Genomic DNA, 114,264 nt, shown 5'->3' with positions numbered 1-114,264 from the left:
GCGGCAGCGGCAGCACCGGCAACCGGGCGCATCTGGCCGGCGCCGGCCTGGGCGTGGGCTGGGCGACGGAGAAGCTGGCGTTCTCGCTTACCTCGGCCTGGGCCACCGAGGGCCGGGTCAGCGATGGCCGCCGCGGTGGGGCGCGGTTGTGGGCGCAGGCGACTGTGGCGTTCTGAATCGCTGCGGCTTCTTCGTCCGTCAATGCTCGATGCGGGGGGCGGTGCGCCGCTTTCTCTATCTGACCATCTGAGCCTGGATTTCGCCGATCGCTGACGTGTGATTGGAGCAATGCCTGGCGCAACAGATTCATGCGCGCCAGTGTGCAGTCCGCAGAGCAAGCGGCATGGCCGAGGTGCGGCCGCGCCTGTCAGACGCCGCCCCTGGTTGTAGGGCTTAAGGCCTACATCTCGGCACGACATTCGGGCAGTGGCGCCTGGATACGGGGGCAGTTACTTTGTGATTGTTCTGACTGACTGGTAATTCAAGTCAGGCAGCCGAAGTTGCGACAGATCTTCTGTCCCCCACATGCCGGCAACCGGAGAATCGAATGCCTCTTTTGTTCTTGCTCAGGCTGCAGCATGAGCAGCTCCCGGTCCGAGTTGCCTCTCCGGAGGAGCTCCGGCATGTCTCGGTGCTTCTGGCGACAGGGTTGATTGAGGCCGAAATCCTGGCTCCCAAGTCGACGGCGCGATACGCGGCGTCCCGCGTGGCCACGGTGGTTCGCATCACCGAGGCCGGGCGTGCCGAGATCGCGAAGATGGTCGATGTGCCGGAGCCTGCGAAAACCGCGGTGCAATTTGCCCGGGGGTTGCGGTTGATGATGTGACGCGGGATCCCGCGGGTCTGCGGGCCCAGCCAAATCCTGTGCACCTCGGGGCACAATCGGCCCTGACATGAGCACCATTGCCGAACCGTCGTTCCCCACTCCGCATGCCGGGCCGCGAATCCGCGTGCTGATCGCCGACGACCAGGCACTGATCCGCCGCGGCATGGCCATGCTGCTGGGCGCCGCGCCGGACATCGAGGTCGTCGGCCAGGCGGCCGACGGCGTGGAAGCCGTGGAGCTGGCCCGCCGCCTGCTGCCCGACGTGGTGTTGATGGATCTGCACATGCCGCGCAAGGGCGGCGTGCTCGCGACCCGCGAGATCTCGGCCGCCTTGCCGCACACGCGCGTGATGGTGCTGACCACCTTCGACCGCGACGACCTCGTCTTCGACGCGGTGCGTGCCGGCGCCCAGGCCTATCTGCTCAAGGACGCATCGGAAGAAGAGGTGCTGGACACGGTGCGGGCAGTGCATCGCGGCGAGTCACGGCTGACGCCGCAGATCGCGCGCAAGGTGATGGACCAGTTCCGGCTGCTGGCCGATCGCGTCGCGCAGGAGCCGCTACCCCCGCCGGCGCTGGATGCCCGCCCTGCGGCGCCGGCCGATGTGCCCAGCCTGTTGTCGCAGCCGGATGCGACCAAGCCGCTGACCGACCGTGAGGCCGCCGTGCTCGAACTGATTGCCAAGGGCTACGGCAATCGCCAGATTGCCACGGCGCTCAACCTGGCCGAGGGAACGGCAAAGAACCACGTCAGCCGGATTATGCAAAAGCTTCACGCGAACACCCGCACCGAACTGGCGGTGCTGGTGCTCAAGAAGTAAGGCGCGGCGCCCGACGCGCCTTTGGCGTCTCCCAAATGCGAAACGCACCCGAGAGCCCGGCAAAGCCGGCTCCACGGGTGCGCGGGGGGGGCAGTGGACTCAGGTCATCAGGCCGTGCGGCCCGCGGGCGACAGGCCGCCCGGCATCGCGAGGTCAGGCGCCGGCGAAGGCGCATACGACGCATTGCTGGCCGTGTGCCTTGCCAGCATCGGCCGCAGCGCGACGATCGCCAGGAAGGCGGCGAACAGGTCGAGGCCCGCCACGGTATAGAGCACGGTCGACCAGGTGCCGGTGGCCTCCATCATCAGGTTGCCGAGCGGCACGAACAGCGCGCCGATGCCCTTGGCGCAGTACAGCACGCCGTAGATCTTGCCGATGTGCTTGGTGCCGAAGGCGTCGCCCGCGAGTGCCGAGAACAGCGAATACACCTCGCCCCAAGCCAGGAAGACCACGCCCGACAGGATGAGGAAGGCCCACGGGTTGTGGCCGAAGTAGCCCAGCGCGATGATGCCGATGCCTTCCAGCGTGAAGGCGATCACCATCGTCTTCTCGCGGCCGATGTGGTCGGAGATCCAGCCGAACAGCGGACGCGAGATGCCGTTCATGACGCGGTCGAGCATCAGCGCGAGCGGCAGTGCGGCCATGGTGACGAAGTACAGGTCGACCTTGAAGTTCTTCACACCCAGGTCCTGTGCGATCACGCCCAGTTGCGCCACGGCCATCATGCCGCCGGTGACCACGCACGAGAACATCAGGATCATCAGCCAGAACAGCGGCGTGCGAAGCGCTTCGCCCAGCGTGTAGTCGCGCCGGCTCTGCGCGACCTTGGCCGAGCCGCGTACCTCGTTGCCCTTGGGCTGGCGCAGGAACCAGGCAGCGGCAAAGGCGAGCGAGCCCTGCAGCAAACCGAAGAACAGGAAGGCCTCCTGGAACCCGGACGATTCGATCATCGCGGCGATCGGCAGGATGGTGGCGGCCGAGCCGGCGCCGTAGCCACCGGCCGTCAGGCCCACCGCCAGGCCGCGGCGGTCGGGGAACCACTTGAGCGCGTTGTTGATGCAGGTGGCGTAGATCGAGCCCACGCCAATGCCGCCGACGGCCGCGCCGATGTAGAAGCCCATCAGCGTCGTGGCCTGCGAGTTGATGACCCAGGCCGCGCCGATGAAGAGCGCACCAAAGGCCACGATCAGGCGCGGTCCGAACTTGTCGATGAAGTAGCCCTCGATCGGCGCGAGCCAGGTCTGCACCAGCACGAAGATGGTGAAGGCGACCTGGATCGACGCACGCTCCCAGCCGAACTGGCCCTGGATTTCCGGCACGAACAGGGTCCACGCGTACTGGATGTTGGCCGTGGCGATCATGCAGACGATGCCGACCACCAGCTGCAGCCAGCGGTTGTCGATCAATCGCGGCGGCACGCCGGATGAGATGTATGTCGGGGATGTGGGGTTCATTCGCTTCGTCTCCATTCGTTATCGCGCCGATCGCGTCGCGGCACGTTGCAGGGTTGGGAATCAGTCGCGCTGGGGGCACGGATCGCGATGGGTGCAACTGTTGCCGCAAACCGCCGCCGGCGCGCCTGCCGGAAGTCACGCAGCGAGTCGAGACAAACCCCGAGGACTCGGGGGAAGTACCCATGCCGAAAGTCACGGCTGCCGTTTGCGAGAATCCGCAGCCAATGAACCTCGCACGTCGCATCGATCCACGGCGCTCCATGGCCGCCGCGATCGGCTGGCTGCTGATTGCGCTCACCTTGTGCCTGGCGCTCGTGGCCAACCTGTGGCTGCGCGGCTTCGTGCGTGCGACGCTGCTCGAGCAGCACGGCCAGCGCCTGGAAGCCGCGGCCGAGCACGTCAACGCCGAACTCGACACCGCGCTGCTGTTGCGCCTGCAGGCGGTCAGCGTGGTGGCGGCCATGCTGTCGGAAGACGTGCAGCACAGCGAAGGCGCGCGCCTGAAGCGATCGCTCGAGGCGGTGCGCCGCGGCGTGCCCGACCTGATCTGGCTGGCGGTGACCGATGCCGACGGCTTCATCGTCGCAGCGACCGACGAGCAGGTGGTCGGCCAGAACGTCAATCAGCACGCCTGGATTTCGCAGGGCCTGAATGCCGCATGGATCGAGGAAGGCCGCTCGCCGGACGAACGCTTCCTGAAGCTCACCGCGCCGGTGCGCAATGCCGACGGGGCGATCATCGGCGTGGTGGCCGCCAACCTGAGCTGGAGCTGGGTGGAGAAGATGGTGGCCGAAATCCGCGCCTCGCCCGGCGAATGGCTGCTGATCGACCGCGACGGTATGGTGCGCCACGGGCCGGGCGTGCTGCTGGGCAAGCGCTGGCAGGAGGTGGGCGATCCCATCACGCCGTTCGATCCCGTCGTCGCCGGGCTGGGCAACGACGGGTCCGATCTACCCACGCGCATTCGCACCCGCCGGCTCCTGGACAACCGGCCCTACCTGATCGCCTCGCCGCCCAATGCCCGCGACGGCACGCTGCGCCGGCTCGGCTGGCAGGCCGTGGTGATCCAGCCCGTTGAGTCGGTCGCGGCCTTTGCCACGGCCATCGAATGGCGCATCTCGATCGTGCTCAGCCTGCTGGGCCTGGCGGCCGCTGTCGCCGGCATCATCGTGGCGCATCGCCTCACGCGGCGCGTGAGCGTGATCGCCCATTCGGCGGACGCGGTGCTGGCCGGAAGCGCAACGCGCATCGAGGTGCCGCAAGGTGCCGACGAAGCCGCGCGGTTGGGCAGCGCGCTCGACCGTTTGCTCAATACGCTGCAGCGCGAACGCGACGAGTTGCGCCGGCTCAATGCCGAGCTGGACGAGCGCGTGCGCCAGCGCACCGAGGAGATCAGCCGGCTCGCGCAGGAATCACGCGATGCCGCGGTGGTGCGAGAGCGCCTGCGCCTGGCGCGCGGGCTGCACGACACGCTGGCGCATTCGATGATGGCCATGCTCACCGAGATCCGCGTGCTCAAGCACCTGGCATCGAGCCGGCCCGATGCGTTGCCGGACGAACTGGTCCGGGCCGAGCGCGCGGCGCGTGACGGGCTGGACGAGGCACGCCGCGCCATCGACCAGCTGCGCAGCAACCCGGTGCGCGACATCGGGCTGGGTGCGGCGCTGGCCGAGTTGGCCAAGAGCCTGAGCGAGCGCACCGGCATCGATCTCGACTGCGAGATGGAACCCGCGTTGTCCGCCCTGGCGGCCGAGCCCGCGGAAACCGTGTTCCACATGTGCGAGGAAGTGCTGCGCAACGTCGAACGCCACGCGGGCGCGCGGCGGCTGCTGATCCGCCTGCACAGCGTTGCAAACAATGAAGTCGAGCTGGAGATCGGCGACGACGGCATCGGCTTCGAGCCGAGCGCGGGCGCGGCGGGGCACTACGGAATCGTGGGGCTGCGTGAGCAGGCCGACGCGATCGGCGCGCGGCTGCGCATCGAGAGCCGCCGCGGCGAAGGCACCTGGGTGTCGCTGCGCTGGGCGCAACGCGTCGGCGCGTGAACCGGAATCCGCAACCTCTGCGGGCGCTGTTCACCGCAGAGCCTGCGGGAGGCGTACGGCCGGCTCATCCACGCGCCACGTCGATCACGGCCTTCGCGAAGGCTTCGGGCGCTTCCTGCGGCAGGTTGTGGCCGATGCCTCCGCTGACCAGCCGGTGCTCGTAGCGCCCCGAGAACTTGCTTGCATAGGCGCTCGGCTGCGGATGCGGCGCGCCGTTGGCATCGCCTTCGAGCGTGATGGTCGGCACGCCGATCGCCGGTGCCTTGGCCAGCCGGTCCTCGAGCACCTGGTACTTCGCCTCGCCGTCGGCCAAGCCCAGGCGCCAGCGGTAGTTGTGGACCGTGATCGCCACATGGTCGGGGTTCTCGAACGCCAGGGCGCTGCGCTCGAATGTGGCCGCATCGAAGTTCCACTTGGGCGATGCGAGCTGCCAGATGAGCTTGGCGAAATCGTGGCGGTTCTTCTCGTAGCCGGCGCGGCCGCGCTCGGTTGCAAAGTAGTACTGGTACCACCATTGCAGCTCGGCTTCGGGCGGCAGCGGGTTCTTGCCGGCCGCCTGGCTGCCAATGAGATAGCCGCTCACCGACACCAGCGCCTTCACGCGCTCCGGCCACAGCGCGGCCATGATGCACGCCGTGCGCGCGCCCCAGTCGCAGCCGGCCACGGTGGCTGTCTTGATCTTCAAGGCATCCATCAACGCGATGATGTCGACGGCGACGGCCGACTGCTGTCCGTTGCGCGGCGTGTCCACCGAGAGAAAGCGCGTGGTGCCGTAGCCGCGCAGATACGGCACGATGACGCGGAAGCCCGCGGCGGCAAGCTGCGGTGCGACGTCGACGAACATGTGGATGTCGTAGGGCCAGCCGTGAAGAAGAATCACCGGCGCGCCATCGGCCGGCCCTGCCTCGAAGTACCCGATGCTGAGGCTGCCGGCCTCGATGCTCTTGAGCGGCTCGAGGCGCCTGGCGCCGCCAGTGCCGGTGGATTGAGCGAAGGCGGGCACCATGGAGGCCAGCTGGGCGGCGGCGAGGCCGAGCGCCGCCCTGCCGAGGAATGAGCGACGGGGCAACCGGTGGGAAGCGGTCATGACGATTTCTTTCGGATGAGTGAAGGCAATCTGGAAGGGGGCTGTCAGCCGGATTGCGTGCACCTTCCGAACTGATGGCGCGATTGTTCGAGGCGAAGGGCGCCTGGCGATCGGCTTGCGTATGCCTCTGTATCCGGGCCGGCCTCGGCAACAATAAATTTCAATCGCGGGCGTTTGCCGGTGCGCAAGCCGTTTGCAAAGCCATGGCGCAAAGCGGATGTCGGGCACGCGCGAATACAGGGGGCGGCCAAGCTGCGGACCGCTCCCGGAAACGATCAGGCCGGGGAGAGGGGACGTGGTGCGCTTTTCATGTCATGCGCTTTGGCCCACGAGGCTGGCTCATTGGCTTGTCCGCCGTCATGTCTGGTTCCCTGCACATCGTGCTCGCTCGATTCCGCAAAAGCACTGTTCGGTTCCAGAGGAGGGCACCACGTCTGCGACCAGACTGTACCGTTGCATCCGCGCCTTCTGTCAGAGAGTTGCCCAAGCACTGTAGGAATTGCGCCGACGGCGGCAGGCTTCCCGTTACGATTTGTCCATGCGAACACTCCCTCTCTCGAACGCCGGCGAACTGCCGGTCCTGGGCCTCGGCACCTGGCGCATGGGCGAGGCGGCGAACCGCCGCACAGCCGAAGTGGCCGCGGTGCGCGAGGCCATCGCCATGGGCTACCGGCTGATCGACACCGCCGAGATGTACGGCGAAGGCGGCGCCGAAACCGTGCTCGGCCAGGCCCTGGCCGAGGCCCTGCGCGGGGGGGACGTGCGGCGCGACGAGCTCTTCATCGTCAGCAAGGTCTACCCGCACAACGCGAGCCGGCGCGGCACGCCCGAAGCCTGCGAGCGCAGCCTGAAGCGGCTGGGGCTCGACATGATCGACCTCTACCTCCTGCACTGGCGCGGCAGCCATCCGCTGCGCGAAACCGTCGATGCGATGCAGGCGCTGGTGGCCAAGGGGCGCATCGCCCGCTGGGGCGTGAGCAACTTCGACACCGACGACATGGAAGAGCTGGCGCCGCTCATCGGGTCAGGCCCCGGCTGCGCGGCCAACCAGGTGTACCTGTCGCTGGCCGAACGCGGCCCGGAGTTCAGCCTGCTGCCCTGGCTGCGCGAACGCGGCATGCCGCTGATGGCCTACAGCCCGATCGACCAGGGTGCGCTGGCCGCGGACGAGGCACTGGGAGAACTGGCCGCGCGGCTCGGCGTGACCGCCGCGCAACTCGCATTGGCCGCGGTGATCGCGCGGCCCGGTGTCGTCGCGATTCCGAAGGCGGTGCGCAGCGCGCACCTCCAGCAGAACCTCGCCGCCGCCGACCTGAAGCTCGATGCGGCAACGCTCGCCGAACTCGACCGCCTGCACCCGCCGCCGCGCCGCAAGACACCGCTGGCGATGATCTGACGGGTTTTATTCAGTGCGCCTCGGCCTGCTTGGCCGCGGCGATCACGGCGCTTTCGTCGTGCTTCGCGCCGTTGAGGAACAGGTTCAGCAGCACCGCGCTGATCGACGCCAGCAGAATGCCCGATTCGATCAGCGAGTGAATGGCATGCGGCATCCACTGCTTGAAGTTGGGTGCAATGAGCGGAATCATGCCGACGCCGATCGACACCGCGACGATCATCGCGTTGTGGCGGTTGGTCTTGAAGTCCACGCCCGAGAGAATGCGGATGCCGGTGGCGGCCACCATGCCGAACATCACCAGGCCCGCGCCGCCGAGCACCACGGTGGGCAGCGACTCGATCAGCGCCGCCATCTTGGGCAGCAGGCCCAGCACGACGAGGATCACGCCGCCGGCCACGCAGACATAGCGGCTCTTGATGCCCGTGACGGCCACCAGGCCCACGTTCTGCGAAAAGCTGGTGTACGGAAAGGTGTTGAAGATGCCGCCGATGAGCGTGCCGAGGCCGTCGGTGCGCAGGCCCTTGGCTAGGTCCTTCTGCGTGATCTTGCGGTCGGTCATTTCGCCGAGCGCGAGGAACATGCCGGTCGACTCGATCATCACCACGATCATGATGAGCGTCATCGTGAGGATGAGGATCGGGTCGAACTGCGGCATGCCGAAGTGGAAGGGCAGCACCACGTCCACCCACGCGGCCTTGCCGACCTTCTCGTAGGTCATGAGGCCCGTGGCCGAGGCCACCACCGCGCCGATCACGATGCCCAGCAGCACCGAGATGTTGGCGATGAAGCCCTTGGCGTACTTGACGATCAGCAGGATCGACACCAGCACCAGCGCCGCCACGCCGAAGCCCGAGAGGTCTGCGTACTTGGGGTTGGGCACGGTCGGCATGATGGCAAAGCCCTTGGGCACCGCCGGAATCGAGCTGCCCGGCGAGGTCACCTCCGCGAGCCACTTTGCATACACCGGGTCCACCAGCGCGGGCGCCGTCGGCCCCACCGGGTTGCCGAAGATCCAGTTGATGCCCACGCGCATCAGGCTGATGCCGATCACCGCGATGATGGTGCCCGTGACCACCGGCGGAAAGAAGCGCAGCATGCGGCTCACCAGCGGTGCGATCAGTATCGACACCACGCCCGCGCCGATGATGGCGCCGAACAGCAGCTGCGCACCGTTCTGGCCCGGGTTGGCATTGGCAATGGCCACCATGGGCGCGACCGATGCGAAGGTCACGCCCATCATCACCGGCAGCTTGATACCGAACCACTGCGTGGCACCCAGCGCCTGTATCAGCGTGGCAATGCCGCAGCAGAACAGGTCGGCCGAGATCAGCAGCGCAACCTCGTCAGGCGAGAGCTTGAGCGCGCGGCCGACGATCAGCGGCACTGCGACGGCCCCCGCATACATCACGAGCACATGCTGAAGGCCCAGGGCTGCGAGCTTGCCCGAAGGCAGCCGCTGATCCACGGGGTGGAGTGTGGAAGAGGTGTCGGCCGTCATTGCGTTTCTCCTGCAGCGGCAAGGGGAGAGGTGTGTGGACGGCGCGGGTGTCCGTGGCGTTCACTCGTTGTGTACGCCAAACTGTATACAATTTATGCCGCAATCTGCATGCAGGAAAACCCGGATCAGTTTTCCATCTTCAGCTGCCGCATGAGCCAGTTCGCGGTGAACTCGAAGTGCTCACTCATGTTCGACTCCGCCGTGTGGCCGTCATCTCCGAATATCAGTTGCGTCACGTTGAAACCCAGCGCCGCAAGAGATGCGGGTTCGTCCCTGGAGACGAGATCTTCGTGCGCGCCGTTCACCATGAGAATGGGTTTGCGCAGCTGCACCGTGGTCGGCTTTTTCAGTTGGCGTGAGAGCTGGAATGCTTCGTAGTACTCGCACATCGCTTCGCGAGGCGTGGTCTGCGGATTCATGTTCGCAAACATGGTGTAGGGCGCGACGATCCATGCAGGAGCCACCTTGCAATGCGCTTGCCCGAAGCTCGAATCGCTGGGGCCGCCCACATTGACGATCGCCTTGTAGAAGTCATTGCGCAGGCCCCCAAGCGTTCCCAGATAGCCGCCCATGCTCCAGCCGTACACGGCCGCTCGGCTCGAGTCCAGGTCGCCGCGGGCCTTGATGTAGTCCGCCACGGCGTCGAACATCGCATGGGACTCCGGGCGGAACCCGAGCTGGTTCTCCCCGGTGTCCGGGTTCTCCACAATGATGGTGGCGAAGCCGCGACCCATGAAGTAGTCGCTGTGCCGGATCATCTCGGTCTTCATGTTGTCGAGGCCCCCAAGAATGACCAGCACCGGCAGCTTCCCGTTGCCGCCCGGCCGTGCCGGCGGTGCCCGGAAGTAGCCGATGAATTCTTTCGCGCCGGTCTTGAATGCGATCCGCTGGAGCGCCTTTCCCAGGAGCGCATGGGCTCGCTCGGTCGCCTGCAGATCCGCCGTGGGAACCCGCTTGGGAAGCCGGTTCATCCGAAGGTAGAAAGCCGCCTTCTTGTATTCGGCCGATGCGGCGGCGCCGTTGCCCCGCTCTTCGAGTGAGCGGGCCCGTTCCAGATGCATCTGGGCAGGCTTGTTGAAAGTTGCTTGCCAGGCCGCCTGCGACGGCCCGGCGTGTTCCGGCAGCGCTGCCGCGATTTCGTCGAAGGTGCGTGCTTCGATGCCGGCATCCTCGAGCCACCAGCAGATGTTGAATTTGAACGAGGGATGCATGCGGGCGATGCCTTCCGGGTACTCCGCCTGCCCCTTGCTGCAGAACTCGGCCATGCTGCCTGCGGCCCTGGCGGCAGGGAGGCTCTGGGCTGCAGATTCCTGCGGCGCTGCCGCGATGCAAAGAACGGCTGCGAAGGCTGCCGAGAGTTTCAAGATCAATCTGTTGGTCACGGTCTTTTTCCCTTGTTCAGGATTCGATTCGGGTCGGCACACCTGGCAGCCAGCCATTGCCGCGATACCAGGCGAGCGTGTCGGCAACGGTCTGCTCGATCGGGCGAAACTTCAGCTGAAGCTTCTGCTCGCTCTTCGTGTGATTGAAATGGCTGCGCCCCGCCTCCTTGCGCATCAGCCGCACAGTGGCCAGGCTGAGCAGGATGGGCTTGCCGGTGGTGCGCGCGTAGAGTTCCTGCACCGCCGCCAGCAGATACAGGAGCGGAAAGGGCAAATGGCGTGTCGGCGTCTTGATGCCTGCGATCTTCCCCACCAAGGGCACCAATTCCTGCATCGTCATGTGGCGGCCGGCCGCCAGGTAGCGTTCGCCACGCTGCCCGTGCTCCGCGGCCGAAATCTGCGCCCTTGCCACATCGCGGGCGTCGACGACGGAAAAGCTGCCGGGTACCAGCCCGGGCAGTTTTCCGAGCACCACGTCGTTGACGAACTGTCCTGACGAGGTGGGGCCGATATCGGCCGGCCCCCACATCCATCCCGGCAGGACGAAGCTCGCATGCATGTCCGGGTGCGTGCCCAGAAAGGCCGACACGACTTGGTCGGCCATGATCTTGCTGCGGTAGTAGTCGTCGCCGGCGTCGGCCAGGTCGCGCAGGCAGGTCTCGTCCATGGGCACGCCCGGCTCGCCGTTGAGCACCGCGATGGACGAGGTCTGGACGAAGCGCCGGATGCCGGCGCCGTAGGCCTGCCTGATGAGCTGCCGCGTGCCGTCCACATTGATGCGCCTGAGCTCTTCCCAGTGGCTGCCGCCCTTGAAGTTGTCCCGGAAGAACGCGGCGGTGTGGAACACCACGTCGCATCCTTGCAGCGCGCCGGAGAAGGCGGGCACATCCGCCATGTCGCCCAGCACCAGCTCAACGTCCTTCACCCCCGCAAACTGCTGCTGGCCCTTGGCCTCCGAGCGGACAAGGGCCTTGACCGAGACGCCGCGCGCGACCAGCTCGCGCACAAGGTTGTTGCCGAGAAGGCCGGTAGCGCCGGTGACGAATGCGGACCTCAAGGCCCTGGTTTTTTCCATATCAATCGAATTTCAAAAATCAAACGAGTTTTGAATGTAGCTGCGACATTTTGAAATATCAAGTGATATTTGAATATTGGTTTCGGCCGTGTCCCGGAAGCGGGTGCCGCCAGCCGATATCCAAAGTTCATGTGATATCTTTTGACGCATGAGCCCGACGACAGCCAGAAAGCGCCTGACCCGCGAGGAAAGCCGGGCGCAGACGCGCGAGCGCCTGGTCGAAACCGCACAGCACCTGTTTGTGTCGAACGGCTATGGGGGCGCGTCAATCCGCGACATCGCGGACAAGGCGGGCTACTCCCAGGGCGCCTTCTATTCGAACTTCTCGAGCAAGGAGGACGTCCTGCTGGAGTTGCTGCGGCGGCACATGGAGGCGGAAGCAACGCAGCTCTTCAAGGTCATGGGCAACGAGCAGAAAGAGCCCGGCCAGATGCTTGCCGAACTGGAAGCCTGGGCTTCCACGCTCAATCACGATGCCGACTGGTGCATGCTTTCCATCGAACTTCAGTTGCATGCCAACCGCAGCCGGAGCTTCGCTGCGGAATACCAGAAGGTGTGGGACAGGCACCGGTCAGAGATCGGCGCTGTGATCGGCCAGTTGTTCCGCAAGCTCGGGCGCACGCCTCCTGCCGCACCGGACGAACTGGCCGCTGCCTTCATGGCCCTGTCGCATGGGCTGGCATTGCAGAGGATGAGCACTCGCCCGGATCCCTCGGGACGGCTGATCATGGTGTTCCTGCGCGGACTGATTGCAGGTGCGGAAGGCCTGGGAACGGCCGCTGCCGCGCCGGCGGGCTCTCCAGCGCGCGAGCCAAGGAAGCGCGCTCCGAAAGCCAGGCGCTGAATTGCCCCCAGGTTTCCTCTAGGCGAGCAGCGCCTTCACCAGGTCGAGCTGCCGGTCGGGCTTCTCGGTGCCCAGCTCCAGGCTGGCCTCGATGCGTTCCAGGTGCTCGGTCATGCAGGCCACGGCGCCTTCCACGTCGCCCTTGCGGCAGATGCGCAGGAACTCGGAGTGCTCGTCCGACGAGCAGTGCGGGTCGTTCGAGGAGTGATAGAGCATGGCGATCAGTGAACTGCGCGCCACCAATTCGCGCACCAGCTCGGCCAAGGTCTTGTTGCCCGTGGCCTCGGCCAGCGCCACATGAAAATCGCCCAGCACCTTTTCGCGCACGGTGCCCGTGGTGGTGGTCTGGCGCAGCGCCGTGCGCTCGAAGCGGATGTGCTGCTCCAGCACCTGGTAATCGCGCGGCCGCGCATTGGCAATGAACAGGCGCACCACCTCGCTTTCGAGGATGCGGCGCACCGCGAACACCTCGCGCGCTTCCTGCACCGTGGGCTGGCAGACGAAAGCGCCCTTGTCGGGAATCATCTCGATCAGCTTGTCTTTCGACAGCATGAGCAAGGCCGCGCGAATCTTGGTGCGGCTCACCGAATAGACGCGGCCCAGCGCTTCCTCACGCAGCCAGGTGCCGGGCGGCAGGCGCTTTTCGACGATGGCGGTGGCGATGTCCTGCGCGATGCTTTCGATGGAGCTGCCCTTGTCGGTGGGGGCGGCCCCGTTCTCGGCCGGAGCGGTGGTTGCAGGAGAGGCGGGAGATTTGGAGCTGGCGCGGGGCATGCGGAGATTGTGGCTCAGTGGGTGGCTGCCCGCGCGCCGCCCTCTGTCAGCCGCGCAGCGTGAAGCCCTCGAGCGCGCCCTTCATCGCCTTGGGCAGCGGATGGGCCAGTTCGCCGCGCTTGCTGGTCGAGAGTTTCAGCGTGACCAGCGATTCGACGAGCTTGGTGGCCGCGGCCACGCCGTCGATCACCGGCACGCCGAGCAGGCCACCGATGTGCTCGCACAGGTCGGCCATGCCGGCGCAGCCGAGCACGATGCAGTCGGAGCCGTCTTCTTCCAATGCGCGCCGGCACTCGTCGACGATGCGTTCGCGTGCGTTGGAGCCGGGCTCCTCGAGCTCGAGCACCGGCAGCTCGCAGGCGCGCACGTTGGCGCAGAAGCGTTCCATGCCGTAGATCTCGGCCAGGTGCCAGGCCTGGCCCATCGTGCGGCCCAGCGTGGTCACCACGCTGAAGCGGCTGCCCACCATGCTGGCCAGGTGCATGGCGGCCTCGGCGATGCCCACCACCGGGCCGCGCGCCAGTTCGCGTGCGGCCTTCAGGCCCGGGTCGCCGAAGCAGGCGATCACGTAGCCGTCGATGCCCTCGCGCTCGCCAGCCGCAATCTCCTGCAGCAGGCCGGGCACGGCCAGCGCCTCGTCGTAGTGGCTCTCGATGGAGACCGGCCCCATGGCCGGGCTGACAGCGACGATTTCGGTACCGGCCTGCGCCACCGCGCGGGCGCAGGCGCCGATCTTCTCGGTCATGCTCCAGGTGGTGTTGGGATTGATGATCTTGATGCGCACGGCGCGGCCCTTTCTCTTTTCAGTATTTCAAGTCTTGTTGTTGCGGTTCAGCAGGACATAGATGACGAAGCCCAGCCCCATGCCGATGAACCATGCATAGTTCGCGCCACCGCGCAGCACCGGCACCATCACGCAAAGAATAGGCACCAACGCGGATGGAATCATGGCCTGGACTGCCTTCATGTTGTAGCCGCCGGTGTACCAGTACTCGCCCTTCGGGCTCATGGTGTAGAGCGCGTCCACGTCGATCCGCTGCTTGCGCACGATGTAGTAATCGGCAATCAAAATGCCGAACAGCGGGCCGATGAACGAGCCCAGCACGTCGAGCGTGTAGTGAATGACTTCGGGGCTGTTGTAGAGGTTCCACGGCGTGAGGAACACCGAGCCCACCGCCGCGATCATGCCGCCCGTGCGCCAGCTGATGTGCTGCGGCGCGACGTTGGAGAAATCGAATGCCGGTGAGACGAAGTTGGCGACGATGTTGATGCCGATGGTCGCAATCATGAAGGTCAGCGCGCCCAGCACCACGGCGGTGGTGCTGTCGATCTTGCCCACGGTGTGCACCGGATCGGTGATCAGCTCCCCGAACACCGGCAGCGTGGCGGCCGTTGTGATCACGGTCAGCAGCGAGAAGAAAACGAAGTTGATCGGCAAGCCCCAGAAGTTGCCCTTCTTCACCGCGTCGAAGCTCTTGCCGTAGCGCGAGAAGTCGCCGAAGTTGAGCATCGGGCCGCTGAAGTAGCTCACCACCAGCGCAATGGCCGAGAGCATCACGGGCAATGCATCCCAACCCTGGAACTTGATGCCGCCCAGGTTCAGGTCGATCTTGCTCCAGCCAGCCTTCCACACCAGCCAGCCGCAGAGAACGGCCATGACCACGTACACGGCCGGGCCGGCCCAGTCGATGAACTTGCGGATGGCTTCCATGCCGTGCCAGAACACGAAGGCCTGCAGCACCCACATGATCATGAACGCCACCCAGCCCAGCGTCGACAGGCCCACGAAGCCGTGCTGGGCCACGTCGGCATACGGCGCGAGGTTGGGAAACATGTGCAGCGCCAGCACCATGAAGGCGGCCGACGCGAGGTACGTTTGCACGCCGTACCAGGCCACCGCGATCAGCCCGCGGATGATGGCCGGGATGTTCGCGCCCAGCACGCCGAACGAGGCGCGGCACACCACGGGGTAGGGCACGCCCGTCACCTGGCTCGGCTTGGCCACGAGGTTGCAGAAGAACTGGACGATGACGATGCCCACGAGCAGCGACACCAGCACCTGCCAGCTCGACAGGCCCAGCGCAAACAGGCTGCCGGCCGTGATGTAGCCGCCCACGCTGTGCACGTCGGACATCCAGAACGCAAAGATGTTGTATTGGCCCCAGGTCTGCTTCCTGAGCGGGGCCAGGTCTTCGTTGGTCAGCCGCGGGTGGTAGCCGGGCTTGATCACCGCGTTGGATTCGGCATGCGGCGCATGGCCGGCTTCGCTCGCCCCCGCGGGGGCCTGGCTGACGACTGTGCTCATGGTCTTTCCTCGTGCGAATGGTGGGATTGAGAGGCCGCTATTCCGGCGCAAATTGGGCACCGGATATCGGGTGCGTTATTTGTATACAAAAACGGTGTGCAATCAAGCCCATCCGGCAAATCATATATCCGTAGATTCCCTGAGATGGCCGCTACGGCACGATCCGCTGTTGGAGGCCGGCAATCGCACATTTCGCACCTTTCTTGGTGCCCGGTTCAGCATCGATTCGGCAGTGCCTTCTTTAGCATTGGTCCACCGTAAGACCCATGCGAACAGACAGCCTGCGAATGCCTGCACCTCTATACCCCGTCGAGTCGAGCCCGGACCTGCCGACGCATGCAGACGTCGTCGTGATCGGCGGCGGCATCGTCGGCGCTTTTGCCGCCTACTACATGGCCAAGCGCGGCATGAAGGTCGCGCTGGTCGAAAAGGGGCGCGTCGGCGCCGAACAATCGAGCCGCAACTGGGGCTGGTGCCGCCAGCAAAACCGCGATGCCCGCGAATTGCCGATGGCCACGAAAAGCCTGGATCTGTGGGAGCAATTCACCGCGGAAACCGGCGAGGTGACGGGCTTCCAGAGATGCGGGTTGCTCTACCTCAGCAACAGCGAAAAAGAGCTGGAAGGCTGGGCGCGGTGGGGAGAATTCGCGCGCACCGTCGATGTGAAAACCCAGATGCTGACCGCGGACGAAGCGGCGCAGCGCGGCCGCGCAACCGGCAAGCCCTGGAAAGGTGGCGTCTTTGCGCCTACCGACGGTATTGCCGACCCCTCGCGTGCGGCCCCGGCCGTGGCGCGGGCCTTCATGAGATTGGGCGGCACGGTGCACCAGGGCTGCGCAGCGCGCGGCGTGGAGACCGAGGGCGGCCGGCTCTCGGCAGTGGTCACCGAGAAGGGAACCATCCGCACCAAGGTCGCGGTGCTCGCCGGCGGCGCCTGGGCGTCTTCGTTCTGCCGCCAGTACGGCATCCGGTTTCCGCAGGCTGCGATCCGGCAGACGGCGATGTCGGTCGCCACGGGCGGCAAGGACATACCGGCTGCGCTCCACACGACCGGCGTTTCCATGACCCGGCGGGTGGATGGCGGATACACCCTGGCCATCAGCGGCCGGGGACGCGTGGACCCCACGCCGCAGCTGCTGCGTTTTGCACCGCAGTTCCTGCCCATGTTCCAGCGGAGATGGCGCAATCTCGCGCCCGGCGGGCTCGAAGGCGTGCGCTCGGGGCATGAGGGCTGGTCCCGCTGGCGGCTCGACAAGCCGACGCCGATGGAGCGCATGCGCGTTCTCGACCCGAAGGTGGACGCATCGGTTGTGAGCCTCACGTACAAGCGCGCGGTGGAACTGGTGCCGGAGCTGAGGGAGAGTTCGGTCACCGCAGCCTGGGCCGGCTATGTGGACAGCACGCCCGACGGCGTTCCCGGAATCGGCGAGATGTCGAGCCTGCCCGGATTCGTGCTGGCGGCCGGGTTCAGCGGGCACGGCTTCGGCATCGGCCCCGGGGCCGGCCATTTGATTGCCGACATCGTCAGCGGCGCCGAACCTATCGTCGATCCGCGTCCGTATCACCCGGCCAGATTCCTGTCTTCGGCCTGGGGCAAGGTCGCGGACTTTTAAAGCGAGATCGGGCCGGTCGAAGCGCCCGGCGGGCGGTCAGTCCGCTTCGGACGGGGCCAGCATCGTTCCGCGGCAGTTGGGCGAGCCGCAATGGCAAGGGTATTTGGAGGCCGGCGAACCGTCGTCGGCGGTCAGGGAATAGTCGATGAACAGTTCGTCGCCCGCATCCACCGGCACGACGGTCTGGAACTTCAGCATCAGTTCGCCCGCGTCGTCGTACTCTTCGACGGCCTCGCAGTTGGGGTCGCAGGCGTGGTTCAGGTGGCGCGTGCCGTTGCCGCCCTTGCCGCCGTCGATCGTCTCCTGGTTGGAGAGGGTGAACAGGTAGGTGAGCTGGTCGTTCCACGCGCCGGCGGCAATCTCTTGCTGCGAATAGCGCCGGCCTTCGTAGAGCCCGAGGAACGCATAGGCGGGCAAGTCGCGCGTTGCAAAGGCGCCGAGCCCGTGCACTCCGCTGGGTGCCACGCGGATGAACGGCGTGGACGAGGTTTGCTTGCGGCGTTTCATGGGTGCAAGTGTGCACCAGCCACCTTGCTCAGGGCTTGCGTTCCTCTTCGCGTTCTTCGTCGTTTCCTTCGTCGGCTTGCGCCTGGAACATGCGCGTGAAGTCGCAGCATGCCTGCGCCAGCATCACGATCGACGAGGTGAGCGCACTGCGGTGCTCGCCCTTGTGCATGGCCACGTAATGCACCGCGGGCAGGGCGGGTAGCACGTCGATCACCGCGAGCATGCCGGCCGAAACCAGCGGGTCGAGGCACTGGCGCGGAAGGTAGCTCACGCCCAGGCCCGACACGGTGAGGCCCGTCAGTGCAACGAGGTTGCTCACCACGATGGTGTCGGAAGGCTGCACGCCCTGGTCCTTCATCCAGGCATCGTAGGCGCGGCCCGTGCCCGAGTTGCTGCCTTGCACCAGCATGCGGTGCCGCGCGAGTTCGTGCAGCCGCACGGTGCCTGTGGCCTGCACCACGCCCGGCTTGCACATCCAGGCGCTTTGCACCTTGCCGATGGCCTTGCTCTGCATGCGCGAATCGGCAAACGTGTCGGGCACGATCACCAGGTCGAGTTCGTCGGCCAGCAGTTTGTCGCGCAGCTGCAGGCTGTCGTCCACGTCGGGTTCGAGAATGACCTTGGGATAGTGCTGCTGGATCAGCCCGACCAGCCGGGGCAGCCATGTCATCGCCGTGAGCTCCGTCACGCCGATGCGCAGCCGCCGTTCCACCACGCCAGGCTTGCTGAACTGCTCGACGGCCGCGTCGCGCTGTTCGAGCAGCCTGGCTGCGAGCACGAACATCTCTTCGCCTTTTTCGGTCAGCCGCGCCGTGCGCTGGGTGCGATCGAAGAGCTCGGTGTCGAACAGCAGCTCGAGCTCATGCACCCGTTTGGACACGGCCGATTGCGAGGTATGAAGCTGGTTGGCCGCCTGCGCAAAGCCGCCGAGCTTGGCGATCCAGTACAGGGCCTCGAGCTGCTTGAAGGTCATCACGGTGCGTTCGGGCTTCTGAATTGAGTACTTTTCTTCATGTAATTCAATCACAAAAAATCGCTTTTGGAAATTTTAGGCTCAGCCGAAGATTCGCCACGTGCTGCCCTGTGTACTTCGTGCCTCATCCTCAAAGGAACATTCCATGAACTTCAAACTGTCCCTCGCGCTAGGCGCAAGCGTTGCGTTGATCTGCGGTGCCGCGGCCGCGCAAGAGAGCCCCACGCTGCGCAAGATCAAGGAAACCGGCACGGTGCAGATCGGCAGCCGCGACACGCAGATTCCGTTCTCCTACAAGACCGGCGCCGAGAGCGCGCCCATCGGCTTCACCAACGAGATCTGCCTGAAGGTGGTCGACGCCATCAAGGCCAAGCTGGGCATGCAGAAGATCGACGTGCGCTACACGCTGCTCAACTCCACCAACCGCATTCCGCTGGTGCAAAACGGCACGGTCGACCTCGACTGCGCGACCACCACCAATACCGTGCAGCGCCAGCAGCAGGTCGACTTTGCGCCGAGCCACTTCGTCACCAACATCACCGCCGCGGTAAAGAAGAACTCGGGCATCAACTCGATTGCCGACCTGCAGGGCAAGACCGTGGCCACCGTGGCCGGCAGCACCTCGATGCAGCTGCTGCGCGGCTTCCGCAAGACCGAGAACATCGAGGTGCAGGAGATCGCGGGCAAGGACACGGCCGACGCCTTCCTGCTGCTGGCGAGCGACCGTGCCGTGGCCTACGTGCTCGACGACGTGCAGCTCGCCGGCCTGATCGCCAACCAGCCCAATGCCTCCGACTACAAGCTGCTGAAGGACGTGCTGCGGCAGGAACCCTACGGCATCATGATGCGCAAGGAAGACCCCGAGTTCAAGGCCATCGTCGACCAGGCCGTGACCGAGATGATGAAGTCGGGCGCCATCGACAAGCTCTACGCCAAGTGGTTCATGGCGCCCATTCCGCCGCGCAACGTGAACCTCAACTTCCCGATGTCCGACGCCGTGCGCGAGGCCTACAAGAACCCGAACAACAAGGGCGTTTGAGGATGTCGGCAAACACACAACATGCCAACGGGCTGGCCTTCTCCGACGCGCTGATGCGCGAGGTGAAGCAGCGCTTTCTCAATGTCGACCACGACCACCAGGGGCGCGAGCGCCTGTACTTCGACAATGCAGGCGGCTCGTTCCGGCTGAAGGCGGCGGTCGAGCGCTTCGCGCAGGTCGATGCCATTCCCGACAACGCGGAGCGCATTCACGCCACCGCCGTGGAGCTGCAGCAGACCCAGGCGAAGGGCTCGGCCGACGTGCGCACCATCCTCAATGCGCAGGGCGGCAGCGTCTATGCGTCGCTGACGGCATCGGGCGCCATGTTCGACATGGTGCGCGCGGTGGCCGAGAACGTGCCGGGCACGAACATGGTCACCACCGTGCTGGAGCATCCCTCGTCGTTCGACGCGATGAGCCTTTATGCCCAAAGGGCCGGCCGCGAGTTGCGGGTGGCCAGGAGCAACCCCGAAACCGGCGGCGTCGATGCCGACGAGATCGCGCGGCTCGTGGACAAGGAAACCTGCCTGCTCAACGTCATCTACGCATCGAACATCTCCGGCGCCAAGCTCGACCTGGCGCAGATCGTGCGGCGCGCGAGGGAGATCAAGCCCGATCTCTACATCGTGGTGGACGCCGTGCAGCATGCACCGCATGGGCTGATCGACCTGCAGAAGACACCCGTGGACGGCATCAACATGGCGCCCTACAAGTTCTTCGGCTGCCGGGGCTCGGGCCTGTCGTGGGTGTCGGACCGCGCGGCGCTGCTGCCGCACCACAAGCTCGCGGGCAAGAAGCCCGACTTCTGGGACCTGGGCAGCTCCGCGCCCTGGCAGTTTGCCGTGGTCACCGAAATCGTGGACTACGTGTGCTGGCTCGGCGGCCAATTTTCGGAGGCCACCGGGCGCCGCGCGCTGTTCGAGGCGGGCATTGCGCACATCGAACTGCACGAGCGCGCCTTGCTCGCGGCGCTGCTCGTCGGAAGCGGAAAGGCCACGGGCTTGCGCCATATCGAGGGCGTGAAGGTCTTCCTCGATCATCCGGACCTGACGAAGCGCGACCTGATCATCGGCATCGGCTTCGAGCATCTCGACTGCACGCAGGCGGTGGTCGAGTACGGCAAGCGCGGCGTGACGGTGTACGAGCGCGTGGCGAGCAGCATCTACTCCAAGCGCATGCTCGATTCCTTCGGGCTCGAAGGCACGGTGCGCGTGTCGCCGCTGCACTGCAACTCCATCGCCGACATGGAGAAGTTTCTCCAGGTGACGCAGGAGATTGCCGTCAGCGCGAATGGGCTGCGGACAGGAACCGGCGGATGACAGGAACCACCTGCTCGAGATGCGTCTCGAGCAGCCAGTGGCCGCCGTCCGTCAGCACCAGCTCGGCCTTCGGAATGTCGCGCAGGTAGGCGCGCGCGGAGGCCTCGGGCATATAGCCGTCGTTCGGTCCCCAGACGATGAGCGCGGGCGGCTGGTGCTCGCGCAGATAGGCCTGGTAGCGCGGAAACCATTGGAGGTTCTGCTTCAGGCCCTCCATCACCTTGAGCGAGAGCTCGCGGCGCGGGGGCGTGTTCATCAAGGGCCAATGCAGCTTCCAGAGGTCGGGCGGGATCTGCGCGGCCTGGGCTTCGGAGACCTCGCCGACGAACTCGGCGCGAAAGCCGTCTTCGCTCACCGCCTCTTCGAGCACCTCGCGGTTCTTGGCCGATGGATCGCGCCAGTATTCCTGGATGGCCTTGTACTTGGGGCCGAGCGTGTCTTCGTAGATGTCGCCGTTCTGGATGATCACCGCGGCCACGCGCTCAGGCCGGCGAATGGCCAGCCGCAGGCCGATCTGCGAACCATAGTCGTGCAGGTAGAGGGCGTATCGATGGAGCCCCAGCTTGTTGCAGAAGGCCTCCAGAAAGGCCGCATAGGCATCGAAGTCGAAACCGAAGGTATCGGCGGAAGGCGTGCCGCTCAGGCCGAAGCCCGGGTAGTCCGGCGCCACCAGACGCCACGTGTCCGCCAATGCCGGCATGAGCCGGCGGTACTGGAATGAGGAGCACGGATAGCCGTGCGGCAGCAGCAAGACCGGCGCGTCGCGCGGGCCGGCTTCGCGGTAGAAGATCTGCGTTCCGTCGACTTCGACGAAGCGATGTGAGACCGCGTGGGCGTCGGCGGTCAGCGTGGGCGTGGGCGTGGAATTGCTTTCGGTCATGCAACCCATGCTGCATGCCGATGCGCGGGGACGGTTGTAGGTGGCGACTGATGCGCCGCGTCGGACGCCCGCAACGCGGGCGCAGAACTCAGTCGCGGTCGCGGTCGATGCCGAAGGCGCGCAGCTGGGCCGCCAGCCGTTCGTACTCGGCCGCATCCAGCGTTACCAGCGGCGGCCGCACCCGCATCCAGCCCGGTGCGTCGTCGAGCATCGCCATCAGGCCCTTGAAGGCGGCCGTCAAACCGTAGCCGCCGAGAATCTTGAGCAGGTCCAGCACGCGCTGCTGGTCGGCCTCGGGCTGCGTGGAGCCCGCAACCAGGCGCTGCACCAAGCGCGGCATGACATTGGCGATGCCGCTGACGGCGCCGAGGCTGCCGCGCGCGGCCATCGTCTGAAGATCCGGCTCGTTGCCCACCCACACCTGCATCGGCGGCATGAACGCCTCGGCGTAAGCCAGGGAATCTTCGCGTTTGCAGCCGCTGTCTTTCAGGCCCACGATCGTGTCCGGGTACAGCGTCTTCAGCGTGCGGATCACGTGGTGGCTCAGCCCGACGCCCGATACCTGCGGGATGTGATACAGCACCACGCGCAGCCTCGAATCGGCGACGCCGTCGATGATCCATCGGTAGGCGTCGATCACCCCCTGGTCGGACACGCCCTTGAGAAAAAATGGCGGCAGCAGGAGGCAGCCGTAGGCGCCCAGCTCGACCGCGTGCCGCGTCAGCGCGAACGCATCCGGCAGCGCGGCGCAGCTGGTGGAGACCAATATGCGCCGTGCCGGCACGCCGTGCGCGACCATGCCGGCCAGCGCATTCATGCGTTCGCTCACGCTGAAGGACGGACCTTCGCCGGTCGTGCCGAAAGGCGTCACGCCGGTGCAGCCGGCATCGATCAGGCGCAAGGCGTGCTCGGCGAAGCGGGGGGTGTCGATACCGAGCTTCTCGTCGAGCGGAGTCAGCAGGGCGGGCCAGATGCCGGTGTAGGGAACGGTGGAGGGTGTGTTCAAGGTCGGGCTTTCGAAGATGAGAAGGGTGGGGGCAAAAGAAGAAGCGGGCTTCAGCCCTCGGCGCCGAATTGCGCGTCGAGCTCCTGATGGGCCGGCAGGCCGACGATGCGGGTGAAGTCGGCATAGGCGAGCGACGGCACGTCGCGCGGCGTGCCGTCCTGCCGCAGGCGGGCCAGTGCCTGTTCGACGGCCAGCGCGGCGCTGAACAAGGCCGTTACCGCATACAGCACCACGGCGAAGCCCATGCCCTGCAGGTCGGATGCGGTCAGCGCGGTGGTTTCGTTGCCGTCGACGATGGAGACGATCTTCGGCCCGGGCAGGCGCCGGGCCACGGCCTCCACCTCGGCGATTTTCTTGATGCCGTCGACGAAGACCAGGTCGACGCCCGCGTCCTGCCAGCGCAGGGCGCGCGCCAGCGCCTCGTCGATGCCGGCGGCGGGCAATGCGTCGGTGCGCCCGATGATCAGCATCGGGTCGCTGCCGCGCGCGGCCACCGCACAGCGCAGGCGGCGCTCGTTCTCGCGCGCGTCGATCAGCCGGATGCCGGCCATCTGCCCGCAGCGCTTGGGCGCCACCTGGTCCTCGAGATGGATGGCGGCCACGCCGGAGTGAACGTACTCGCGCACGGTGCGCTCGATGTTCGATGGGCCGCCGTAGCCGGTGTCGGCATCGGCGATCACCGGCACGCCGACGGCGCGCACCATGTCGCGTGCGTGGCCGGTCATCTCGGTCTGGGTCAAGAGGCCGATGTCGGGCTGGCCCAGCCGCGACGCGGTGGCGCCGAAGCCGGTCATGTAGATCGCGGGGAAGCCGGCGCGCTCGATCTGGCGTGCGCTCAGCGCGTCGTAGGCACCCGGTGCCTGGACGATGGGGCCGGCGGCGAGCAGCGCCTTGAGGGACAGTGCGGGATGGGTCATGGCATCAGCTCATCATCAGGCCGCCGTCGATGTTGATCGACTGGCCCGTCATGTAGTCGGCCGCTGGCGAGGCGAGGAACATCGCCAGGTCGGCCACGTCGCCGGGCGTCTGCGCGCGGCCCATCGGCACGGCGGCCACGCGCTGCTGCCACGCCTGGCCCTGGGGCACGCCCTGCAGGTCGGTCCAGTCGCGGTCCATGCGCTGCCACATGTCGGTTTCCACCAGGCCGGGGCAGATCGCGTTGACGGTGATCTGCGGCGCGAAGCTGATGGCCGCCGACTGGGTGAGGCTGATCACCGCCGCCTTGCTGGCGCGGTAGTGCGGTATCACCGACGCGATCGGGCCGGCGCCGCTGCGCCCGGCGATGGAGGCCATCAGCAGGATCTTGCCGCGCGGCCGGCCTTCGGCCAGGGGCGGCTGCGCGAGCATCTGCCGCGCCGCCGCCTGCAGCGTGAGGAAGCTGCCCTTCACGTTGACGCCGAGCATGCGGTCCCAGTCGCCGCCGTCCAGTTCGAGCAGCGGCTTGAGCTGCATGATGCCGGCGTTGCAGATCATCACGTCGAGGCGGCCGAAGGTGGCGACCGTGCGCTCGACCAGCGTGGCGCAATGCTCGGCGCGCGTCACGTCGGCCGCGACGCCCAGGGTCTGCAGTTCGTCTGCTGCGGCCGCGCAGGACGCTGCATCGATGTCGGAAACGACCACCCGCGCGCCTTGTGCACAGAAGGCGCGTGCCAGCGCCCGGCCGATGCCCTGGCCGGCGCCGGTGATCGCCACCACCGTCCCTCCGTGGGCCGCCGTCTGCGTCATGGCGCCGCCTTGCGTTGAAGCGGCTCGCCGGCAACGTAGGTGCGGTTCCACACCGGCGAGATCACCAGCTCGTTGATGCACACGTGCGGCGGCATCTCGGCAATGAAGCGGATCGTGCGCCCCAGGTCCGCCTCCTGCAGCATGCGCGCCTTGTCCGCTTCGCTGGGCTGCACCGGCCGCTTCTTCAGGATCGGTGTGGCGACTTCGCCCGGGCACAGCGCGGTCGCGCGCAGGCCGTTGACGCACTCCTCGATGTTGAACGAATGCGTGAGCGCGATCAGCGCGGCCTTGCTGGCGGTGTAGGCGGGGCCGGTCAGGTATTCGTAGTGCCAGCCCGCGAAGGAGGCGACGTTGATCACAGTGCCCTCGCGGCGCGCGCGCATGCCCTTGGCCACGGCCAGCGTGCAGTAGGTGGCGCCGTTCAGGTTGACGGCGACCACCTGCTCGAACGTGGGCGCGTCGGTTTCGCACCAGTAGCGCTTGGGGAAGTTGATGCCGGCGCTGTTGACGAGGATGTCGATGCGACCGAACTCGGCCTCGATGGTCTGTGCCACCGTGGCGACGGCCGGGGCGTTCGCCACGTCCAGCGGCGCGGCCTTGATGGCGCCGCGCGGCGCACCCAGGCGCTCGGCGGCCTCGATGGCCGCGTCGAGCTTGGGCGCCTCGCGCCCGGAGATGACGACCCGGCAGCCGGCACGCGCCAGATCGGTTGCGCCGGCCAGCCCGATGCCGCTGCCGCCGCCCGTGACCCAGGCGACTTTTCCTGAAAGACTCATCGCGGGACCTTTCGCCTCAGTTGCTGGCGCGAATGCGCTTGAGCTCGGAAGTGACCATGGTGATCGCCTCGTCGCCGATGGCCTTGGCGTGTCGCTCGTAGATCACGCTCGAGCGCTCGCGGATGCGCTGCATCTCGGCCGGCGCGATCTCGTTGACCGTCATGCCCTTGGCCCTCAGGCTGTCCACGCTGCGCGCTTCCATCGCGCGGTTGGCGCGGCGCTGCTCGTCGCGGCCCTGCAGCGCGCATTCGCGCAGCGTGGTCTGCTCCTGTGGCGAGAGCGTGTCCCAGATCTTGCGGGAGAACAGCACCAGCGTGGGGCTGTACGCGTGCTTGGTCAGCGTGAGGTACTTCTGCACCTCGTAGAACTTCATGTTCTCGATGTTGGTGAAGGGGTTCTCCTGGCCGTCCACCGTCTTGGTCTCGAGCGCCGAGTAGACCTCGGTGAAGGCCATCGGCACGGCGTTGCTGCCCAGGGTCTTGAAGGTGTCGAGGAAGATGGTGTTCTGCATCACGCGCATCTTCACGCCCTCGAAATCCTCCACCTTGTTGATGGGCCGCTTCGAGTTGGTCGTGTGGCGAAAGCCGTTCTCCCACCAGGCGAGGTTGACCAGCCCGACCGCCGGCAGCTTGGCGGCGAACCATTCGCCGGCCTTGCCGTCGAGCACCTTGTCGGCCTCGCTGGAGGTGTCGAAGAGAAAGGGCAGGTCGAACACGCCCAGCGCCGGCACGATGGAGACCACCGGCGCGGTCGAGGTGATCACCATGTCCAGCGAGCCCGTGCGCACGCTCTGCGTGCTGGTGAGGTCGCTGCCCAGTGCGCCGTCCCAGAAGGGCTGGATCTTCATCTTGCCGCCGCTCTTCTCGAGCGTGCAGGCGCCCATCTTCGCAAGGCCGTTGCCCATCGGGTGCTCCTTGCTCACGCCGTTGGAGACGCGGAAGTTGCGCTCCTTGAACTGCGCCTGCGCGGCGCTGGCTGCCACGCCGGCAGCCAAGGCCACCGCAATGAATCGGCAAAGGCGGGATTGAATCGGCATCGTAGGTCTCCTGGTTGTATGAAAAATCAGCTCAGCCACTTGAGCGGCACCAGCACGAGGTCCGGGAACAGCACCAGCAGCAACAGCACGAAGAGTTCGGCCCACAGGAAGGGCCACAGGCCGCGCATCAGGTCCTTCATCGAGATCTTGGCCACGCCGCACATCACGTTGAGCACGATGCCCACCGGCGGCGTGATCAGGCCGATGGCGTTGTTCATGATGAACAGCACGCCGAAGTACACCGGATCGATGCCCGCCTGCTTGACCACCGGCATGAGCACGGGCGTGAGGATCATCAGCGTGGGCGCGAAGTCGAGCGCGGTGCCGACGATCACCACGATGACCATGATCACGAACATCAGCAGGATCTTGTTGCCCATGAAGGGCTCGAGCATTGCGGCCACCTGGGCCGGCACGTCGGAGGTGGTGATCAGCCAGGCCGACACCAGCGCCGCCGCAATCAGGAACACCACCACGGCGGTGCTCTTGGCCGCCGACACGAGGAGGCCATAGCACTGGCGCATGTTCAGCTCGCGATAGACGAAGGCGCCGAGCACGAAGGCGTAGACGCAAGCCGCCACGCCGGCCTCGGTGGGCGTGAAGATGCCGAACTTCAGACCGCCGATGATGCCCAGCGGCATCAGCAGCGCCCAGATGCCGTCGACCGCGGCGCGCCCGCGCGCGGCCATCGACTGGCGCGGCTGCACCGTCACCTTGTCGCGCCGCGCCACCCACTGCCAGGCGATGACCAGCGAAACCCCCATCAGCAGCCCCGGCGCGATGCCGGCCAGGAACAGCTTGCCGATCGACACGTTGGCGATGACGCCGAACACGATCAGTCCGATCGACGGTGGAAGCACCGGCGCGATCACGCCGCCGGCGGCAATCAGTCCGGCCGAACGCGGCACGTCGTAGCCGGCCTGGCGCATCATCGGAATCAGCATTGCGCCGATGGCCGCGGCGTCGGCGGCCGCGCTGCCGGAGATTGCCGCCATCACCACCGAGGCGAAGATCGCCACCAGCCCGAGGCCGCCGCGCAGATGGCCGACCCAGGCCAACGCGAAGTTGACGATGCGGCGCGAGATGCCGCCGGCGTTCATCAGCTCGCCGGCCAGCATGAAGAAGGGAATGGCCAGCAGCGGAAAGCTGTCGGCGCCTTCCACCAGTTTCTGCGACAGGATGGTGGTGTCGATCTGGCCCTGAGAGACCATCAGCGCGCCGCCGCAGATCAGCAGGGCGAAGGCGATCGGCGTGCCCAGCATCATGGCGCCGAGCAGCGACAGCGTGAAGACGGCGATCGTCATGGCCGAACTCCCGGTTGGGCGGCGTCGTGCGGCATTTCCTCGCTCTCCATCACCTGCACCAGCTCGTCGTCGCGCAGCCGGCCGCTGGCGATGCGCCACAGCGCGTGCAGCGCATGGGCGCCGATGGCCAGGCTGGTCAGGTAGCCGACGCCGAAGACCCAGATCATCGAGATCTCGGTGACCGGCGCCTTGGTGGTCGCATTGACCTCGTGCTGCTGCCAGGTGCCCCAGAACAGCATGGCGCAGCACACCAGCACGATCGTCTGGCTGGCAACCAGGCAGGCCAGCTTGCCGCGCCGCGACAGGCGGACGACGAAGCCGTCCATGCCCAGGTGGGCGCCGTCGCGCATCGCGACGATGGCGCCGATGAAGGTGAGCCAGACGAAGAAGATGCGCGACAGTTCTTCCGACACCTGGATGCCCGAGTTGAAGGCGTAGCGCAGCACCACGTTGCCGAACACCATCAGCACCATGCCCAGCAACAAGGCCGCCAGCACGGCCTCGATGCCCTTGAACACGCGGTCGATGAAGAGGCGGCCCATGGTCACACCACCTTGCCGGGGTTGAGCAGGCCCAGGGGATCGAGGGCGGCCTTCAGCGTCTTCATCAGCGCGATTTCCTCGGGGCTGCGCGCATGGCCGAGCCAGCGCTTCTTCGCGGTGCCGATGCCGTGTTCGGCCGACACCGTGCCGCCGTATTCGCGAACGAGGCCGTAGATCACCTCGTCCATCGCGTCCTTGGGCTGCTGCTCGACCGACAGGCCGGGAACCCAGGCGACAAGGTGCAGGTTGCCGTCGCCGATGTGCCCGTAGTAAACGCTCTCGCAGCCGGGAATGCGCGCGGCCAGCGCCGCCTTGCAGGCGCGCACGTAGGCGTCCATCGACTTCACGGCCAGCCCGACGTCGTAGGAAACGTGCGGGCCCAGCGCGGGGAAGAACTCGGCGCACGCGTCGCGCAGCGCCCAGAACGCTTGCGTGTCGGCCACCGACTGCGCCACCGCCGCGTCGGCCAGCGCGCCGTCTTCCATCAGCTGCTCGAGCCAGCGCTGGAAACGCGGGCCGTCGATCGCCTCGTCGGTGCCCTGCATTTCGACCAGCACGTAGTGCCCATGCCGTGCACTGCCGGTCAGCGGATCGCGCACGCCCACGCGCTCGGTCACCACCTGCCAGTAGTCGGGCCACATCACCTCGAAGGCCGAGAGCAGCGGACCGAGCCCGCCGCGCGCGGCGCCCAGCAGGCGCACCACGCCGTCGTAGTCGGGCAGGGCGCACAGCGCCGACAGCGTGCAGCCCGGCTGGGGGTGCAGGCGCAGCACGATGCGGGTGATGATGCCCAGCGTGCCCTCGCTGCCGATGAACAGGTGCTTGAGGTCGTAGCCGGCGTTGTTCTTCAGCATCTTGTTGAGGCTGGTCATTACCGTGCCGTCGGGCAGCACCACCTCCAGGCCGAGCACCAGTTCGCGCGCCATGCCGTAGCGGATCACGCGGTTGCCGCCGGCGTTGGTCGACAGATTGCCGCCGATGGCGCACGAGCCGCGTGCGCCCAGGTCGAGGGCGAAGTAGAAGCCGGCCTCGGCCGCCGCGCGCTGCACCAGTTCGAGCGGCGTGCCGGCCAGTACGGTCATCGTGGCGCTGGCGGGATCGATCTCCTCGATGCCGACCATGCGCTCCAGCGACAAGGCAACCCAGCCGTCCTCGGGGCGGGCGCCGCCGCACAGGCCGGTCAATCCTCCCTGGGGTACTACCGAGAGGCCGGCCTCTCGGCAGGCCTTCAGCGCTGCAGAAACGCCTGCCGCATTCACCGGGCGGACGACAGCCAGCGGATGTGCCGGCGGCTGTGTGCTCCAGTCGTTGCGGTTGCGCTCGGGTACATCTTCACCGATCAGTACGCAGGTCGCGCCGAGGGCCTCGCGCAGCGCGAGCAAAGGCTGTGGCACAGCCGCGGGGGATGCAAGAGTCATGGCCATCCGTTCGAAGAAGTTGGCCTTATCATCTTGTATGTAAGGTACTAGAGCATCAGTATTTCCCCCGACTTCCGATTGCCGCCGCAGGTCGGCTATAAGCAACGCGGTCGTTCCTGCCCCGTTTCACCAGTCCCATCGCACCGTGCCTCCAACCAACCGATTCAAGATCGAAGCCCCGAAATCACTCGCCTCCCAGGTGGCGCAGCGCCTGCGCGAAGCCATCATCGACGGCGAATTCGCCCTGGGCGCGATGATTCCGGAGGAGTCGCTCGCAACCTCCTTCGGCGTCAGCCGCACGCCGGTGCGCGAGGCGCTGAACCTGTTGCAACTGGCGGGATTGGTGGTGATACGGCCGCAGCGCGGCAGCTACGTGTTCGAGCCCAGCGAGGCCGACATCACGGCCATCTGCGAGTTCCGCTGCCTGCTGGAGCCACGCGCGGCCGAACTGGCGTACCAGAACGCGCGCGACGCCGCGGCCGCGGCGCTGCAGGCGGCAATCGACGAGATGGAGGAGGCGCGCACGGCGCGCGATGCGGTGCGCTATGGGCGGGCCGACACGCGGCTGCACGAGGCCTTCTTCGAGCACTGCGGCAATCCGTACATGCAGGCCGCGTATGCGACCGCCGCGACCAAGATCGCGGCGCTGCGCACGCACCTTTCAGCACCGGCCGATGTACTGCACACGGCGGGCTTCGAGCAGCACTCGCAGCTTCTCGCGCTGTTTCGCGCCGGCGATTTCGTCAAGTTCGAAAAGCTCATGCGCGCCCATGTCACGGGCACGCGCAACAGCTATGTCGCCAGCCTGAAGACGCGGACCGCCGCGTAAAAAAAGCTCAGGCCAGCAGGTCGCTCAGCGTGCGCGCGATCACCTTGGTGGCGCGGCGCAGGTCTTCGAGCAGCACGCGCTCGTCGCTGCGCTTGGCGTGCGACTCGAGCACGGTGCGCGGGCCGGCACCGTAGATCACGCCCGGAATGCCGGCTTCGCCGTAGAGGCGCACGTCGGTGTAGAGCGGTGTGCCCATGGCCTTGACCGGCTCGCCGAATACAGTTTGCCCGTGCTTCTGGATGGCGTCGACCAGCGGCTTGTTGCCGGCCAGCGGCTTCATCGAATTGGCGAGCAGCAGGCGCTTGATTTCCACCGTGATGCCGGCGCCGTCCGTTCCAAAACTGGCGGCCGCATCGGCGATCACCTTGCGGATCGTCGCCTCGACCTCGACCGGGTTTTCTTCGGGGATCATGCGGCGGTCGAGCTTGAACACGACCTTGCCGGGCACCACGTTGGTGTTGGTGCCGCCTTCGATGCGGCCCACGTTGAGGTACGGGTGCGTGATGCCCTCGACCTTCGACGTTACCTGCTGGTAGAGCGTGTTCTGCGCATAGAGCGCATTGAGGATCTTCACCGCGCCCTGCAGCGCATCGACGCCGGTGGTGGGAATGGCCGCATGCGCCATCTTGCCGTGCACCGTCACTTCCATCTGCAGGCAGCCGTTGTGCGCGGTGACCACTTCGTAGCTGAAGCCCGCCGCGATCATCAGGTCGGGCCTGGTGAGCCCCTGCTTGAGCAGCCAGCCCGGGCCGAGGATGCCGCCGAATTCTTCGTCGTAGGTGAAATGCAGTTCCACGCTGCCCTTGGTCGGCTTGGCCACGGCTTCGAGCGCGCGCAGAGCGAAGGTGAAGCTCGCGAAGTCGCTCTTGCTCACGGCGGCCGCGCGGCCGTAAAGGCTGCCATCGGCAATTTCGCCGCCGTAGGGGTCATGCGTCCAGCCTTCGCCGGGGGGCACCACGTCGCCGTGCGCATTGAGCGCCACGGTGAGGCCGCCGCTGCCGTAGGGTCGGCGCACGATCAGGTTGGTGATCGATTCGAGGCCGTAGTCCTTCACTTCCTGCTCGGGTACCGCATGTTTCTCGGCGTCCAGGCCGAAGTCCTTCAGCAGCTCGGCCGTGCGCTCGGCGTGCGGCGCGTTGTTGCCGGGCGGCGTATCGGTGGGCACGCGCACCAGTTGCTGCAGGAACTGCACTTCCTCGTCGAAGTGCGCGTCGATCCAGGCGTCGAGCTTGGCGTAGTCGGTCATGTTTTTTCTTTTCAGTGAGCTTGTTCGGCGGCGAGGTTGTCGAGCAGATGCTGGAAGGCTTCGACCGCGAGCTGAATGTCGTCGTTGGTGCTCGATTCGAGCGGGTTGTGGCTGATGCCCGAGTTGATGCCGCGCACGAAGAGCATGGCCTGCGGCATCACTTCGTGCAGCTTCATCGCGTCGTGGCCGGCGCCGCTGGGCATGCGGAAAAGCGGAATGCCGAGGGCATCGACCGCCTTCTCCCAGCGCTGTTGCCATGCGGGTGCGCTCGGTGCGGCGGAGGCCCGCATGCTTTCCTCGATTTCGTAGCGCACGCCGCGGCGTGCGCAGATGGCCTTGAGTTCGGCGAGCACGTCGGCGGTCAGCGCATCGCGCTGTGCATTGTTCGGCGCGCGCATGTCGAGGCTGAACTTGCAGAGCCCCGGCACCACGTTGATCGAGCCGCTCGGCACTTCGAGCATGCCGACGGTGCCGACGGAGTCGCCGTCTTTCGCGGCGCGTTGCTCGGTGTAGAGAATGAGTTCGGCCACCGCGGCGGCGGCGTCGCGCCGGCGGTCCATCGGCGTGGTGCCGGCATGGCTGGCCGTGCCGATGACCTCGCCCACGTAGCGCACGCCGCCGTTGATGGCGGTGACGATGCCCAGCGGCAGGTCGAGCTCGGTGAGCACCGGGCCCTGCTCGATGTGCACCTCGACAAAGCCCAGGTAGCGGGCCGGGTCGCGCTGGATCTTCGGGATGTCTTCCTGCTTCAGGCCCGCGTGCTGCATGGCCTCGCGCATGGTGATGCCGTCGGCATCCTTCTGGTCGAGCCAGCGCTGGTCGAAATGGCCGATGAGCGCGCCCGATCCCAGGAAGGTGGCCTTGTAGCGCTGGCCTTCTTCTTCCGCGAAGCCGACCACCTCGAAGGCGAAGGGCAGGCGCCTGCCTTGGCGCTTGAGCTCGCGTACGCAGGCCATCGGCACGAAGATGCCCAGGCGCCCGTCGTACTTGCCGCCGTTGCGCACGGTGTCGTAGTGCGAGCCGGTGAGCAGTGCTTTCGCATCGGGCGTGGCCCCCTCGTAACGGCCGACCACGTTGCCGACCGCGTCGATGTGCACCGAGTCGAATCCGCAATCGCGCATCAGGCCCGAGATTTGTGCGGCGCAGGCGCGGTGCGCGTCGGTCAGGTAGGTGACGGTGAGCTGGCCCTTTTCGGCATAGCCGGGGTCGGTGTGCACCGAGAGAGCTTCCTGCCAGTCCCACACGTCGTTGCCGAGCGTGATGTCGGCGCCGAACTTGTCGTCGAGGCGGATTTCGGCAATGCGATGGATGTTGCGCAACGCCTCGCCGAGTTCGAAGGCCGGGTGGTTGAACAGCCGGCGCTCGAAGGTGTCGATGATCTCGCGCTTGGCAAGGCCCGTGCCGCGCGGCCCGCGTACCGCGAGGATGAACGGAAAGCCGAACTTCGCGTTGTAGTCGGCATTGAGCTGCTGGATCTTCGCGAATTCTGCGGGCGTGCAGTCGGTCAGGCCGGCCTTGCTCTGCTCGTTGGTCGACTCGGCCGTGAGCGTCTTGCTGACCATGGCCTTGCCCGCGAGCTCGGGGTGGGCGCGGATCAGGCCCAGCTGTTCGTCGGCCGAAGCCGCGGCCACGGCTTTCACGAGTGCGTGCTTCAGATGCGCGAGCGAGCGGAAGGGGCGCGCGGCCAGTGCGCGCTCGGCGATCCACGGCGAGTGCTCGTAGATGCCGTCGAGCAGCGCGACGGCTTCGGCCGGCGCGGCGGCGTTGAGTTGGGCGATGGTCAGGCTCATGGTCAGTTTCCTGTAACGGCCGAAGTGACGTCCGGTGTGAAAGGATGCGCCTGCTTCCAGTGCCGCGCGATGTCGACGCGCCGGCAGACCCACACGCGGTCGTGCTGGCCGATGTGGTCGAGAAAGCGCTGCAGCGCGGTGATGCGGCCGGGCCGCCCGAGCAGCCGGCAATGCATGCCGATGCTCATCATCTTGGGGCTGTTGTCGCCGGCGGGGTCGCCTTCGGCATAGAGCGCGTCGAAGGTGTCCTTCATGTACTGGAAGAACGGGTCGGCATGCGAGTAGCCCTGCGGCAGCGCAAAGCGCATGTCGTTGCAGTCGAGCGTGTAGGGCACGATGAGCTGCGGCACCACGGTGCCGTCGGTCTTCTGCACCTTCATCCAGAAGGGCAGGTCGTCGCCGTAGTAGTCGCTGTCGTATTCGAAGCCGCCGTAGTCGGCTACCAGGCGGCGGGTGCGCGGGCTGTCGCGGCCGGTGTACCAGCCGAGCGCGCGCTCGCCGGTGAGCTTTTCGATGGCTTCCATGCCCAGGCGCATGTGCTCGCGCTCGGTGGCTTCGTCGAGGTTCTGGTAATGAATCCAGCGCCAGCCGTGGCAGGCGATTTCGTGGCCCAGTTCCTTGAAGGCGTCGGTGAGCTCGGGGTAGCGTTCCAGTGCCATGCCCACGCCGAACACGGTGAGCGGCAGGCCGCGCTTTTCGAACTCGCGCAGGATGCGCCACACGCCGGCACGCGAGCCGTACTCGTAGATGCCTTCCATGCTGATGTGCCGGTCCGGAAAGCTGGCAGGGTTGAACATCTCGGAAAGGAACTGCTCGGAGCCCGCATCGCCGTGCAGCGTGGCGTTTTCGCCGCCTTCTTCGTAGTTGAGGACGAACTGCACCGCAATGCGCGCGCCGCCGGGCCATTGGGCATGCGGCGGGTTGCGGCCGTAGCCGACGAGGTCGCGCGGGTAGGGCAGGGTGGTGTCGTAGACAGTCATGGGGTCATGGAATGTTCAGGACAGTGCAAGCGAGATGTCGTTGGTCGGAACCTTGCGGTCGAACGTGAGGTTGGCCTCGACGTGTTCCAGGTGTTCGGTCATGAGGCGCACGGCGCGCTCTTCGTCGCGGGCGGCCAGCGCCTTCACGATGTCGGCGTGCTCGTCGTTGGAGTGCTCGGCCGCGCTCGTGCTCTGGTACATGAGCGTGATGAGGGCGCAGCGCGAGATCAGCTCGCCGAGTATTTGCGCCAGCACCTGGTTGCCCATGAGCTCGGCCATGCGCACGTGGAAGTCGCCCAGCAGCTCGGTGCGGCCCGAAATGTCTTCGCCCGACACGGCGGACTTTTCGAGCGCCACGTGTTCCTTCAGCGCCTTGATCTTCGCGGGCGTGACGGTGCGCACGAACTCGCGCGTCATCTCGGCTTCGAGCATGCGGCGCACCGCGAACACCTGCCGGGCCTCATCGACGGCCGGGGCCGCCACGAAGGCGCCGCGCGCGGGCTCGAGGCGAATGAGCTTGTTCTGCGAGAGCTGGAACAGCGCCTGGCGCACCAGCGTGCGCGACACACCGAAGTGGTCGGCCAGCTTCTGCTCGGCCAGCTTGGTGCCGGGCTGCAGCCGGTGCTCGACGATCGCCTTGGTCAGCGCGTCGACGATCGAACGGGTGGTGGAGGACTCCATGTTTTTCATGATAGACCCAAAGCCGGTAACTGTATACACTTTTGTCCACCGGAATTTCCCACCCCATCCGAACCTCGGTTCCATCATTGAAGGAGCGCCCCATGGGCCTGAGCACCCACGTACTCGACACAATGCACGGCGGCCCCGCCGCCGGCATGGAGGTGGCGCTGTACACCACCCACGGCGACGCCGCCACGCTGGTGAAGCGTTTCACGCTGAATTCGGACGGCCGCAGCGACGGGCCGCTCTACGACAACAACTCGCTCAAGGTCGGCACCTACCGGCTGGTGTTCGATGTGGCGAGTTATTTCAAGGCGCGCGGCGTGAAGCTGCCCGAGCCCAATTTCCTGAACAAGGTGTCGCTGGACTTCGGCGTGGCGCACACCGACCAGCACTACCACGTGCCGCTGCTCGTGAGCCCGTGGAGCTACTCCACGTACCGCGGCTCCTGAGGGTCAGTCGCCTTGTTGCTGGCCTTCGGTGAGCGTGTCGAGCTGGAAGCGCCCGCTCTTGTCCCACAGCCAGGTGTCGGTCCAGGTGACCGCGCCGAGGCGCGTGGCCGCAGGGAAGGGCGCGGCCTGCAGCACGAAGCGTTCGATCTCCGCGATGACCTCGGGTGCATGCTTGGGCGCGCGCATCCAATGCAGCGACACGACCTTGCCGCCCGCATCGAGGTGGACCTGCAGCGTGCCGACGGCGTAGAGCAGGGGCGGCAGCCGGCCGCTGTAGATGCGCGACCTGTTGGCCTCGTAGATGTGGCGTGCCGCGTCGCGACGGTACTCGCGCGCCGTTGCCGCATTCGATGCGCGGGGCACGGCGCCGGCCGTACCCCTGTCGGTCTTGGCTTCGCTCAGCTGTCCCGGAACGGTGCCGGTGCTCCCGCAGCCGGCAAGCCAGAGAGCGCAAGAAAGAGCGGATGCCGCCAAGGCGAGGCGACGGGGCGTAAGCTGACGATTCATCGCTGGGTTTATACCGTGAGTCTCATGCAACCCCGCAACCGAAGGTATCGGAAATGAACGGCATGGTCGATCAGCTGCTGGCGCGCCTTGCGCGCGCAGACGCGGTGCTGGTGCGCGTCGAATCGACGCAGGGCTCGGCGCCGCGCGAGGCCGGCACCTGGATGGCGGTGTGGGCCGAAGGGCTCACGGGCACCATCGGCGGCGGCCAGCTCGAGTTCCAGGCCACGCAGGAAGCGCGCGAGCTGCTCGCGGGCCAGCGTGCCATCGACGGCACCCAGCGCTATCCGCTCGGCCCGAGCCTGGGCCAGTGCTGCGGCGGCGTGGTGTTTCTGTCGTACCGGCGCATCACGGCCGCCGACGCGCCGGCGCTGCAACGCGACCTGGTCGCGCAGCTCAAGCCAGTCGCACTGTTCGGCGGCGGCCACGTGGGCGCCGCACTCGCGCGGCTGCTGGCGAGTTTGCCGTTCACGGTGCGCTGGATCGACAGCCGCGACGGTGTGTTCCCCGAGGCGCTGCCGGCGCAGATCGACACCGAGCACTCCGAGCCCGTGCAGGACGCCGTGGCCGCGCTCGCACCGGGCAGCCGTGTGCTGATCATGAGCTTCAGCCATGCCGAAGACCTGGACATCGTCATCGCCTGCCTGAAGCGCCTGCGCACGCACAACGACCTGCCCTACATCGGCCTGATCGGCAGCAAGACCAAGTGGGCCACCTTCAGCCACCGGCTCGAGGCGCGGGGCTTCACGCCCGGCGAGCTGGCCCGCATCACCTGCCCCATCGGCGTGCCCGGCATCACGGGCAAGGAGCCGGAGGTGATCGCCGTCGCGGTGGCGGCACAGTTGTTGCAGTCGTTGGGTTGAACAGGGTTTTCCCCGGCGGCGACGCCTTCAAAAAAGCACCCCGCCTTTTGCCAAAACTGTATACACTTTCAGTCCACAACAAGCCGCAGCGGAGCGAGGCCCATTTCATGGAGCCTGCGTTCGCGGCACTTTCTCTGCTTACAGCGCCCGCAGTGGTGAGCAGGCTGAAACCCCTTGATGGCGTCCCCGCGCGCCACGAGGGTTGAGAGAGAGCACATGGAAAGCTACTACCTCGACTGGGCCAACCTGCTGCTGCGCTGGGTCCACGTCATCACCGCCATCGCCTGGATCGGCGCCTCCTTCTACTTCGTGATGCTGGACAACAGCCTCGAGAAGCCGCAGGACCAGGAATCGCTCGACAAGGGCGTGGGCGGCGAGCAATGGGCCGTGCACGGCGGCGGCTTCTACAACATGCAGAAGTACGCGCTGGCGCCCAAGAAGCTGCCGGACCACCTGCACTGGTCGTACTGGGAGAGCTACAGCACGTGGCTCACGGGCTTTGCGCTCTTCACCATGTCGTACCTGTGGAACGCGAGCACCTACCTGATCGACAAGTCGAAGATGGACTGGCAGCCCGGCGCCGCCATCGGCGTGGCACTGGCCTTCTTCGTCGTGTTCTGGATGGTGTACGACGGCATCTGCCAGATCTTCGGCCGCCGCAAGAACGGCGACACCATCGTCGGCGTGCTGATTGCCGTCTTCATCGTCTTCGCAACCTGGCTGGCCTGCCAGTGGTTCGCGGGCCGCGCGGCCTTTTTGCTCGTGGGCGCCATGATGGCCACCACGATGAGCGGCAACGTGTTCTTCTGGATCATTCCGGGCCAGCGCAAGAACGTGCAGGCGCTGCGCGAAGGTCGGCCGGTCGATCCGGTGCACGGCCAGCGCGGCAAGCAGCGCAGCGTGCACAACACCTACTTCACGCTGCCCGTGCTGTTTGCGATGCTGAGCAACCACTACAGCTTCACCTACACGCACAAGTACAACTGGATCGTGCTGCTGCTCATCATGCTGGGCGGCGCGGCCATTCGCCAGTTCTTCGTGGTGCGGCATCGGTTCAAGCTCGGCAACGCGGGCAACCCGCTGCCGTACGCGCTGATCGGCATCGTGGTGCTGGGCCTCACCATCGTGTGGATGAAGCCCGAGCCGGCTGCGGCGCCCGCGGCTGCATCAGCAGCGCCCGCCGTGGCGTTCAAGGACGTGCAGAAGGTGCTCGAGCAGCGCTGCTTCATGTGCCACGGCGCGGCCGTGCAAATGAAGAACGTGCGCGTCGACACGCCCGACCAGGTGGCGGCGCATGCGCAGGCCATTTACCAGCAGGTGGTGGTCACCAAGATCATGCCGATGAACAACGCAACGGGCATGACGGACGAAGAGCGGGCATTGATCGGCCGCTGGTTCCAGGCGGGCGCAAAGACCAACTAGACGCAGAGATAGACCGCGGTCAAGAGAGCGGGCCGCCGTTCGCCGCACAATTGCCGGATGGAGACAAAGCAAGCCATGACCGCATCGACCTCGTCCATCGGGCCCGCTCCCGACCCGCGCGAAGCACCGCGCGCCTTCCTCGAACATCTCTACCGCGTGGCGGTGGATCGCGCGTTGCCGCTCTCCACGCTGGGCGCCCATCTGCCGAAGCCGCCCAAGGGCCGCACGCTGGTGCTCGGCGCCGGAAAGGCCGGCGGCTCGATGGTGCAGGCGCTCGAAGCCCTGTGGCCGGCCGATGCGCCGCTGTCGGGCCTCGTCGTTACGCGCTACGACCACATTCCGCCGCGCCCCGAAGGTGTGCCCCAGCGCATCGAACTCGTCGAGGCTGCGCACCCGGTGCCCGATGCGGCTGGGCAGCAGGCTGCAGAGCGCATTCTTGCGCTGACGCAGGGCCTCACGGCCGATGACCTGGTGCTGTGCCTCATTTCGGGCGGCGGTTCGTCGCTGCTGGTGCTGCCGGCCGAAGGCCTCACGCTGGCCGACAAGCAGCGCATCAACAAGCAACTGCTCGACAGCGGCGCGCACATCGGCGAGATGAACTGCGTGCGCAAGCACCTCTCGCGCATCAAGGGCGGCCGGCTGGCCGCGGCCTGCGCCCCGGCGCGGGTGGTCACGCTCACCATCAGCGACGTGCCGGGCGACGATGCGGCCGTCATTGCGAGTGGCCCCACGGTGCCCGACGCCACCACCTGCGCCGACGCGCTGGCCATCCTCGATCGCTACGGCATCGAAGTGCCGGCGCCGGTGCGCGCCCAGCTCGAAAGCGGCGAACTCGAAACCCCGAAGCCGGGCGATGCGGTCTTCAAGGGCCATGAAGTACACATGATCGCCACGCCGCAGCAATCGCTCGAAGCCGCGGCCAAGGCGGCACGCGAAGCCGGCATCGAAGCGCACATCCTCAGCGATGAAATCGAGGGCGAATCGCGCGAGGTCGGCAAGGTGCACGCGGCGCTGGCGCGCGCCGTGGCGAACCGCGGCCAGCCCTTTGCGCGGCCGTGCGTCATTCTTTCGGGTGGCGAAACCACCGTGACGATCCGGCCGCGCCAGCCCGGCCAGGCCAAGGGTCGGGGCGGGCGGGCCGGCGAGCTCTGCATGGGACTGGCCGGCGCGCTCATGGGCCAGCCGCAGGTGTGGGCGCTGGCCGCGGACACCGACGGCATCGACGGCGTGGAAGACAACGCCGGCGCCTTCGTTGCGCCCGACACGCTGGCGCGCGCCGCCGCGGCCGGCAGGAAGCTGTCGGACCATCTCGACCGCAACGACGCGTATGGCTATTTCGACGCCATCGGCGACCTGTTCGTGACCGGGCCGACGAACACCAACGTCAACGACTTTCGCGCGCTGCTGATCCTGTAGCGGCAGGAAGGGCCGGTTTCCCGGCTCCTGCGGGCTTCGCGAACTCGGGTTAATCTATGCCCCCGGCGGCAAATTGCGCCGCTGTCGCAAGCGCACCTTCCGGGTGCCGCACCGCGCATCCAGATTTCCCCTTTTTCACCATCCAGTCCTCGAAGGAAAAGTTCGCCATGACCGCCAGCTACACCGACACCCGCCTGCTGATCGACAACGAATGGGTCGACGCCACCGGCGGCAAGACCCTGGACGTCGTGAACCCGGCCACCGGCAAGGCCATCGGCAAGGTGGCGCATGCCAGCATCGCCGACCTCGACCGCGCCCTGGCCGCCGCCCAGCGCGGCTTTGAAAAGTGGCGCAACACGCCCGCCAACGAGCGCGCCGCCATCATGCGCCGTGCCGCCGGCCTGATCCGCGAACGCGCCCCCGAAATCGCCAGGCTGCTCACGCAGGAACAGGGCAAGCCGCTGGCCGAAGCCAAGGGCGAAACGCTGGCCGCCGCCGACATCATCGAATGGTTTGCCGACGAGGGCCGCCGCGTCTACGGCCGCATCGTGCCCTCGCGCAACCTGGCTGCGCAGCAGCTGGTGATCAAGGAGCCGCTGGGCCCCGTCGCCGCGTTCACGCCGTGGAACTTCCCCATCAACCAGATCGTGCGCAAGCTCGGCGCCGCACTGGCCACCGGCTGCTCGTTCCTGGTGAAGGCGCCCGAAGAAACTCCGGCCTCGCCCGCCGCGCTGCTGCAGGCTTTTGTCGATGCCGGCATTCCGCCTGGCACCGTGGGCCTGGTGTTCGGCAACCCGGCCGAGATTTCGAACTACCTGATTTCGCACCCGATCATCCGCAAGGTAACCTTCACGGGCTCCACCCCGGTCGGCAAGCAGCTGGCCGCGCTGGCCGGCTCGCACATGAAGCGGGTCACCATGGAACTGGGCGGCCACGCACCGGTCATCGTGGCTGAAGACGCCGACGTGGCCCTGGCCGTCAAGGCCGCGGGCGCCGCCAAGTTCCGCAATGCGGGCCAGGTCTGCATTTCGCCGACCCGCTTCCTGGTGCACAACAGCCTGCGCGAAGAATTCGCCCGCACGCTGGTCAAGTACACCGAAGGCCTGAAGCTCGGCGACGGCCTGACCGAAGGCACGACCCTCGGCCCGCTCGCCAACGCGCGCCGCCTCACGGCCATGGCCCACGTGCTGGACGATGCGCGCAAGAAGGGCGCGACCGTGGTCGCCGGCGGCGAACGCGTCGGCGACACGGGCAACTTCTTCGCACCCACCGTGCTGACCGACGTGCCGCTCGATGCCGACGTGTTCAACAACGAACCCTTCGGCCCCATTGCAGCGATCCGCGGCTTCGACACGCTCGAAGAAGCCATTGCCGAGGCCAACCGCCTGCCGTTCGGCCTGGCTGGCTACGCTTTCACCAAGTCGATCAAGAATGCGCACCTGCTGAGCCAGAAGCTCGAGCTCGGCATGCTGTGGATCAACCAGCCCGCCGCGCCGTCGCCGGAAATGCCGTTCGGCGGCGTGAAGGATTCGGGCTACGGCTCCGAAGGCGGCCCCGAGGCGCTTGAGGCTTACCTGAACACCAAGGCTGTTTCGATCATGAGCATCTGAGCGGTTCGTTCAGATCGCCTAGGTTCTTTTGAAAGGCGGCATTGCTTCGGCGGTGCCGCCTTTTTTGCGTCGTTGTTCAGGGCGGCGCTCCCGCCGACGGGGTACCTTGCTCCGCGAATGTCCCCCGGCCTGCGGCCTCCTCCTTTATTTCGCTGCGCAAGGCACCCCATCGACGGGTGCGTTGCAAAGAGCGGTCGTTGATCAGCGGAACACCAGCAGCGCGTCCATGTGCACAGGGCATCGGGTGCTCCCCGCAGCGAAATAAAGGAGGAGCCGAAGGCGGGGGACATTCGCGGAGGGGAGTACCCGGTGGCCTTTGCACAAGCCCTGAACAGCAGCGCCCCCAACAGAGCGCCCTGACAAAGCAAAGACAAAAACGTCACTGCCACCCATACCGCCGCGCGTACCAACCCTTGACCGTCTGCGTGAGCGTTGCATAGCCGGCCAGCATCGCGGCCAGCCATGGAAAGTAGGCCAGCGGAAGCGCCTGCAGCCTGAAGTAGTGCGCGAGCCGCCCCATCGGCAGCCAGATACCCGCTGCGGCAATCGCGGCGCCCATGGCCAGCAGCGGCCAGGCGGCGCGGCTTTGCAGGAAGGGGATTTTTCGCGTGCGGATCAGGTGCACGATCAGCGTTTGCGACAACAGGCCTTCGACGAACCAGCCCGACTGGAACAAGGTCTGGTGAGCAACCGTGTTGGCCGAGAACGCGAACCACATCACGGCGTAGGTCAGGATGTCGAACACCGAGCTCAGCGGCCCGAAGAACAGCATGAAACGGCCCAGGTCGGCCGGATTCCAGCTCTGCGGCTTGCGCAGGAACTCGGCGTCGACGTTATCGAACGGAATCGCGATTTGCGACACGTCGTACAGCAGGTTCTGCACCAGCAGATGCAAAGGGAGCATCGGCAGAAACGGCAGGAACGCACTCGCCACCAGCACCGAGAACACATTGCCGAAATTCGAGCTCGCCGTTAGCTTGATGTATTTGAGCATGTTGGCGAACGTGCGCCGGCCTTCCACCACGCCTTGCTCCAGCACCATCAGGCTCTTCTCGAGCAGGATGATGTCGGCCGATTCCTTGGCCACGTCCACCGCGCCGTCCACCGAAATGCCGATGTCCGCGGCGCGCAGCGCGGGCGCGTCGTTGATGCCGTCGCCCATGAAGCCAACCACGTGCCCGTTCGCATGCAGCGCGTGCACGATGCGCTCCTTGTGCGCCGGCGTGAGCTTGGCGAACACCTGGTGCCGTTCGACGAGCGTGCGCAGCCCCGCGTCGTCCAGCGCTTCGATCTCCCGGCCGAGCACGACATGGCCGGCTTCGATACCCACGTCGCCGCAGACCTTGCGCGCGACCAGTTCGTTGTCGCCCGTCAGCACTTTCACCGCCACGCCGTGCTCGGCCAACGCGCGCAGCGCGGGCGCGGTCGACTCCTTCGGCGGATCGAGAAAGGCGACATAACCCAGCAGCGTGAGCGCGGATTCATCGGCCACGCTGTAGGCGGGGTGCGGAGCGCTTTGCGCTCCACTGGTAACCACGCGGCTGGCCACGGCCACCACGCGCAGGCCCTGGGTGTTGAGCTCCGACGCAATGCCGTGGATGCGTGCGAGCAGGCTGGCGTCCAGCGGCAGCACATCGTCGCCGCGCTCGACCGAGGTGCAGGCCGAAAGGATCTCTTCCAGCGCGCCCTTGCAGATCAACAGATGCTCGCCGCCGCCGTTCTCCACCACGACAGACATGCGGCGGCGCGAGAAGTCGAAAGGCACTTCGTCGATCTTTCGCCAGGCCGTTTGCAGCCGCGTCTCCGGCTGCATCTCGGCGTGGCTCAGCACGGCCTTGTCGAGGAGGTTTTTCAGGCCTGTCTGGTGAAAACTGTTCAGGTAGGCCATCTGCAGCACGTGGTCCGAGGTTTCGCCCCAGGCGTTGGTGTGGCGCTCCAGCACGATGCGGTCCTGCGTCAGCGTGCCGGTCTTGTCGGTGCACAGCACGTCCATGGCGCCGAAGTTGTGAATCGCCTCGAGCCGCTTCACGATCACCTTCTGGCGCGACATCACCACCGCGCCCTTGGCCAGCGTGGCGGTCACGATCATCGGCAGCATCTCGGGCGTGAGGCCGACCGCGATCGATAGCGCGAACAGCGCCGCCTCCCACCAGTCGCCCTTGGCCACGCCGTTGATCACCAGCACCAGCGGCGCCATTACCAGCATGAAGCGGATCAGCACCCAGCTCACGCGGTTGATGCCGGCCTGGAATGCGCTGGTGCCCTGGTCGGTGGCGGTCACGCGCTGCGCGAGCGCGCCGAAGAACGTGCGGCTGCCGGTGTGCACGATGAGCGCGGTGGCGGTGCCGCTGATCACGTTGGTGCCCATGAAGAGCAGGTTCTCGCGTTCGAGCACGCCGGCTTCGTCGCTGCCGCGGTCGATCGAAAACTTCTCGACGGGCATGGCTTCGCCCGTCAGGGCGGACTGGCTGATGAACAGGTCCTTGGCATTCAGCAGCCGGCAATCGGCAGGGATCATGTCGCCCGCCGAGAGCGCGATCACGTCGCCCGGTACCAGGTCGCGCATCGGCACTTCGACGCGCACCGTGCCCGCGTGCGTGGGAGTGGAGTCGAAGCCTTCGTCGCCCGCATCGCGTGCGTCGCCGGCCTCCCGGCCCGGCACGGGCCGCAGCACGGTGGCCGTGTTGCTCACCATGGCCTTGAGCCGCTCGGCCGCCTTGCTGGAGCGAGACTCCTGCACGAAGCGCAGCACCGTCGACAGCACCACCATGCTGCCGATCACGAGCGCGGCCTTCATGTCCTCGGTAACGTACGAGACCAGCGCCAGCACGGTCAGCAGGAGGTTGAAGGGGTTGCGGTAGCACTGCCACAGATGTACCCACCAGGACAGCGGCTGCTCGTGGCGAACCTCGTTGCTGCCGAGCCGCTGGCGCAGCGCCTGCGCCTGGCTTTCGGCCAGGCCTTGCGGTGAACTGTGGAGGCTGGCGAGCATTTCGCCGGCATCGGTGCGCGCCGCAGTGGCCAGTGCCCTTGCGATGTCGGGGGGCATGGCGGCCGGGGCGGCGCCGGCGGGCTTCGAGCCCAGCAGTGTCTGCCAGCGCTCGAAATGATGCAGCATGCGGCGGCTGCGCAGGAAGCTCTCGAAAAGGGACTTCAGGACGTTCTTCATGTTTTTTTCCTTCACGGCGCTGGCCGCGAAGGGAAGAACCTCCCGCGTCAATCAGGCGTGGGAGTCCCCTTGCGGCGCGGTGCGCTGCATCTCGTTGTTATCGATCGGTCGGAACATGGGCGGCGCGCAGGGGCGCCAATGAGAAGCGGGGTCCATGGAAGGCCTCCTTGTTTCTTGCTTGCGGAGCGTGCGGTGCGCCTCAGCGCTGCGTCGTGCGGGATGGTTGCTCGAGCAGCAGGAAGAAGCTGCGGATGCGCCGCGTGGTCCAGAGCGCGGCGGCCCGGTCCAGCGTTTCGTTCTCGACGTCCTGCGCCGTGACTGCGCGCGCAGGCACGTGCGCCGACGGGCGAACGGGTTCCTGCACCGGCTGCTGGTGCTGCTGCTGACGGGATTGGAATTGACGCATGGCAAGGCTCCTTCGCGTTGAAGGGCCTCGTGCACGGACACACGCAAGCTGACTGAAATAGTCAGTGACGGAGAGCGACGGGATTCGGAAGGGGAGAACCGCTGGCCTGAATGGCGAACGGGTCACGCTGCGTGCACGGCGGCCGCAGCGCAAAGGAGCCTGCGCTAGAGGGCCGGATGTGTCACGCCTGCCGAGGCACGCGTCTTGTCACTGATCCAACTGGCACTGTCCACGCACGGGGCTCCGAAGTAAAGATACGCGATTGTTGCACTGCGTCATAAGGGGCGTCAACCCTTGGCTCGGTTTTGCGCGGGGCTATCCATCGCGCTCAGCTGGCGGTCAGTTGGCGTTGCACTGGAACAGAACGCCGGATTCCGCGGGCGCCTTTCCGAGCCATCGCGGCGTCTGGCCCTTGGCGCTGCAGTAGTCGGCAGCCTGCGTGTACGTGACGGCACGCAGAACGCCATCACGGAAAGGAACCACCTGGTTGGGAGGCACCGAGCAGCCGGTGACGAGCAAAGCGAGCGGGAGAAGGGTGCGCCAATTCATCGGGCCATTCTAAGACCCGAGGGCTACTCGCAGAGCGCGCGGATCGCCGGCGGAATCGGCACCGCGCGGATGCCGCCGCCCTCGCGTTTTGCGGCAAAGATGCGCACCTCTTCGCACTCGAGAATGAGCTCGTCGCCGCGCGTCACGCGGTAGGTCTGCACAAAGCTCTTGTCGCGCCACTCTGTGATGCGCACCGCAATCTGCAGCGTGTCGCCGTAGCTCGCGGCCTTGACGAAGCGCGTGTGCGTGTCGACCAGCGGCGTGCCGATCACGCCGAGCGTCTGCGCCGTTTCCTCCCAGCGCGGCACGCCGCATTCCGCGAAGAAGTGGCGCGAGGCCGCGTCGATCCAGCGGAAGAAGTTGGGAAACCAGACGATGCCGGCCGGGTCGCAGTCGCCGAACTCGACGCGCGCGGTGTAGGAGATTTCTTTGCTGCTGCTCATCGGTTCATTGTCGTGGCTCTCAATCCGCGATGATCTTCCGGTCGCGGATCAGCGCGCCGAAGCGCTGCGAATCGGCCGCGGCGCGCTGCTGGAACTCGGCGGGCGAGCCCGGCACCGCATCGCCGCCGAGCGCGGCAATGCGGTCTTTCACCGCCGGCAGCACGAGCGCCCGGTTGATCTGCGCATTGAGCTGCGCCACCACCTCCGGCGGCGTGCCCGCGGGCGCATAGAAACCGAACACCGTGTCTGCGTCGAAGCCGCACAGGCCCGCCTCGTCGAGCGTGGGCACATCGGGAAAGAGCGGCGAGCGGTGCGGGCTGCCCACCGCCAGCAGCCGCAGCTTGCCGGCGCGCACCTGCTGCAGGCCGATGCCGGGATCGAAGGCGTAGTCGATCTGGCCCGCGAGCAGGTCCTGCAGGGCAGGCGCCGCGCCGCGGTAGGGCACGTGCAGCGCGAAGACGCCGGCCTGGCTCTTGAACATCTCGCCGGCCAGGTGCGGCGAACTGCCGCTGCCCGGCGAACCGTACGAGAGCTTGCCGGGGTTGGCCTTGAGGTACGAGATGAACTCGCGCACATTCGTGGGCGGCAGCGAAGGCTTGGCGACCAGAAAGACCAGCACGCGCGCGGCCGCGGCCACCGGCACCAGGTCTTTGGCCGGATCGAAGCTCATCCGCGAATACAGGTGCGGGTTCACCGACACCATGCCGCCCGAGCTCATGAGCAGCGTGTAGCCGTCGGCAGGGGCGCGCGCCGCCGCCTCGCCGCCGACGTTGCCGTTGGCGCCCGCGCGGTTTTCGATCACCACGGGTTGCTTGAGCGCCTCCTGCAGCGGCTGCGAGACCGCGCGCGCGATCTGGTCCGCGGCGCCGCCGGGCGGGAAGTTGACGATCACCTTGATCGGCTTGGAGGGCCAGGTGTCGGCATGCGTCTGCACGTGCGTGCAGGCCAGCAGCGCGCAGGCGGCGGTGAACAAGAGGCGTCGCCGCCAGGGAAGGGCGTGGTGGGGCATGGTGTCGTGTCTCCTTGGTTGTTATGAATTCAGGATCGGGCGGTGGCGGACGGCGGCCGTTTCATCCAGCGGATAGGCTGCGCCTGCACCGGCCTCGGCGCGGCGCCGTGGCGCACCAGCGCGGCGTCGAGCGCCTTGCCGCCTTCGTCGGCCAGGGCTGCCTCGCGCGCCGCGGCAATCGCTTCGGCACGTGTTGATGCGGGCAGCGCTGCGCGGCCCGCGAGTTCGTCGATCACGTGCAGCAGGTTGTGCTTGCCGCGCTCGTTGGTGCTGCCGTAGCCCTTGATGAGTCGGCCGCACAGCGCAAGTTCGTGGCCCAGCGCCCAGGCTTCTCGCGTGCCGGTTACCACGGCCGCGAGCCAGCGTTCGATCAAGGCCTGTTCTTCGGCGAAGCGCTGGCCTCGGCGGCGCAGCCACTTCAGCGAAGACAGCAGCCGCAGCGACGCCATGCCGAACACCGAGTGGCTGCCCACCTTGAGCGGCAGCGCCCAAGGCTCGCGGCCGCGTGCCTGGCGCCCCCGGTCCCACGCCGTCACGCGGCGCGAAAGACCAGGCGGCAGCAACGCGGCGAACTCGGGCGCGCCGGGCTTGAAGTGGTCATAGACCTTCACGATGTCTTCATCGGTGGCCCGCACCTCCTGCCGCACGCGCTGTGCGCGGCCTGCGCGGCCTTTCAGTGCGGCCACGCGCACGATGTCGTCGAAGGCCATCCACAGCGCGAGCCAACGCGCGGCTTCTCGGGTGACGGCGAAGCCGCGCGCGCCCGCCGGGTCTGCCGCGCGTTCGGCATCGAGCACCTTGGCCAGCCGATCGGCGTAGAGCCCGGCGTAGGCGGTGTCCTGGTAGTCGAGCACGCGCGCATGGCCGAGCGCGAGCATGTTGTGCACCGCCGGTGGAAAGCGCCGCGCCAGTTCATCGGGCAGCGCTCGGGCCGGTGGCGGTGCGTCGTTCGTGTCGCCGGCCATCACGCTGCTCACGAAGGCGGCTTGTGCGCGCGGCGCGCTTACCGCGTCGAAGGCGGCGGCAAATCCGCGCAGGCTTGCGGCGGCCATCTTGCCGAGCTTTTCAGGCGCGCTGGTGTCGCCGCCGCGCACCACGTGCTCGTAGGCCCCGCGCGGGAACGGAAAGAGGCCGCTGCCCGCAATGGCGCCGAGCATCACGGCGCTGACCACCGTGCCGGCCTCGCGCGCCACGGCGTTCATGTCGAACACATGGTGTTCGCGGCTGAAGGCCTTGACCACGTCGAGCAGTTGCTGCCCATCGGCGCGGCCGTCGCCGGGCTGCATGCGTTCGGCCGTGGTGAAGATGCGTGCCGAAGAGCTGATGACCAGCGTGCGCAGCGGCGCGCTCATGCCGTTGCCGATCTGGCGCGCGGTCTCGAGCAGTTCCGACGACACGATGGCGTCGAGCGCGCCCGGCACCGGGCTCAGGCTGAACACAGGCCGCCTGCCGCCGAGCTGCGCGAGCGGCACGGGGAACACTTCGATGTAGTAGGTGGTGGCGCCGGTGCGCTGCGCCACGCCGGGAATCGATGTGCTCTGCGCGGCATAGCCGGCGTGGCGGGCAATGTCGACCAGCCACTCGGTGAGCACGCCGCCGCCTTCGCCGCCCAGGGCGCAGACGAGAAGGGTGATGGGTCGGTTCTGTTCCATGGCGTGACTCATGCGGGTTGAAGGGCACGCACCACGGCACCGCGCAGCGAGTGCAGCAGGCGTTCATGCCACTTCGGGTTCTGCACCACCTCGGCGCGATAGAAGCTCGGGCACAGCGTGGCCGCGTGCGCGTTTTCGCCGCACAGGCCGCAGCCCACGCAGCCGTCGATCACCGTGGCCACGGGGTCGACCTTGAGCGGATCGGGGTTGTCCTTCAGCGTGAGCGTGGGGCAGCCCGAAAGGCGGATGCAGGCGTGGTCGCCGTTGCACACGTCTTCGTCGACGCCGTATTTCACGCGCACCACGCGCTCGCCCTTCTTGAGCAGGCCTGCAATCCAGGGCTTGATGCGGCGCTGGCGCTCCAGCTGGCACTCGCCTTCGGCGATCACCACCTTCAGGCCGTTGAAGTCGCTGGTGAGCGCTTCGGTCAGCGTCTTGCGCATGCGTTCCACGTCGTAGGTGGTTACCGTGCGCATCCACTTCACGCCCAGGCCCGTCAGCGTGGCCTCGATGGTCTGGTTCTTGTCGACCAGGCTCTGCTGCTTGTCGACCGCGCGCTCCTTCATCTCGTCGTCGGGCGTGGAGATGATGTCCTGCGTGCCGGTGGCCGAGGTGTAGCCGTTCTTGAAGATCAGCAGCACCGCGTCGTCGTCGTTGAAGAGCGCGCTCTGCACGCCCGTGAGCAGGCCGTTGTGCCAGAAGCCGCCATCGCCCATGATCGACAGCGTGCGCCGGTTCATCATCGGCGCCACGCCCGCGCGGCTCGCCAGGCTCATGCCGTAGCCGAGGATCGAATGCCCCATCGAAAAGGGCTCGAAGGTGCCGAAGGCGTGGCAGCCGATGTCGGCGGCAATGTGCACCGGCCCGGTTTCCTGCTGCGCGAGCTTCAGGGCAGAGAACACCGGGCGCTCGGGACAGCCGACGCAAAAACTCGGCGGCCGGTTGGGCAACAGCGTGGAGAGCTGGCGCGCCACCGCCTCGCGGCGCTCGCGATTGCCCGCAAGCCAAGCCTCTGCGGACGACGAGGCTTCGCTCGGCGCGATGTACTTCGCAGCAAACACGCCGATGCCGCCCGCGAGCACCTCGACGCCGTACTCGCCCGCCGAAGGCAGCATGTCCTTGCCGTGCAGCGGTGTCTGGATGTCGCGCCGGCGCAGCAGCGTGGCGATGTCCTGTTCGATGTATTCGGGCTGGCCTTCTTCCACCACCAGCACCGCGCGCTTGCCCACGCAGAAGTCGGCCACCTGTTCGGGCACCAGCGGGTAGGTCACGTTGAGCACCAGAATCGGAACGTCCGTCCCGCCGAAGGCATCGGCCAGGCCCTGCTGCTGCAGGCTGCGGATCAGCGCGTTGTAGAGCCCGCCCTGCACCACGATGCCGAGGTCGGCATGGCGGCTGCCCGCAATCAGTTCGTTGAGCCCGTGTTCCACGATGTAGCGCCGCGCCGCCGGAATGCGCTCGTCGCCCTTGAGCTTCTCGTGCCGGAAGGTGACGGGCGGATGCGCCAGCCGCATGTAGTCGAAGCCCGCGGGCTCGCTCATCAACGCCCGGGTCGACACGGCGGGCGCGATGTTGTCCTTGCATTCGAAGCTGCCGCGCACATGGCAGGTGCGGATGCGCAGCTCCATGAGGCAGGGCATGCTCGAGGCTTCCGAGAGCCGGAAGCCGTGCTCCACCATGCGCACCATTTCGCCGAGATCGGGCCGAGGGTCGAGCAGGCACATGCTCGACTTGAGCGCATAGGCATGCGTGCGCTCCTGGATCACGCTCGCGCCTTCGCCATAGTCCTCGCCCACCACGATCAGCACGCCGCCGGTCACGCCGGGCGACGAGAGGTTGGAGAGCGCATCGGCCGCCACGTTGGTGCCCACGATGGACTTCCACGTCACGGCACCGCGCAACGGGTAGTGAATGGAAGCGCCGAGCATTGCGGCCGCGGAAGCTTCGTTGGAGCAGGCCTCCACGTGCACGCCGAGCTCGTCCATGTACGCCTTGGCCTGCACCATCACGTCGAGCAGGTGCGAGACCGGCGCGCCCTGGTAGCCGCCGACATAGGCCACGCCCGATTGCAGCAGGCCTTTGGTGATCGCGAGAATGCCCTCGCCGTGGAATGTGTCGCCGGCGCCCAGGCGCAGCGATTGCACTTCCTTGCTGAATGAAACTTCCAAGAGATTCGGCTCCGGTGGGTTGATGTGAATTGAATGGTTCGGGGCAAGGGCGCGCGTTCCCCGCGCCGCGCTTTCGCCGGCGTTGCGTTGCGGTACCGGCTGCTACTTGCCGGGCGGCTTGGCGGCTGTGCCGGGGAAGCGCGCCACGTAATAGGCCAGGGTGTCCAGGTCTTCCGGCGGGATGCCGCTCAGCGCCTCGGTCATGGCTTGCGTGTAGCCCGGCCGCTTGCCGGTGCGAAAGCCGTGCAGCGTCATCTGCAGATAGTCTTCGCGCTGCTGCGCGATGCGCGGCACCTGCTGCCCGCCGCTCAGGTCGGCGCCGTGGCAGATCACGCAGCGGTGCGTTTGTGCCAAGGCCTGGCCGCGCGCCATGCGCGCTGCATCGGGCGGCGCCGCCGGCGGCGGTGCGGGTACGGCCGGCAGCGTGGCGATGAATTCCGAGAAGCCGCGCAGGTCCTCGTCCTTCATAGTCTTTGCCACCGCCGACATCGCGGGGTTGTCGCGCCGGCCTTCGCGGAACAGAAACAGCTGCGTGATGGCGTAGAACGAATGCTGGCCCGCGAGCACCGGTGTTCCCGCCATGTCGCTGCGCCCGTTCGCGCCGTGGCACGACGCGCACACCGCCGCATAACGCTGCGCATAGGCTCCCTGTGTCGCCTGCGTACCCTGTGCACTGGCAGGCGGTGCCGCTGAAGCGAGGAACGTCATGGCGATGCCCGCAATGCCCTGCGTGAGGGAGAGGCCCCTGCTCATCGGCCGCCGTAGCTGATGCGGTAGATGGCGCCCGCGTGGTCGTCGCTCACGAGCATGGAGCCGTCCTTCAGCACCAGAAAGTCCACCGGCCGGCCGAGATAGTTGTTGTTCTCGACAAAGCCCGTCATGAAGGGCTCGACCTTCGCGCCGCCCTTGCCGTCCGGCCATGCCACGGCAATGTCGGCGTACCTGACGGTGCGGTTCCACGGGCCATGGCGTGCAATGAACATGGCACCGCGGTACTTGGTCGGGAACATCTTCCCCTTGTAGAAGGCCAGGCCCAACCCGGCGGCGTGCGGGCCGAGCAACGCGGCGGGCTTGGTGAACTCGCCGCAGTTCTTGCCCCAGCCGAACTCGGGGTCGGCGATGTTGCCCTGGTGGCAGTACGGGTAGCCGAAATGCTGGTTGGGCGCGGTCACCACGTTCAGTTCGTCGTTCGGCAGGTCTTCGCTGAGCCAGTCGCGCCCGTTCTCGGTGAACCAGAGGTTGCCGGTCTTGGGGTCGAAGTCGAAACCCACCGTGTTGCGCACGCCGCGCGCCACGGTCTCGATGCCGCTGCCGTCCAGGTTCATGCGAAAGATGCGCGCATGCTTCTCGTCGGGGTCGCAGATGTTGCAGGGCGCGCCGACCGCGTAGTAGAGCTTGTCGTTGTGCACGCGCAGATAGCGCCAGCTGTGGTCCTGCCCGCCGGGCAGCTTGTCGTTGAGCACCGCCGGCGTGCCGGGGTTGTCGAGTTTGTCTTCGATGCCGTCGTAGCGAACGATCTGCTTGTGCGTGGCAAGGTAGAGCGCGCCCTTGTGATATTCGATGCCGGTGGCGAACTCGGTCTTGTCGACGATGGTCCTGGGCTTGCGGTCGCCCTTCTCGGCAATGGCATAGACCTTGTTGCCCACGAAGAGCGTGCTCACGAACACCGTGCCCTTGTCGCCTTGGCGCAGCGAGCGCGCGTCGAGAACGCCCGAGGCCCAGGTCTCCACCTTGAAGCCCGGCGGCAGCTTGAACTTGGCGGTGGGCAGCTGGTCGGCCGCGGTGGGAATGGGAAAAGAAGGAACCGGCGCCATGCGCGTGGCCGCCTCTGTCTTGGGACGCCCCTTGGCCCATCCCGGCTCTTCGGCCGGAGGCTGCTGGGCCCATGCGGCGGTGGTGGCAACGCAAAGCAGGGCGGCAATTGCCGCATGCGGACGCAGTCTGGCCATGTCTTGTCTCCTTCTCGTGGGTGGGCTCTTGGTGTTTGCCGAAGGTCTCTGCCGGCAACGGCGGCCAGTGTGCGAGCACCGCGCAAGCTCTTCAATAAAATAATCGAGCTAAGTAATATGCATGTCATGCATATACAAACGATGGACCTCAACCTGCTGCGCCTGTTCGATGCGGTCTATCGCGCGCGCAGCGTGAGCCGCGCCGCCGAAGAGCTGGGCCTGACGCAACCGGCGGCGAGCCACGGGCTGGGCCGGCTGCGCCTGCTGCTGAAAGACGCGCTCTTCACGCGTGCGCCGGGCGGCGTTGCGCCGACACCGCGCGCCGACCGGTTGGCGGCCGCGGTGCAGTCCGCGCTCAACACGCTGGAAGAAGCGCTGCAGGAGCCCGGCCGCTTCGAGCCGCGGGCGTCGCGCAAGACCTTTCGAATTCACATGAGCGACATCGGCGAAGGCCGCTTCCTGCCCCCGCTCATGGCGCGACTCGGCGAGCTGGCGCCCAACGTTCACATCGAGACCCTGCCGTTGCCGCCGACGGAAATAGCGCCCGCGCTCGACAGCGGCCGCATCGACTTTGCCTTCGGCTTCCTGCCCAAGGTGCGCGACACGCAGCGCAAGCACCTGCTGAAAGACCGCTACATCGTGCTGCTGCGCAAGGGCCATCCGTTCGCGCGCGGGCGGCGCAACAGCCAGGCGCTCATCGAGGCGCTGCAGACGCTCGAGTACGTGGCGGTGCGCACGCATGCGGAGACGCTGCGCATATTGCAGTTGCTCAATCTGGAGGAGCGCGTGCGGCTCACCACCGAGCACTTCATGGTGCTGCCGGCCATCGTGCGCGCCACCGATCTCGCGGTGGTGATGCCGCGCAACATTGCGCGCGGGTTTTCAGCGGAGGGCAGTTACGCCATCGTCGAGCCCGCTTTTCCGCTGCGCGATTTCACGGTGTCGCTGCATTGGAGCAAGCGCTTCGAGGCCGATCCGGCGAACCGCTGGTTGCGAGAAGTGATTACCGCGTTGTTCTCGGAACGGCCGTAGAAGAAAGCTCGCGCAGCACAACCAAAGTACGCGCCGCGATGCGCGGTTTTTTCAGCGGGCTGCGCGTCTAAGCCCCTACAAAAAATAACCCAAGTTGTTGCACCGCAACGTTGATTCAACGCGTTTTCTGCCTGAAATACGTTGAAAGCTTTCGCATTTCGATAGTGCAAATCGAATGCTCACTTCTCGATGAATTCTTTCGCGCTCAATGTTTCGCGAGAACGCTTCTTCGACGAAAAAGCGTCATCGAAATTGATGCAACCACTTGTACATTGGTCCGGCAGTGTGAACGGATTTTCACCGCGGGCTACCAGCATTTCTTCTTGAGCGGCGGGTGCGCCACGCGTCCATTTCACGCGCACATGCATCGTTGCCGATTTCATTCAAGACCTCATGGAGAAGTGCATGACGACCGTCGTTCACCAGGGAAAAACAGCACCCCTCACATCGGGGCAAATGGCGATGTGGCTCGGCGCAAAGTTCGCTTCACCCGACACCAATTTCAATCTTGCCGAAGCCATCGATATCGACGGTGAGATCGATCCCGCAATTTTTCTCGCTGCCATGCGGCAAGTGGCCGATGAAGCCGAAGCCACGCGCCTGAGCTTTGTCGATACGGAGCAGGGGCCGCGCCAGATCGTGGCGCCCACTTTCACCAGCGAAATTCCATACCTCGACGTGAGCGGCGAGTACGATCCGCACGCCGCGGCGGAACGCTGGATGCGTGCCGACTTCGCCCGCAACATCGACCTGGCGCAGGGGCAGCTGTGGCTCTCCGCGCTGATCCGCATCGCACCCGACAGGCACATCTGGTATCACCGCAGCCATCACATCGTGCTCGACGGATTCGGCGGCGGCCTCATTGCGCGCCGCTTCGCGGACGTCTACAGCGCAATGGCCGCGGGCAACGCCGAGATTCCGGAAGCGTCGCGCCTGGCGCCCATCTCGCAACTGGCCGAGGAAGACAATGCCTACCGCGAGTCGGGCCGCTTTCCGCGCGACCGCCAGTACTGGACGGATCACTTCGGCGATGCACCCGACCCCCTGAGCCTGGCCTCGCACCGGTCTGTCAACGTCGGAGGCCTGCTGCGCCGGACGGTGCACCTGCCGGCAGCCAGCGTGCAGGCCTTGCAAGGGATTGCGCAAGAGCTGGGAACCACGCTGCCGCAAATTTTGATTGCCACCACCGCGGCCTACCTGTACCGCGCCACTGGCACCGAAGACATGGTGATCGGCATCCCCGTGACGGCCCGCCACAACGACCGCATGCGGCGCGTGCCGGCCATGGTTGCGAACGCACTGCCGCTGCGCCTGGCGATGCGTGCCGACCTTCCCATTCCGGAGCTGATTCGCGAAGTGGGGCGCCAGATGCGGCAAATTCTGCGGCACCAGAGCTACCGCTACGAACACTTGCGCAGCGACCTGAACATGCTGGTCAGCAACCGGCAGCTGTTCACCACCGTGGTCAACGTCGAACCCTTCGACTACGACTTCCGCTTTGCCGGGCATGCCGCCAAGCCGCGCAATCTTTCCAACGGCACTGCCGAAGACCTGGGCATCTTCCTGTACGAGCGCGGCAACGGGCAAGACCTGCAGATCGACTTCGACGCCAACCCGGCGGTGCATACCGCCGAGGCATTGGCCGACCATCAGCGCCGGCTGCTCGCATTCATGACTGCGGTGATCCGGCAGCCGGACCAGGCCATCGGCCACATCGACCTGCTCGGCGCCGACGAGCGCAGGCAACTGCTGGTGGACTGGAACGACACAACGCACGCGGTGCCGGACACCACGCTCACGGCGCTGATCGAAGCACAGCTTGCAGGCAACCCGCAAGGCGTTGCATTGCGCTTCGAAGGGCAAGCGATGCGCAACGGCGAGCTGAACCGGCGCGCCAACCGGCTGGCCCATCTGCTGCGCGCGCGCGGCGCGGGCCCGGAGCGCACCGTGGCACTTGCCATTCCGCGCTCGCTGGAGCTGATGGTGGCCTTGCTGGCCACGCTGAAGACCGGCGCCGCCTACCTGCCGGTGGATCCCGATTTTCCGCAGGACCGCATCGCCTTCATGCTCGGCGATGCGCAGCCGGTGTGCCTGATCACCACCTCGGCGCTCGCGGAGACGCTGCCGGGCGATGCATCGCAATTGCTGCTCGACCTGCCGCAAACGATTGCCGAACTGGGGACTTATCCCGACACCGATCCCGATGCGGCAACAGACCCTGCGCACCCGGCCTACGTGATCTACACCTCGGGCTCCACCGGAACGCCGAAAGGCGCGGTGGTGTCGCATCGCGCCATCGTCAATCGCCTGCGCTGGATGCAAGACCGCTACGGCTTGCAGGCCGACGACCGCGTGCTGCAGAAAACGCCTTCGAGCTTCGACGTGTCCGTGTGGGAATTCTTCTGGCCGCTGATCGACGGCGCCACGTTGGTGCTGGCGAAGCCGGGCGGCCACAAGGACGCGGCGTACCTGGCCGGGCTCATCGCCGACGAAGGCATCACCACCATTCACTTCGTGCCTTCGATGCTCGAGGTCTTTCTGCTCGAGCCCGCGGCCTCCGCATGCACCACGCTGCGGCGCGTGATCTGCAGCGGCGAAGCCCTGTCGCCCGCACTCCAGTCGCAGTTCCAGCAGCGGCTGTCTTGCGAACTGCACAACCTCTACGGACCCACCGAGGCCGCCGTCGACGTCACCTCGTGGGAGTGCCTGCGCGAGCCCGGCGCAGAGCCGGCATCGGCGAGCGTTCCCATCGGCCGGCCGATCTGGAACACGCAGATGCATGTGCTGGACAGCGGCCTGCAACCGGTGCCCCCGGGCGTGGCCGGCGAGCTGTACATCGCCGGCATCGGCCTGGCGCGCGGGTACCTGAACCGGCCGCTGCTGAGCGCTGAACGCTTCATTGCCAACCCCTACGGAGCCCCTGGCAGCCGCATGTACCGCAGCGGCGACCTCGCGCGCTGGCGCACCGACGGCAGCCTCGACTTCCTGGGCCGTGCCGACCAGCAGGTGAAGATCCGGGGCCTGCGCATCGAGCCTGGCGAGATCGAAGCGGTGCTGCTGCGGTTTCCGCAAGTTGCCCAGGCGGCCGTCATCGCGCGCGAAGACACGCCGGGCGAGAAGCGCCTGGTGGCCTACGTGGTTGCCGCGGACTCGGCCGACCCGCAGGCTGCGGAACTGCGCGACCACCTGGCGCAGGCCTTGCCCGACTACATGGTGCCCTCGGCCTTCGTGAGCATGCCGGCGCTGCCGCTGGGCCCCAGCGGCAAGCTCGACCGCAAGGCGTTGCCGCCGCCGGAGTTGCAGGCAGCCACGCCCTATGCCGCGCCGCGCACGCCCACCGAAAAGATACTGGCCGGCCTCTGGGCCGAGACGCTGCATTTGCAGCGCGTGGGCATTCACGACAACTTCTTCGAGCTCGGCGGACACTCGCTGATGATCGTGCAGCTGATCTCGATGATCCGGCAGCAGTTCATGATCGACCTGCCGGTGGACACGCTGTTCCAGGTGTCGACCATTGCCGGACTTGCCGAGCTGCTCGACCAGCAATCGGGTGCACGCCCGAGCGTCACGCCGATGCCGCGTCCGCTGCGCATTCCGCTGTCGTTCGCGCAGCGCCGCCTGTGGTTGATGAACCAGCTGGCAGACGCCAACCCGGCCTACAACATGCCGCTGGCGTTGCGCCTCTCGGGCGTGCTGGACCGCGCGGCGCTGCATGAGGCGCTGGGCGACCTGGTACAGCGCCACGAAAGCCTGCGCACCATCTATCCGAATGAAGACGGACTGCCGTACCAGCACATTCTGGGCGGCGAGCAGGCACGGCCCGCGGTGATCGAAGCCGCCAGCAGCGAAGAAGAAATCGCCGCGCAGCTGCATGCCGCGGCCCGCCGCGGCTTCAAGCTCGACAGCACCGTGCCCTTGCGCACCCACCTGTTCAGGTTGGCCGCCGACGAGCACGTGCTGTTGCTGCTGACGCACCACATCGTGGGCGACGGCGCGTCGCTGCTGCCGCTGGCGCGCGACCTGAGCGTGGCCTATGCCGCACGGTGCGAAGGCAAGGCGCCGGGCTGGGCACCGCTGCCGGTGCAATATGCCGACTACGCGCTGTGGCAGCAGCAACTGCTCGGCAGCGAAGACGACCCCGACAGCATGGCTGGCCGCCAGCGGGAGTTCTGGCGCGAGACTTTGCGCGACCTTCCGGAGCGGCTGAGCCTGCCGGTCGACCGGCCCCACCCGGCTGTTCCCAGCTACGGCGGCGACGTGGTGCCGATGCAGATCGCACCGCGCGTGCACGAACGCATGCTGCAGCTGGCGCGCGACGGCCAGGCCAGCGTCTTCATGGTGCTGCAGGCCGCGCTCGCGGGGCTGCTCCACAGGCTCGGCGCCGGCGACGACATCGCGATTGGAACGCCGGTGGCCGGGCGCAGCGATCACGCGCTCGACGAGCTCATCGGCTGCTTCGTCAATGCGCTGGTGCTGCGCAACGACCTCTCGGGACAGCCGAGCCTGCGCGAACTGATCGCGCGGGTTCGCACCACCAACCTCGCGGCCTATGCGAACCAGGAGTTCCCCTACGACCGCATCGTGGAACTGCTGCGGCCCGGACGCTCGGGCGCCAACCTGCCCTTGTTCCAGGTCATGCTGGGATTCCAGCAGGGCGGCAACCGGCTGTCTTTCAGCCTGCCGGGCCTGTCGATCACGCCGCAGCCGGTGGCCGTCGACACCGCGAAGTTCGACCTGTCGTTCATCCTCGACGAGCTGCGCGGCGCAGACGGCCTGCCGGGCGGCATTGCGGGCGGCATTCAGTACAGCACCGATCTGTTCGATCGCCGCACGGTCGAGTCCATCGCGGCGCGGCTGGCTCGTTTGCTGGAAGAAGCGTGCGATGCGCCCGACGAGCCCATCGCCAGCCTGGCCATCCTGAGCGCCGAGGAAAACCGCCTCCTGCTGGACGACTGGAGCGGCAGCGCACGCGAGCTGGCGCCGCTCACGCTGGCCGACATGGTGCAGGCCCATGCCACCGCGCGTCCGCATGCGGCAGCGGTGGTGCTCGACGGCGCCACGGTCAGCTATGCCGAGCTCGATGAGCGCGCCAACCGGCTCGCGCACCTGCTGCGCGGCCGGGGCATCGGCGCCGGCGCCATCGTCGCGACGGTGCTGCCGCGTTCGCTCGACCTCGTGGCGGCGCACCTGGCCGTCGTCAAGGCCGGTGCGGCCTACCTGCCCATCGACCCGAACCACATGGCGGGTCGAAGCGCTTTCGTTTTCGGAGAGGCGGCTCCCGCTGCAGTGCTCACTCACGCCGCGCTGCTGCCGCAACTGGCCGGTGTTTCCCATTGCCTGGCGCTCGACAGCGATGAAACCGTGGCGGCGTTGGCCATGCAGCCGAACGATGCTCCGGTGCACGCGGAACCGGTCGGCCCCCAGGATGCCGCCTACATCATCTACACCTCGGGTTCCACCGGCATGCCGAAGGGCGTGGTGGTGCCGCACGCCGGTTTGAACAGCCTCGGAACGGCCATGGCCGAGCGGCTCGCCATCGGCGCTGATTCGCGCGTGCTGCAGTTCTCGTCCAGCGGTTTCGATGCGTCGGTCATGGACCAGCTGATGGCTTTCCACGCCGGTGCCGCGCTCGTGGTTCCGGCGGCCCGGCAGCTGCTGGGCACGGACCTGGCCGAGCTGCTCGAAAGGCAGCAGGTCAGCCATGCGCTGATTCCGCCCGCCGCACTGGCGACCTTGCCGCAGGGCGAATTCCCGCATTTGCAAACGCTGGTGGTGGGCGGCGATGCATGCCCTGCCGCGCTGGCCGCGCAGTGGTCGCAAGGCCGCCGCATGATCAATGCCTACGGGCCGACCGAAATCACCATCTGTGCAAGCATGAGCGCGCCGATGAATGCCGAAGAGCCGCCGTCGATCGGCCGGCCGATCTGGAACACGCGGATGTATGTGCTGGACGACGGCCTGCAGCCGGTGCCGCCGGGCGTCGCGGGCGAGCTCTACATCGCGGGCAGCGGCCTGGCGCGCGGCTACCTGAACCGGCCGCTGCTGAGCGCCGAGCGTTTCATTGCCGACCCTTACGGCGCACCCGGCAGCCGCATGTACCGCAGCGGCGACCTGGCGCGCTGGCGCAGCGACGGCAGCCTCGACTTCCTCGGCCGTGCCGACCAGCAGGTGAAGATTCGCGGCTACCGCATCGAACCGGGCGAGATCGAATCGGTGCTGCTGAAGCACCCGCAGGTGACGCAGGCGGCCGTGATTGCGCGCGAGGATGTGCCGGGCGACAAGCGCCTGGTGGCCTACGTGGTGGCCGCGGTGGCCGCGGCCGATCTGCAGCCGGGCGAATTGCGCACACACGTGGCGCAGGCCCTGCCCGACTACATGGTGCCGTCGGCCTTCATCCATCTCGAGTTCTTGCCGTTGAGCCAAAGCGGCAAGCTCGACCGCAAGGCGCTGCCCATGCCCGAGCAGCAACAGGCCGCCACGCTGTATGCCGCGCCCCGCACGCCCACTGAAAAGCAGCTGGCCCAACTCTGGGCCGAGACCCTGCAGCTGGAGCGCGTCGGCATCCACGACAACTTCTTCGAACTCGGCGGCCATTCGCTCATGGCCATCCAGCTCGGCATGCGCATTCGCCAGCAGATGCGCCCGGACTTTCCACATGCGGAGGTGTACAACCGCCCGTCGATCGCCGAGCTGGCTGCATGGATCGACAACGCCGGCGGCGCGGCCGAGGCATTGGACCTGTCGCGCGAGCTCGACTTGCCCGCGCACATTCGCCCGCAGGACACTGCGCCCAAGCTGGTTCCCAACCGGGTGTTCCTGACCGGCGCCAGTGGTTTCGTCGGCAGCCATTTGCTGGCCGCGCTGCTTCGCGACACGGCGGCCTGCGTGGTCTGCCACGTGCGCGCGCCCGATGAGGAATCGGGCAAGCTGCGCCTGCAGCGCACGCTGGCCCAGCGGCAGCTCGGCGCGATCTGGGACGACGCGCGCATCAAGGTGGTGACCGGCGACCTCGGCAAGCCCCGTCTCGGCCTCGACGACGGCGCCGTGCAGCTGGTGCGGGATGGCTGCGACGCCATCTACCACTGCGCCGCGCAGGTCGACTTTCTGCATCCCTACGCCAGCCTCAAGCCCGCGAATGTCGACAGCGTGGTCACGCTGCTCGAATGGACTGCGCAGGGCCGCGCCAAGAGCATGCACTACGTTTCCACGCTGGCCGTGATCGACCAGAACAACAAGGACGGCACGGTTACCGAGGAATCGGCGCTGGCTTCGTGGAGCGGGCTCGTGGACGGCTACAGCCAGAGCAAATGGGTGGCCGATGCGCTGGCCCGCAAGGCGCAGGCGCGCGGCATGCCGGTGGCCATCTACCGGCTGGGCGCGGTCACCGGCGACCACGCGCATGCCATCTGCAATGCCGACGACCTGATCTGGCGCGTGGCGCACCTCTATGCCGACCTGGAGGCGATTCCCGACATGGACCTGCCGCTCAACCTCACGCCGGTGGACGACGTGGCGCGCGCCATTCTGGGGTTGGCGGGGCAAGAGGCCTCATGGGGCCAGGTGTTCCACCTGATGAGCCAGGAGGCGCTGCGGGTGCGCGACATTCCGCCAGTCTTCGAGCGGCTGGGCATGCGCCTGGAGCCCGTGGGGCTGGAATCGTGGCTGCAGCGCGCGCATGCGCGGCTGGCCGCCGGGCAAGACCGCGACCTGGCCGCGGTGCTGGCCATTCTCGACCGCTACGACACCTCGGCCACGCCGCCGCAGGTGAGCGGCGCGGCCACCCACGCGCAACTCGAAGCCATCGGCGCGCCCATCCGGCCGGTGGACCGCGATCTGCTGCAGCGCTACTTCGTCGATCTGGGCATCGACACCAAGACGCGCCGCACCCTGGAAACCACCACCAGTTCTTCATAGGAGGATTCGCATGGCACGCTATCTCATTGCCGCCACCGCCTTGCCGGGGCACGTCTTGCCCATGCTCGCCATTGCCCAGCACCTGGTGGGCCTCGGGCATGAGGTGCGGGTGCATACCGCAAGCCAGTTCAGGGCGCAAGCCGAGGCCACCGGCGCGAGCTTTACCGCCTTTGCGCCCGCCATCGACTACGACTACCGGCAGCTCGACCAGCGCTTTCCCGAGCGCCAGCGCCTGTCTTCGGCGCATGCGCAACTGTGCTTCGGCCTGAAGCACTTCTTCGCCGATGCCATGGCGCCGCAGCTGGCGGGCCTTCGCACCATCCTGCGGGATTTCGATGCCGACGCCATCGTGGTCGACACGATGTTCTGCGGCACTTTTCCGCTGCTGCTGGGCCATCGGGAAGACCGGTCGGCCATCGTGGCCGTCGGCATCTCGGCGCTGCCGCTCTCCAGCTGCGACACGGCCTTTTTCGGCACCGCGCTGCCGCCGTCGTCCACGCCGGAAGGTCGGCAGCGCAATCGGGCGATGAACGCCAACCTCAAGCAGGCGATGTTCGGCGACGTGCAGCGCTACTTCGACGCCTTGCTGGCGCGCTCGGGCTCTCCCGCGCTGCCGGATTTCTTCATCGACGCCATGGTCAAGCTGCCGGACCTCTACCTGCAGCTGACGGCGGAGTCGTTCGAGTACCCGCGCAGCGACCTGCCCGCATCGGTCCGGTTCGTCGGCCCGCTGCTCGCGCCCGCCAGCCGCGACTTCACGCCGCCCGACTGGTGGCATGAACTGGACGACGGCCGCTCGGTCGTGCTGGTAACGCAGGGCACGCTGGCCAACCAGAACCCGGCGCAGCTGATCGGCCCGACCCTGCAGGCGCTGGCGGGCGACAAGAACACCCTCGTCATCGCCACCACGGGCGGCCCGGTGCCGCCCGGCCTGAGCGCGAACCTGCCCGCCAATGCCCGTGTGCTGCCGTTCCTGCCCTACGACCGGCTGCTGCCCAAGGTGCATGCCATGGTGACCAATGGCGGCTACGGCTCCGTCAACCATGCGCTCAGCCTCGGCGTGCCGCTGGTGGTGGCGGGCACCACCGAAGAAAAACCCGAAATCGCCGCGCGCGTGGCCTGGTCCGGCGCCGGCATCAACCTGGGCGGCGGCCAGCCGGGCGCGCGCCAGATCGGCGATGCCGTGCGCAAGGTGCTGGGCGAATCCACCTACCGCCGGCGTGCCGCCGCGCTGCGCGAGGATTTCGCGCGGCACCGCGCGCTGGCCGGCATTGCCGAAGCCCTCGAGATGCTGCGAGAGACAACCTCCGCCTACGCGGAAATGGCTTGAAGCCAAGCAAGGAAATCGACCATGAGCAATCCGTTCGACGACAAGAACACCAGTTTCCAGGTTCTGGTGAACCACGAAGGGCAGCACTCGCTGTGGCCCGCCTTCATCGCGGTGCCCGCCGGCTGGCAGGTGGCGCTGCCAGCGACCGACCGGGCCGCCTGCAGCGCTTTCATCGAAGCCAGTTGGGCCGACATGCGGCCGCGCTCGCTGGTGGCGGCCAGCGGGGCCTGACACCGCCGCCCCCTCGCCACCGGCTCCCGCCATGGGGCGCGCTCACGCCCCATGGCCCGGGAATTGCTCTCGCTCTCCAGGGTTTCCCCTTAGGCCGCATACCCGCGTCCACATACGCAATATGGCTCTTGCGGTATGTGGGCACCGGCGCAAGCGGCTAACGTCCAGGCTTGGCTCGGGAAACCGAGCCGCCCACGAGGCCAAAGAGCATGAGCACAGAGCGCAGCAGCAGCAACAACACGCAACCCATCCGCTTCTTTCACCGCGGCAGGATCGTCGACGTCAGCGGCGTCCACCCGACCCGGTCGGTGCTCGACTGGCTGCGCGAAGATGCGCACTGCACCGGCACCAAGGAAGGCTGCAACGAGGGTGACTGCGGCGCCTGCACCGTGGTGATCGGCGAACTGGCCGCCGACGCCGACGCGCCGGGCACGGTCGGCGGGTTGCAGTTGCAGACCGTCAACGCCTGCATCCAGTTTCTGCCCACGCTGCACGGCAAGGCGCTGTTCACGGTCGAAGACCTGAAGGCGCAGTGCGCCGCAGCCCAGCCGCAGGACAACAACAAGAAGCACGCCGTTCACACGCTGCATCCCGTGCAGCAGGCCATGGTCGACTGCCATGGCTCGCAATGCGGCTTCTGCACCCCCGGCTTCGTGATGTCGCTGTGGTCTGCGTACGAACACCACCAGGCCGAGGGCACGCAGCCCACGCGCCAGCAGCTGGCCGACGAGCTCTCGGGCAACCTGTGCCGCTGCACCGGCTACCGGCCGATCCTCGATGCCGGGCAGCGCATGTTCGACCTGCCGGCCGTGCGGCTCGACACCCAGCCCGTGGTGGCGGCACTTGCTGCCTTGCAGAACGATGGCCTGGACTACGCCGCGCCGCTCGGCGCCCGCATCGACCACTTCCATGCCCCCAGGACGCTGGCGCAGCTCGCGGCATTGCGAGAGCAGAAGCCGCGCGCGCAATTGCTCTCGGGCTCGACCGATGTCGGCCTGTGGGTGAACAAGCAGTTCCGCGACCTGGGCGACATCATCTATGTCGGCGACGTGGCTGAACTGAAGTCCATCGAAACCCGCCAGGGCCAAGAGGGTCAAAAGGGCGGCGAGCTCTACATCGGCGCGGGCGCTTCGCTCGAGGCGGCCTTTGCCGCACTGGTGCAGCGCGTGCCCAGCCTCGAAGACGTGTGGCTGCGCTTCGCTTCGCCGCCGATCCGCCATGCCGGCACCATGGGCGGCAACGTGGCCAACGGTTCGCCCATCGGCGATTCGCCGCCGGTGCTGATGTCGCTCGACGCCGAGATCGAGCTGCGCCGCGGCGACGTGGTGCGCCGCATGCCGCTGCCCGACTTCTACATCGACTACATGAAGAACCAGCTGCAGCCCGGCGAGTTCGTGCAGGGGTTGGCGATTCCGCTCGCGGCCATGCAGCGCCAGGTGCGCGCATACAAGATCAGCAAGCGCTTCGACTGCGACATCTCGGCGCTTTGCGCGGGCTTTGCCATCGAACTGGAAGAGGGCGGCGACACCGTCAAGGCCGTGCGTCTCGCCTTCGGCGGCATGGCCGCCACGGTGAAGCGCGCCGCGAAGGCCGAAGCCGCGCTCGTGGGCAAGCCCTGGACGCAAGCCGGCGTGAACGCCGCCAAGGTGGCGCTTGCGCAGGATTTCAAGCCGCTGTCGGACATGCGCGCATCGGCCGACTACCGGCTGCAGGTGGCGCAGAACCTCGTCCAGCGCCTCTGGCTCGAAACCCGCACCGAAGACGCGCTGTCGCTCGAAGAGACCAGCGTGTGGAGCGTGATGCCTCATGCCGCGGTCAAAGCCGCGGCCGAAGGAGCCTGACCATGAACAAACCCATCGACGCCAGCTTGCTGCAGCCCGCCGAGGCTTTTGCCGATTACCTGAAGAACACTGCCGCGCGCATCGACCCCGTGGCCGAGGCGGTGGCCCACGACCTCGGCGCGCGCGTCGGCATCAGCCGGCCGCACGAATCGGCGCACCTGCACGTGGCAGGCGAAGCGACCTACATCGACGACATTCCCGAGATCACCGGTACGCTGCATTGCGCGCTGGGTCTTTCGCCCGCGGCCAACGGCCGGGTGACGGCGCTGTCGCTCGATGCCATCCGCGCGATGCCGGGTGTGGTGTCGGTGCTCACCGCCGACGATATTCCCGGCACCAACGACTGCGGCTCGATCGTTCATGACGACCCGATATTGCTGCCGATGAAGGAGGGCGGCGAGATCCGCTACCTCGGCCAACCCGTGTTCGCGGTAATCGCCCAGACGCGCGAGGCCGCGCGCCGTGCCGCTTCCAAGGCCAAGGACGCGATGACCATCGAGGCGCAGCCGCCCGTGCTCACGCCGCAGGACGCGCATGCGCGCGGCCAGTACGTGGTGCCGCCGATGCACATCGTGCGCAGCGGCGGCGCGGCCAACGAAGGCGATGAGGCGGCCGTGCGCGCCGCCATCGCCAAGGCGCCGCATCGCCACAGTGCCACGCTCGACGTGGGCGGGCAGGAACAGTTCTACCTCGAAGGCCAGATCAGCTACGCCATTCCGAAAGAGGGCGGGGCGCTGCACATCCATTGCTCCACGCAGCACCCGAGCGAGATGCAGCACCTGGTGGCGCATGCGCTGCACCTGCAGTCGAACGAGGTGCATGTGGAATGCCGTCGCATGGGCGGCGGCTTCGGCGGCAAGGAGTCGCAATCGGCGCTTTTTGCCTGCGTGGCAGCCATCGCGGCGCGGCAGCTGCAGCGCCCGGTCAAGCTCAGGCTCGACCGCGACGACGACTTCATGATCACTGGCCGCCGCCACTGCTTCTGGTATGAATACGACGTGGGCTACGACGACGAGGGCCGCATCCTCGGCGCGGAAATCACCATGGTCTCGCGCGCCGGCCACTCGGCCGACCTCTCCGGCCCGGTGATGACCCGCGCGCTCTGCCACTTCGACAACGCCTACTGGCTGCCCAACGTGGCGATGCACGGCTTTTCGGGCAAGACCAACACGCAGAGCAACACGGCGTTCCGGGGCTTTGGCGGGCCCCAGGGCGCCATTGCCATCGAGAACATCATGGACTCGGTCGCGCGCTTACTGGGCCGCGATCCACTCGATGTGCGGCGCATCAACTTCTACGGCACGACGCAGAACAACGTCACGCCCTACCGTCAGGCCGTGACCGACAACATCGTTCACGAACTGGTGGCCGACCTCGAAACCAGCAGCGACTACCGCGCGCGGCGCGAAGAGATCGCGGCCTTCAACCAGAAGAGCGTGGTGCTCAAGCGCGGCCTTGCGCTGGCACCGCTCAAGTTCGGCATCTCGTTCAACGTCAAGCACTTCAACCAGGCCGGCGCGCTGGTGCATGTGTACACCGACGGCTCCATTCTCGTGAACCATGGCGGTACCGAGATGGGGCAGGGCCTCAACACCAAGGTGGCGCAGGTGGTGGCGCATGAACTGGGCGTGAGCTTCGAGCGCGTGCGCGTTACCGCGACCGACACCACCAAGGTGGCGAACACCTCGGCCACCGCCGCATCGACGGGCGCCGACCTGAACGGCAAGGCCGCGCAGGATGCGGCGCGGCAGATCCGCGAGCGCCTCGCCGAGAGCGCCGCCGAGCGCCATGGCGGCAAGGCGAACGAAGTGCGCTTTGCCAACGACAAGGTCGAGGTCAACGGCCGCACGCTGGCTTTCAGCACCGTGGTGGGCGAGGCGTACCTCGACCGCAAGCAGCTCTGGTCCGATGGCTTCTACGCCACGCCCGGCCTCAGCTGGGACAAGGACAAGATGCAGGGCCGTCCGTTCTACTACTACGCCTATGGCGCAGCGGTGAGCGAGGTGATCGTCGACACGCTCACCGGCGAATGGAAGTTGCTGCGCGCCGACATCCTGCACGATGCGGGCAAGTCGCTGAACCCCGCCGTGGACATCGGCCAGGTCGAAGGCGCCTTCATCCAGGGCATGGGCTGGCTCACGACCGAAGAGCTGGTGTGGCACCCTGCCGACGGCTCCAGGAATGCGGGCAAGCTCACCACGCACGCCCCCAGCACCTACAAGATTCCGACGGCCAACGACTGCCCGCCCGTCTTCAACGTGCGCCTGTTCGAAGGGCAGAACTTCGAGGACTCCATCCACCGCAGCAAGGCCGTGGGGGAGCCGCCGCTGTTGCTGCCGTTCTCGGTGTTCTTCGCCATCCGCGACGCGGTGTCGGCGGCGGGCGGCCACAAGGTCGATCCGCCGCTGAAGGCGCCGGCCACGAGCGAATCGATTCTTCGCGCCATCACGGCCGTCCAGTCCGCATAGCCACCCGTAGACTTTGGCGCATGTCCAAAGTCCTCCCAATGCACCACGTCCTCATCCTTTTCGCGAAACGCCGCGGAACCGGCTTTGCCGGGGCGCCGGAGTGCGCGCAACCCGGGAGGACGTGCCATGCGTGACCAGGCGCTGTTCGACAAGATCGACTTGCACCTCATCCGGGTGCTGCACACCGTGCTGACCGACCGCAGCGTTTCGCGCGCCGCCATTCGCCTGGGCATGTACCAGCCGGCCGTGTCGGCCGCGCTGAAGCGCCTGCGCGAACTCTCGGGCGATCCGCTCCTGGTGCGCTCGGGTTCGGGCATGGTGCCGACCGATGCGGGGCTGCGCATGATCGAGCCCGCGGCGAGCATCCTGCGCGCGGCCGAAATGCTGTTCTCCGATGCGCGCGGCTTCGAGCCGCAATCGGCGGCCACCACCTTTCGCATCGCGGCGAGCGACTACATGGACCCGCTTTTCCTGCCGATGCTGGTGGCGCACGTGAAGCGCGAGGCGCCGCTGTGCCAGATCGAGATCCACGCGCTCACGCCCGATTCCGACTACCACGGCCATCTCGCGCTGGGGCAGGTCGACCTGGTCATCGGCAACTGGCTCAAGCCGCCGGAAGACCTGCACATGGCGCGGCTCTTCGGCGACGAGGTGGTGTCGCTGGTCAACCAGGACCATCCGGCGGTGCGCCGCGGCTGGGACCTGGAAACCTGGCTCGCGGCCGAACACATCGCGCCCACGCCCATGCACCCGGGCGGGCGCGGCATCATCGACCAGATGCTCGACGAGCTCGGGCGCCAGCGCAACATCACCGCGCGCTGCGCGCACTTCAGCCTCATTCCGGACATGGTGGCTTCGAGCCTGCTGGTGCTCACCACCGGCCGCCAGTACTGCGAGCGCTTCGCGGCGCGGCTACCGGTGAAGATTCTCGATTGCCCGGTGGCGCTGCCGCGCCTCATGTACTACCAGCTCTGGCACGAGCGCACCCATTCGTCGAGCTCCGCGCGCTGGCTGCGCGAATGCATCAAGGACGTGGCCGCATCGCTGCGGCCCGCCTTCACCACACCGGCCTCGCGGGCCCTCGCGGCCGAGGCGCCCGATCCGCCCTGACGAATCCTTCGGCCGCGCCGGCGACGCGGCCGAGGCAACGATGAACGAATCGCCCAATACAACAGCTGGAGACAAGCGACATGAACAGGTTTGAAGAGGTGCCCAAGGTCACCGATCCCCACGCCTCGGGGACCGCCGTGCGCAGCGCGCCGCAGAACGCGAACTGGCTTGAACGCATGTTCAAGCTCGCCGAGCACAACACCACGGTGCGCACCGAAGTCATCGCAGGGCTCACCACCTTCCTGACGATGGCCTACATCATCTTCGTGAACCCGTCGATCCTCGGCGACGCGGGCATGCCGAAGGGCGCGGTGTTCGTGGCCACCTGCCTGATTGCGGCGCTGGGCACGCTGATCATGGGCCTGTACGCCAACTACCCGATCGCCATGGCGCCGGGCATGGGCCTGAACGCCTACTTCGCCTACGTGGTGGTACTGGGCATGGGCTACACATGGCAGGTGGCGCTGGGCGCGGTGTTCATTTCGGGCTGCCTTTTCCTGGTTGTCACGGTCACGGGGTTGCGGGAGTTGTTCATACGGGGCATACCGCAGTCGCTGCGAACGGCGATCACCGTGGGCATCGGCATGTTCCTGGCGCTCATCGCGCTCAAGAGCGCGGGTGTGGTGGCGGCCTCGCCAGCCACCTTCGTCACGCTGGGCGACCTGCACTCGGCGCCGGTGGTGTTGGCGACATTGGGCTTCCTGGTCATCGTGGCGCTCGACCGGCTGAAGGTGCGCGGCGCCATATTGATCGGCATCCTGCTGGTCACGGTGCTGTCGTTCTTCTTCGGCGGCAACAAGTTCCACGGCGTGTTCGACGCGCCGCCGTCGATCGCGCCCACCTTCATGCAGCTCGACATCATGGGCGCGCTGAAGGGCGGCATCCTGAATGTGGTGCTGGTGTTCTTCCTGGTCGAGATGTTCGACGCCACCGGCACGCTGATGGGCGTGGCCAAGCGTGCCGGCCTCTTGGTGCCCGGCAAGATGGAGCGCATGAACAAGGCACTGCTGGCCGACAGCGGCGCCATCTTCGCGGGCTCGCTGCTCGGCACCTCGAGCACCACGGCGTACGTGGAAAGCGCGGCGGGCGTGCAGGCGGGCGGGCGCACCGGCCTCACGGCCGTGGTGGTGGCGGCGCTGTTCCTTGCGTGCCTGATGATTTCGCCGCTCGCGGGCTCGGTGCCGGCCTATGCCACCGCACCGGCGCTGCTGTTCGTGGGCTGCTTGATGCTGCGCGACCTGGTCGAACTCGACTGGGAAGACACCACCGAGGTGATTCCCGCGGCCGTGACCGCGCTGGCCATGCCGTTCACCTATTCGATTGCCAATGGCCTGGCCTTTGGCTTCATCACGTATGCCGTGCTCAAGCTGTTCACCGGCCGGGCACGGGAAGTGCATGCGATGGTCTGGGTGATCGCGGCGATTTTCCTGTTCAAGTTCGCCTATATCGGCGGACACTGAGCAGAGCGCCGTCGGGCGCCGATGGATGCGGGGACGCTATTAAACTTATAGCTACTTTCCGCTTGTTGCTGTTGAACGAGACAAACCCACGAAACCCGGCATGACAACCCCCAGACTCCAGCTCGCGAACATCACCAAGCGCTACCCCGCGGTGGTGGCGAACAGCGACATCTCGCTGGCCGTGGCGCCCGGCGAGATCCATGCCGTGCTCGGCGAGAACGGCGCCGGCAAATCGACGTTGATGAAGATCATCTACGGCTCGGTCAAGCCCGACGAAGGCACCGTTATCTTTGATGGCCAGGCCGTCAACCTGCGCAACCCGCAGCAAGCCAGGGCGCTCGGCATCAGCATGGTGTTCCAGCACTTCAGCCTGTTCGACACGCTCACCGTGGCCGAAAACGTGTGGCTGGGCCTCGACAAGTCGCTGCAGCTGGCCGAAGTGGCGCGCAGCATCACGGCCAAGGCGAGCGAATACGGGCTCGACATCGATCCCTCGCGACCGGTGCACACGCTGTCGGTGGGGGAGATGCAGCGGGTGGAGATCATCCGCGCGCTGCTCACCAACCCCAAGCTGCTGATCCTCGACGAGCCGACCTCGGTGCTCACGCCACAGGCGGTGGTCAAGCTGTTCGGCGTGCTGAACAAGCTGGCGTCGGAAGGCTGCAGCATTCTCTACATCAGCCACAAGCTGCACGAAATTCGCGAGCTGTGCACGGCGTGCACGGTGCTGCGCGGCGGCAAGGTCACGGGCGTGTGCAATCCGCAGAACGAAAGCAACGAGTCGCTCTCGCGGCTGATGATCGGTGGCGAGCCGCCGCCGCTCAAGCACCGGCCTGTGCATGCGGGCGCGGTGGCGCTGCGTGTCCACGGGCTGTCTCTGGCGCGCGAAGACCAGTTCGGTGTCGACCTCGACGGTATTTCGTTCGAAGTCCGGGCCGGCGAAGTGGTCGGCATTGCCGGTGTGTCCGGCAACGGCCAGAAGGAGCTGCTCTACACGCTGTCGGGCGAGGACGTGCGCGCCGAGCCTGCGATGGTCCAGGTGTTCGACAAGGCCGCGGGGCGGCTGCGGCCGCGCGCACGGCGCGCGCTAGGCCTGCACTTCGTGCCGGAAGAACGGCTGGGCCGTGGCGCGGTGCCCACGCTGGGGCTCGCGCACAACCTGCTGCTCACGCGCAGCAACGCAGTGGGCAAGGGTGGCTGGATCCGCACCTCGGCGCTCGAAAAGCACGCCGGGGCGATCATCGCGCGCTTCAACGTCAAGGCCGGCGGACCGAACGCCGCGGCGCGTTCGCTTTCGGGCGGCAACCTGCAGAAGTTCATCGTCGGCCGCGAGATCGACGCCAACCCCAAGCTTTTTATCGTCTCGCAGCCCACCTGGGGCGTGGACGTGGGCGCTGCCGCGCTGATTCGCGGCGAAATTCTTGCGCTGCGAGACGCCGGCTGCGCCGTGCTGGTGGTGAGCGAAGAGCTCGACGAGCTGTTCGACATCAGCGACCGGCTTCACGTGATCGCGAAGGGCAAGCTCTCGCCTTCGATCGACCGCGCCGCCGCCACCTTGCCGCAAATCGGCGAATGGATGAGCGGGCTGTGGCCGCAGCAAGGCAACGCCGCTTCTTCGGCAGTGAAGGAGGCGGCCCATGCTTAAGCTCGAACCCCGTCCGGAGCTTTCGCGCTTCTGGACCTTTGCCTCACCGATTCTCGCGCTGCTGATCACCGTGCTGATCGGCGTCGCGCTGTTCGCCGCACTGGGCAAAGACCCGGTCAAGGGCCTGCTGGTGTTCTTCTACGAACCCATCAAGAGCGGCTACGCGATCGGCGAGCTGACGATCAAGGCGACGCCGCTGCTCATCATTGCGCTTGGGCTGGCGGTGTGCTTTCGCTCCAACGTCTGGAACATCGGTGCCGAGGGGCAGTTCGTGTTCGGCGCCATTGCCGCGGGCGGCGTCGCGCTCATGGCCGACAAGACCACGGGCTCGTGGATCGTCGTAGCCATTCTCGTTGCGGGCACCGTCGGCGGCATGGTGTGGGCCGGCATCGTGGCGTTCCTGCGCGACCGGTTCAACGCCAACGAAATCCTCGTGAGCCTGATGCTGGTGTACGTGGCCACGCTGCTGCTCGGCTACATGGTGTTCGGCCCCTGGAAGGATCCACAGGGCTACAACTTTCCGCAGTCGAAAACTTTCGAGGCCGTGACCCAGATTCCGCGGCTCTTCAAGGGTTCGCGCGTGAGCATCGGGTTGATCATCGCGCTGCTGGGCGTCGGCGCGCTCTGGGTATTCCTGTTCCGCACGCGGGCGGGTTTCGCGCAGCAGGTCGGCGGGCTTGCACCCGCGGCCGCGCGCTATGCGGGCTTCTCGGCGCGCCGCGCAATCTGGATCGCGCTGCTCACTTCGGGCGGCGCGGCGGGCCTGGCCGGCGCGCTCGAAGTGGCGGGCCCTCTCGGCCAGCTCACGCCGTACGTGCCAGCGGGCTACGGTTTCGCGGCCATCATCGTGGCCTTCGTCGGGCGGCTGCATCCGGTCGGCATGGTGTTCTCGGCCATCCTGATGAGCATGTTCTATATCGGCGGCGAGTTGGCGCAATCGCGTCTCGGCCTGCCCAAGTCGCTCACCGGCGTGTTCCAGGGCCTGCTGCTCTTCACGCTGCTGGCCTGCGACACGCTCATTGCCTACCGCATTCGCCGCAAGGCCACCGCAAAAGCCGTCCTGGCGACAAGCTCGCTGCAAGCCAGCACGCCATTGACCGCCCCGGCCGCGCGGCCGACCGAAGGAGCCCTCTGACATGGACAGCTACGCACTCCTTCTAGGCTCGACGTTGAGCGCCGGCACCGTGCTCGCCATCGCGGCACTGGGCCTCCTGATCAACGAGAAGGCCGGCATCGTCAACCTCGGCGCCGAAGGCCTGATGCTGTGCGCGGCCATCGCGGGCTTTGCGACTGTGGTCGTCACGCACAACCCCTGGCTCGGCTTCCTGGCCGGCATGGCGGCTGGCGCATTGCTCGCGGCCTTCTTCGGCGTGCTGGTGATCTGGCTCAACACCAACCAGTACGCTACCGGGCTTGCGCTCAGCCTGTTCGGCGTCGGCTTCTCCGCGTTCGCGGGCATCAACTTCGTGCAGGCCAAATTACCCGAAAGCGTGTCGTACGCCGTGCCTGTGCTCAGCGACATTCCGCTCATCGGCCCCGCGCTGTTCCGCCATCACCCGATGGTGTACTTCGCGGTGGTGCTGACCTTCGGGCTCATCTGGTTTTTGTACCGCACCCGCGCCGGACTCGTGCTGCGCTCGGTCGGTGAATCGCCCGAGTCGGCCCATGCGCTCGGCTACCCCGTGCGGCGCATCCGCTTCATGGCGGTGATTGCGGGCGGCGCGCTGTGCGGGCTGGCAGGGGCTTACCTTTCCACGGTCTATACGCCGCTCTGGGTCGAGGGCATGGTCGCGGGCCGCGGCTGGATCGCGCTGGCGCTCACCACCTTTGCCACCTGGCGGCCGATTCGCGTGCTTTTGGGCGCCTACCTGTTCGGCGGCGTCTCGATGCTGGGCTTTCATCTGCAGAGCAGCGGCGTCGACGTGCCGCCGCAGTTCCTCAGCATGCTCCAGTACATCGCGCCCATCGTCGTGCTGGCCCTGATTTCGCGCAACCCGGCGTTCATTCGCATCAACATGCCGGCATCCATCGGAAAGCCGTTCTACCCCGGCTCATAATCTCGTTTTTCGTTTCCCGCCAACCTGTCCTTTTTTGAGGATTTCCGACAATGAATGATCTGAACAAGCGCTCTTCCCTGCTCAAGCTCGCCGCCCTGACCGCGGTGGCTTCGGCAGCCCTGATCGGCTGCGGCAAGAAAGAAGAGGCAGCGCCACCGGCTGCAGCCCCCGCGCCAGCCCCGGCGCCTGCTGCCGCCGCACCGGCACCGGCTGCGCCGCTCAACATCGCATTCGCATACATCGGCCCGGTGGGTGACGGCGGCTGGACCTTCGCGCACGACAACGGCCGCAAGGCGCTCGAAAAGGAATTCGGTGACAAGATCAAGACCACCTTCGTCGAAAGCGTGCCCGAAGGCGCCGACGCCGAACGCGTGTTCCGCGACATGGTCGGGCAAGGCAACAAGCTGATCTTCGGCACCACCTTCGGCTACATGGAACCGATGCTCAAGGTGGCCACCGACAGCAAGGACGTGAAGTTCGAGCATGCCACCGGCTACAAGACCGCCGAGAACATGCGCACCTACGACAGCCGCACCTATGAAGGCGCCTACATGGCCGGCGTGATTGCCGGTGCCATGACCAAGACCAACACGCTCGGCGTGGTCGGCTCGGTGCCGATTCCCGAGGTGCTGCGCAACATCAACAGCTTTACGCTGGGCGCGCAGTCGGTCAACCCGAAGATCACCACCAAGGTGGTGTGGGTGAACGAATGGTTCAGCCCGCCCAAGGAAACCGAAGCCGCCACGGCACTCATCAACGGCGGTGCCGACGTGCTGTTCCAGAACACCGATTCGCCGGCCGTGCTCAAGACCGCACAGGAAAAAGGCAAGCGCGCCTTCGGCTGGGATTCGGACATGACCGCCTACGGCCCCAAGGCCCACCTGGCCTCGGCCACCATCAACTGGGCCCCGTACTACATCAAGGCCACGCAAGACGCGCTCGACGGCAAGTGGGCCACCGGCCAGAGCTGGTGGGGCGTGAAGGAAGGCGCCATCGACATCGTCTCCATCGCCGAAGACGTGCCGGCCGAGATCAAGACCAAGGTCGAGGAAGTGAAGAAGGGCCTGAAGGACGGCAGCTTCGCGATCTGGAAGGGCCCGATCCTGGGCCAGGACGGCAAGGAAGTGGTCGCCAAGGATGCCGTGGCCGACGACAAGTTTCTCTCGGGCGTGAACTTCTACGTCAAGGGCGTCGAGGGCAAGGTGCCGGGCGGCGACAAGAAGTAATCGCTTCGAGCGTTGTATCCAGAAAAGGGTCGCCTCCGAGCGACCCTTTTTTTGTTTTTGTGCGGCTGTAGATCAGCTCGGACAGCCGCTCAACGGCCCAGAGTATTCCATCTCGAGCATGACCCAGCTGCGCCGCGCTGCGCCGTGGCGCTCGCCGATCTCGCACAGGGTTCGGTCCAGTTGCTGCACGGGTTTGAGCATTGCCGAGAGCGGCAAGGGCGGCGCTTTCCCGTTGCTGGAGGCCTGCGCCATGAGCACCAGTCCGCTGCGCAGCGTCACCGGCCCTGAGGCCGACACCGCCTCGACGCTGGCGCGCCCGCTGCGCGACCAGGCATCGGCCACGAGCGCCAGGGCGATGTCGTTGCTGCCGTTGCGCACCTCGATGCTGCGCCGCTCCTGGCGCCAGAACGCAGCCTTGTTCAGCAGAAAGTCGGCTCTGCGGCCGGCGTCGAGATAGAACGGCGTGCTGTCGTGCTCGGGGCTCCAGGAGGCCACGCCCAGGTCGGTGGCGACTGCCTTTGCCTTCTCGGGCCCGCCGATCGCTTCGACCAGTGCGAGCATGGTGGGCACCGAGGCGGTGATGCCCGTGGTCGTTGCGACACCGCGGTCCATCACGTAGCGCTGGTGCGGCACGTAGGTGGCGCCGGGATGGCGCTTCTGCAGGGTGCCGCGGTCGTACCAGTGGCCCGCAAAGCGACGCCCGTCGAGCAGGCCGGCGCGGCCGACCACCAGCGCGCCGGAACAGACGCCGATCACGCGTGCGCCCCGCGCCGCCTGCCGTTTCAGCCAGGCGGAGACGGCAGGATCGTCCTCGGTGATCATCGCGGGCACGATCACGTAGTCGGCGCCCGAAGGATGAAGGCGGTCGAAGCTGGCGAAGTCCTGCGCGCCATCGACTTCCAGGGCGGGATACAGGCTCACCCGCCCACTGCGCGGCGCCACAATTCGTATGTCGGCCACATCGGCGCGCTGGAGCACTGCGTGCGGGAGCAGCAGGTCGGTCATTTCGGTGCCTTCGTTCAGGGCGAGCACGGCGATCACGGGCCTGCCTTCGCGGCGCGGCTTCAGCGTCTCGACGAAGGCCTGCTTTTCGCGCTCGCTGCGGGCCGCATCGGCCTGCACGGGCGGAAGCGGTGTCGCGCCCCCGCTGCAGCCTGCCAGCACAAAGGCTGCAATACTTGCTCCGATCAGCGCCCCTACCCATTTCCGCATGGCCGTTCCTTGTCGACGTGACGATGCCCTGAGACTACGAATGCAGACCCTGATCCGCAAGGACGAAGAAACCGCGGTTCCTGCCAGCGATGTGGTGCTTGTCGCGTTCGACGGCGTGGAGGCGATCGACATCGCCGGCCCGGCGAGCGTTTTCAGCAAGGCCGAGCTGCTGCGCCCCGGCACTTACCGCCTGCACATCGCATCGCCCAGCGGCGGCAACGTGCTGACGAACGGCGGCCTGAGCTTTGCCGGAACGTGCAATCTGCGGCAACTGCCCGCGGTGATCGACACGCTGATCGTCGCCGGCGGCGACGAGCCGGGCGTGCGCGCGGCCATCGTCGAGCAGCGCATCGGCGCCTGGCTCGCCGAGATTGCGCCGGGCATACGCCGCGTTGCCAGCGTATGCAGCGGCGCATTCGCACTCGCCGTGGCCGGCCTTCTGGACGGCCGCGAGGCCACCACGCACTGGCGCGCCTGCGATCAGCTGCAGGCGCTGCGGCCGCAGGTGCGCGTGCGGCGCGAGCGTATCTACGTGCACGACGGCCCGGTGTGGACGTCGGCCGGCGTGACCACCGGCATCGAGCTTGCGCTCGCGCTGGTCGGAGACGACCTCGGACATGCGGTGTCTATGGAAATCGCCCGCACGCTGGCGTTGCCCATGCTGCGCGGCGGAGAGCAGCCGCAGTTGAGCCAGGCGCTCCAGGCGCAGTCCGCGGCCAGCCACCGCTTGCGCGAACTGGTGGCGTGGATCGGCACGCATCCGCAGGACGACCTGTCGGTGGAGGTGCTGGCCGCGCGCGTGCAGATGAGCCCGCGGAACTTCGCGCGCGCCTTCGCGGCCGAGACCGGCCGTACGCCGGCGCGCTTTGTTGAACAGATTCGCGTGGCAGCCGCCGCGCAACTGCTGCGGCAGACGCAGTGGCCGCAAGACCGGATCGCAAGCCGCAGCGGTTTTCGCTCGGTGGATGCGCTGCAGCGCGCATTCGCACGGCAGCACGGCCAGACGCCGCAAGCCTATCGAACCCATGACCAAACTTGACGCTTCCACCCACACGCTGATCGACAACTGTGCCCGAGCTTCCATCCAGCTTCTGGAACGCAACCTCACGCCGCACGGCATCCTGGCCGCCAGCCCCACCGAGGCGGCCGTGGCGCGGCGCTACACGCGCATCTTCGGACGCGACGCCGCCATCTGCGTGATGGCGATGTGCGGCAGCGGCGTGCCCGCGCTGGAGGAGGGCGCGGTGGCCAGCCTCGATGCGCTGGCCGCGCAGCAGGCGGCCAACGGGCAGATTCCCAAATACGTGGACCCCGAAGGCCGCGACGCCGACTTCTGGTACCTGGGCTGCATCGACGCCACCCTGTGGTGGCTGATTGCGGTGGACCATGTGCGCCGCCATGGCCGCGTCGGCCCCTTGCACTGGCGCGGCGAGGTGGAACGCGCGATCGGCTGGCTGCTGGCGCAGGAGCACCAGCACTTCCGGCTGCTGCAGCAGAACGAGGCCAGCGACTGGGCCGACATCATGCCCCGCTCGGGCTACGTGCTGTACACCAACGCGCTCTGGTACGACGTGAAACGCCGCTTCGCGCTGGACCACGCCGAAGCCACCGAGCATCACTTCAACCACCTGTTCAATCCGTTTCAGCAGGACCTTCCCGAGTACCACCGCGCCCGGCTGCTGCGGCACTATGCGCGCCGCGGCCGGGATGACCCCGGGCTGTATCTCAGCTTCGTCAATCTTTCGTTCGTCGGCAATGAAGGAGACGTGTTCGGCAATGTGCTGGCCATACAGAGCGGGTTGGCCGATCCCGCGATGGCGAACCGCATCGTCAAGACCATCGTGGCGGCGCGTGCCTGCGAGCCCTACCCGGTGCGCGTGGTGCTGCATCCGCTGACGCGCGAGCATGCGCTGTGGCGGCCGTACATGGCGCGCCATCAGCAGAACGTCGTGCACCAGTATCACAACGGCGGCATCTGGCCCTTCGTCGGTGGCTTCTGGGTGATGGCGCTCGCGCGCATGGGCCTGCACGATCTCGCCTGGCCCGAGCTTGCGCGCCTGGCGCATGTGAACGAGCTCGGCGACTGGCGCTTTACCGAGTGGTTCCATGGCCGCACGCTGGTGCCGATGGGAATGGCGGGCCAGAGCTGGAACGCCGCCACCTTCTTGCTCGCGCAGCGTGCCCTGCAAGGTGGCGAAGCGGCCTGGTAGCTCAGACCGTGAGAACGACCTTGCCGATGTGGCCGGCGCGTTCGAGGTACTGGTGGGCTTGCACCACATCGTCGAGCGCAAAGCGGCGGTCGATGCGCATTTGCAAGGCGCCGCCGGCCAGGCCTTCGTTGACGAAGCGCAGCGCGCGGCCGAATGCGAGCTCGTCGCGCGGCAGGCCCATCGTGGGCGAGCCGATGAACTCGAGAACCGTGTAGACATGAAAGCGCCAGCTCTTGCGAAACTGCGCAAGAGCCGGGTACCTGAGCTCCGCGCCGCCCGAGAGCCCGTACAGCACGTACCAGCCACGCTGTGCGACAACGTCGCCGAGCCGTTCCATCTGCGGGCCCCCCACGCCGTCGTACACCAGATCGACGCCGCGGCCGTCGGTGAGTGCCAGCACGCGTTCAACCACGTTTTCGTCTTGCGTGACCACCACATGCGCTGCGCCCGCCTCGAGCAGCGCCTGGCGCTTGGCCGTCGTGCGGGTGGTGGCAATGGCGACGATGCCGGCGGCCTGTGCCATCTGCAGCGCCGCGATGCCCGTGCCCGACGACGCCCCCGTCACGAGCAGCGCCTGTCCGCGTTGCAGGCTTGCCATCTCGAACATGGGGAAGTAACCGGTCAGGTAGGCCATGTAGGCGCCCGCGGCTTGCTCGGGCAAGAGCTCATCGGGATAGCGCACCACGTGCGTCGCCGGGAACAGGATGCTCTCGCCGTAGGTAGGGTAGCGGCCTTGATTGGCACCGGGTAGAACCGCAACGCGGTCTCCCACCGAGAAGCCGCTGACACCTGCGCCCACCGCGTCGATGACGCCGGCCGCCTCGTTGCCCAGGCCGGCAGGCAGGGTTGCATCTTCGATGTAAGAGTTCTGCCGCCACAGCGCATCGGCCCAGTTCAGACCGATTGCCTGCACCGCAATGCGAACCTCGCCGACACCGGGCTCGGGCGTTGCCACCTGCTCGAGCTTCAGCACCTCGGCACCGCCGAACTCGTGAAAGCGAACCATCTTCCTCATACAAAAACACTCCTTGAAAGAACGAGGGTTGCAGCACTGGAGCAACCGACCAGGCCAATCTAGTGGCCCCAACACAATCAAGGAAATCGATTCATACGATATTCGGCATGCACGCAATCGATAGCTCCAAAGCGCCTGGATGAAACCCATCGAACTCAGCCGAATCGACTTGAACCTGCTCACCGTATTGGCGGCGCTCATGCGCGAGCGACACGTGAGCCGCGCCGCCGAGCGCCTGAACCTCGGGCAGCCCGCAGTGAGCCACGCACTTGCAAGGCTGCGCGAGCTCACGGGCGATCCGCTGCTGGTGCGCCAGGGGCGGACGATGGAGCCGACCGAGCGCGCGCTGGCGCTGATGCAAGGACTCGGGCCGGCGCTCGAGCAGATCGAGGCGACATTCCGGGCACAGGCGGAGTTCGAGCCTGAACGCGCCGCGCCGGTGTTTCGCATCGGCCTCACCGACGATCTGCAGATTGCCATGCTGCCGCGGCTGCTTCGCGCGCTCAGTGCCGAAGCGCCGCGCGCCAGGCTGGTGACGCTCACGGTCTGCTACCGCAATGCTGCGCAGCATCTGGACGACGGGCAGGTCAGCGCGGTGATGAGCTTTCTGAAAGACCTGCCCGCGGGTGCGAAGGTTCGCAAGGTTCGCACGGCGCGTTTCGCACTGCTGCGCGCCGACTCGGCCGCCGGAAAAATCACGCTGGACGACTACTGCCGCCGACGGCATGTGCTCGTCACCTACGCGGGTGACCTCTGCGGCACTGTCGACGAAACACTGGACGAGCTCGGCAGGCAGCGCGACGTGGCCTTCTCGGTACCGCAGTTCGGCAGCCTGCCTGCCGTGCTGGCCGGCACCGAGCTGCTGGCCACGGTGCCCGAGCACGTGGCGCAGGCGCTGTCCGCGCAGGGCGGGCTTCGCTACGAGGCCTTGCCGTTCGAAAGCCCGAGCTACCAGATCAAGCTCGCGTGGCGCGCCGTGACCGACAAGGACTCGGCGGAGTCCTGGTTGCGCAAGGCGATGCTGCGGGCCTTCGGCGATTGAAGCAACGCCGATATGATCTGCGCCAAACTCACTGGGAGAGCGGTATGCGTGCGCACGGCAACACAAACCTCCTGGCCAGCATGGCCGTCGCGCTGCTCTTTGCAGCCCTGCCTCTCAGGGCCGCGCCGGCCGACGAACCGGCTGTCTGGCCAACCGCCGGATGGTCGGCAAGCACACCCGAGGCGCAAGGCATGGATTCAGCCGCGGTCGCCAGGCTGGTCGACTTTGGCGCCGCAAACGCAATGGACAGCCTGCTCGTCACGCGCCACGGAAGGCTGGTTGCCGAGGCCTACTACGCACCCTACCGCGCGAGTCTCAAGCATGCGGTGAACTCCACCACCAAGGCCGTCGTCGGAACGCTCACCGGCATGGCAATCCAGGACGGGCTGCTCGCCTCGCGCGACCAGAGCGTGATCGACTTCTTTCCCGAGCGCACCATCGCCAATCTCGATGCGTCGAAGAAGGTGATGACCATCGGGCACTTGCTCGACATGACCTCGGGCCTCGACTGGAAGGAAAAGCTCGACAATTCGGTGCCCGAGACGGCACTGCAGTTCGGGCGCAGCCGCGACTGGCAAGGCTTTGTGCTCGACCGCCCGATGGCGCAGCCGCCCGGCAGCGGCTTCAACTACAACAGCGGCAACACGCACCTGCTGTCGGCCCTTCTTGCCAAGCGAACAGGGGGCAGCACATTGGCCTATGCGCAGCGCAGGCTGTTCCAGCCGCTGGGCATTGGCGACCTTCGCTGGCGCAAAGACCCGCAAGGTATCGAAACCGGCGGCTCCGGCCTTTACCTGCATCCGCGGGACATGGCGAAGATCGGCTACCTCTACCTGCGCAAGGGCCAATGGGAAGGGCGCCAGTTGCTGCCGGCCGCGTGGGTCGACCAGGTGTTCAACGCCTCGGTGAACATGGACTTTCGCGATGGGCCCGTGTTCCGATATGCGAATGGCTGGTGGACCATTCCGGAAAAGCGCGCCTACATTGCCGCGGGCATGAACCGGCAGCTGATCATCGTGCTGCCCGAGATCGACGTGGTTGCCGTGGTCACGGGGCGGCGCAACTACCTGCTGCCTCCGTTCATCGACATGATCGTGGCCTCTGCCCGTTCGGCCCGGCCGCTACCAGAAGACGGCGCCGCGCAGGCCCGGTTGGCCGATCGCATTCGCGCAGCGTCCGTAGAAAAGCAAAGTCCGGTGGTACCCGCGCCCGAGCTTGCTTCGACGGTCTCGCGCAAGGTCTGGCAATTCGATCGCAATGTGCTGGGTGTGAGACGGCTGATGCTCGATCTCACGGCGGCCAACCCAAGCTACGAAATACTCTTCGACAATGCACGCGCCGGCGCACCTGCCGAGCCGGTGACCGGGCCGCTGGGGCTCGACGGCTACTACCGCATCAACGAGAAGGTGGCCGATGCACCGGTCGCGGTCAGGGGCGACTGGACCGACCCGCAGAGCTTTCGCATCTTCTCGCGCTCGCTGAGCGACGGCGACGTGTCGATGTACCTCCTGCGCTTCGATGGCTCGACGGTAAACGTGGGCTTCGAAAACAACCGCGGCTTCAAGGCCCAGGTGCAAGGCAGGGCCGCGGACTAGCGGCACCGCCGGGTATAAGACACTTTTTGGGAACTGCATCGCCATGCCAAGCCAAACCGCCTCGGTCGCAAGCGCAATCCTCCCGCAGGACGCGGCACTGATCGTCGAGCAGTTGCCCGTCGGTATTTTTCGCAAGGACGCCGCGGGGCGCTTTGTGTTCGTCAATGCGCGGTTCTGCCAACTCAAGGGCATGCCCGCGGACCGGATCCTGGGCCGCACGGCCGCCGAGATCGCTTCCGAAGCCGCGCAAGAGCCGGACTCGATGTGGCGGCCGGAACTCGCCGGGCAGGAAGACCGGCAGCACGCGCAGATCATGCAGAGCGGGGAGCAGCTCGAGCGTGAGGAAGTTTATTCAGGCGCGGGCGGGCAGTCGCAAAGCTGGCAGGTTGTCGAGTCCGCGGTGCGGGGGGCGGGCGGAGCGGTCGTCGGCAGCCAGGGGGTCTTGTTCGACGTGACCCGGCGCCATCGAGAGGACGAAATGCTGGCCAACGAGCGCGGTCTGCTGCGCGCGCTGCTGGACAACTCTCCGGACCATATCTACTTCAAGGACGCGCAGTCCCGCTTCATCAAGACCAGCACGGCCCAGGCCCTCGAGTTCGGCATGGCCACGCCCGAGGGGTTGGTGGGAAAGTCGGATTTCGACGTCTTTTCCGAAGACCACGCCCGCCCGGCGTTCGAGGACGAGCAGGAAATCATCCGCACGGGTTTGCCGATGATCGGCAAGGTGGAAAGGGAAACCTGGATGGACGGGCGGCCCGACACCTGGGCCTTGACCACGAAGATGCCTCTGCGCAACCAGGCGGGCCAGATTGTCGGAACCTTCGGCATCACCAAGAACATCTCCGATCTGAAGGAGGCCGAACGCCAGATTGCCGAGGTGCACAAGCAGTTGATCGAAGCCTCGCATCTGGCCGGCATGGCCAGGATTGCCACCAACGTGCTGCACAACGTCGGCAATGTGCTCAACAGCGTGAACGTCTCCGCCGCGCTGATTCTTTCGCGCGTTCGCGCCTCCAAGGTCCCGGGGCTTGCCCGGGCAGTCCAGCTGATGGAAGACCATGCGGACGACCTGGGCGCGTTCCTGGCTTCGGACCCCAAGGGCAAGGTGCTTCCCGGTTACTTGCGCCAGCTGGCTTCCGCGCTGGTGGCGGAGCAGAACGATGCCGTCAAGGAGCTGACAGCGCTGAGCAAGAACGTGGAGCACATCAAGGAGATCATCGCCGCGCAGCAGGCCCATGCCGGCGCTTCCAGGCTGCTGGAGAAGGTGCAGATCCGCGATCTGGTGGACGATGCATTGCGCATCAATGAAGAGGCACTGAAGCGGCGCCAGATGGTGGTCGAAAAAGAGATTGCCGACGTTCCCGAGTTGATGCTCGATCACGGGCGAATACTTCAGATCCTGGTGAACCTCATCGGCAACGCCGAGCAGGCCATGGACGGCGTGACCGACCGCGAGCCGAGGCTCACGCTGCGCGTGGACCTGACGCTTGCGCAACGGCTTCGCATCTGCGTGGCGGACAACGGGGTGGGTATCGAGACGCAGGCGCTGACCCAGGTGTTCGTGCACGGCTTCACCACCAAGAAAACCGGCCATGGGTTCGGCTTGCACAGCGCGGTGATCGCAGCGCATGAAATGGGCGGCACGCTCACCGCCCACAGCGACGGGCTCGGCACCGGTGCGGCGTTCACGCTCGAGCTGCCGGTCGAGACCAAGGCAGCAGCCCCACTCAGCGCAGGCTGAACAGCGCGGCCGCGTTGCCCCAGGCAATACGCTGCGCCACGTCGGGCGGCAGGTCGCCAAGCCAGGTGCGGTAGCCGCGCATGATGTCGTCGTAGGCGCTCCAGCGCTGGTTGACCCAGGTGTCGGAGCCGACCACGAAACGGTCGGGGTACTTGAGCAGCAGCGTGCGCCATTCGGGGCACAGCTTGCCGCCTTCGCAGGTGAGCCCCGGCCGGTAAGAGAGTTCGCCCATCAGCAGCGGATAGCGCTCGAGCAGCGCCTGCACGCGCTCGATTGGCGCGCCGCCGATGCCGGTGTGGGCCCAGATGAGGCGCAGGTTCTGCCCCTTCGATGGTGCGTTGGCCATCAGCAGGTCGATTGCCACGTCGTCGACGTGCGCAAGCACCGCGAGCTTCTGCCGCTCTGCCAGCGCAATGAGCTTTTTCGCCACTGGGCCGTTGGCATTGGCGCTCTCGTACAGGTGGAATTCGCCGATGCCGCGGTAAGGCCCGCTTGCGGTGCCGCGCGCCAGCTCGGTCTGCACCATCTCGTGGATGGTCTCGTCGCGGAACCAGTTGCTGTAGTCGTCGCGGTTGCGGTACAGGCGCACGAAGGGCACCACGGTAACGCCCGCCTCGCGGGTTTCGCGCGCCGCGGCCAGGGTTTGCGTGCCGGCGTTGGGCCGCGAGTTGGCAATGATCGCCTTCACGTCGTTGCGCTGCATGCGCGCGAGCGCCTCGGCCGGCGGATACGGCCCGGTATTGCCGTCCCAGGCTTCCTGGTTGTAGTGCAGGTGCGTGTCGAACAGCGGGCCGGCGTAGGGTGTCTGCGCAAGGGCGGAAGGCACGGCAACCGCCGAGCAGGCGGCCAGGAGCAGGGCTGCAATAGGCGCAATGGCTCTCATGGAATCCTCATGCGGGTGGAAGCCCGATTATCCGGGCCGCCGCGGCCTCGCGCACGGGCGCGGCAGCGCTTATGCTGTGCGCAATCACAACGCCTGATTTCCCCACCATGACCGATTTCCGACCCGTCTTCGACAAGAGCTTCGGCAACATTGCCGCCGACCGCCTGCCCGAACTGCTGCGCGCCATGCCCAAGGCCGAGTTGCACATGCACATCGAAGGCTCGCTCGAGCCCGAGCTGATCTTCGCGCTCGCGCAGCGCAACGGCGTGAGCATTCCCTATGCGAGCGTCGAGGAGCTGCGCCGCGCCTACGCCTTCACCAACCTGCAGAGCTTTCTCGACATCTACTACGCCGGCGCCAGCGTGCTGCTGAAGGAGCAAGACTTCTACGACATGGCCTGGGCCTACCTGGAGCGCGCCGCGGCCGACAACGTGGTGCACACCGAGATGTTCTTCGACCCGCAGACGCACACGGCGCGCGGCGTGCCGATGGAGGTGGTGGTCAACGGTCTGCACCGTGCGTGCGTCGACGCAGGGCCGAAGCTCGGCGTGAGCGCGGCGCTCATCCTGTGCTTCCTGCGCCACCTGAGCGAAGAAGAAGCCTTCGAGACGCTGGAGCAGGCGCTGCCGTTCCGGGATAAGTTCATCGGCGTGGGACTCGATTCGAGCGAGGTGGGACACCCGCCCGAAAAGTTTGCGCGCGTGTTCGCGCGCTGCCGCGAACTGGGCTTCCACTTGGTCGCGCATGCGGGCGAGGAGGGCCCGCCAGAGTACGTGTGGAGCGCACTCGACGTGCTGAAGGTCGAGCGCGTCGACCACGGCGTGCAGAGCGCAAAAGACCCGGCGCTGATGAAGCGGCTTGCGCAAGAGCGCATTCCGCTCACCGTGTGCCCGCTGTCGAATCTCAAGCTCTGCGTGTTCCCCGATCTGGCACAGCACAACCTCGGCGCGCTGCTCGACGCGGGGCTGGTCGCCACCGTCAACTCGGACGACCCGGCCTACTTCGGCGGCTACATGAACCAGAACTTCACGCAGACCTTCGCGGCCACCGGGCTCAGTGTCCAGCAGGCATGGCAGCTCGCGGCGAACAGCTTCGAAGGCAGCTTCATCGACGTGGCGGCCAAGCGCGCCTATGTGGACCGGCTCAACGCCGTCTTCGCAACCTTCTGACCGGCAACCGCCGCAGCGGATTGCCGCGGCACCAGGAGCGGCATCGCCACCAGCGCGCAGGCACTGGCCGCAAGCCACACCAGCGGCCAGCCCTGCAGGGCGAGCAGGTGCGGAATCGAGAGGGGCGTGAGGAAGCACACCAGGAACACACTGGTGTTCGCCATGCCCAGCGCGGTGCCCGCGCGGGCCGCACCGGCCAGCGTGGCGAGTTCGGTGTAGGCCACGCCGTGCCAGGCCGACACGCAGACACCGCTCGCCGCCAGCAGCGCAACCAGCGCCATGCGCAGCGCCGATGAGTCGGCGGTGTGCGTGCCCGCCGCCATCGACAGGCCCGCGAGCCCCGCGAACAACAGCACGCTGAGTGCGCTGCAAGCGCGCAGGTAGGCGGGGCGGTTGCGGCGACGGTCGGTCCAGCGGCCGCTCCATACGCGCATCACCATCGCGCCGATCTGCACGAAGACCATGGTGGCCGTGATGGTCGCGAGGCCGGCATGGCCGAAGTCATGCAGGAACACCGTGCCGAAAGACAGCACCGCGAACTGCGGCGCGCAAAGAATGCCGATGCCGGCCACGATGCGCCACACACGGGCGTCGCGCAGCGGGCCGCTCTTTGGCATGGCCGCGGCTTCGGGCGCCACGGCCCTGGTGTGCGGCGCAGTCGGTGACGCCGGCGCAACTGGCGGCTCGTGCACCCAGGCCCAGCTCATTGCCGCACTGAGCGCGCACAGCAGCGCCAGCAGACCGTAGAGCGCGGCAAAGCCGAAGTGCAGCGCCACGAACGGCAGCACCAGCGCGCCGATGCCACCGCCCAGCGGCACGGCGGTCTGGCGGATGCTCATTGCGAGCCCGCGCTCCCCGGCATCGAACCATGTCATCACCGCCCGGCCGCTGGCACCGTTGACGCTGCCTCCGAGAAGGCCGACCAGCAGCAGTCCGCCGCCCAGCCAGGCCAGGCTTGGAATGTGCTGTCCGCTCGGTGCTGCCCACAGCGCCATGGCCACCAGGGCAATCGCGGTGCTGCCGAGGCCCGTGAGCAGCACCGGCCTGTCACCCCAGCGGTCGGTCAGCAGGCCCCATGGCAGTTCGCTGACTGCGATGCCCAGGCCCATGAGGCCGAGCACCAGCCCAAGCGTGGCGTTGTCGAGCTGGTAGCCGGTGCGCATCAGCACCGCGGTCATCGGAATGCCGCTGAAAGCCACGGAGAACGCCGCGTTCGCGGCGACGCCCGCCGCCAGCACTCTCCAGCGGTGGCGGGGCGGGAGCGAAGGGGGGGGAGTTGAAGAAGCCATTGCGGCGCAGTTTCCGCTGTTGCGAAGGTTTTGAAAATCAGAAAATAATGAGCCGATCGTCCCGAAAAACAGGATGATCAAAAAAGGAAGAGCCCATGTCCCAGGTGATGTTCGATCTCGACGTGCTGCGCAGTTTTTCCACCGGAATCGCGCTCGGCAGCTATGCGCGCGCGGCCGACCGGCTGGGCCGCTCCACGTCGGCGGTGAGTGCGCAACTCAAGAAGCTCGAAGCGCAGGCCGGCACCGCGCTTTTCCGCAAGGCCGGCCGCGGACTGGAGCTCACCGATGCGGGCGAAACGCTGCTTGCCTATGCGCATCGCATGCTCGAGCTCAACGAGGAGGCCGGCGCCGCCATGCGCGGTGCCGACCTGCAGGGCTGGGTGCGGCTCGGCCTGCAGGAAGACTTCGGTGAAACGCTGCTGCCCGCGGTGCTCGGGCGTTTTGCGCGCGCGCACCCCAAGGTGCGCATCGAGGCCTGCGTGGCGCGCAGCGCGGAGCTGCGCGAACGGCTCGAACTCCGGCAGCTCGACCTTGCGTTGGTGTGGGACACCGGTGAGCAGATGACGCCGCACGGCGAGCGCGTGGCGCGGCTGCCCTTGCAGTGGATCGGCCCCAGGGCGCCCGATGCGCTCGACGCGTCCTGGTGGAAAGAGCGCGAGCGCCGCCCCGGGGCGCGCAGGAGCAAGGAGCCGCTGCCGCTGGTGCTGCTCGATGCACCGTGCCCGCTGCGCGAAATCGTCACCGCCGCGCTCGATCGCGCGGGCACGCCGTGGCGCCACGCATTCACCAGCGCCAGCCTCGCTGCGTTGTGGGCCGCGACGTCGGCCGGGCTGGGGCTTTCGGTGCGCACGCCCTTCGGCCTGCCGGCGCACGTGCGGGCCATCGACCGCACGGCGGTCGGCCTTCCGGCGCTGCCGCAAATGTCTCTCACGCTCTACCGCTCGCAAGCGAGCGCAGAGGCGCCGGTGGGCCGGCTCGCAACGCTGCTGCTCGAGGCTGTGCGCCAGCACGTGCAGGCCGACCCCGCGCAGCTTCACTGAACGGCCCCGCTAAAATCCGCACCCCGCAGCCGGGCGTCCCGGCCGGCTGCGGGTTTTTGCTTTTCCGGGGCCATGTAGAGGACCACCATGTACAAAAACCTCGCGGGCCGCGCCGTTCTGGCGTGGGCAGCCGCTTGCTTTTTATCTCCCGCCTTTTCGCAACCGCAGGCTCCGAAAGAGCCGTTGAAAATCGGCTTCGTCTATGTGGCGCCGGTGACCGATGCCGGCTGGGTGCGCCAGCATGAAGAAGGCCGCAAGGCCGTGGAAGCGGCGCTGGGCGGCAAGGTGAAGACCACCTACGTCGAGAACGTGGCCGAAGGGGCCGATGCCGAACGCGTGATTCGCGACTTGGCGCAGCAGGGCAACCAGCTGATCTTCACGCCCAGCTTCGGCTACATGGAGCCGACGCTGAAGGTGGCGAAAGACTTCCCCGACGTGAAGTTCGAATCGGTTACCGGCTACAAGGCCGCACCCAACGTGGCGACCTCCAACGCACGCTACTACGAGGGCCGCTACCTCGCGGGCATTGCGGCTGGCCGCATGACGAAGACGAACGTTGCGGGCTACGTGGCGGGTTTTCCGATCCCCGAGGTGCTGCAGGGCATCAACGCGTTCACGCTGGGCATGCGCTCGGTGAATCCGAATGCCAAGGTCATCGTCGTCTGGCTCAACGAGTGGTTCGATCCGCCGAAGGAGCGCGATGCCGCCATGGCGCTGTTCAACCAGAACGCCGATGTGGTCGCCTTTCACACCGGCTCCACCGCGGTGATGGCCGCGGCGCAGGAGCGCGGCAAGATGGCCGTGGCCTACCACTCCGACATGCGCAAGATCGCGCCCGATGCGCAGATCGTCGCCGTCACGCACCAGTGGGGCGGCTACTACACGCAGCGCGCTCGCGCCATGCTCGACGGCAGCTGGAAGAGCGGCAATGTCTGGGGCGGCGTGAAGGAAGGAATGATCCGCGTGGGCGATTTCGGCACCAAGGTGCCCAAGGCCGTGCAGCAGGAGGTGCTGGCGCGCCAGCAGGACATTGCCGCGGGCAAGCTGCAGCCGTTTCGTGCCGTGAACGGCGACGTGCGCGACAACGAAGGGCGCGTTGCCATTGCCAAGGGCGCGCAGTTGAACGACGAGCAGATCCTGAAGATGAATTGGCTGGCCGAAGGCGTGCAGGGGCGCGTCGCGCGCTAGCCCAGTCGCTCGACGACAAAGTCGACGAAGGTCCGGAGCTTGGCGCTGGGCCGGGCTTCGGGCAACCGCATGATGTGAACCTGCCGTGTCGGCAGCTCCCACTTGGGCAGCAATCGAACCACCTGACCCGAGGCCAAGGCAGGGCCGAGCAGCGCGTCGGCCTGCACGATCACCCCGACACCGGCCATCGCCGCGGCCAGCAGCGCCTGGCCGTTGTTGGTGGTGAGCGGGCCGCGCACCGGCACCAGTACCGTCTGGCCGTCGCGCGTGAAGCGCCATGAATGGTTCGGCCCCCACGCGGCGAAGCCGAGCAGCGGGAAAGCTGCCAGCTCGGACGGGTGCTTCGGAAGTCCATGGCGTGCGACCCAGGCGGGGCTTGCCACCGCGAACATGCGCGCCAATGCGAGCGGCCGCGCAATGAGCCGTTCATCGACCGCGGCGCCCGAACGAATACCGCAGTCGAAGCCCTCTTCGGCCAGATCGACCACGCGATCGCTAAGGCTCAGGTCCACCTTCACCTGCGGATAGGCGGCGATGTACTCGGCAATGACGGGTGTGAGCCGGTGTGCGCCATAGGCCACCGGCGCTGTCACCCGAAGCACGCCCTGCGGCATGGCGCGCAGCGACTCGGCCACGCCGTCGGCCGTGTGCACGCTCGCGAGCACGTCGCGGCAACGCTCCAGGTAGGCGGCGCCGATTTCGGTGAGCGCGTGGCGCCGCGTGGTGCGTTCCAGCAGACGGGCGCCGAGCTGATCTTCAAGCGCGCGGATGTGCTTGCCGACCATCACGGCCGAGAGATCGAGCGCCTCGGCGGCAGCGGCAAAGCTGCCCGCGTCCACAGTGGCGACGAAGACTTCCATCGCGCGCAGCTTGTCCATATTGAGAACTCAGAGTTTCGAATTGCCGAACCGGATGGCAATTTATCAAACTATCGATTCGCAAAACAATGGAACCTTCCTGATTCATCTGGCGAGGTTTTCCATGAAGGTTCTTGTTGTGGGCGCGACTGGCGCAGTGGGCAGTGCCGTGGCACAGGCGTTGGCCGGGCGCGGACATGAGGTGGTGCGTGCGGGCCGCACGCGCGGCGACCGGCAGGTCGACATCACCAGCGACGCGAGCGTCGAGGCGCTGTATGCCGCGGTAGGGCGCGTCGATGCGATCGTCTCGGCGGCCGGCGGGCTGTTCTTCGGGCCGCTCGCTGAAATGCGGCCGGCCGATTTCAACATCGGCCTGCAGGACAAGCTGCTCGGCCAGGTCCGCCTTGCGCTGCTGGGGCAGCACGTTCTGGCAGATGGCGGCTCGATCACGCTGACCACGGGCGTAGCGGCCGACGATCCGGTTCGCGGGGGAGGCAATGCGGCGGCAGTGAATGCGGCGGTCGAGGGGTTCGTGAAAGGTGCAGCCATCGAGCTGACACGCGGCCTGCGCATCAATGCGGTCAGTCCGACGCTGCTGACCGAATCGTTGGAAGCGTATGGCGCGCTCTTTCCGGGCGTCGAAACCGTGCCGGCCGCGCGCGTGGCGCTGGCCTATGTGCGCAGCGTCGAAGGTCCGCTGACGGGGCGCGTGTTTCGCGTGTGGCAATGAGCAGGCGCACGCGACTGGCCGGCGCGCTGCTCGCGCTCGCCGCGGCGGCCGCTACGGCCGCACCGCCCGCCGTACAGGCGCTGCCCGAAGACTGGTATCCGGAAAGCGTGGCCATCGGGCCGGATGGTGCGTTCTACGTCGGCAGCTGGCGCCAGGGCGCGGTCGCCCGGTTGAAGCCGGGCGCCGCGCCGAAGGCCGAGGTGCTCGTGAAGCCCGGCGCCAACGGCCTCGCGAACGGGCAGGGCGTGTTGGTCGATGCGAAACGCCAGGCCCTGTGGGTCTGCTCGGGCAACAGCGGCTTCACCACCGTGCCGCAGGCACCGAGCGCGCTCAAGCGCTACGACCTGGCAACGGGCACGCCGCGTGCAAGCTACGCCATGCCCGATGCGGGCTACTGCAACGACCTTGCGCAGGACGCGAGCGGCAATATCTACGTGACCGATTCCTTCCACCCGCGCGTGTTGCGGCTCGAGCCGGGCGCGTCCGCGCTCACGGTCTGGAAAGAAAGCCCGGCGCTGGCCGGCGATGGGCCGTACAAGGGCTTGAACGGCATTGCGATCGATGGCGGCCAGGGCATCTATGTGAGCCTCGTGGCTGCCGCGTCGCATCTGCTGCGCATCGGGTTGAACGCCGATGGCGGGGCCGGCGAAGTCACGCGCATCGGGGCGCCGCGCGTGATGAAGAACGTCGACGCGATCCGCGCCTGGAAGCCCGGGCGGCTGGTGCTGTTCGAGAGCAATGCCTTCGGCGACGGACCCTACGGCGGGCAGGTCACGGTGGCACGCATCGACGGCGCGAAGCTCGGCCTGCAGACGGTGGTGGCGGGGCTCAACGACCCGTCCTCCGGAGCGGTGCTTGGCAACCGTGTCTATTTCATCGAGTCGAAATACGCGCTGCTGCTCAAGCACAAGGACGACGACGCGGCCGTTCCCCGCGGTGTGCCTTTCGACATCCAGTCGCGCGCCTTGCCGCCGGATTGAAGTGGGGGACGGCATATAGCACTCATACGCGCATGGAAATTGCGGCGCTGCCGGGCTGGTTTACCCTCCGCAGCAACGATGAAAAAAGCCTACCGCGCCTCCCTCCTGCGATTCGACGACGCCGGCCTGCCCGTATTCGATGAAGACGGCCTGCTGGTCGTCGCCCCCGACGGCGCCGGCCGCCAGCGCGTGCTCGATGCCGGCAGCCATGCCGCCGTGTCGCCGCGCCACGCCGATGCCGAGCTGACCCACCTGCCGGGCCGCATCCTTGCGCCGGGCTTCGTGGACATGCACATCCATTTTCCGCAGACCGACATCATCGGCTCGCCTTCGCCGGGGCTCCTGCCCTGGCTCGAGAACTACACCTTTCCGGCGGAGGCCAAGTTCATCGACCCGGCGCATTCGAACGAAGTGGCCGATGTGTTCTTCGACGAATTGCTGCGCAACGGCGTGACGACCGCGCTGGCTTTCGCGACGTCGCACGTGGCGTCGGTCGATGCCTTCTTCGGGGGCGCCCAGCGCCGGGGCCTTCGCATGATCAGCGGCAAGGTGCTGCAGGACCGGCATTCGCCGGACGGCGTGCGCGACGAGACCGAGCAGAGCCTCATCGACTCCGAGGCGCTGATCCGCAAGTGGCACAACATTGATCGTCTTGGCTACGCCATCACGCCGCGCTTTGCGCCCGCGAGCACCGACGCGCAGATGCGCGGGGCGGGCGAACTGGCCGCGAAATATGCGGACACGTGGATCCAGTCGCACGTGGCCGAGAACCGCGACGAGGTGGCCTGGGTGCGGGAGCTCTATCCGAAGGCGCGCTCCTATCTCGACGTGTACGCCGGCTTCGGGCTGATGCGCGAACGCGCCGTGTACGCGCATTGCATCTACCTCGACGACACCGATCGCGCGCTGCTGCGCGACACGAAGACGGCGGCCGCCGTGAGCCCGACCAGCAACCTGTTCCTGGGCAGCGGTTTTTTCGACTTCGGCGCGGCCGACCGCGTCGGCTACCCGTACGGCCTGGCCAGCGACGTGGGCGGCGGCACCAGCTTCAGCCCCTTCCACACGATGATGGCGGCCTACTACGTGGGCCGGGAGGGTCAGACCAAGGCCGGCCTGAGCATCGCCCCTTCGCAGCTCTGGTGGCGCCACACCGGCGGCGCGGCGCGCGCGCTGGGGCTCGATGGCGTGGTCGGCAACCTGCAGCCCGGCTGCGAGGCCGACTTCCTGGTGCTCAACCCCCAGGCCACGCCCTTGCTGGCGCGCAAGGCCGCCCGCGCGAACAGCCTCGAGGAGCTGCTGTTCGCGATGATCGTGCTGGGCGACGACCGGTTGGTCGAGCGCACGGTGATCTCGCAAGCGGGGTAACCGCAGGCCCGTCGCAGCCGGAGGGGGTGGGGGCATGGCGCATGCCACAATTCGTGCCATTCCTCCCCCGCAGCAGCATCGGCGACCGCATATGAGCATCAAGAGCGACAAATGGATCCGGCGCATGGCCGAACAGACCGGCATGATCGAGCCCTTCGAGCCCGGCCAGGTGCGCGAGGCCTCCGGCCACAAGATCATCAGCTACGGCACCTCGAGCTACGGCTACGACATCCGTTGCGCACCCGAATTCAAGGTTTTCACCAACATCCACAGCACCGTGGTCGACCCGAAGAACTTCGACGAGAAGAGCTTCGTCGACATGCACGGCGACTACTGCATCATTCCGCCCAACAGCTTTGCGCTGGCGCGCACGGTCGAGTACTTTCGCATCCCGCGCAACGTGCTCACCATCTGCCTGGGCAAGAGCACCTATGCGCGCTGCGGCATCATCGTCAACGTGACCCCGTTCGAGCCCGAATGGGAAGGCTATGTGACGCTCGAGTTCAGCAACACCACGCCGCTGCCCGCCAAGATCTACGCAGGCGAGGGCTGCGCGCAGGTGCTGTTCTTCGAGAGCGACGAAGTCTGCGAAACCAGCTACAAGGACCGCGGCGGCAAATACCAGGGCCAGCGCGGCGTCACGCTTCCCAAGACCTGATACACGCGTTCTGACCGCTGGTTACGCAACAGGCGGCCGGGCCAAGTACCATCCTGCGACGCTCCGGCAACTTCTGCAAGGCCGGCAAGGAGACTGCGATGAGATGGGAAGGCAACGAACAATCGGACAACGTCGAAGACCGCCGCGGTGAGGGTGGCGGTGGAGGCGGAGGCGGCTTCATCGGCGGCCGGAGCATCGGCATCGGCACCATCGCGGTCGCGCTGATCGCGGGCTGGATCTTCGGCATCAATCCGCTCACGGTGCTCAGCCTGCTGAGCGGCGGCGGTGGCGAACAGGTCCAGGTGCAGCAGCAACAGGGGCCCGCACCCAAGCCGCCCTCGAGTGACCGCGAGGCGGCTTTCGTCTCGACCGTGCTCAAGAACACCGAAGTGGTCTGGACGAACATCTTCCGGCAGAACGGCGGCACCTACCAGGCGCCCCGGCTCGTGCTGTTTCGCGGCGCCACGCCCACGGCCTGCGGCACCGGGCAATCGGCCATGGGGCCGTTCTACTGCCCGGGCGACAAGAAGGTGTACATCGACCTCGGCTTCTACGACACGCTCAAGAACCAGCTCGGCGCGCCTGGCGAATTCGCCCAGGCCTACGTCATTGCGCACGAAGTCGGCCACCACGTGCAGGACGAACTCGGCGTGACCGCCAAGGTGGACGGCATGCGTGGGCGCCTGAGCCAGTCGCAGAACAACGCGCTGAGCGTTCGCGTCGAATTGCAGGCCGACTGTTTTGCGGGCATCTGGGCGCACCATTCGCAAGAGTCGAAGAAGTGGCTCGACCCGGGCGACATCGAGGCCGCGATGAATGCCGCGCAGAAGATCGGCGACGACGCTTTGCAGCGTTCCGCGGGCCGCGCCGTGGTGCCCGACAGCTTCACCCACGGGTCGAGCGCGCAGCGCCAACGCTGGTTCGGCGCGGGGTATCAAAGCGGCGACATCAAGTCTTGCGACACCTTCAACGCGCGCAGCCTATGAGCCTCGATGGCGTGCAGGGCGCATGAATGTTAGCTTCGGTGCTATAAAATAAATAGCAATGTAGCCGGCGCGGGAGTTGTCACGACGCCGTCACTGCCATTTTTTGCGGCAGTGCGACAATAGAAGGCTTAATGACAAGCTCCTTCTCCAATCTATCGCTGGCGGAACCGCTGGCGCGCGCCGTAGCCGAAATGGGCTACGAGACCATGACTCCCATCCAGGAGCAGGCCATTCCGGTCGTGCTTTCGGGGCAGGACGTGATGGGCGCCGCGCAGACCGGCACCGGCAAGACCGCGGCGTTTTCGCTGCCCTTGCTGCAACGCATGCTCAAGCACGAGAACTCGTCCACGTCGCCCGCGCGGCACCCGGTGCGTGCACTGGTGTTGCTGCCCACGCGCGAACTGGCCGACCAGGTGGCCCAGCAGGTCAAGCTGTACGCCAAGTACACCAACCTGCGCAGCACGGTGGTGTTCGGCGGCATCGACATGAAGCCGCAGACGCTCGAGCTCAAGAAGGGCGTCGAGGTGCTGGTCGCCACGCCGGGCCGGCTGCTTGACCACATCGAAGCCAAGAACGCGGTGCTCAACCAGGTGGAGTACGTGGTGCTCGACGAGGCCGACCGCATGCTGGACATCGGCTTTCTGCCCGACCTGCAGCGCATCCTGAGCTACCTGCCCAAGCAGCGCACCACGCTCTTGTTCTCGGCCACCTTCTCGCCCGAAATCAAGCGGTTGGCCGGCAGCTACCTGCAGAACCCCGTCACCATCGAGGTGGCGCGGCCGAACGAAACGGCGTCGACCGTCGAGCAGCACTTCTACAGCGTGAGCGACGACGACAAGCGCCGCGCGCTCAAGCAGATCGTGAAGCAGCGCGGCATCACGCAGGCCTTTGTCTTCGTCAACAGCAAGCTCGGCTGCGCACGCCTCGCGCGCTCGCTGGAGCGCGACGGCCTTCGCACCACGGCGCTGCACGGCGACAAGAGCCAGGACGAACGCCTGAAGGCGCTCGCCTCGTTCAAGGCCGGCGAAGTCGACCTGCTGGTGTGCACTGACGTCGCGGCCCGTGGCCTCGACATCAAGGACGTGCCGGCGGTCTTCAACTTCGACATTCCGTTCAACGCCGAAGACTACGTGCACCGCATCGGCCGCACGGGCCGTGCCGGCGCCTCGGGCCTGGCCGTGAGCTTTGCCAGCGGCGGCAACGATGCGCGCCTGGTGGCCGACATCGAGAAGCTGATCAAGAAGAAGATCGAGCTCGAACCCGTCGAGTTCGAAGAAGACAAGCCGCGCGGCCGCATCAACGACGGACGCCGCCATTGGCGCGAAGAGGGCGAGGCCGGCGACGCACGCGACGTGCTCGACCAGCCGCGCGAGCGCAGCAGCATTGGCGCCGATGCACGCCGCGGTGGCGGGCGTCCGCACCGTGCGCCTTCCGCGCCGCGCGATCCGTTCTTCGACAAGCCCTACGAACCGGGCGAGCGCGAAGCCGCTCCCGACTGGGAAGCCGCCGCCAAGGCAGCGCCTGCGCGCGGCATTTCGAGCAACATCAAGAGCAAGCGCAAGGTTGCGGCGCTCTTCAAGAGCGCCGAGACGAGCTGACAGAGCACGGAGCCCGCTTCGGCGAGGCCTCTGCCCAAAGAAAAAGCCGGCATCGCCGGCTTTTTCTTTGGGCAAGCGCCGTGCGAAACGTTCAGATCACGCGGAAGTGATGCGTTCCGTCGCGCGCCAGTTGCGCCACCAGCCTGTATTCCCAGTCGAGGTACGCCTGCATCGCCTCGGCGGGCGCATCGGTGCCTTCGTAGGGGCGGCGATAGCGGTCGGTGCGTGGCGTGGCCAGCCGCGTTTCGCCCGATTCGGCTTCGAGGCCCGCGGCGAACCATGCCGCGTTTCCGCCGGCCAGGACCAGCACTTCCACGTCACGTTGGCCGCGCGAGTCGAGCAGTTGGCGCAAGTCTGCCGCGGCATAGCGCGCGAGCAGGCTGCTGCCGCAGGTCAGCACATAGCGCTGCGATGCAGGAATCACCGCATTGATCGCACCCGCGAGCTGCGCGCGAATCACATACCAGGCGCCCGGAATGTGCCGCTTCACGTAGTTGGCGCTGGTGGTCACATCGAGCACAGCGGTGCCGGGCTGCGCCAGCAGCGCTGCCAGCGTCTTCGGGCCTATCTCGGCGACGGCGGCGGCAACGGGTGGATAGGCAGGCGAGGGCGTTCCGGTTTCGGTGAACGACGAAGCCGCGGGCACCGTATCGGGCACATACACCTCCCAGCCCATCTGCGCGAGCCATGACGCGCTCATCGAGGCCCGCACGCCGTCGTCGTCCGCCAGCACGATGCGCGCGCCGCGCACCGGCACCTGGTGATCGGTTTCCTGCACCAGCTGACCGCCGGGCGCACTTGCAAAGCCGGGCAGGTGGCCGGCCTCGTATTCCTCGGGCGTACGCACGTCGAACCGGTAGAGCGTGCGCCCCGGTGCTTCCAGCGCATGCAGCGCATCGAGCGCGATGCGGCGCACGCCGGCCTTGTCGGCCACGCGGCGCGCATCGGCCTCTGCCTGTGCGCGGTGCGCATCCGACACCACGACGGGCGCCCGCCGGTCCGCGCCATGGTCGAGCACCTGCCCCGCGAGCTTCCAGCCGATGGTGCCGTTGCGCAGGGCAGCCACCGGGTTCGGAATGCCCGCATTCACCAGCGATTGCGTGCCGATGATGCTGCGCGTGCGGCCCGCGCAGTTGACGATCACCCGCGTGGCCGGGTCGGATGCGAGCTCGCGCACGCGCAGCACCAGCTCCGCGCCGGGCACGCTGGTGGCCGAGGGAATGCTCATGGTCTGGTATTCGTCGAAGCGGCGCGCGTCGAGCACCACCACGTTCGCCTTGCCCTCGACCAGCGCCTTCACCTCGGGCGCGGAAAGCGATGGCGTGTGCCGCTCGTGCTCGACCAGTTCGCCGAAAGACTTGCTCGGCACGTTCACGTCGCGGAACAGCTCGCCGCCGGCCGCGCGCCAGTCTTCGAGGCCGCCTTCGAGCAGGTGCACGTTGATGTAGCCCAGCGCGGCTAGCGTGTGCGCGGCGAGCGGCGCCAGGTCGATGCCGTCGTGCGTGCCGTAGAGCACGATGAACGTGCTGCGCCGCGGAATGCGCCGCCAGGCCTCGATCTCGATGCGCGAGAGCGGCAGGTTCGCAGCCCACAGCGGATGCTCCTGCGCGAAGGGGTCTTCTTCGCGCACGTCGAGCAGCGCGGTTTCTTCGCGCGCGATGAGTCGTTCGCGCACGGCGGCAAAGGGCAGATGGGGAAAGGCGGTGGTCGTCATGCGAATTTCGGTCTGAGTTCGGCGGAGCGGTCCCAGAGGTTGGGAAGAAGCGTGTTGGAGTAGCCCGAGACGAAGGGCTTGCGTCCGCCCTCGGCCGGGTAAGTATGCCGCCGCACGGCCCCTATGTTGGCGCCGTAGACGTGGATGCTGATCGACACGCGGTCCGCATGCGCGTTGTGCACGCGATGCAGGTCGCCGACGGTGGGCGACACGGCTTCCACATCGCCGGCGTCGAGCCGCACAGCCTCGCCTTGCGGCTGTGCCCGGCCATCGCTGCCGACGGCGTAGGCCTGGCTGTATTCGGCGCCGCGCAGCATGCCGATCAAGCCCCACACCGTGTGGTCGTGCACCGGCGTGGCTTGCCCCGGCCCCCAGACAAAGCTCACGACCGAGAAGCGCTCGGTGCTGTCGGCGTGCAGCAGGAACTGCCGGTAGTGCACCGGGTCGGGCTGCGCGAACACGTCGGGCAGCCAGTCGTCTCGCGCGACCAGTGTGCGAAGCAGCGTGCGGCCTTCGGAAAGAATGCGCGGCTCGTCGGGTGCGCTGTCGAGCAGCCGGCCGAACGCGCCGACGAATTCACGCAGCGGTGCGATGGCGGCAACCTCGGGTGCCGTCATGCCGGCCGTTTCCAGAGCTGCGCATCGGTGATGGCGCGCACGTCCACGCGCACCGGCAGGATGCCGTCGCGCGCCGAGCGGTCGGCCACCGCCTGCAAGGCAACGATGTCGGCCTCGGTCACCGGCCGGCCGGTGACCGAGGCACGCGCAGTGATGATGCGGGCCGATTCGATCGGCAACCGCGTGAGCCTGCTGTAGGCCTGCGCATACGCCTCGGGGTTGGCCAGCGCCCATTCGCCAGCGCACGCCAGCCGGTCGAGAAACTGCACGATGGCAATGCGCTTGGCCGGATCGGCCAGCGAAGGCTCGCTGGCGGTGATGAAGCCCAGGGCCGTGTTGATGCCGCGCCCGTCGCGCAAGATGCGCCCGCCCTGCTGCAGTGCGATCGTGTAGTAGGGGTCGAACACGGCCCACGCATCGATCTGCTTCGAGGCAAAGGCCGCGGCCGCATCGGTGGGCAGCACGAACTTCACCGTGACCTCGCTGCGCGGCACGCCGGCTTCTTCGAGCGCGCCATACAGCTGGTACTGCGAAATGCTTCCGCGCGCGGACGAAACGATGACCGTCTTGCCACGCAGGTCGGCCACGGTGCGCAAAGGCGAATCGGGCTGCACCACAATGCCCAGCGCATCGGCCTTGCCGACACGCGTGGCGACGATCTTCAGCGGCGTGCGGCCGACGGCGGCGGCCAGCACCGGCAGGTCGCCGGCCACGGCGGTATCGACCGCCGCGCTGCGCTGCGCTTCGAACAGCGGCGCGGCACCCTGGAAGTTGGCCCAGCGGTACGCGAAGGGCGCGTCGTCGAGTGCCTTCGATGCCTCGAAGAGGGCGCGCAAGCCGCCGGCCTGGTCACCGAGCACCAGCGTGGTCTGCGGCTGCTGCGCCCATGCACGCATGGGGCCGGCAGCCGCCAGTGCGAGGGCGGTGCCCTGCTTGAGCCAGCCGCGGCGCGAAGCCTTGGAGAAGAGGAGGCCGGTCATGCGGAGGCTCCCGAGGACTGCAATGCGCGCGCACCCGCCGCAACCAGGATGGCGTCGTTCTGCGGCGTGTGGATGCGGCTGCACAGCACGTCGCGATGATGCCGCTCCAGCGGGTTCTGCCGTGCGAGGCCGTGGTTGCCGCTCAGCTGCAGCGCGATTTCGACCGCGCGCACCGCGTTGCCCGTCACGGTGTATTTGAGCAGGCCGCTCTCGGTGGCCGGCTGCGCGCGGCCTTCGTCGACGGCACGGGCCGCATCGTCGAGCAGCACGCGGTTGGTGCGCAGCAGCGCGGCAATTTCTCCCACATGCTCCTGCACGCGCGGCAGGCTCGCAAGCGGCGCGCCCAGGCTGCCGGGTGCGCGCTGGTTCAGGAATCCGGTTACCCAATCATTCGCGGCCAAGGCCACCGCGTCGTACAGGCTGCCGAGCAGCACAGTCATCCAGGCCTGCTGCGTGGCATGGGCGTCGATGTCGGTCTGGCTACCCGCGTCGGGCGCCCAGTCGGCCGGTGCGCGCAGGTCGACCGCATGGTCGAGGTCGATTGCGACGTTCTCGAACACCACTTCATGGCTGCCCGAGGCACGCAGGCCCAGGTGGTCCCAGCTTGCGATCACGCGCACGCCGGGCGCGTTGCGCGGCACCAGGAACACGCCGGTGCGCGGCGCGGCTTCGTCGGTGCGCCCCCATACAGCGAGCCACGTGAGGCCCTCGATGCCGGTCGTGTAGAGCTTGTGGCCGTCGATCTTCCACCCGCTGCCTTCGCGGCGTGCGACGGTCGCGGGCAGGCCGCCACGTGCCGGCGAGCCGAGCGCGGGCTCCACACGCAGCGCATTGATGAGCGCACCGCGCTCCACCGCATCGCGCAGCACGCGTTCGCGCAGATGCAGCGGCCAGCGGCTGTCGCTGCGCGCGAGTGCATGGTGCTGCAGGTAGGTCATCGTCAGGATCAACGCGGTGGCGGGCTCGCCGCGCGCCACGGCCGCAATCACGCGCCGTGCCGTTGCCAACGTGGCACCGCCGCCGCCGTGCGCCGCGGGGGTCACCAGGCCGATGAAGCCGTGCGACTGCAGCGCCTCGAAGTTCGCGCGCGGGAAGGCACCGCTGCGGTCGTGGTCAGCCGCCGTGGCGGCGAACCGGGCCGACAGGCGTGCGAGAACGGCAGCGTCGACTCCGGCCGGGGCGGCGGTGGGCGTGGGGTCTTCATAGGTGGCCGGCGGGCGGCGCAAGGGGAGTGCACTCATGGTTCCGCACAGTACCGGCCGCACGCCGCGGCGGAAACGACGCATCCCGCATATGCAAACTCGTTTTTCTGCGTTCGCTTTTGCTGTGTGCGCCGGTACGGTCCGGTGCATGAAACCTGAATTCCCACTCGATCGGCGCCGCCTGCTGCAGGCCGCCGCAGCCTGGAGCGCGGTGGCTGCAACCGGCGCCGCACAGGCCGCGGCACCGGCACGCGACCTTTCCGGCGTGACCCTGCGCGTGGGCACCTACAAGGGCCTGTGGCGTCCGCTGCTGCAAGCTTCCGGCCAGGCCGACACGCCCTACAAGATCGACTGGCGAGAGCTCAACAACGGCGTGCTGCACATTGAGGCCATCAACGGCGATGCGCTCGACCTGGGGTCGGGCAGCGAGATTCCGCCGGTGTTCGCGGCGCGCCAGAAATCGAGCGTGAAGCTGGTGGCCGTGACGCACGAAGACCTGAACAACCAGGCCACGCTGGCGCGCAAGGATTCGCCGATCCGCAGCATCGCCGACTTCAAGGGCAAGCGCGTGGGCTATGTGCGCGCCACCACTTCGCACTATTACCTGGCCAGGCAACTGGCCGAGGCGGGGCTCTCTTTCAGCGACATCCAGGCCGTGAGTCTCACGCCGGCGGACGGCCTTTCGGCCTTTGCGCGTGGCGATCTCGATGCCTGGGCCATCTACGGCTACAACGGCCAGCTTGCGCGCACGCAGTACGGCGCGCGCACCATCAAGACCGGCGTGGGCTATCTCTCGGGTAACTTTCCCATCTACGCGAACCCGCGAACGCTCGACGACACGCTGCGCCGCGCGGCATTGAGCGACCTGCTGCAGCGCCTGCAGCGTTCCTTCGCATGGATCAACGGCAACTTCCTGGCCTATGCGCGCGCGCAATCGGCCGAGACGCGCGTGCCGGTGGGCGACTTGGTCGAACTCTTCAACGGACGCAGCGGCGACTACAGCCTGGGCCCCGTCACCGATGCCGTGGTGCGCAGCCACCAGCAGGTGGCCGACACCTTCCTGAAGATCGGCGTGCTCGACGGCCCGGCCGACGTGAAGCCCCTGTGGGACCGCAGCTTTGAGAACGTGCTGCGCCTGCCCGCCGCCTGAACAACCACGCATCCACCTGAAAACACGAGGACACCATGAGCCAGAACGACGTTGAATTCATCGGCATGATCCAGGGCCAGAAGGTCTCGGAGATCCACGCCGCCAAAGGCCCCGCCATCGACCGCGACTATGTGCGCGCCTTTGCGCAGGCGCACGAGAACGCAGGCTTCGACCGCGTGCTGGTGCCGCACCATTCGACCAGCCCCGATGCAACGTTGACCGTGGCCTACGCCGCCTCGGTCACCGAGCGCATCCATTTCATGCTCGCGCACCGCCCGGGCTTCGTGGCGCCCACGCTCGCAGCGCGGCAGTTCGCCTCGCTCGACCAGTTCAGCGGCGGCCGGCTCGGCGTGCACTACATCTCGGGCGGCTCCGATGAGGAGCAGCGGCGCGACGGCGACTGGCTCGATCACGACCAGCGCTATGCACGCACCGACGAATACCTCGAAGTGCTGCACAAGGTGTGGACTGCCGAGAAACCCTTCGACCACGAAGGCGCGCACTACCGCTACCAGAACGCTTTCTCCGAAGTGAAGCCGCTGCAGACGCGCAACGGCAGGCCGCATGTGCCGGTGTATTTCGGCGGTGCGTCGGAGGCGGCCATTCCCGTCGCAGGCAAGTACGCCGACGTGTATGCGCTGTGGGGCGAATCGCTCGACCAGGCGCGCGAGCTCACGACGCGCGTGCGCGCCGAGGCCGCGAAGCACGGGCGCAGCGTGCGCTTCTCGGTGTCGTTCCGCCCCATCCTCGCGGAGACCGAAGAGGCCGCGTGGGCACGCGCCGACCGCATCCTGGCCGAGACCAAGCGGCTTCGCGTGGTGCAGGGCTACAACCGCGGCGGCCCGCAGCAGAGCGAGGGCGCGAAGCGCCTGCTGGCTGCGGCCGACAAGGGCCCGCGTGTGGACAAGCGCCTGTGGACTGCCGTCGCGCAAGAGATCGGCGGCCGCTCGAACAGCACCGCGCTGGTCGGTACACCCGAGCAGGTGGCCGATGCGCTGCTCGACTACTACGACCTGGGCGTGACCACCTTCCTGATCCGCGGCTTCGATCCGCTCGAAGACGCGACGGACTATGGGCGCGAGCTGATTCCGCGCACGCGCGAGCTGGTGGCGCAGCGGCTGCAGTCTCAACGCAAGGCGGCCTAACCTGACTTTCTCCCTCCCCTTTCGGGGGAGGGCAGGGGTGGGGGCTCGCGGCCTTCACAACGCCGCGGCCTTGCGTGCGCCGCTTGCCCCCATCCCAGCCTTCCCCCAGAGGGGGAAGGAGCAATACCAAATACGAGGACATCTTTCATGAGTGCAGTTCTGTCGATCGACTGGGATGCCGGTCTTGCGCTTCGGCGCAACCCGAACCCGCAGCAAAAATACTGGTTCGACCCGATCCCGCCGCGCACCAGCGTGCAAGCCGAGCGCCGCCACCGGCAGGAGCGCCTGGCGGGCGCGTTCCGCCTGTTCGCGCGCTTCGGCTTTGCGCAGGGCCTGGCCGGCCACATCACCGCGCGCGACCCGGAGCTCACCGACCACTTCTGGGTCAACCCGCTGGGCATTCACTTCTCGCGCATCAAGGTGTCCGACCTGCTGCTCGTCAATTCGAAAGGCGAGACCGTGATCGGCGACAAGCCGCTCAACAAGGCCGCCTTTGCCATTCACGCCGCCATCCACGAGCACAACCCGAAGATCGTTGCCGCCGCCCACACGCACTCGACCTACGGCAAGGCCTGGTCCACGCTGGGCCGCAAGCTCGACACCCTCACGCAGGACAGCTGCGTGTTCCACGAAGACGTGGCGCTGTTCGACGACTTCACCGGCATGGTGGTCGACACCAGCGAGGGCGACCGCATCGCGCAGGCACTGGGCGACAGGAAGGGTGCCATCCTCAAGAACCACGGCATCCTGACCGCGGGCCCCACGGTGGAAGCCGCCGCCTGGTGGTACATCGCGCTCGACAACGCCTGCCACACGCAACTTCTCGCCGAGGCCGCCGGCAAGCCGCAGCCCATCGACGAAGCCACCGCGCGCCACACGCACAGCCAGATCGGCGGCCCGGAGGGGGCCATCCATTCCTTCGACAGCCTCTATGAAGGTCTCGTGGAAGCGGAGCCCGAACTGCTGGACTGAACAAAAAAACCAACGGAGTTCTCGATGACCGCATCCCTTTCACGCCGCAGTGTTCTGCGCGCCGGCGGCGCTGCCGCCGTGGTCGCCTCGGGCGGCCTGATCGCCTCGCAGGCCTTCTCGCAGCAGGCCCGCAAGCTCACCTTCGCATGGAACGCCGCCGCGTTCTGCCTCTCGCCCGTGGTGGTGGCGCAAGAGCGCGGCTACTTCGAGCGCAATGGCCTGCAGGTGGACCTGATCAACTACACGGGTTCCACCGACCAACTCCTGGAGTCGCTGGCCACGGCCAAGGCCGACGCGGCGGTCGGCATGATCCACCGCTGGCTCAAGCCGCTGGAGTCGGGCTTCGACGTGAAGATCGTCGGCAGCTCGCATGGCGGTTGCGTGCGGCTGGTGGGCGCGAAGAGCGCGGGCGCCACCAGTATTGCCAGCCTAAAGGGCAAGGTCATCGGCGTGTCGGACATCGCAAGCCCGGGCAAGAACTTCTTCTCGATTCTGCTGACCAAGAACGGCGTCGACGCCGACAAGGACGTGACCTGGCGCCAGTACCCGGCCGACCTGCTGGACATTGCGGTGCAGAAAGGCGAGATTCATGCGATTGCCGACGGTGACCCGAATGTCTACCTGATCGAGAAGCGCAACAAGGGCGCCTTCGTGGAAATCGCGAGCAATCTCTCCGGCGAATACAAGGACAAGGTCTGCTGCATCGTCGGTGCGCGCGGCGAGCTGGTGCGCAAGGACAAGCCGACCGTCGCGGCGCTGGTGCGGGCCATCGCGCAAGCCTCCGACTACGTGGCGGAGAACCCCAACGAGTCGGCCAAGCTCTTCGCGAAGTATTCGCCGAAGGTGCCGGTTGAAGACCTGCGCGCGCTGCTGGGCACGCTCACGCACAGCCACCATCCGCTCGGCAAAAACCTGCGCGACGAGGTGGAGTTCTATGCGCGCGATTTCCGAAGCGTCGGTGTGCTCAAGAAGACCACCGACCCGGTGCGCTTTGCTGAACACGTCTCTTTCGATCCGCTGGCATGAGCACCCCCGACCCCGCTTTGGGCTTCAATTCCCTCCCCTTCCGGGGGAGGGCCAGGGTGGGGGCGGCGGCGCCCGAACGCACGCCTGCTCCCGCATCGACATCGCCCCGTATCCAGACGGACCTGCCCACATGGCGCATCGGCTTCGCCGCCGCTGCGACATGGCTCGCCCTCGGCCTGCTCACCATCTATTGGCCGAACCAGGCCGTGGGCTTCAGCGACTGGGCCTACACCGACGAGTTCGGTATCGCCGCCATCACCGCCGGTGCGCTGCTGCTTGCCGTCGCATTGCTCGGCCCGCGCGCCGGTCGTGCCGCACGCCTGCTGCGGCCTGCCGGCCCGTGGCTCGTCGCACTGCCTGTGCTCTTCGCCATCTGGGAGATCGCGACCGCCAAGCTTGCCTTGCTCCCCACGCCGTTCTTCGCGCCGCCGCAAAGCCTGATCGAAACCTACATCGACGACTGGCGCCGCCTTGGCGAAAGCCTGCTGCATTCGACCCGGTTGCTCGCCCACGGCTTCGTGCTGGGCGCGCTCGCGGGCTTTCTCACGGGCGTGACCATCGGCTGGTCGCGCGTTGCGGGCTACTGGGTGCATCCGGTGCTGCGTTTCGTGGGGCCGGTGCCGGCCTCGGCGCTGCTGCCGCTCGCGTTCTTCTTCTTTCCGTCGAGCTATGCGGCGGCCGTGTTCCTGATCGCGCTGGCGACGGGCTTCCCGGTGGCGGTGCTCACCTGGTCGGGCGTGGCAACAGTGAACCGCAACTACTACGACGTGGCGCGCACCATGGGCGCGAGCGAGCGCTTCCTGGTGCTGCGCGTGGCGATACCCGCTGCGCTGCCGCAGGTGTTCGTGGGACTCTTCATGGGGCTGGGCGCGGCTTTCTCGGTGCTCGTTACGGCCGAGATGATGGGCGTGAAGGCCGGCCTGGGCTTCTACCTCTCGTGGGCTCAGGGCTGGGCTTCGTACTCGAACATGTACGCCGCGCTGATCGTGATGGCCGTGCTGTGCTCGGGCCTGATCACGCTGCTCTTCAAGGTACGCGACCGCGTGCTGTCGTGGCAGAAGGGGACCGTGAAGTGGTAGCCGCCGTCATCGCCGAACCGGGCGTGCGCAAGGCCGGCGCGCACATCGACATCCGCGGCGTGAGCCACTGGTTCGATGTGCCCGCGGGGCCGTTGCAGGTGCTCGACGACATCGATCTCACGGTGAAGCCGGGTGAGTTCGTCGCGCTGCTGGGGCCGAGCGGCTGCGGCAAGTCGACGCTGCTGCGGTTGGTCGCTGGCCTCGAGCCCGCCACGGCCGGCCGCATCACGCAGGACGATGCGCCGATCACCCGGCCCGACCCGTCGCGCATCGTCGTGTTCCAGGACCCGACGCTCTATCCGTGGCGCAGCGTGTGGGACAACGTCGCGCTCGGCCTGCAGGCGCGCGGCGTGCTCAAGGCGCAGCGCGGGCGCGTCGACGAGGCGCTGAAGCTCGTGGGGCTCACCGACTTCGCCAAGGTTTTCCCGCACCAGCTTTCGGGCGGCATGGCGCAGCGCGTGGCACTGGCGCGAGCGCTGGTCAACGACCCGCAACTGCTGGTGCTCGACGAACCGCTCGGCAAGCTCGACTCGCTCACGCGCATCGCGATGCAGAGCGAGCTCGTCAACCTGTGGCAGCGCGCGGGCTTCTCGGCGCTCCTGGTAACGCACGATGTGGAAGAGGCGCTGTTCCTCGCCAACCGGGTGATCGTGCTGAGCGACCGGCCGGCGCGCATCGCGGCGGAGATCGTGGTCGACCTGCCGTATCCGCGGCACCGCGGTCATGCGCGTTTGGCGGAATTGCGGCACGAGGCGCTCAGGCACCTGGGGCTGGACGCCACCTGGTGAGATGAACAGCACGCCCGGGGCCGATTGGCTCAACCTGCTGATCGGCCTGCTTCAAGACGCCCAGTTGCAACTGCTGCGCGTGCTCGACGCGCTGGGGCTCGCGCAGCAGATGCATGGCAGGCCGGGCTGGCCGTGGGAGCACCGGCTGTCGGGCGAGAATCTGCTCATCGACCTTGGCCAGGCACGCAGCCTCGCGTGGACGCTGGTGTTCGTCGGCGTGGCGGTGCTCGCGTTGCTGCTCGCACTGTTCTGGCGGCGCCCGCGCTTCTACTTTCTCGCACTGGTGCCGATGTTGCTGATCGCGGCGCCATGGCCCGAAGCGCACGTGGTGCTGGTGCCGGCGACACCCACGAGCTTCCAGTCTTCGCCGACCGGCTTCACGGCCGCATCCATCGCGCAGGGTCGCGCGCTCTACGAACAGAACTGCGTGGCCTGCCATGGCGCGGACGGCAAGGGCGAAGGGCCGCTCGCGGCCTCGCTGGCGGTGTGGCCGCCGGACTTGAGCGGCCCCTTGCTGTGGCGGCGCGCCGACGGCGACCTGCTCTGGCGCATTCTTCACGGCACACGCGATGCCGGGCAGGGCAAGACCACGATGCCCGGCTTCGGCGGCAAGCTCGACGAGGCCGATGCCTGGGCGTTGATCGACTACATGAAGGCGCAGGCTGCGGGCCAGAGCCTGCGTGCGCTCGGCAACTGGCCGCAGCCTATCGGCCTGCCCGACATGGCGGTGCGTTGCGGCTCGCAGCCGCCCCGGTGGCTCGCGAGTTGGCGCGGGCAGCGCGTGCGCATCGTGGCGGGCGACGCAGCGCTGACCGAAGATCCGCGCCTTGTGACCGTGCGGCTGGTGTCGCCGTCGTCGAAGACCGCGCCGGCCGCTGCCGATTGCGCGGCCGAATCCGTTGCCGCCTGGGAAGCGTTGGCACTGATCGCCGGCACCGACCGCCTTGCCGGCACCCAGCTCATCGCCGACCGCGACGGATGGCTGCGTGCGCGCGGCGAGCCCGGCAAGGCGGGCTGGTCCGACGACGACCTGCTGTGCCGCAGCGAACGCACACCGAGCGCGACAGCGGATGGCGCCACGCTACCCGCCGACGGCCTGGGCGCGCTGATCGCCCGCATGGACGCGGAGCCGGTGCGCTTCGTCAAAGGCGGCTTCATCCACTGACTTTTCTTGACTCGAACACGGAGAACCCATGAACTCATCGCACCTCGACCCATCGCGCCGGCGGCTCCTTGCGCAAGGCCTCGCAACGGCCTCCGCCATCGCCTTGCCCGCCTTCTCTTTGCAGGCCCGTGCGCAGGGCCGCCCGGTGCTCAAGGCCGGCGACCAGAAGGGCGGGCTGCGTGCTCTGCTCGAAGCGGCCAACGGCCTGGAAGGCCTGGGCTACGACATCCAGTGGTCCGAATTTCCCGCAGCGGCGCCGTTGGCCGAGGCGCTCAACGCGGCCGCGGTCGACTCCGGCCCCATCGGCGATGCGCCGCTCATCTTCGCGCTCGCCGCCGGCACGCGCGTCAAGGCCATCGGCGCGAACCGTTCGGACTCCTACGGCACCGCAGTGCTGGTGCGGCCCGACTCGCCGCTCAAGACCGCCGCCGACCTCAAGGGCAAGAGCATTGCGACGAACCGCGGCTCCATCGGCCACTATGTCACGCTCAAGGCCATCACCGCGGCGGGCCTGAAACCCGAGGAGGTGAACATCCGCTTTCTTGCGCCGGCCGACGCCAAGCTCGCGCTCACGCAGGGCTCGGTCGATGCCTGGGCCACCTGGGAGCCCTACACCGCGCTGGCCGAGGTCAGCCACCACGCGCGCGTTCTCGTCAGCGGGCGCGGGCTGCTGCCGGGGCTGAGCTACCTCGCGGCGACCGATGCCGCCATTGCCGCCAAGCGGCCGGTGCTGCAAGACTTTTTGCAGCGCGTGGTAAAGGCGCAGCTCTGGTCGTACCGCAATGTCGATGCCTACTCGGCCGCGCTGGCGCGCATCATCGGCATTCCGCCCGAGGCGGCCAAGCTGCAGTTCGAGCGGCGCCGGCAGAAGTGGGTGCCCATCGATGCGCAGGTCATCGCTGACCAGCAGGGCACTGCGGATTTCTACCGGCAGGTGGGGCTCATCAAGCAGCCGCTCGATGTGAAGGGCACGTTCGATACGGGCTTTGGCGTGGCTACTGCCGCGGGCGCCTAGCTGCGCGGTCGATCAGCCCGGCTTCTGCGCCTGCTCGCACTTCACCTGGATCAGCTCGCGCTCGTCCAGCGTGGCGCCGATGCGCACCGCACTGAGGCAGCCGCCCCAGACGCAGCCCGTGTCGGTGGAGAGCAGGTCGGGCCGCGAGAGCCAGCCGAGCGTCGACCAGTGGCCGAATGCGACCGTGGCCTTGGCGGTCTTGCGGCCGGGCACGTCGAACCAGGGCATGAAGCCCTCGGGCGCGGTGGCGGCGCCGTCCTTGGTTTCGAACTCCATCACACCCTCGGCCGAGCAGAAGCGCATGCGCGTGAGCGCGTTCACGATGGCGCGCAGCCGCGCGCTGCCGGTGAGCGTGTCGCTCCACTGCGCCGGCTCGTTGCCGTACATGCCGAGCAGGAACTCGCCCAGCGCCGGGCCGCGCAGCACCGATTCGACCTCGGCCGCCAGCACCAGCGTGTCGCCCACCGTCCACTGCGGCAGCACGCCCGCGTGCACCATGAGCAGGTCGCCGCCATCGATCTGCATGTGCAGCGCCATGTGTTGCTGGCGCACCCATTCGAGCATGGCTTCGCTGTCGGGTGCATCGAGCAGGCCAGCCAGCGTGTCCTTGCGGCTGGCCTTGCGCGCGCCGTGCGCCACGCCCAGCAGATGCAGGTCGTGGTTGCCGAGCAGGCTCAGCGCCGAGGCGCCGAAGCCCTGCACGCGCCGCAGCACAGCGGCCGAGTCGGGACCCCTGTTGACCAGGTCGCCGAGCAGCACGATGGTGTCGCGGCTGGGAGAAAAACCGATCTTGTCGAGCAGTTTCTGGAGGGCGGCATCGCAGCCCTGGATATCGCCGATCAAGTAAAGTGCCATTTCCTTATTTTCACCCCCTGTTCATGGATGTTCTCCTGCTGGCCTTGCTGACCACGCTGAATGCGTTGTTTGCAATGTCCGAAATGGCCCTTTCAACCAGCCGGCGCGCGCGCCTGGCAGCGCTGGCCGAGACGGGAGACGCCGGCGCCGAAGCTGCGCTCCGGCTGATGGAGGAACCCACCCATTTCCTCTCGACCGTGCAGATCGGCATCACGTCGATCGGCATGCTCAGCGGTATCGTCGGCGAGGCCGCCTTCGCGGCGCCGCTCTCGCTCTGGATGGAGACCCTGGGCATGGGCCGCGGCACGGCCAGCGTGGTTTCCACCGCGGTGGTGGTGACCGGCATCACCTTCTTCACCATCATCTTCGGCGAGCTGGTGCCCAAGCGCATCGGCCAGCTGTACCCCGAGCCCGTGGCGCGCTGGGTGTCGCGCCCGATGCGGGGGCTTGCCAAGGGCGCCAAGCCTTTCGTGTGGCTGCTCGCGGGCGCCACGGCCACCGTGCTGAAGCTGCTGCGCATCGACGCCAACGCCGCCCGCTCCATGACCGAGGAAGAAATTTCGGCCAGCCTGGAAGAGGGCGTGGATGCCGGCGTGATCGAGCAGCATGAGCACCAGATGGTGCGCAACGTGTTCCACCTGGACGACCGGCGGCTGTCGTCGCTCATGATTCCGCGCGCCGACATCGAATGGCTCGACGCCTCGGACACCGTGGCGCAGGCGCTGAAGAAGGTGGCCGATGCGGGCGCGCTCAACATCGTGCATTCGTGGTACCCGGTGTGCCGCAATTCGCTCGACGACGTGGTCGGCGTCATCAGCGTGGCGCACCTGCTGCGGCTCGGCACCGAGCATCACGGCGTGCTCGGGCAAGAGGCCGCGCCGGCCGTGTTCGTGCCCGAAACGCTCACCGGCATGGAACTGCTCGAACAGTTCCGCGAACGCGGCGGCCGCCTGGTGTTCGTGGTCGACGAATACGGCGTGGTGCAGGGCCTCATGACGCCGCGCGACATGCTCGAGGCCATCACCGGCGAACTGCAGCCTGGCATCCTTACCGATGCCTGGGCGCGCGAGCGGCCCGACGGCGTGTGGGAGCTCGACGGGCTGATGCCTGTTTCCGAGTTGCGCGCGCGGCTCGGCATTCGCGAGCTGCCTGAAGAAGAGCGCGGGCGCTACAACACCGTTGCGGGTTTGCTGATGGCGGTTTCGGGCCATCTGCCCAAGACCGGCGAGGTCATCGAGTGCGCGGGCTGGTATTTCGAGATCGCCGCGCTCGAGGGGCGCCGCATCGACAGGGTGCTGGCTGCACCGGACAAGACAGCTGGGCACGGCGACTAGCGCCTGTTCGCTCCATCAGAAAAATTCAAAACCCACACCGTGCGATCGCATGGTCGACAGCCCACCATGACCGAAGACATCTACACCGAGCCGAATGCCGACCCCGACACCCTTGCCAACCTGGGGCCGCTGCGGGCCATGGCCGGCATCTGGGAGGGCAGCCGCGGCGTAGACGTCAAGCCCAAGCGCGAAGGCCCCAAGACGCAGGTTTATGTCGAGCGCTACGAGCTGCAGCCGATCGATCCGCAGACCAACGGCCCCCAGCTGCTGTACGGCCTGCGCTACCACACCTATATTCACAAGCCCGGCCTCACCAAGATGTACCACGACCAGGTGGGCTACTGGCTGTGGGAGCCGGCCACCGGCACGGTGATGCATACGCTGGCCATTCCGCGCGGCCAGGTGGCCATGGCGAGCGGCCACGCCAAGGCGGACGACACGCGCTTTACGCTCAGCGCCGAGCGCGGCAGCCTGGTGAACGGCATCGTGTCCAACCCGTTCATCGAAGAGGCCTTCACCACGCTGGCGTGGAACATCACGGTCACCGTCAACCCCGACGGCACCTGGTCTTACGACCAGGACACGGTGATGCAGATCCAGGGGCAGGCCGAGCCGTTCCACCACACCGACCGCAACACCCTGACGCGGGTCGGGGAGCCGGGGCTCAACCCGCTGGCCATGCCCGATGCGCCGGCGGCCGTGGCGGTGACGAGCAAGTAGCAAGCGGCTGCGCGGGACCGGCGTGCACCGGATCCCGGCGCGTCTTTTTCACCAGCGGATCTTCAGGCCCACGCTGCCGTTCAGCCCGCTCTTCGTGCGCGCGTCGCCGCCCGATGCCCAGAACTTGCCCAGCTCTCCGTACAGGCTCATGTTCTGCGTGAGCCGCAGCGTGGCACCCGCCGCCAGTTCGGTGCTCGTGCCGCCCGTGCGGCTGGCAATGTCGGTGTAGGCCGCCGGTCCGACGAAGCGTGTGACATCGGCGCCGCTGCTGCTGCGGTAGACGTTCAGCCGTGCATAAGGTTGCAGCGGGCCGGCACTCGTGGTCATCTCGCCCTTGATGCGGACGCCGGCGCGCACCAGCCAGCCGCTGTGGCTGTCTTGCTGCACCATGGCGCCGGCGATGCCGGTGTCGTTCAGGCTCACGCGTTGATGCACCAGTTGTAGCTGCGGTTCGACGATCCAGTCCGGCGCCACGCGAAAGCCCTGGCCCACCTCGATGGACGCCAGCAGGCTGTTGCCCTTGCCTGAGCTGGAAGCGCCCAGGTCCGTCGCCATGGTGTAGCGGTGGCGCCCGGCCTGCAGCACGCCGTCCAGGTACAGGCCGCTGTCGTTCTTCCAGGTGGCGTAGGCGCCCAGGTACTGGCTTCGAAGGTTGTTGGAGCCGGTCGCGTAGTTCGGCACGCCGCGTGCAAAACCGCTCACGCGCATGTCGCCCTCGAGCTCGCCGACGTAGATGCCGATGCGCCAGTTGGGGTCGGCCCACAGGTCGTTGCCGGCCTGGAAGCCCGTGAGGCGGCCTTTGCTGATGGAGTTGACGGTGCCGGCCTGACCGATCGTGCGGTCCATGCTGATGATGCGGGCCCAGCCCTGGCGATGGCCCTGGTTCGGAGCGGCAGTGCCGGTGTCGGGCGCGTTCTCATCGCCGACGCGCTGGTGGAGGTTGCCCACCATGGCCAGGTTGGCCTGGCGGAACTGCTCGGGCAGCGCAGCGAACAGCGGCACCTCGGCGCGGTAGGTGGGCACGGTGATGCCCTTGGCGGCCGGTGGGGTGGCGCTGTCGTCGCTCAGCGTGTCGCCATCATCGACCGCCGGTGCCGGTGCCGGTGCTGGCGATGGCGATGGCGATGGCGAAGGCGATGGTGGTGGTGGTGGTGGTGGTGGTGGTGGTGGTGGTGGTGGTGGCGGCGGCGGCGGCGGCGGCGGGGCGATGATGATGCCCGACCGCAAATACCAGTTCTCCCCCGCCCCCGCTGCATCAGCCGCATGCAGCCGGTACTCGTAGGCGCCCGCATCCACATGCCCGCCGGCCAGGCGGAACGCATCGCGCGTGGTCTGCGCGGTGGTCGTGGCCCCGTTCATCGCCGTCACCACCTCGATGCCGTGGCCCACCGTGAGCGCGCCCAGCCCGCCCAGGTTCGTGACCTGGATGTTCGTCGTGCCGCTGGCAATCGCCGTGCAGCCGCTCAAAATCAGCCGGTCGCTCAGGCTGCCGCTCGCGCCCAGCGCCGTGCCCAGGCGCAGCGTGCCGCCCTGGCCCACCCAGGGCCCGTGCACCGTCAGCGTCGCCCCCGGCGCCCCGCTCAGCAGCGACACCGTGCCCGCGTTGGTCATCCCCGCCATCGTCTGGCTGTGGCCCGCCAGGTCCAGCACCGCCCCCGCCGCCACCGTGAACGCGCTCGCGCTGCTGAAGGTGTCGGCCGCGCCCGCGCGCAAGGTGCCCGCCGCCACCTGGGTGGCGCCCGTGTAGGTGTTGCCCCCGCCCAGCGTCAGCGTCAGCGTGCCCGCCCCCACCTTCACCAGGTCCCCGGCGCCCGAGATCGGGCCCGACCAGGCCAGGCCGTGGGCCTG

Annotated in this window: 96 protein-coding genes (1 of these 96 only partly in view); 51 read left to right on the top strand and 45 right to left on the bottom strand. The window is 67.2% G+C overall.

Annotated elements, in window-relative coordinates; genetic code table 11:
- From ABIC94_RS06315 to ABIC94_RS06305, 3 genes are all read left to right on the top strand, one after another.
- Positions 1-176, top strand: the final stretch of a protein-coding gene (locus tag ABIC94_RS06315; RefSeq protein ID WP_354372178.1) for a ShlB/FhaC/HecB family hemolysin secretion/activation protein. It extends 1,504 nt beyond the left edge of the window; the window shows 176 of its 1,680 coding nt (coding positions 1,505-1,680); its start codon lies beyond the left edge, outside the window; it ends in the stop codon at positions 174-176.
- 371 nt (positions 177-547) lie between these two features.
- Positions 548-826 carry a hypothetical protein gene (locus tag ABIC94_RS06310; protein ID WP_354372176.1) on the top strand — a complete coding sequence of 93 codons (279 nt, stop codon included), beginning with the start codon at positions 548-550 and terminating at the stop codon, positions 824-826.
- 67 nt (positions 827-893) lie between these two features.
- The gene (locus ABIC94_RS06305) at positions 894-1,646 is read left to right on the top strand and encodes a response regulator transcription factor (RefSeq protein ID WP_354372174.1); all 753 of its coding nucleotides are present in this window, start codon (positions 894-896) and stop codon (positions 1,644-1,646) included.
- A gap of 107 nt (positions 1,647-1,753) precedes the next feature.
- On the opposite strand, the gene oxlT is transcribed toward ABIC94_RS06305, so the two are convergent.
- On the bottom strand, positions 1,754-3,100 hold the full coding sequence (oxlT, locus tag ABIC94_RS06300; RefSeq protein WP_354372173.1) for an oxalate/formate MFS antiporter: 1,347 nt from the start codon (positions 3,098-3,100) through the stop codon (positions 1,754-1,756).
- A gap of 224 nt (positions 3,101-3,324) precedes the next feature.
- Here oxlT and ABIC94_RS06295 point away from each other — a divergent pair, with 224 nt between their 5' ends.
- Positions 3,325-5,145: a histidine kinase gene (locus ABIC94_RS06295; protein WP_354372172.1), complete on the top strand. Its 1,821-nt coding sequence runs from the start codon at positions 3,325-3,327 to the stop codon at positions 5,143-5,145.
- 64 nt (positions 5,146-5,209) lie between these two features.
- Here the strand turns inward: ABIC94_RS06295 and ABIC94_RS06290 are convergent, their stop codons facing one another.
- The gene (locus ABIC94_RS06290; RefSeq protein ID WP_354372171.1) at positions 5,210-6,232 is read right to left on the bottom strand and encodes an alpha/beta fold hydrolase; all 1,023 of its coding nucleotides are present in this window, start codon (positions 6,230-6,232) and stop codon (positions 5,210-5,212) included.
- 538 nt (positions 6,233-6,770) lie between these two features.
- On the opposite strand from ABIC94_RS06290, the gene ABIC94_RS06285 reads away from it, so the two are divergent.
- A complete protein-coding gene (locus tag ABIC94_RS06285; protein WP_354372169.1) occupies positions 6,771-7,628 on the top strand; it encodes an aldo/keto reductase in 858 nt (285 codons plus the stop codon).
- Positions 7,629-7,638: 10 nt separating this feature from the next.
- On the opposite strand, the gene ABIC94_RS06280 is transcribed toward ABIC94_RS06285, so the two are convergent.
- The 3 genes from ABIC94_RS06280 to ABIC94_RS06270 form a co-directional block, all read right to left on the bottom strand.
- Positions 7,639-9,126, bottom strand: coding sequence for a nucleobase:cation symporter-2 family protein (locus ABIC94_RS06280; protein WP_354372167.1), 1,488 nt, complete (start codon positions 9,124-9,126; stop codon positions 7,639-7,641).
- Between the two features lie 125 nt (positions 9,127-9,251).
- Complete coding sequence (locus ABIC94_RS06275) at positions 9,252-10,508, bottom strand: alpha/beta hydrolase family protein (protein ID WP_354372165.1); 1,257 nt, start codon at positions 10,506-10,508, stop codon at positions 9,252-9,254.
- A 16-nt stretch (positions 10,509-10,524) separates the two neighbouring features.
- A complete protein-coding gene (locus ABIC94_RS06270) occupies positions 10,525-11,565 on the bottom strand; it encodes an SDR family oxidoreductase (RefSeq protein WP_354372164.1) in 1,041 nt (346 codons plus the stop codon).
- Positions 11,566-11,731: 166 nt separating this feature from the next.
- Here ABIC94_RS06270 and ABIC94_RS06265 point away from each other — a divergent pair, with 166 nt between their 5' ends.
- Positions 11,732-12,427 carry a TetR/AcrR family transcriptional regulator gene (locus ABIC94_RS06265; protein ID WP_354372162.1) on the top strand — a complete coding sequence of 232 codons (696 nt, stop codon included), beginning with the start codon at positions 11,732-11,734 and terminating at the stop codon, positions 12,425-12,427.
- An 18-nt stretch (positions 12,428-12,445) separates the two neighbouring features.
- Here the strand turns inward: ABIC94_RS06265 and ABIC94_RS06260 are convergent, their stop codons facing one another.
- Genes ABIC94_RS06260 through ABIC94_RS06250 form a run of 3 tightly spaced genes read right to left on the bottom strand, consistent with a single transcriptional unit; the run spans position 12,446 to position 15,506 of the window.
- Positions 12,446-13,201, bottom strand: a complete 756-nt coding sequence (locus tag ABIC94_RS06260; protein WP_354372160.1) for a GntR family transcriptional regulator — start codon at positions 13,199-13,201, stop codon at positions 12,446-12,448.
- Between the two features lie 46 nt (positions 13,202-13,247).
- On the bottom strand, positions 13,248-13,985 hold the full coding sequence (locus ABIC94_RS06255; RefSeq protein ID WP_354372158.1) for an aspartate/glutamate racemase family protein: 738 nt from the start codon (positions 13,983-13,985) through the stop codon (positions 13,248-13,250).
- A 27-nt stretch (positions 13,986-14,012) separates the two neighbouring features.
- Positions 14,013-15,506, bottom strand: coding sequence for an NCS1 family nucleobase:cation symporter-1 (locus ABIC94_RS06250; protein WP_354372157.1), 1,494 nt, complete (start codon positions 15,504-15,506; stop codon positions 14,013-14,015).
- A gap of 287 nt (positions 15,507-15,793) precedes the next feature.
- On the opposite strand from ABIC94_RS06250, the gene ABIC94_RS06245 reads away from it, so the two are divergent.
- Complete coding sequence (locus ABIC94_RS06245; RefSeq protein WP_354372155.1) at positions 15,794-17,119, top strand: NAD(P)/FAD-dependent oxidoreductase; 1,326 nt, start codon at positions 15,794-15,796, stop codon at positions 17,117-17,119.
- A gap of 36 nt (positions 17,120-17,155) precedes the next feature.
- On the opposite strand, the gene ABIC94_RS06240 is transcribed toward ABIC94_RS06245, so the two are convergent.
- Together ABIC94_RS06240 and ABIC94_RS06235 are read right to left on the bottom strand one after the other, a co-directional pair.
- Positions 17,156-17,626 (bottom strand): SET domain-containing protein, encoded by a 471-nt coding sequence (locus ABIC94_RS06240; protein ID WP_354372153.1) that lies wholly within the window; start codon positions 17,624-17,626, stop codon positions 17,156-17,158.
- Between the two features lie 28 nt (positions 17,627-17,654).
- Positions 17,655-18,599, bottom strand: coding sequence for a LysR family transcriptional regulator (locus ABIC94_RS06235; RefSeq protein ID WP_354372437.1), 945 nt, complete (start codon positions 18,597-18,599; stop codon positions 17,655-17,657).
- A gap of 145 nt (positions 18,600-18,744) precedes the next feature.
- On the opposite strand from ABIC94_RS06235, the gene ABIC94_RS06230 reads away from it, so the two are divergent.
- Together ABIC94_RS06230 and ABIC94_RS06225 are read left to right on the top strand one after the other, a co-directional pair.
- Positions 18,745-19,638 (top strand): amino acid ABC transporter substrate-binding protein, encoded by an 894-nt coding sequence (locus ABIC94_RS06230; RefSeq protein ID WP_354372152.1) that lies wholly within the window; start codon positions 18,745-18,747, stop codon positions 19,636-19,638.
- Between the two features lie 2 nt (positions 19,639-19,640).
- Positions 19,641-20,957 (top strand): aminotransferase class V-fold PLP-dependent enzyme, encoded by a 1,317-nt coding sequence (locus tag ABIC94_RS06225; protein ID WP_354372150.1) that lies wholly within the window; start codon positions 19,641-19,643, stop codon positions 20,955-20,957.
- Here ABIC94_RS06225 and ABIC94_RS06220 read toward each other — a convergent pair.
- The 9 genes from ABIC94_RS06220 to ABIC94_RS06180 form a co-directional block, all read right to left on the bottom strand.
- Complete coding sequence (locus ABIC94_RS06220; protein WP_354372149.1) at positions 20,920-21,837, bottom strand: alpha/beta fold hydrolase; 918 nt, start codon at positions 21,835-21,837, stop codon at positions 20,920-20,922. The two genes, ABIC94_RS06225 and ABIC94_RS06220, sit on opposite strands and share 38 nt — an antisense overlap.
- Before the next feature lie 88 nt (positions 21,838-21,925).
- Positions 21,926-22,843 (bottom strand): dihydrodipicolinate synthase family protein, encoded by a 918-nt coding sequence (locus tag ABIC94_RS06215; RefSeq protein ID WP_354372148.1) that lies wholly within the window; start codon positions 22,841-22,843, stop codon positions 21,926-21,928.
- Positions 22,844-22,893: 50 nt separating this feature from the next.
- The gene (locus ABIC94_RS06210) at positions 22,894-23,760 is read right to left on the bottom strand and encodes an isocitrate lyase/PEP mutase family protein (protein WP_354372146.1); all 867 of its coding nucleotides are present in this window, start codon (positions 23,758-23,760) and stop codon (positions 22,894-22,896) included.
- Between the two features lie 4 nt (positions 23,761-23,764).
- Entirely contained in the window at positions 23,765-24,568 is an 804-nt protein-coding gene (locus ABIC94_RS06205) for an SDR family NAD(P)-dependent oxidoreductase (protein ID WP_354372145.1), read from the bottom strand.
- Positions 24,565-25,344, bottom strand: coding sequence for an SDR family oxidoreductase (locus ABIC94_RS06200; RefSeq protein ID WP_354372144.1), 780 nt, complete (start codon positions 25,342-25,344; stop codon positions 24,565-24,567). The genes ABIC94_RS06205 and ABIC94_RS06200 overlap by 4 nt, the downstream gene beginning before the upstream one ends.
- Before the next feature lie 16 nt (positions 25,345-25,360).
- On the bottom strand, positions 25,361-26,380 hold the full coding sequence (locus tag ABIC94_RS06195) for a TRAP transporter substrate-binding protein (protein ID WP_354372143.1): 1,020 nt from the start codon (positions 26,378-26,380) through the stop codon (positions 25,361-25,363).
- A 26-nt stretch (positions 26,381-26,406) separates the two neighbouring features.
- A complete protein-coding gene (locus tag ABIC94_RS06190) occupies positions 26,407-27,684 on the bottom strand; it encodes a TRAP transporter large permease (protein WP_354372141.1) in 1,278 nt (425 codons plus the stop codon).
- Positions 27,681-28,226 (bottom strand): TRAP transporter small permease, encoded by a 546-nt coding sequence (locus ABIC94_RS06185; protein WP_354372140.1) that lies wholly within the window; start codon positions 28,224-28,226, stop codon positions 27,681-27,683. Before ABIC94_RS06185 ends, ABIC94_RS06190 begins: the two co-directional genes overlap by 4 nt.
- A 2-nt stretch (positions 28,227-28,228) precedes the next feature.
- A complete protein-coding gene (locus tag ABIC94_RS06180) occupies positions 28,229-29,644 on the bottom strand; it encodes an FAD-binding oxidoreductase (RefSeq protein WP_354372139.1) in 1,416 nt (471 codons plus the stop codon).
- A 145-nt stretch (positions 29,645-29,789) separates the two neighbouring features.
- On the opposite strand from ABIC94_RS06180, the gene ABIC94_RS06175 reads away from it, so the two are divergent.
- A complete protein-coding gene (locus ABIC94_RS06175) occupies positions 29,790-30,473 on the top strand; it encodes a GntR family transcriptional regulator (RefSeq protein WP_354372138.1) in 684 nt (227 codons plus the stop codon).
- Positions 30,474-30,480: 7 nt separating this feature from the next.
- Here the strand turns inward: ABIC94_RS06175 and ABIC94_RS06170 are convergent, their stop codons facing one another.
- The 4 genes from ABIC94_RS06170 to ABIC94_RS06155 are packed head-to-tail and all read right to left on the bottom strand — an operon-like array spanning position 30,481 to position 35,170.
- Complete coding sequence (locus ABIC94_RS06170; protein ID WP_354372137.1) at positions 30,481-31,719, bottom strand: M20 family metallopeptidase; 1,239 nt, start codon at positions 31,717-31,719, stop codon at positions 30,481-30,483.
- A gap of 11 nt (positions 31,720-31,730) precedes the next feature.
- Positions 31,731-33,509: a 2-oxo-4-hydroxy-4-carboxy-5-ureidoimidazoline decarboxylase gene (gene uraD, locus ABIC94_RS06165; RefSeq protein ID WP_354372136.1), complete on the bottom strand. Its 1,779-nt coding sequence runs from the start codon at positions 33,507-33,509 to the stop codon at positions 31,731-31,733.
- A gap of 2 nt (positions 33,510-33,511) precedes the next feature.
- On the bottom strand, positions 33,512-34,489 hold the full coding sequence (gene puuE / locus ABIC94_RS06160; protein ID WP_354372135.1) for an allantoinase PuuE: 978 nt from the start codon (positions 34,487-34,489) through the stop codon (positions 33,512-33,514).
- A 15-nt stretch (positions 34,490-34,504) separates the two neighbouring features.
- Positions 34,505-35,170, bottom strand: a complete 666-nt coding sequence (locus tag ABIC94_RS06155; protein WP_225612662.1) for a GntR family transcriptional regulator — start codon at positions 35,168-35,170, stop codon at positions 34,505-34,507.
- Between the two features lie 101 nt (positions 35,171-35,271).
- Here ABIC94_RS06155 and uraH point away from each other — a divergent pair, with 101 nt between their 5' ends.
- Positions 35,272-35,622 carry a hydroxyisourate hydrolase gene (gene uraH, locus ABIC94_RS06150; RefSeq protein WP_354372134.1) on the top strand — a complete coding sequence of 117 codons (351 nt, stop codon included), beginning with the start codon at positions 35,272-35,274 and terminating at the stop codon, positions 35,620-35,622.
- Positions 35,623-35,625: 3 nt separating this feature from the next.
- Here the strand turns inward: uraH and ABIC94_RS06145 are convergent, their stop codons facing one another.
- Entirely contained in the window at positions 35,626-36,129 is a 504-nt protein-coding gene (locus ABIC94_RS06145; protein WP_354372133.1) for a hypothetical protein, read from the bottom strand.
- Between the two features lie 53 nt (positions 36,130-36,182).
- On the opposite strand from ABIC94_RS06145, the gene xdhC reads away from it, so the two are divergent.
- From xdhC to ABIC94_RS06125, 4 genes are all read left to right on the top strand, one after another.
- The gene (gene xdhC / locus ABIC94_RS06140; protein ID WP_354372132.1) at positions 36,183-36,989 is read left to right on the top strand and encodes a xanthine dehydrogenase accessory protein XdhC; all 807 of its coding nucleotides are present in this window, start codon (positions 36,183-36,185) and stop codon (positions 36,987-36,989) included.
- Positions 36,990-37,205: 216 nt separating this feature from the next.
- Entirely contained in the window at positions 37,206-38,411 is a 1,206-nt protein-coding gene (locus ABIC94_RS06135; protein ID WP_354372130.1) for a urate hydroxylase PuuD, read from the top strand.
- Between the two features lie 75 nt (positions 38,412-38,486).
- A complete protein-coding gene (locus ABIC94_RS06130) occupies positions 38,487-39,827 on the top strand; it encodes a glycerate kinase type-2 family protein (protein WP_354372129.1) in 1,341 nt (446 codons plus the stop codon).
- Between the two features lie 167 nt (positions 39,828-39,994).
- Positions 39,995-41,437, top strand: coding sequence for an NAD-dependent succinate-semialdehyde dehydrogenase (locus ABIC94_RS06125; protein WP_354372127.1), 1,443 nt, complete (start codon positions 39,995-39,997; stop codon positions 41,435-41,437).
- A 379-nt stretch (positions 41,438-41,816) separates the two neighbouring features.
- Here ABIC94_RS06125 and mgtA read toward each other — a convergent pair whose 3' ends face one another.
- The 9 genes from mgtA to ABIC94_RS06080 form a co-directional block, all read right to left on the bottom strand.
- Positions 41,817-44,606 (bottom strand): magnesium-translocating P-type ATPase, encoded by a 2,790-nt coding sequence (gene mgtA, locus ABIC94_RS06120; protein ID WP_354372125.1) that lies wholly within the window; start codon positions 44,604-44,606, stop codon positions 41,817-41,819.
- Positions 44,607-44,805: 199 nt separating this feature from the next.
- The gene (locus ABIC94_RS06115; protein WP_354372124.1) at positions 44,806-45,012 is read right to left on the bottom strand and encodes a hypothetical protein; all 207 of its coding nucleotides are present in this window, start codon (positions 45,010-45,012) and stop codon (positions 44,806-44,808) included.
- Positions 45,013-45,351: 339 nt separating this feature from the next.
- Positions 45,352-45,561: a hypothetical protein gene (locus ABIC94_RS06110; RefSeq protein WP_354372123.1), complete on the bottom strand. Its 210-nt coding sequence runs from the start codon at positions 45,559-45,561 to the stop codon at positions 45,352-45,354.
- 23 nt (positions 45,562-45,584) lie between these two features.
- Positions 45,585-46,004 carry an acyl-CoA thioesterase gene (locus ABIC94_RS06105; protein WP_354372122.1) on the bottom strand — a complete coding sequence of 140 codons (420 nt, stop codon included), beginning with the start codon at positions 46,002-46,004 and terminating at the stop codon, positions 45,585-45,587.
- 19 nt (positions 46,005-46,023) lie between these two features.
- On the bottom strand, positions 46,024-47,013 hold the full coding sequence (locus ABIC94_RS06100; protein WP_354372121.1) for a Bug family tripartite tricarboxylate transporter substrate binding protein: 990 nt from the start codon (positions 47,011-47,013) through the stop codon (positions 46,024-46,026).
- A gap of 29 nt (positions 47,014-47,042) precedes the next feature.
- Positions 47,043-48,665, bottom strand: a complete 1,623-nt coding sequence (locus tag ABIC94_RS06095; protein ID WP_354372120.1) for an indolepyruvate oxidoreductase subunit beta family protein — start codon at positions 48,663-48,665, stop codon at positions 47,043-47,045.
- An 8-nt stretch (positions 48,666-48,673) separates the two neighbouring features.
- Positions 48,674-50,833: an indolepyruvate ferredoxin oxidoreductase subunit alpha gene (locus ABIC94_RS06090; protein WP_354372119.1), complete on the bottom strand. Its 2,160-nt coding sequence runs from the start codon at positions 50,831-50,833 to the stop codon at positions 48,674-48,676.
- A 102-nt stretch (positions 50,834-50,935) separates the two neighbouring features.
- Positions 50,936-51,586 carry a c-type cytochrome gene (locus ABIC94_RS06085; RefSeq protein ID WP_354372118.1) on the bottom strand — a complete coding sequence of 217 codons (651 nt, stop codon included), beginning with the start codon at positions 51,584-51,586 and terminating at the stop codon, positions 50,936-50,938.
- Entirely contained in the window at positions 51,583-52,782 is a 1,200-nt protein-coding gene (locus ABIC94_RS06080; RefSeq protein ID WP_354372117.1) for a PQQ-dependent sugar dehydrogenase, read from the bottom strand. Before ABIC94_RS06080 ends, ABIC94_RS06085 begins: the two co-directional genes overlap by 4 nt.
- 126 nt (positions 52,783-52,908) lie before the next feature.
- Between ABIC94_RS06080 and ABIC94_RS06075 the strand changes: the two genes are divergently transcribed.
- Positions 52,909-53,814 carry a LysR family transcriptional regulator gene (locus ABIC94_RS06075; protein ID WP_436317942.1) on the top strand — a complete coding sequence of 302 codons (906 nt, stop codon included), beginning with the start codon at positions 52,909-52,911 and terminating at the stop codon, positions 53,812-53,814.
- A 179-nt stretch (positions 53,815-53,993) separates the two neighbouring features.
- On the opposite strand, the gene ABIC94_RS06070 is transcribed toward ABIC94_RS06075, so the two are convergent.
- Positions 53,994-54,197, bottom strand: coding sequence for a hypothetical protein (locus tag ABIC94_RS06070; RefSeq protein WP_354372115.1), 204 nt, complete (start codon positions 54,195-54,197; stop codon positions 53,994-53,996).
- A gap of 22 nt (positions 54,198-54,219) precedes the next feature.
- Here ABIC94_RS06070 and ABIC94_RS06065 point away from each other — a divergent pair, with 22 nt between their 5' ends.
- The 11 genes from ABIC94_RS06065 to ABIC94_RS06015 all read left to right on the top strand — a co-directional run bounded on the left by ABIC94_RS06065 (position 54,220) and on the right by ABIC94_RS06015 (position 75,096).
- Positions 54,220-61,728, top strand: a complete 7,509-nt coding sequence (locus ABIC94_RS06065; protein ID WP_354372114.1) for a non-ribosomal peptide synthetase — start codon at positions 54,220-54,222, stop codon at positions 61,726-61,728.
- Between the two features lie 10 nt (positions 61,729-61,738).
- Positions 61,739-63,058 carry a glycosyltransferase gene (locus ABIC94_RS06060; RefSeq protein ID WP_354372113.1) on the top strand — a complete coding sequence of 440 codons (1,320 nt, stop codon included), beginning with the start codon at positions 61,739-61,741 and terminating at the stop codon, positions 63,056-63,058.
- Between the two features lie 21 nt (positions 63,059-63,079).
- The gene (locus ABIC94_RS06055) at positions 63,080-63,289 is read left to right on the top strand and encodes an MbtH family protein (RefSeq protein WP_354372112.1); all 210 of its coding nucleotides are present in this window, start codon (positions 63,080-63,082) and stop codon (positions 63,287-63,289) included.
- Positions 63,290-63,498: 209 nt separating this feature from the next.
- Positions 63,499-65,130 carry a xanthine dehydrogenase small subunit gene (xdhA, locus tag ABIC94_RS06050; protein WP_354372111.1) on the top strand — a complete coding sequence of 544 codons (1,632 nt, stop codon included), beginning with the start codon at positions 63,499-63,501 and terminating at the stop codon, positions 65,128-65,130.
- Between the two features lie 2 nt (positions 65,131-65,132).
- Positions 65,133-67,598 carry a xanthine dehydrogenase molybdopterin binding subunit gene (gene xdhB / locus ABIC94_RS06045; protein ID WP_354372110.1) on the top strand — a complete coding sequence of 822 codons (2,466 nt, stop codon included), beginning with the start codon at positions 65,133-65,135 and terminating at the stop codon, positions 67,596-67,598.
- A 126-nt stretch (positions 67,599-67,724) separates the two neighbouring features.
- Positions 67,725-68,708, top strand: a complete 984-nt coding sequence (locus ABIC94_RS06040; RefSeq protein ID WP_354372109.1) for a LysR family transcriptional regulator — start codon at positions 67,725-67,727, stop codon at positions 68,706-68,708.
- Positions 68,709-68,884: 176 nt separating this feature from the next.
- On the top strand, positions 68,885-70,168 hold the full coding sequence (locus ABIC94_RS06035; protein ID WP_436317951.1) for an NCS2 family permease: 1,284 nt from the start codon (positions 68,885-68,887) through the stop codon (positions 70,166-70,168).
- A gap of 100 nt (positions 70,169-70,268) precedes the next feature.
- Complete coding sequence (locus ABIC94_RS06030; protein ID WP_354372106.1) at positions 70,269-71,813, top strand: ABC transporter ATP-binding protein; 1,545 nt, start codon at positions 70,269-70,271, stop codon at positions 71,811-71,813.
- Positions 71,806-72,948: an ABC transporter permease gene (locus tag ABIC94_RS06025; RefSeq protein WP_354372104.1), complete on the top strand. Its 1,143-nt coding sequence runs from the start codon at positions 71,806-71,808 to the stop codon at positions 72,946-72,948. The genes ABIC94_RS06030 and ABIC94_RS06025 overlap by 8 nt, the downstream gene beginning before the upstream one ends.
- A gap of 1 nt (position 72,949) precedes the next feature.
- Complete coding sequence (locus ABIC94_RS06020) at positions 72,950-73,870, top strand: ABC transporter permease (RefSeq protein WP_354372103.1); 921 nt, start codon at positions 72,950-72,952, stop codon at positions 73,868-73,870.
- Positions 73,871-73,920: 50 nt separating this feature from the next.
- On the top strand, positions 73,921-75,096 hold the full coding sequence (locus ABIC94_RS06015) for a BMP family ABC transporter substrate-binding protein (RefSeq protein WP_354372101.1): 1,176 nt from the start codon (positions 73,921-73,923) through the stop codon (positions 75,094-75,096).
- A 72-nt stretch (positions 75,097-75,168) separates the two neighbouring features.
- Here ABIC94_RS06015 and ABIC94_RS06010 read toward each other — a convergent pair whose 3' ends face one another.
- On the bottom strand, positions 75,169-76,308 hold the full coding sequence (locus ABIC94_RS06010; protein WP_354372099.1) for a DJ-1/PfpI family protein: 1,140 nt from the start codon (positions 76,306-76,308) through the stop codon (positions 75,169-75,171).
- 40 nt (positions 76,309-76,348) lie between these two features.
- Here ABIC94_RS06010 and ABIC94_RS06005 point away from each other — a divergent pair, with 40 nt between their 5' ends.
- Both ABIC94_RS06005 and ABIC94_RS06000 read left to right on the top strand, forming a co-directional pair.
- Positions 76,349-77,347, top strand: a complete 999-nt coding sequence (locus ABIC94_RS06005; RefSeq protein ID WP_354372097.1) for a GlxA family transcriptional regulator — start codon at positions 76,349-76,351, stop codon at positions 77,345-77,347.
- Positions 77,334-78,518, top strand: coding sequence for an amylo-alpha-1,6-glucosidase (locus ABIC94_RS06000; protein ID WP_354372095.1), 1,185 nt, complete (start codon positions 77,334-77,336; stop codon positions 78,516-78,518). The genes ABIC94_RS06005 and ABIC94_RS06000 overlap by 14 nt, the downstream gene beginning before the upstream one ends.
- Before the next feature lies 1 nt (position 78,519).
- Here the strand turns inward: ABIC94_RS06000 and ABIC94_RS05995 are convergent, their stop codons facing one another.
- Complete coding sequence (locus tag ABIC94_RS05995) at positions 78,520-79,533, bottom strand: zinc-dependent alcohol dehydrogenase family protein (RefSeq protein ID WP_354372094.1); 1,014 nt, start codon at positions 79,531-79,533, stop codon at positions 78,520-78,522.
- 139 nt (positions 79,534-79,672) lie between these two features.
- Here ABIC94_RS05995 and ABIC94_RS05990 point away from each other — a divergent pair, with 139 nt between their 5' ends.
- The 3 genes from ABIC94_RS05990 (at position 79,673) to ABIC94_RS05980 (ending at position 83,911) form a co-directional block, all read left to right on the top strand.
- Positions 79,673-80,575, top strand: a complete 903-nt coding sequence (locus ABIC94_RS05990; protein WP_354372093.1) for a LysR family transcriptional regulator — start codon at positions 79,673-79,675, stop codon at positions 80,573-80,575.
- 191 nt (positions 80,576-80,766) lie between these two features.
- Complete coding sequence (locus ABIC94_RS05985; protein ID WP_354372091.1) at positions 80,767-82,170, top strand: serine hydrolase domain-containing protein; 1,404 nt, start codon at positions 80,767-80,769, stop codon at positions 82,168-82,170.
- A 43-nt stretch (positions 82,171-82,213) separates the two neighbouring features.
- The gene (locus ABIC94_RS05980; protein WP_354372090.1) at positions 82,214-83,911 is read left to right on the top strand and encodes a PAS domain-containing protein; all 1,698 of its coding nucleotides are present in this window, start codon (positions 82,214-82,216) and stop codon (positions 83,909-83,911) included.
- On the opposite strand, the gene ABIC94_RS05975 is transcribed toward ABIC94_RS05980, so the two are convergent.
- On the bottom strand, positions 83,898-84,794 hold the full coding sequence (locus tag ABIC94_RS05975; RefSeq protein WP_354372089.1) for an amidohydrolase family protein: 897 nt from the start codon (positions 84,792-84,794) through the stop codon (positions 83,898-83,900). The genes ABIC94_RS05980 and ABIC94_RS05975 overlap by 14 nt on opposite strands.
- Before the next feature lie 107 nt (positions 84,795-84,901).
- Here ABIC94_RS05975 and ABIC94_RS05970 point away from each other — a divergent pair, with 107 nt between their 5' ends.
- Positions 84,902-85,963: an adenosine deaminase gene (locus ABIC94_RS05970; RefSeq protein WP_354372088.1), complete on the top strand. Its 1,062-nt coding sequence runs from the start codon at positions 84,902-84,904 to the stop codon at positions 85,961-85,963.
- Here ABIC94_RS05970 and ABIC94_RS05965 read toward each other — a convergent pair.
- Positions 85,924-87,252 carry an MFS transporter gene (locus ABIC94_RS05965; protein ID WP_354372087.1) on the bottom strand — a complete coding sequence of 443 codons (1,329 nt, stop codon included), beginning with the start codon at positions 87,250-87,252 and terminating at the stop codon, positions 85,924-85,926. The genes ABIC94_RS05970 and ABIC94_RS05965 overlap by 40 nt on opposite strands.
- Before the next feature lie 95 nt (positions 87,253-87,347).
- On the opposite strand from ABIC94_RS05965, the gene ABIC94_RS05960 reads away from it, so the two are divergent.
- Both ABIC94_RS05960 and ABIC94_RS05955 read left to right on the top strand, forming a co-directional pair.
- Entirely contained in the window at positions 87,348-88,292 is a 945-nt protein-coding gene (locus tag ABIC94_RS05960) for a LysR substrate-binding domain-containing protein (RefSeq protein ID WP_354372085.1), read from the top strand.
- A gap of 87 nt (positions 88,293-88,379) precedes the next feature.
- Positions 88,380-89,480 carry a BMP family ABC transporter substrate-binding protein gene (locus ABIC94_RS05955; RefSeq protein WP_354372084.1) on the top strand — a complete coding sequence of 367 codons (1,101 nt, stop codon included), beginning with the start codon at positions 88,380-88,382 and terminating at the stop codon, positions 89,478-89,480.
- Here the strand turns inward: ABIC94_RS05955 and ABIC94_RS05950 are convergent.
- Entirely contained in the window at positions 89,477-90,358 is an 882-nt protein-coding gene (locus tag ABIC94_RS05950; RefSeq protein ID WP_354372082.1) for a LysR family transcriptional regulator, read from the bottom strand. The genes ABIC94_RS05955 and ABIC94_RS05950 overlap by 4 nt on opposite strands.
- Positions 90,359-90,461: 103 nt before the next feature.
- On the opposite strand from ABIC94_RS05950, the gene ABIC94_RS05945 reads away from it, so the two are divergent.
- From ABIC94_RS05945 to ABIC94_RS05920, 6 genes are all read left to right on the top strand, one after another.
- Positions 90,462-91,067 (top strand): short chain dehydrogenase, encoded by a 606-nt coding sequence (locus ABIC94_RS05945; protein ID WP_354372081.1) that lies wholly within the window; start codon positions 90,462-90,464, stop codon positions 91,065-91,067.
- Positions 91,064-92,047 carry a hypothetical protein gene (locus tag ABIC94_RS05940; RefSeq protein ID WP_354372080.1) on the top strand — a complete coding sequence of 328 codons (984 nt, stop codon included), beginning with the start codon at positions 91,064-91,066 and terminating at the stop codon, positions 92,045-92,047. Before ABIC94_RS05945 ends, ABIC94_RS05940 begins: the two co-directional genes overlap by 4 nt.
- 78 nt (positions 92,048-92,125) lie before the next feature.
- Positions 92,126-93,412, top strand: coding sequence for a guanine deaminase (gene guaD, locus ABIC94_RS05935; protein WP_354372079.1), 1,287 nt, complete (start codon positions 92,126-92,128; stop codon positions 93,410-93,412).
- 91 nt (positions 93,413-93,503) lie between these two features.
- Positions 93,504-94,070: a dCTP deaminase gene (gene dcd / locus ABIC94_RS05930; protein ID WP_013542862.1), complete on the top strand. Its 567-nt coding sequence runs from the start codon at positions 93,504-93,506 to the stop codon at positions 94,068-94,070.
- Between the two features lie 98 nt (positions 94,071-94,168).
- On the top strand, positions 94,169-95,056 hold the full coding sequence (gene ypfJ, locus ABIC94_RS05925) for a KPN_02809 family neutral zinc metallopeptidase (protein WP_354372077.1): 888 nt from the start codon (positions 94,169-94,171) through the stop codon (positions 95,054-95,056).
- 131 nt (positions 95,057-95,187) lie between these two features.
- Positions 95,188-96,654 (top strand): DEAD/DEAH box helicase, encoded by a 1,467-nt coding sequence (locus ABIC94_RS05920; protein ID WP_354372076.1) that lies wholly within the window; start codon positions 95,188-95,190, stop codon positions 96,652-96,654.
- Positions 96,655-96,745: 91 nt separating this feature from the next.
- On the opposite strand, the gene ABIC94_RS05915 is transcribed toward ABIC94_RS05920, so the two are convergent.
- Genes ABIC94_RS05915 through ABIC94_RS05900 form a run of 4 tightly spaced genes read right to left on the bottom strand, consistent with a single transcriptional unit; the run spans position 96,746 to position 101,206 of the window.
- Positions 96,746-98,368 (bottom strand): rhodanese-related sulfurtransferase, encoded by a 1,623-nt coding sequence (locus tag ABIC94_RS05915; RefSeq protein ID WP_354372074.1) that lies wholly within the window; start codon positions 98,366-98,368, stop codon positions 96,746-96,748.
- The gene (locus ABIC94_RS05910; RefSeq protein ID WP_354372072.1) at positions 98,365-98,985 is read right to left on the bottom strand and encodes a cysteine dioxygenase; all 621 of its coding nucleotides are present in this window, start codon (positions 98,983-98,985) and stop codon (positions 98,365-98,367) included. The genes ABIC94_RS05915 and ABIC94_RS05910 overlap by 4 nt, the downstream gene beginning before the upstream one ends.
- Positions 98,982-99,965, bottom strand: coding sequence for an ABC transporter substrate-binding protein (locus ABIC94_RS05905; protein WP_354372070.1), 984 nt, complete (start codon positions 99,963-99,965; stop codon positions 98,982-98,984). Before ABIC94_RS05905 ends, ABIC94_RS05910 begins: the two co-directional genes overlap by 4 nt.
- The gene (locus tag ABIC94_RS05900; protein ID WP_354372069.1) at positions 99,962-101,206 is read right to left on the bottom strand and encodes an acyl-CoA dehydrogenase family protein; all 1,245 of its coding nucleotides are present in this window, start codon (positions 101,204-101,206) and stop codon (positions 99,962-99,964) included. Before ABIC94_RS05900 ends, ABIC94_RS05905 begins: the two co-directional genes overlap by 4 nt.
- A gap of 109 nt (positions 101,207-101,315) precedes the next feature.
- Between ABIC94_RS05900 and ABIC94_RS05895 the strand changes: the two genes are divergently transcribed.
- The 8 genes from ABIC94_RS05895 to ABIC94_RS05860 all read left to right on the top strand — a co-directional run bounded on the left by ABIC94_RS05895 (position 101,316) and on the right by ABIC94_RS05860 (position 109,507).
- Positions 101,316-102,317 (top strand): ABC transporter substrate-binding protein, encoded by a 1,002-nt coding sequence (locus tag ABIC94_RS05895; protein ID WP_354372068.1) that lies wholly within the window; start codon positions 101,316-101,318, stop codon positions 102,315-102,317.
- 35 nt (positions 102,318-102,352) lie between these two features.
- Positions 102,353-103,462, top strand: coding sequence for an LLM class flavin-dependent oxidoreductase (locus tag ABIC94_RS05890; protein ID WP_354372066.1), 1,110 nt, complete (start codon positions 102,353-102,355; stop codon positions 103,460-103,462).
- A gap of 147 nt (positions 103,463-103,609) precedes the next feature.
- Positions 103,610-104,434 (top strand): class II aldolase/adducin family protein, encoded by an 825-nt coding sequence (locus ABIC94_RS05885; RefSeq protein WP_354372064.1) that lies wholly within the window; start codon positions 103,610-103,612, stop codon positions 104,432-104,434.
- Between the two features lie 24 nt (positions 104,435-104,458).
- Positions 104,459-105,460: an ABC transporter substrate-binding protein gene (locus ABIC94_RS05880; protein ID WP_354372063.1), complete on the top strand. Its 1,002-nt coding sequence runs from the start codon at positions 104,459-104,461 to the stop codon at positions 105,458-105,460.
- Positions 105,457-106,539 (top strand): ABC transporter permease, encoded by a 1,083-nt coding sequence (locus ABIC94_RS05875; protein WP_354372061.1) that lies wholly within the window; start codon positions 105,457-105,459, stop codon positions 106,537-106,539. The genes ABIC94_RS05880 and ABIC94_RS05875 overlap by 4 nt, the downstream gene beginning before the upstream one ends.
- Positions 106,533-107,327 (top strand): ABC transporter ATP-binding protein, encoded by a 795-nt coding sequence (locus ABIC94_RS05870; protein ID WP_354372060.1) that lies wholly within the window; start codon positions 106,533-106,535, stop codon positions 107,325-107,327. Before ABIC94_RS05875 ends, ABIC94_RS05870 begins: the two co-directional genes overlap by 7 nt.
- Before the next feature lies 1 nt (position 107,328).
- Positions 107,329-108,492: a c-type cytochrome gene (locus ABIC94_RS05865; RefSeq protein WP_354372059.1), complete on the top strand. Its 1,164-nt coding sequence runs from the start codon at positions 107,329-107,331 to the stop codon at positions 108,490-108,492.
- Between the two features lie 28 nt (positions 108,493-108,520).
- On the top strand, positions 108,521-109,507 hold the full coding sequence (locus tag ABIC94_RS05860) for an ABC transporter substrate-binding protein (RefSeq protein ID WP_354372057.1): 987 nt from the start codon (positions 108,521-108,523) through the stop codon (positions 109,505-109,507).
- A 12-nt stretch (positions 109,508-109,519) separates the two neighbouring features.
- Here the strand turns inward: ABIC94_RS05860 and ABIC94_RS05855 are convergent, their stop codons facing one another.
- Complete coding sequence (locus tag ABIC94_RS05855; RefSeq protein WP_354372056.1) at positions 109,520-110,362, bottom strand: symmetrical bis(5'-nucleosyl)-tetraphosphatase; 843 nt, start codon at positions 110,360-110,362, stop codon at positions 109,520-109,522.
- 23 nt (positions 110,363-110,385) lie between these two features.
- On the opposite strand from ABIC94_RS05855, the gene ABIC94_RS05850 reads away from it, so the two are divergent.
- Both ABIC94_RS05850 and ABIC94_RS05845 read left to right on the top strand, forming a co-directional pair.
- Entirely contained in the window at positions 110,386-111,696 is a 1,311-nt protein-coding gene (locus tag ABIC94_RS05850; protein WP_354372054.1) for a hemolysin family protein, read from the top strand.
- A 66-nt stretch (positions 111,697-111,762) separates the two neighbouring features.
- Positions 111,763-112,416: an FABP family protein gene (locus ABIC94_RS05845; protein ID WP_354372052.1), complete on the top strand. Its 654-nt coding sequence runs from the start codon at positions 111,763-111,765 to the stop codon at positions 112,414-112,416.
- A gap of 48 nt (positions 112,417-112,464) precedes the next feature.
- On the opposite strand, the gene ABIC94_RS05840 is transcribed toward ABIC94_RS05845, so the two are convergent.
- A partial coding sequence (locus ABIC94_RS05840) for an autotransporter outer membrane beta-barrel domain-containing protein (RefSeq protein WP_354372050.1) occupies positions 112,465-114,264 on the bottom strand: 1,800 nt, incomplete at its 5' end.

It is taken from the genome of Variovorax paradoxus (assembly GCF_040544635.1).
Taxonomy (GTDB): Bacteria; Pseudomonadota; Gammaproteobacteria; order Burkholderiales; family Burkholderiaceae_C; genus Variovorax; species Variovorax paradoxus_R.
Note: the sequence above shows the minus strand (reverse complement) of the source record. Positions and strands in the feature narration are given on the sequence as shown.

Excerpts from the sequence above, each read along its gene's own strand:
- ABIC94_RS06310 (WP_354372176.1), top strand. The coding sequence starts at position 548 with ATGCCTCTTTTGTTCTTGCTCAGGCTGCAGCATGAGCAGCTCCCGGTC.
- ABIC94_RS06305 (WP_354372174.1), top strand. The coding sequence starts at position 894 with ATGAGCACCATTGCCGAACCGTCGTTCCCCACTCCGCATGCCGGGCCG.
- oxlT (WP_354372173.1), bottom strand. The coding sequence starts at position 3,100 with ATGAACCCCACATCCCCGACATACATCTCATCCGGCGTGCCGCCGCGA.
- ABIC94_RS06295 (WP_354372172.1), top strand. The coding sequence starts at position 3,325 with ATGAACCTCGCACGTCGCATCGATCCACGGCGCTCCATGGCCGCCGCG.
- ABIC94_RS06290 (WP_354372171.1), bottom strand. The coding sequence starts at position 6,232 with ATGACCGCTTCCCACCGGTTGCCCCGTCGCTCATTCCTCGGCAGGGCG.
- ABIC94_RS06285 (WP_354372169.1), top strand. The coding sequence starts at position 6,771 with ATGCGAACACTCCCTCTCTCGAACGCCGGCGAACTGCCGGTCCTGGGC.
- ABIC94_RS06280 (WP_354372167.1), bottom strand. The coding sequence starts at position 9,126 with ATGACGGCCGACACCTCTTCCACACTCCACCCCGTGGATCAGCGGCTG.
- ABIC94_RS06265 (WP_354372162.1), top strand. The coding sequence starts at position 11,732 with ATGAGCCCGACGACAGCCAGAAAGCGCCTGACCCGCGAGGAAAGCCGG.
- ABIC94_RS06260 (WP_354372160.1), bottom strand. The coding sequence starts at position 13,201 with ATGCCCCGCGCCAGCTCCAAATCTCCCGCCTCTCCTGCAACCACCGCT.
- ABIC94_RS06250 (WP_354372157.1), bottom strand. The coding sequence starts at position 15,506 with ATGAGCACAGTCGTCAGCCAGGCCCCCGCGGGGGCGAGCGAAGCCGGC.
- ABIC94_RS06245 (WP_354372155.1), top strand. The coding sequence starts at position 15,794 with ATGCCTGCACCTCTATACCCCGTCGAGTCGAGCCCGGACCTGCCGACG.
- ABIC94_RS06240 (WP_354372153.1), bottom strand. The coding sequence starts at position 17,626 with ATGAAACGCCGCAAGCAAACCTCGTCCACGCCGTTCATCCGCGTGGCA.
- ABIC94_RS06235 (WP_354372437.1), bottom strand. The coding sequence starts at position 18,599 with ATGACCTTCAAGCAGCTCGAGGCCCTGTACTGGATCGCCAAGCTCGGC.
- ABIC94_RS06230 (WP_354372152.1), top strand. The coding sequence starts at position 18,745 with ATGAACTTCAAACTGTCCCTCGCGCTAGGCGCAAGCGTTGCGTTGATC.
- ABIC94_RS06225 (WP_354372150.1), top strand. The coding sequence starts at position 19,641 with ATGTCGGCAAACACACAACATGCCAACGGGCTGGCCTTCTCCGACGCG.
- ABIC94_RS06220 (WP_354372149.1), bottom strand. The coding sequence starts at position 21,837 with ATGACCGAAAGCAATTCCACGCCCACGCCCACGCTGACCGCCGACGCC.
- ABIC94_RS06210 (WP_354372146.1), bottom strand. The coding sequence starts at position 23,760 with ATGACCCATCCCGCACTGTCCCTCAAGGCGCTGCTCGCCGCCGGCCCC.
- ABIC94_RS06205 (WP_354372145.1), bottom strand. The coding sequence starts at position 24,568 with ATGACGCAGACGGCGGCCCACGGAGGGACGGTGGTGGCGATCACCGGC.
- ABIC94_RS06200 (WP_354372144.1), bottom strand. The coding sequence starts at position 25,344 with ATGAGTCTTTCAGGAAAAGTCGCCTGGGTCACGGGCGGCGGCAGCGGC.
- ABIC94_RS06195 (WP_354372143.1), bottom strand. The coding sequence starts at position 26,380 with ATGCCGATTCAATCCCGCCTTTGCCGATTCATTGCGGTGGCCTTGGCT.
- ABIC94_RS06190 (WP_354372141.1), bottom strand. The coding sequence starts at position 27,684 with ATGACGATCGCCGTCTTCACGCTGTCGCTGCTCGGCGCCATGATGCTG.
- ABIC94_RS06185 (WP_354372140.1), bottom strand. The coding sequence starts at position 28,226 with ATGGGCCGCCTCTTCATCGACCGCGTGTTCAAGGGCATCGAGGCCGTG.
- ABIC94_RS06180 (WP_354372139.1), bottom strand. The coding sequence starts at position 29,644 with ATGACTCTTGCATCCCCCGCGGCTGTGCCACAGCCTTTGCTCGCGCTG.
- ABIC94_RS06170 (WP_354372137.1), bottom strand. The coding sequence starts at position 31,719 with ATGACCGACTACGCCAAGCTCGACGCCTGGATCGACGCGCACTTCGAC.
- uraD (WP_354372136.1), bottom strand. The coding sequence starts at position 33,509 with ATGAGCCTGACCATCGCCCAACTCAACGCCGCCGCGCCGGCCGAAGCC.
- puuE (WP_354372135.1), bottom strand. The coding sequence starts at position 34,489 with ATGACTGTCTACGACACCACCCTGCCCTACCCGCGCGACCTCGTCGGC.
- ABIC94_RS06155 (WP_225612662.1), bottom strand. The coding sequence starts at position 35,170 with ATGGAGTCCTCCACCACCCGTTCGATCGTCGACGCGCTGACCAAGGCG.
- uraH (WP_354372134.1), top strand. The coding sequence starts at position 35,272 with ATGGGCCTGAGCACCCACGTACTCGACACAATGCACGGCGGCCCCGCC.
- ABIC94_RS06145 (WP_354372133.1), bottom strand. The coding sequence starts at position 36,129 with ATGAATCGTCAGCTTACGCCCCGTCGCCTCGCCTTGGCGGCATCCGCT.
- xdhC (WP_354372132.1), top strand. The coding sequence starts at position 36,183 with ATGAACGGCATGGTCGATCAGCTGCTGGCGCGCCTTGCGCGCGCAGAC.
- ABIC94_RS06135 (WP_354372130.1), top strand. The coding sequence starts at position 37,206 with ATGGAAAGCTACTACCTCGACTGGGCCAACCTGCTGCTGCGCTGGGTC.
- ABIC94_RS06130 (WP_354372129.1), top strand. The coding sequence starts at position 38,487 with ATGACCGCATCGACCTCGTCCATCGGGCCCGCTCCCGACCCGCGCGAA.
- ABIC94_RS06125 (WP_354372127.1), top strand. The coding sequence starts at position 39,995 with ATGACCGCCAGCTACACCGACACCCGCCTGCTGATCGACAACGAATGG.
- mgtA (WP_354372125.1), bottom strand. The coding sequence starts at position 44,606 with ATGAAGAACGTCCTGAAGTCCCTTTTCGAGAGCTTCCTGCGCAGCCGC.
- ABIC94_RS06115 (WP_354372124.1), bottom strand. The coding sequence starts at position 45,012 with ATGCGTCAATTCCAATCCCGTCAGCAGCAGCACCAGCAGCCGGTGCAG.
- ABIC94_RS06110 (WP_354372123.1), bottom strand. The coding sequence starts at position 45,561 with ATGAATTGGCGCACCCTTCTCCCGCTCGCTTTGCTCGTCACCGGCTGC.
- ABIC94_RS06105 (WP_354372122.1), bottom strand. The coding sequence starts at position 46,004 with ATGAGCAGCAGCAAAGAAATCTCCTACACCGCGCGCGTCGAGTTCGGC.
- ABIC94_RS06100 (WP_354372121.1), bottom strand. The coding sequence starts at position 47,013 with ATGCCCCACCACGCCCTTCCCTGGCGGCGACGCCTCTTGTTCACCGCC.
- ABIC94_RS06095 (WP_354372120.1), bottom strand. The coding sequence starts at position 48,665 with ATGGAACAGAACCGACCCATCACCCTTCTCGTCTGCGCCCTGGGCGGC.
- ABIC94_RS06085 (WP_354372118.1), bottom strand. The coding sequence starts at position 51,586 with ATGAGCAGGGGCCTCTCCCTCACGCAGGGCATTGCGGGCATCGCCATG.
- ABIC94_RS06080 (WP_354372117.1), bottom strand. The coding sequence starts at position 52,782 with ATGGCCAGACTGCGTCCGCATGCGGCAATTGCCGCCCTGCTTTGCGTT.
- ABIC94_RS06075 (WP_436317942.1), top strand. The coding sequence starts at position 52,909 with ATGCATATACAAACGATGGACCTCAACCTGCTGCGCCTGTTCGATGCG.
- ABIC94_RS06070 (WP_354372115.1), bottom strand. The coding sequence starts at position 54,197 with ATGAAATCGGCAACGATGCATGTGCGCGTGAAATGGACGCGTGGCGCA.
- ABIC94_RS06065 (WP_354372114.1), top strand. The coding sequence starts at position 54,220 with ATGACGACCGTCGTTCACCAGGGAAAAACAGCACCCCTCACATCGGGG.
- ABIC94_RS06060 (WP_354372113.1), top strand. The coding sequence starts at position 61,739 with ATGGCACGCTATCTCATTGCCGCCACCGCCTTGCCGGGGCACGTCTTG.
- ABIC94_RS06055 (WP_354372112.1), top strand. The coding sequence starts at position 63,080 with ATGAGCAATCCGTTCGACGACAAGAACACCAGTTTCCAGGTTCTGGTG.
- xdhA (WP_354372111.1), top strand. The coding sequence starts at position 63,499 with ATGAGCACAGAGCGCAGCAGCAGCAACAACACGCAACCCATCCGCTTC.
- xdhB (WP_354372110.1), top strand. The coding sequence starts at position 65,133 with ATGAACAAACCCATCGACGCCAGCTTGCTGCAGCCCGCCGAGGCTTTT.
- ABIC94_RS06040 (WP_354372109.1), top strand. The coding sequence starts at position 67,725 with ATGCGTGACCAGGCGCTGTTCGACAAGATCGACTTGCACCTCATCCGG.
- ABIC94_RS06035 (WP_436317951.1), top strand. The coding sequence starts at position 68,885 with ATGTTCAAGCTCGCCGAGCACAACACCACGGTGCGCACCGAAGTCATC.
- ABIC94_RS06030 (WP_354372106.1), top strand. The coding sequence starts at position 70,269 with ATGACAACCCCCAGACTCCAGCTCGCGAACATCACCAAGCGCTACCCC.
- ABIC94_RS06025 (WP_354372104.1), top strand. The coding sequence starts at position 71,806 with ATGCTTAAGCTCGAACCCCGTCCGGAGCTTTCGCGCTTCTGGACCTTT.
- ABIC94_RS06020 (WP_354372103.1), top strand. The coding sequence starts at position 72,950 with ATGGACAGCTACGCACTCCTTCTAGGCTCGACGTTGAGCGCCGGCACC.
- ABIC94_RS06015 (WP_354372101.1), top strand. The coding sequence starts at position 73,921 with ATGAATGATCTGAACAAGCGCTCTTCCCTGCTCAAGCTCGCCGCCCTG.
- ABIC94_RS06010 (WP_354372099.1), bottom strand. The coding sequence starts at position 76,308 with ATGCGGAAATGGGTAGGGGCGCTGATCGGAGCAAGTATTGCAGCCTTT.
- ABIC94_RS06005 (WP_354372097.1), top strand. The coding sequence starts at position 76,349 with ATGCAGACCCTGATCCGCAAGGACGAAGAAACCGCGGTTCCTGCCAGC.
- ABIC94_RS06000 (WP_354372095.1), top strand. The coding sequence starts at position 77,334 with ATGACCAAACTTGACGCTTCCACCCACACGCTGATCGACAACTGTGCC.
- ABIC94_RS05995 (WP_354372094.1), bottom strand. The coding sequence starts at position 79,533 with ATGAGGAAGATGGTTCGCTTTCACGAGTTCGGCGGTGCCGAGGTGCTG.
- ABIC94_RS05990 (WP_354372093.1), top strand. The coding sequence starts at position 79,673 with ATGAAACCCATCGAACTCAGCCGAATCGACTTGAACCTGCTCACCGTA.
- ABIC94_RS05985 (WP_354372091.1), top strand. The coding sequence starts at position 80,767 with ATGGATTCAGCCGCGGTCGCCAGGCTGGTCGACTTTGGCGCCGCAAAC.
- ABIC94_RS05980 (WP_354372090.1), top strand. The coding sequence starts at position 82,214 with ATGCCAAGCCAAACCGCCTCGGTCGCAAGCGCAATCCTCCCGCAGGAC.
- ABIC94_RS05975 (WP_354372089.1), bottom strand. The coding sequence starts at position 84,794 with ATGAGAGCCATTGCGCCTATTGCAGCCCTGCTCCTGGCCGCCTGCTCG.
- ABIC94_RS05970 (WP_354372088.1), top strand. The coding sequence starts at position 84,902 with ATGACCGATTTCCGACCCGTCTTCGACAAGAGCTTCGGCAACATTGCC.
- ABIC94_RS05965 (WP_354372087.1), bottom strand. The coding sequence starts at position 87,252 with ATGGCTTCTTCAACTCCCCCCCCTTCGCTCCCGCCCCGCCACCGCTGG.
- ABIC94_RS05960 (WP_354372085.1), top strand. The coding sequence starts at position 87,348 with ATGTCCCAGGTGATGTTCGATCTCGACGTGCTGCGCAGTTTTTCCACC.
- ABIC94_RS05955 (WP_354372084.1), top strand. The coding sequence starts at position 88,380 with ATGTACAAAAACCTCGCGGGCCGCGCCGTTCTGGCGTGGGCAGCCGCT.
- ABIC94_RS05950 (WP_354372082.1), bottom strand. The coding sequence starts at position 90,358 with ATGGACAAGCTGCGCGCGATGGAAGTCTTCGTCGCCACTGTGGACGCG.
- ABIC94_RS05945 (WP_354372081.1), top strand. The coding sequence starts at position 90,462 with ATGAAGGTTCTTGTTGTGGGCGCGACTGGCGCAGTGGGCAGTGCCGTG.
- ABIC94_RS05940 (WP_354372080.1), top strand. The coding sequence starts at position 91,064 with ATGAGCAGGCGCACGCGACTGGCCGGCGCGCTGCTCGCGCTCGCCGCG.
- guaD (WP_354372079.1), top strand. The coding sequence starts at position 92,126 with ATGAAAAAAGCCTACCGCGCCTCCCTCCTGCGATTCGACGACGCCGGC.
- dcd (WP_013542862.1), top strand. The coding sequence starts at position 93,504 with ATGAGCATCAAGAGCGACAAATGGATCCGGCGCATGGCCGAACAGACC.
- ypfJ (WP_354372077.1), top strand. The coding sequence starts at position 94,169 with ATGAGATGGGAAGGCAACGAACAATCGGACAACGTCGAAGACCGCCGC.
- ABIC94_RS05920 (WP_354372076.1), top strand. The coding sequence starts at position 95,188 with ATGACAAGCTCCTTCTCCAATCTATCGCTGGCGGAACCGCTGGCGCGC.
- ABIC94_RS05915 (WP_354372074.1), bottom strand. The coding sequence starts at position 98,368 with ATGACGACCACCGCCTTTCCCCATCTGCCCTTTGCCGCCGTGCGCGAA.
- ABIC94_RS05910 (WP_354372072.1), bottom strand. The coding sequence starts at position 98,985 with ATGACGGCACCCGAGGTTGCCGCCATCGCACCGCTGCGTGAATTCGTC.
- ABIC94_RS05905 (WP_354372070.1), bottom strand. The coding sequence starts at position 99,965 with ATGACCGGCCTCCTCTTCTCCAAGGCTTCGCGCCGCGGCTGGCTCAAG.
- ABIC94_RS05900 (WP_354372069.1), bottom strand. The coding sequence starts at position 101,206 with ATGAGTGCACTCCCCTTGCGCCGCCCGCCGGCCACCTATGAAGACCCC.
- ABIC94_RS05895 (WP_354372068.1), top strand. The coding sequence starts at position 101,316 with ATGAAACCTGAATTCCCACTCGATCGGCGCCGCCTGCTGCAGGCCGCC.
- ABIC94_RS05890 (WP_354372066.1), top strand. The coding sequence starts at position 102,353 with ATGAGCCAGAACGACGTTGAATTCATCGGCATGATCCAGGGCCAGAAG.
- ABIC94_RS05885 (WP_354372064.1), top strand. The coding sequence starts at position 103,610 with ATGAGTGCAGTTCTGTCGATCGACTGGGATGCCGGTCTTGCGCTTCGG.
- ABIC94_RS05880 (WP_354372063.1), top strand. The coding sequence starts at position 104,459 with ATGACCGCATCCCTTTCACGCCGCAGTGTTCTGCGCGCCGGCGGCGCT.
- ABIC94_RS05875 (WP_354372061.1), top strand. The coding sequence starts at position 105,457 with ATGAGCACCCCCGACCCCGCTTTGGGCTTCAATTCCCTCCCCTTCCGG.
- ABIC94_RS05865 (WP_354372059.1), top strand. The coding sequence starts at position 107,329 with ATGAACAGCACGCCCGGGGCCGATTGGCTCAACCTGCTGATCGGCCTG.
- ABIC94_RS05860 (WP_354372057.1), top strand. The coding sequence starts at position 108,521 with ATGAACTCATCGCACCTCGACCCATCGCGCCGGCGGCTCCTTGCGCAA.
- ABIC94_RS05855 (WP_354372056.1), bottom strand. The coding sequence starts at position 110,362 with ATGGCACTTTACTTGATCGGCGATATCCAGGGCTGCGATGCCGCCCTC.
- ABIC94_RS05850 (WP_354372054.1), top strand. The coding sequence starts at position 110,386 with ATGGATGTTCTCCTGCTGGCCTTGCTGACCACGCTGAATGCGTTGTTT.
- ABIC94_RS05845 (WP_354372052.1), top strand. The coding sequence starts at position 111,763 with ATGACCGAAGACATCTACACCGAGCCGAATGCCGACCCCGACACCCTT.